This is a genomic window from Exiguobacterium sp. s191, from assembly GCF_018618955.1.
Lineage (GTDB): Bacteria > Bacillota > Bacilli > Exiguobacteriales > Exiguobacteriaceae > Exiguobacterium_A > Exiguobacterium_A abrahamii.
In genome coordinates this window covers 171,790-287,132 of the sequence record NZ_JACSNC010000002.1, presented here as the reverse complement: position 1 = coordinate 287,132, position 115,343 = coordinate 171,790, and the positions used below count along the sequence as shown (strand labels likewise).

The 115,343-nt window shown below is 48.3% G+C and carries 118 protein-coding genes and 1 riboswitch (2 of these 119 only partly in view); of the genes, 37 read left to right on the top strand and 81 right to left on the bottom strand.

Annotation, left to right across the window (positions count from 1 at the left end; genetic code table 11):
• Window positions 1–481: the 3' end of a C40 family peptidase gene (locus KNQ09_RS13090; RefSeq protein ID WP_251138200.1), read on the top strand. The gene continues 2,075 nt to the left of window position 1, outside the view; the window shows 481 of its 2,556 coding nt (coding positions 2,076–2,556); its start codon lies off the left edge, out of view; it ends in the stop codon at window positions 479–481.
• Between the two features lie 58 nt (window positions 482–539).
• Here the strand turns inward: KNQ09_RS13090 and KNQ09_RS13085 are convergent, their stop codons facing one another.
• The gene (locus tag KNQ09_RS13085) at window positions 540–833 is read right to left on the bottom strand and encodes a putative quinol monooxygenase (protein WP_029340705.1); all 294 of its coding nucleotides are present in this window, start codon (window positions 831–833) and stop codon (window positions 540–542) included.
• Window positions 834–910: 77 nt separating this feature from the next.
• On the opposite strand from KNQ09_RS13085, the gene KNQ09_RS13080 reads away from it, so the two are divergent.
• The 4 genes from KNQ09_RS13080 to KNQ09_RS13065 all read left to right on the top strand — a co-directional run bounded on the left by KNQ09_RS13080 (window position 911) and on the right by KNQ09_RS13065 (window position 4,945).
• Window positions 911–2,089, top strand: coding sequence for a M20 metallopeptidase family protein (locus tag KNQ09_RS13080; RefSeq protein ID WP_214858777.1), 1,179 nt, complete (start codon window positions 911–913; stop codon window positions 2,087–2,089).
• 62 nt (window positions 2,090–2,151) lie between these two features.
• Window positions 2,152–2,255, top strand: a riboswitch (SAM riboswitch).
• Window positions 2,256–2,349: 94 nt separating this feature from the next.
• Window positions 2,350–2,880 carry a peptide-methionine (S)-S-oxide reductase MsrA gene (msrA, locus tag KNQ09_RS13075; protein WP_023467010.1) on the top strand — a complete coding sequence of 177 codons (531 nt, stop codon included), beginning with the start codon at window positions 2,350–2,352 and terminating at the stop codon, window positions 2,878–2,880.
• A gap of 230 nt (window positions 2,881–3,110) precedes the next feature.
• Complete coding sequence (locus tag KNQ09_RS13070; RefSeq protein ID WP_214858776.1) at window positions 3,111–3,710, top strand: winged helix-turn-helix domain-containing protein; 600 nt, start codon at window positions 3,111–3,113, stop codon at window positions 3,708–3,710.
• Window positions 3,711–3,724: 14 nt separating this feature from the next.
• Window positions 3,725–4,945 carry an MFS transporter gene (locus KNQ09_RS13065; RefSeq protein WP_214858775.1) on the top strand — a complete coding sequence of 407 codons (1,221 nt, stop codon included), beginning with the start codon at window positions 3,725–3,727 and terminating at the stop codon, window positions 4,943–4,945.
• Window positions 4,946–5,205: 260 nt separating this feature from the next.
• On the opposite strand, the gene KNQ09_RS13060 is transcribed toward KNQ09_RS13065, so the two are convergent.
• The 4 genes from KNQ09_RS13060 to KNQ09_RS13045 form a co-directional block, all read right to left on the bottom strand.
• Complete coding sequence (locus tag KNQ09_RS13060) at window positions 5,206–5,688, bottom strand: DMT family transporter (RefSeq protein WP_214772181.1); 483 nt, start codon at window positions 5,686–5,688, stop codon at window positions 5,206–5,208.
• 12 nt (window positions 5,689–5,700) lie between these two features.
• Window positions 5,701–6,369: a Crp/Fnr family transcriptional regulator gene (locus tag KNQ09_RS13055; protein WP_023467006.1), complete on the bottom strand. Its 669-nt coding sequence runs from the start codon at window positions 6,367–6,369 to the stop codon at window positions 5,701–5,703.
• Window positions 6,370–6,384: 15 nt separating this feature from the next.
• A complete protein-coding gene (locus KNQ09_RS13050; RefSeq protein WP_214858774.1) occupies window positions 6,385–6,816 on the bottom strand; it encodes a DMT family transporter in 432 nt (143 codons plus the stop codon).
• 137 nt (window positions 6,817–6,953) lie between these two features.
• Window positions 6,954–7,892: an NAD(P)H-dependent flavin oxidoreductase gene (locus tag KNQ09_RS13045; RefSeq protein ID WP_214858773.1), complete on the bottom strand. Its 939-nt coding sequence runs from the start codon at window positions 7,890–7,892 to the stop codon at window positions 6,954–6,956.
• A 91-nt stretch (window positions 7,893–7,983) separates the two neighbouring features.
• Here KNQ09_RS13045 and KNQ09_RS13040 point away from each other — a divergent pair, with 91 nt between their 5' ends.
• Complete coding sequence (locus KNQ09_RS13040) at window positions 7,984–8,523, top strand: gamma carbonic anhydrase family protein (protein WP_035399020.1); 540 nt, start codon at window positions 7,984–7,986, stop codon at window positions 8,521–8,523.
• A 56-nt stretch (window positions 8,524–8,579) separates the two neighbouring features.
• On the opposite strand, the gene paaX is transcribed toward KNQ09_RS13040, so the two are convergent.
• The 12 genes from paaX to KNQ09_RS12980 form a co-directional block, all read right to left on the bottom strand.
• Complete coding sequence (paaX, locus tag KNQ09_RS13035) at window positions 8,580–9,464, bottom strand: phenylacetic acid degradation operon negative regulatory protein PaaX (RefSeq protein WP_050678965.1); 885 nt, start codon at window positions 9,462–9,464, stop codon at window positions 8,580–8,582.
• A 73-nt stretch (window positions 9,465–9,537) separates the two neighbouring features.
• Window positions 9,538–10,305, bottom strand: a complete 768-nt coding sequence (locus tag KNQ09_RS13030) for an enoyl-CoA hydratase-related protein (RefSeq protein ID WP_214858772.1) — start codon at window positions 10,303–10,305, stop codon at window positions 9,538–9,540.
• The gene (locus tag KNQ09_RS13025; protein WP_214858771.1) at window positions 10,302–11,510 is read right to left on the bottom strand and encodes an acetyl-CoA C-acyltransferase; all 1,209 of its coding nucleotides are present in this window, start codon (window positions 11,508–11,510) and stop codon (window positions 10,302–10,304) included. The genes KNQ09_RS13030 and KNQ09_RS13025 overlap by 4 nt, the downstream gene beginning before the upstream one ends.
• Window positions 11,507–12,373, bottom strand: coding sequence for a 3-hydroxyacyl-CoA dehydrogenase (locus KNQ09_RS13020; RefSeq protein ID WP_214858770.1), 867 nt, complete (start codon window positions 12,371–12,373; stop codon window positions 11,507–11,509). Before KNQ09_RS13020 ends, KNQ09_RS13025 begins: the two co-directional genes overlap by 4 nt.
• Window positions 12,374–12,447: 74 nt before the next feature.
• Window positions 12,448–13,956 (bottom strand): aldehyde dehydrogenase family protein, encoded by a 1,509-nt coding sequence (locus KNQ09_RS13015; protein WP_035399029.1) that lies wholly within the window; start codon window positions 13,954–13,956, stop codon window positions 12,448–12,450.
• A 5-nt stretch (window positions 13,957–13,961) separates the two neighbouring features.
• The gene (locus KNQ09_RS13010) at window positions 13,962–14,741 is read right to left on the bottom strand and encodes an enoyl-CoA hydratase/isomerase family protein (RefSeq protein WP_023466997.1); all 780 of its coding nucleotides are present in this window, start codon (window positions 14,739–14,741) and stop codon (window positions 13,962–13,964) included.
• A complete protein-coding gene (locus tag KNQ09_RS13005; RefSeq protein WP_023466996.1) occupies window positions 14,719–15,042 on the bottom strand; it encodes an EthD family reductase in 324 nt (107 codons plus the stop codon). Before KNQ09_RS13005 ends, KNQ09_RS13010 begins: the two co-directional genes overlap by 23 nt.
• A gap of 15 nt (window positions 15,043–15,057) precedes the next feature.
• Entirely contained in the window at window positions 15,058–15,552 is a 495-nt protein-coding gene (gene paaD, locus KNQ09_RS13000; protein WP_035399031.1) for a 1,2-phenylacetyl-CoA epoxidase subunit PaaD, read from the bottom strand.
• A gap of 14 nt (window positions 15,553–15,566) precedes the next feature.
• Entirely contained in the window at window positions 15,567–16,352 is a 786-nt protein-coding gene (gene paaC, locus KNQ09_RS12995) for a 1,2-phenylacetyl-CoA epoxidase subunit PaaC (RefSeq protein ID WP_023466993.1), read from the bottom strand.
• Window positions 16,349–16,693 carry a 1,2-phenylacetyl-CoA epoxidase subunit PaaB gene (paaB, locus tag KNQ09_RS12990; protein ID WP_023466991.1) on the bottom strand — a complete coding sequence of 115 codons (345 nt, stop codon included), beginning with the start codon at window positions 16,691–16,693 and terminating at the stop codon, window positions 16,349–16,351. The genes paaC and paaB overlap by 4 nt, the downstream gene beginning before the upstream one ends.
• Window positions 16,694–16,707: 14 nt before the next feature.
• The gene (paaA, locus tag KNQ09_RS12985) at window positions 16,708–17,679 is read right to left on the bottom strand and encodes a 1,2-phenylacetyl-CoA epoxidase subunit PaaA (protein WP_050678958.1); all 972 of its coding nucleotides are present in this window, start codon (window positions 17,677–17,679) and stop codon (window positions 16,708–16,710) included.
• A gap of 18 nt (window positions 17,680–17,697) precedes the next feature.
• A complete protein-coding gene (locus tag KNQ09_RS12980; RefSeq protein ID WP_214858769.1) occupies window positions 17,698–18,975 on the bottom strand; it encodes a phenylacetate--CoA ligase family protein in 1,278 nt (425 codons plus the stop codon).
• 331 nt (window positions 18,976–19,306) lie between these two features.
• On the opposite strand from KNQ09_RS12980, the gene KNQ09_RS12975 reads away from it, so the two are divergent.
• From KNQ09_RS12975 to KNQ09_RS12945, 7 genes are all read left to right on the top strand, one after another.
• Window positions 19,307–19,708, top strand: coding sequence for a thioesterase family protein (locus tag KNQ09_RS12975; RefSeq protein WP_075642678.1), 402 nt, complete (start codon window positions 19,307–19,309; stop codon window positions 19,706–19,708).
• Window positions 19,709–19,745: 37 nt separating this feature from the next.
• Window positions 19,746–20,888 carry a Glu/Leu/Phe/Val family dehydrogenase gene (locus tag KNQ09_RS12970; protein WP_214806065.1) on the top strand — a complete coding sequence of 381 codons (1,143 nt, stop codon included), beginning with the start codon at window positions 19,746–19,748 and terminating at the stop codon, window positions 20,886–20,888.
• 13 nt (window positions 20,889–20,901) lie between these two features.
• A complete protein-coding gene (gene pdhA / locus KNQ09_RS12965) occupies window positions 20,902–21,951 on the top strand; it encodes a pyruvate dehydrogenase (acetyl-transferring) E1 component subunit alpha (RefSeq protein ID WP_195865747.1) in 1,050 nt (349 codons plus the stop codon).
• Window position 21,952: 1 nt separating this feature from the next.
• Window positions 21,953–22,951: an alpha-ketoacid dehydrogenase subunit beta gene (locus tag KNQ09_RS12960; protein ID WP_214858768.1), complete on the top strand. Its 999-nt coding sequence runs from the start codon at window positions 21,953–21,955 to the stop codon at window positions 22,949–22,951.
• 13 nt (window positions 22,952–22,964) lie between these two features.
• Window positions 22,965–24,182, top strand: a complete 1,218-nt coding sequence (locus KNQ09_RS12955; RefSeq protein WP_214858767.1) for a dihydrolipoamide acetyltransferase family protein — start codon at window positions 22,965–22,967, stop codon at window positions 24,180–24,182.
• 1 nt (window position 24,183) lies between these two features.
• Window positions 24,184–25,581 (top strand): dihydrolipoyl dehydrogenase family protein, encoded by a 1,398-nt coding sequence (locus KNQ09_RS12950; RefSeq protein WP_214858766.1) that lies wholly within the window; start codon window positions 24,184–24,186, stop codon window positions 25,579–25,581.
• A gap of 78 nt (window positions 25,582–25,659) precedes the next feature.
• On the top strand, window positions 25,660–26,160 hold the full coding sequence (locus KNQ09_RS12945; protein WP_195865751.1) for a methylated-DNA--[protein]-cysteine S-methyltransferase: 501 nt from the start codon (window positions 25,660–25,662) through the stop codon (window positions 26,158–26,160).
• On the opposite strand, the gene KNQ09_RS12940 is transcribed toward KNQ09_RS12945, so the two are convergent.
• The 17 genes from KNQ09_RS12940 to KNQ09_RS12865 all read right to left on the bottom strand — a co-directional run bounded on the left by KNQ09_RS12940 (window position 26,134) and on the right by KNQ09_RS12865 (window position 45,758).
• Window positions 26,134–26,544 (bottom strand): VOC family protein, encoded by a 411-nt coding sequence (locus tag KNQ09_RS12940; protein ID WP_167507525.1) that lies wholly within the window; start codon window positions 26,542–26,544, stop codon window positions 26,134–26,136. The genes KNQ09_RS12945 and KNQ09_RS12940 overlap by 27 nt on opposite strands.
• A 119-nt stretch (window positions 26,545–26,663) precedes the next feature.
• Complete coding sequence (locus tag KNQ09_RS12935) at window positions 26,664–27,668, bottom strand: aldose epimerase family protein (protein WP_214858765.1); 1,005 nt, start codon at window positions 27,666–27,668, stop codon at window positions 26,664–26,666.
• Window positions 27,665–29,161, bottom strand: coding sequence for a UDP-glucose--hexose-1-phosphate uridylyltransferase (locus KNQ09_RS12930; protein ID WP_214858764.1), 1,497 nt, complete (start codon window positions 29,159–29,161; stop codon window positions 27,665–27,667). The genes KNQ09_RS12935 and KNQ09_RS12930 overlap by 4 nt, the downstream gene beginning before the upstream one ends.
• A gap of 29 nt (window positions 29,162–29,190) precedes the next feature.
• Complete coding sequence (galE, locus tag KNQ09_RS12925; protein WP_214858763.1) at window positions 29,191–30,189, bottom strand: UDP-glucose 4-epimerase GalE; 999 nt, start codon at window positions 30,187–30,189, stop codon at window positions 29,191–29,193.
• Complete coding sequence (locus tag KNQ09_RS12920; RefSeq protein ID WP_214858762.1) at window positions 30,190–31,362, bottom strand: galactokinase; 1,173 nt, start codon at window positions 31,360–31,362, stop codon at window positions 30,190–30,192. It lies immediately after the preceding gene.
• Entirely contained in the window at window positions 31,359–33,482 is a 2,124-nt protein-coding gene (locus tag KNQ09_RS12915) for an alpha-galactosidase (protein WP_214858761.1), read from the bottom strand. The genes KNQ09_RS12920 and KNQ09_RS12915 overlap by 4 nt, the downstream gene beginning before the upstream one ends.
• Before the next feature lie 14 nt (window positions 33,483–33,496).
• Window positions 33,497–35,491, bottom strand: a complete 1,995-nt coding sequence (locus tag KNQ09_RS12910; RefSeq protein WP_214858760.1) for a beta-galactosidase — start codon at window positions 35,489–35,491, stop codon at window positions 33,497–33,499.
• A gap of 25 nt (window positions 35,492–35,516) precedes the next feature.
• On the bottom strand, window positions 35,517–36,302 hold the full coding sequence (locus KNQ09_RS12905) for a carbohydrate ABC transporter permease (RefSeq protein WP_214858759.1): 786 nt from the start codon (window positions 36,300–36,302) through the stop codon (window positions 35,517–35,519).
• A gap of 13 nt (window positions 36,303–36,315) precedes the next feature.
• Window positions 36,316–37,278 carry a carbohydrate ABC transporter permease gene (locus KNQ09_RS12900; RefSeq protein ID WP_029343340.1) on the bottom strand — a complete coding sequence of 321 codons (963 nt, stop codon included), beginning with the start codon at window positions 37,276–37,278 and terminating at the stop codon, window positions 36,316–36,318.
• A 72-nt stretch (window positions 37,279–37,350) separates the two neighbouring features.
• Complete coding sequence (locus KNQ09_RS12895; RefSeq protein ID WP_050678942.1) at window positions 37,351–38,661, bottom strand: ABC transporter substrate-binding protein; 1,311 nt, start codon at window positions 38,659–38,661, stop codon at window positions 37,351–37,353.
• 29 nt (window positions 38,662–38,690) lie between these two features.
• Window positions 38,691–39,173, bottom strand: a complete 483-nt coding sequence (locus tag KNQ09_RS12890) for a hypothetical protein (protein WP_055970124.1) — start codon at window positions 39,171–39,173, stop codon at window positions 38,691–38,693.
• A 221-nt stretch (window positions 39,174–39,394) separates the two neighbouring features.
• Complete coding sequence (locus tag KNQ09_RS12885; protein WP_214858758.1) at window positions 39,395–40,555, bottom strand: ROK family transcriptional regulator; 1,161 nt, start codon at window positions 40,553–40,555, stop codon at window positions 39,395–39,397.
• A 110-nt stretch (window positions 40,556–40,665) separates the two neighbouring features.
• On the bottom strand, window positions 40,666–41,370 hold the full coding sequence (locus KNQ09_RS12880) for a hypothetical protein (protein ID WP_214748499.1): 705 nt from the start codon (window positions 41,368–41,370) through the stop codon (window positions 40,666–40,668).
• A 107-nt stretch (window positions 41,371–41,477) separates the two neighbouring features.
• Window positions 41,478–41,606, bottom strand: a complete 129-nt coding sequence (locus KNQ09_RS17555; protein WP_268026775.1) for a hypothetical protein — start codon at window positions 41,604–41,606, stop codon at window positions 41,478–41,480.
• 77 nt (window positions 41,607–41,683) lie between these two features.
• Window positions 41,684–42,532, bottom strand: coding sequence for an MBL fold metallo-hydrolase (locus KNQ09_RS12875; protein WP_214858757.1), 849 nt, complete (start codon window positions 42,530–42,532; stop codon window positions 41,684–41,686).
• Window positions 42,533–42,616: 84 nt separating this feature from the next.
• Window positions 42,617–45,283, bottom strand: coding sequence for an MMPL family transporter (locus KNQ09_RS12870; protein ID WP_214858756.1), 2,667 nt, complete (start codon window positions 45,281–45,283; stop codon window positions 42,617–42,619).
• A 31-nt stretch (window positions 45,284–45,314) separates the two neighbouring features.
• On the bottom strand, window positions 45,315–45,758 hold the full coding sequence (locus KNQ09_RS12865) for a MarR family transcriptional regulator (protein ID WP_029343331.1): 444 nt from the start codon (window positions 45,756–45,758) through the stop codon (window positions 45,315–45,317).
• A gap of 128 nt (window positions 45,759–45,886) precedes the next feature.
• Between KNQ09_RS12865 and KNQ09_RS12860 the strand changes: the two genes are divergently transcribed.
• Entirely contained in the window at window positions 45,887–46,084 is a 198-nt protein-coding gene (locus KNQ09_RS12860; protein ID WP_023466956.1) for a hypothetical protein, read from the top strand.
• Between the two features lie 40 nt (window positions 46,085–46,124).
• Here the strand turns inward: KNQ09_RS12860 and KNQ09_RS12855 are convergent, their stop codons facing one another.
• From KNQ09_RS12855 to KNQ09_RS12845, 3 genes are all read right to left on the bottom strand, one after another.
• Window positions 46,125–46,574, bottom strand: coding sequence for a universal stress protein (locus tag KNQ09_RS12855; protein ID WP_023466954.1), 450 nt, complete (start codon window positions 46,572–46,574; stop codon window positions 46,125–46,127).
• 28 nt (window positions 46,575–46,602) lie between these two features.
• On the bottom strand, window positions 46,603–47,052 hold the full coding sequence (locus tag KNQ09_RS12850; protein ID WP_050678937.1) for a general stress protein: 450 nt from the start codon (window positions 47,050–47,052) through the stop codon (window positions 46,603–46,605).
• 64 nt (window positions 47,053–47,116) lie between these two features.
• Window positions 47,117–47,851 (bottom strand): hypothetical protein, encoded by a 735-nt coding sequence (locus KNQ09_RS12845; protein WP_064300587.1) that lies wholly within the window; start codon window positions 47,849–47,851, stop codon window positions 47,117–47,119.
• Between the two features lie 123 nt (window positions 47,852–47,974).
• Here KNQ09_RS12845 and KNQ09_RS12840 point away from each other — a divergent pair, with 123 nt between their 5' ends.
• Window positions 47,975–48,613, top strand: a complete 639-nt coding sequence (locus KNQ09_RS12840; protein ID WP_064300586.1) for a FusB/FusC family EF-G-binding protein — start codon at window positions 47,975–47,977, stop codon at window positions 48,611–48,613.
• A 79-nt stretch (window positions 48,614–48,692) separates the two neighbouring features.
• On the opposite strand, the gene KNQ09_RS12835 is transcribed toward KNQ09_RS12840, so the two are convergent.
• From KNQ09_RS12835 to msrB, 4 genes are all read right to left on the bottom strand, one after another.
• The gene (locus tag KNQ09_RS12835; RefSeq protein ID WP_214858755.1) at window positions 48,693–50,231 is read right to left on the bottom strand and encodes a GGDEF domain-containing protein; all 1,539 of its coding nucleotides are present in this window, start codon (window positions 50,229–50,231) and stop codon (window positions 48,693–48,695) included.
• 199 nt (window positions 50,232–50,430) lie between these two features.
• Window positions 50,431–53,001 (bottom strand): HAMP domain-containing sensor histidine kinase, encoded by a 2,571-nt coding sequence (locus tag KNQ09_RS12830; protein WP_214858754.1) that lies wholly within the window; start codon window positions 52,999–53,001, stop codon window positions 50,431–50,433.
• A 145-nt stretch (window positions 53,002–53,146) separates the two neighbouring features.
• Window positions 53,147–56,044 carry a S8 family peptidase gene (locus KNQ09_RS12825; protein WP_214858753.1) on the bottom strand — a complete coding sequence of 966 codons (2,898 nt, stop codon included), beginning with the start codon at window positions 56,042–56,044 and terminating at the stop codon, window positions 53,147–53,149.
• Between the two features lie 144 nt (window positions 56,045–56,188).
• Window positions 56,189–57,289 (bottom strand): peptide-methionine (R)-S-oxide reductase MsrB, encoded by a 1,101-nt coding sequence (gene msrB / locus KNQ09_RS12820; RefSeq protein WP_214858752.1) that lies wholly within the window; start codon window positions 57,287–57,289, stop codon window positions 56,189–56,191.
• Between the two features lie 186 nt (window positions 57,290–57,475).
• Between msrB and KNQ09_RS12815 the strand changes: the two genes are divergently transcribed.
• Complete coding sequence (locus KNQ09_RS12815) at window positions 57,476–57,862, top strand: DUF302 domain-containing protein (RefSeq protein WP_064300582.1); 387 nt, start codon at window positions 57,476–57,478, stop codon at window positions 57,860–57,862.
• A gap of 64 nt (window positions 57,863–57,926) precedes the next feature.
• Here KNQ09_RS12815 and KNQ09_RS12810 read toward each other — a convergent pair whose 3' ends face one another.
• From KNQ09_RS12810 to KNQ09_RS12770, 9 genes are all read right to left on the bottom strand, one after another.
• The gene (locus KNQ09_RS12810; protein ID WP_214772119.1) at window positions 57,927–58,703 is read right to left on the bottom strand and encodes a sulfite exporter TauE/SafE family protein; all 777 of its coding nucleotides are present in this window, start codon (window positions 58,701–58,703) and stop codon (window positions 57,927–57,929) included.
• 51 nt (window positions 58,704–58,754) lie between these two features.
• Window positions 58,755–58,982 (bottom strand): sulfurtransferase TusA family protein, encoded by a 228-nt coding sequence (locus KNQ09_RS12805; protein WP_029343316.1) that lies wholly within the window; start codon window positions 58,980–58,982, stop codon window positions 58,755–58,757.
• A 43-nt stretch (window positions 58,983–59,025) separates the two neighbouring features.
• Window positions 59,026–60,162, bottom strand: a complete 1,137-nt coding sequence (locus KNQ09_RS12800; protein WP_064300580.1) for an MBL fold metallo-hydrolase — start codon at window positions 60,160–60,162, stop codon at window positions 59,026–59,028.
• Between the two features lie 35 nt (window positions 60,163–60,197).
• A complete protein-coding gene (locus KNQ09_RS12795; protein ID WP_214858751.1) occupies window positions 60,198–60,773 on the bottom strand; it encodes a sulfurtransferase TusA family protein in 576 nt (191 codons plus the stop codon).
• Window positions 60,774–60,801: 28 nt separating this feature from the next.
• Window positions 60,802–61,098: a rhodanese-like domain-containing protein gene (locus KNQ09_RS12790; RefSeq protein WP_023466941.1), complete on the bottom strand. Its 297-nt coding sequence runs from the start codon at window positions 61,096–61,098 to the stop codon at window positions 60,802–60,804.
• A gap of 25 nt (window positions 61,099–61,123) precedes the next feature.
• The gene (locus KNQ09_RS12785; protein WP_214858750.1) at window positions 61,124–61,483 is read right to left on the bottom strand and encodes a rhodanese-like domain-containing protein; all 360 of its coding nucleotides are present in this window, start codon (window positions 61,481–61,483) and stop codon (window positions 61,124–61,126) included.
• Window positions 61,484–61,505: 22 nt separating this feature from the next.
• Window positions 61,506–61,985 carry a DsrE/DsrF/DrsH-like family protein gene (locus tag KNQ09_RS12780; RefSeq protein WP_023466937.1) on the bottom strand — a complete coding sequence of 160 codons (480 nt, stop codon included), beginning with the start codon at window positions 61,983–61,985 and terminating at the stop codon, window positions 61,506–61,508.
• 55 nt (window positions 61,986–62,040) lie between these two features.
• A complete protein-coding gene (locus tag KNQ09_RS12775; RefSeq protein ID WP_023466936.1) occupies window positions 62,041–62,304 on the bottom strand; it encodes a metal-sensitive transcriptional regulator in 264 nt (87 codons plus the stop codon).
• A gap of 144 nt (window positions 62,305–62,448) precedes the next feature.
• Window positions 62,449–63,297 carry a LysR family transcriptional regulator gene (locus tag KNQ09_RS12770; RefSeq protein ID WP_214858749.1) on the bottom strand — a complete coding sequence of 283 codons (849 nt, stop codon included), beginning with the start codon at window positions 63,295–63,297 and terminating at the stop codon, window positions 62,449–62,451.
• Window positions 63,298–63,430: 133 nt separating this feature from the next.
• Here KNQ09_RS12770 and KNQ09_RS12765 point away from each other — a divergent pair, with 133 nt between their 5' ends.
• Window positions 63,431–64,261, top strand: a complete 831-nt coding sequence (locus KNQ09_RS12765; protein WP_251138199.1) for a sulfite exporter TauE/SafE family protein — start codon at window positions 63,431–63,433, stop codon at window positions 64,259–64,261.
• Window positions 64,262–64,311: 50 nt separating this feature from the next.
• On the opposite strand, the gene KNQ09_RS12760 is transcribed toward KNQ09_RS12765, so the two are convergent.
• Window positions 64,312–65,169 (bottom strand): YihY/virulence factor BrkB family protein, encoded by an 858-nt coding sequence (locus KNQ09_RS12760; RefSeq protein ID WP_023466934.1) that lies wholly within the window; start codon window positions 65,167–65,169, stop codon window positions 64,312–64,314.
• A gap of 187 nt (window positions 65,170–65,356) precedes the next feature.
• Here KNQ09_RS12760 and KNQ09_RS12755 point away from each other — a divergent pair, with 187 nt between their 5' ends.
• Together KNQ09_RS12755 and KNQ09_RS12750 are read left to right on the top strand one after the other, a co-directional pair.
• Window positions 65,357–66,451, top strand: a complete 1,095-nt coding sequence (locus KNQ09_RS12755; RefSeq protein ID WP_214858747.1) for a nitric oxide synthase oxygenase — start codon at window positions 65,357–65,359, stop codon at window positions 66,449–66,451.
• Window positions 66,448–66,894, top strand: coding sequence for an NUDIX hydrolase (locus KNQ09_RS12750; protein WP_214858746.1), 447 nt, complete (start codon window positions 66,448–66,450; stop codon window positions 66,892–66,894). Before KNQ09_RS12755 ends, KNQ09_RS12750 begins: the two co-directional genes overlap by 4 nt.
• A gap of 21 nt (window positions 66,895–66,915) precedes the next feature.
• Here KNQ09_RS12750 and KNQ09_RS12745 read toward each other — a convergent pair whose 3' ends face one another.
• The 6 genes from KNQ09_RS12745 to KNQ09_RS12720 all read right to left on the bottom strand — a co-directional run bounded on the left by KNQ09_RS12745 (window position 66,916) and on the right by KNQ09_RS12720 (window position 75,463).
• Window positions 66,916–67,695, bottom strand: a complete 780-nt coding sequence (locus KNQ09_RS12745; RefSeq protein ID WP_214858745.1) for a GNAT family N-acetyltransferase — start codon at window positions 67,693–67,695, stop codon at window positions 66,916–66,918.
• 94 nt (window positions 67,696–67,789) lie between these two features.
• Complete coding sequence (gene bcaP / locus KNQ09_RS12740; RefSeq protein ID WP_075642704.1) at window positions 67,790–69,178, bottom strand: branched-chain amino acid transporter BcaP; 1,389 nt, start codon at window positions 69,176–69,178, stop codon at window positions 67,790–67,792.
• Between the two features lie 217 nt (window positions 69,179–69,395).
• Window positions 69,396–71,192 (bottom strand): mechanosensitive ion channel, encoded by a 1,797-nt coding sequence (locus KNQ09_RS12735; protein WP_214858744.1) that lies wholly within the window; start codon window positions 71,190–71,192, stop codon window positions 69,396–69,398.
• 215 nt (window positions 71,193–71,407) lie between these two features.
• Window positions 71,408–73,264: an ABC transporter ATP-binding protein gene (locus KNQ09_RS12730; RefSeq protein WP_214858743.1), complete on the bottom strand. Its 1,857-nt coding sequence runs from the start codon at window positions 73,262–73,264 to the stop codon at window positions 71,408–71,410.
• Window positions 73,261–74,985, bottom strand: a complete 1,725-nt coding sequence (locus KNQ09_RS12725) for an ABC transporter ATP-binding protein (RefSeq protein ID WP_214858742.1) — start codon at window positions 74,983–74,985, stop codon at window positions 73,261–73,263. Before KNQ09_RS12725 ends, KNQ09_RS12730 begins: the two co-directional genes overlap by 4 nt.
• Complete coding sequence (locus KNQ09_RS12720) at window positions 74,978–75,463, bottom strand: MarR family winged helix-turn-helix transcriptional regulator (protein ID WP_029343299.1); 486 nt, start codon at window positions 75,461–75,463, stop codon at window positions 74,978–74,980. Before KNQ09_RS12720 ends, KNQ09_RS12725 begins: the two co-directional genes overlap by 8 nt.
• A 157-nt stretch (window positions 75,464–75,620) precedes the next feature.
• On the opposite strand from KNQ09_RS12720, the gene KNQ09_RS12715 reads away from it, so the two are divergent.
• Window positions 75,621–75,962 (top strand): ASCH domain-containing protein, encoded by a 342-nt coding sequence (locus KNQ09_RS12715; protein WP_064300572.1) that lies wholly within the window; start codon window positions 75,621–75,623, stop codon window positions 75,960–75,962.
• Between the two features lie 45 nt (window positions 75,963–76,007).
• On the opposite strand, the gene KNQ09_RS12710 is transcribed toward KNQ09_RS12715, so the two are convergent.
• Window positions 76,008–76,877 (bottom strand): cation diffusion facilitator family transporter, encoded by an 870-nt coding sequence (locus tag KNQ09_RS12710; protein WP_053452503.1) that lies wholly within the window; start codon window positions 76,875–76,877, stop codon window positions 76,008–76,010.
• A gap of 299 nt (window positions 76,878–77,176) precedes the next feature.
• Between KNQ09_RS12710 and KNQ09_RS12705 the strand changes: the two genes are divergently transcribed.
• Window positions 77,177–77,500 carry a thioredoxin family protein gene (locus KNQ09_RS12705; protein WP_023466923.1) on the top strand — a complete coding sequence of 108 codons (324 nt, stop codon included), beginning with the start codon at window positions 77,177–77,179 and terminating at the stop codon, window positions 77,498–77,500.
• A gap of 38 nt (window positions 77,501–77,538) precedes the next feature.
• On the opposite strand, the gene KNQ09_RS12700 is transcribed toward KNQ09_RS12705, so the two are convergent.
• The 11 genes from KNQ09_RS12700 to KNQ09_RS12650 all read right to left on the bottom strand — a co-directional run bounded on the left by KNQ09_RS12700 (window position 77,539) and on the right by KNQ09_RS12650 (window position 88,641).
• A complete protein-coding gene (locus KNQ09_RS12700; protein WP_029343294.1) occupies window positions 77,539–77,835 on the bottom strand; it encodes an excalibur calcium-binding domain-containing protein in 297 nt (98 codons plus the stop codon).
• 114 nt (window positions 77,836–77,949) lie between these two features.
• Window positions 77,950–78,804 carry an anti-sigma-V factor RsiV gene (gene rsiV / locus KNQ09_RS12695; protein ID WP_214806023.1) on the bottom strand — a complete coding sequence of 285 codons (855 nt, stop codon included), beginning with the start codon at window positions 78,802–78,804 and terminating at the stop codon, window positions 77,950–77,952.
• A complete protein-coding gene (locus tag KNQ09_RS12690; RefSeq protein ID WP_047392144.1) occupies window positions 78,788–79,291 on the bottom strand; it encodes an RNA polymerase sigma factor SigV in 504 nt (167 codons plus the stop codon). The genes rsiV and KNQ09_RS12690 overlap by 17 nt, the downstream gene beginning before the upstream one ends.
• 124 nt (window positions 79,292–79,415) lie before the next feature.
• Window positions 79,416–79,565: a hypothetical protein gene (locus tag KNQ09_RS12685; protein ID WP_214858741.1), complete on the bottom strand. Its 150-nt coding sequence runs from the start codon at window positions 79,563–79,565 to the stop codon at window positions 79,416–79,418.
• A 30-nt stretch (window positions 79,566–79,595) separates the two neighbouring features.
• Window positions 79,596–80,069, bottom strand: a complete 474-nt coding sequence (locus KNQ09_RS12680; RefSeq protein WP_064300568.1) for a hypothetical protein — start codon at window positions 80,067–80,069, stop codon at window positions 79,596–79,598.
• Window positions 80,070–80,442: 373 nt separating this feature from the next.
• Window positions 80,443–82,800 (bottom strand): carbohydrate binding domain-containing protein, encoded by a 2,358-nt coding sequence (locus KNQ09_RS12675; protein ID WP_214858740.1) that lies wholly within the window; start codon window positions 82,798–82,800, stop codon window positions 80,443–80,445.
• 61 nt (window positions 82,801–82,861) lie between these two features.
• Window positions 82,862–84,208 (bottom strand): GH1 family beta-glucosidase, encoded by a 1,347-nt coding sequence (locus KNQ09_RS12670; protein ID WP_214858739.1) that lies wholly within the window; start codon window positions 84,206–84,208, stop codon window positions 82,862–82,864.
• 23 nt (window positions 84,209–84,231) lie between these two features.
• Entirely contained in the window at window positions 84,232–85,155 is a 924-nt protein-coding gene (locus tag KNQ09_RS12665; protein ID WP_082627437.1) for a carbohydrate ABC transporter permease, read from the bottom strand.
• 3 nt (window positions 85,156–85,158) lie between these two features.
• Complete coding sequence (locus tag KNQ09_RS12660; RefSeq protein WP_023466912.1) at window positions 85,159–86,055, bottom strand: carbohydrate ABC transporter permease; 897 nt, start codon at window positions 86,053–86,055, stop codon at window positions 85,159–85,161.
• A gap of 60 nt (window positions 86,056–86,115) precedes the next feature.
• Complete coding sequence (locus KNQ09_RS12655) at window positions 86,116–87,423, bottom strand: ABC transporter substrate-binding protein (protein WP_023466910.1); 1,308 nt, start codon at window positions 87,421–87,423, stop codon at window positions 86,116–86,118.
• A gap of 204 nt (window positions 87,424–87,627) precedes the next feature.
• On the bottom strand, window positions 87,628–88,641 hold the full coding sequence (locus KNQ09_RS12650; RefSeq protein WP_214858738.1) for a LacI family DNA-binding transcriptional regulator: 1,014 nt from the start codon (window positions 88,639–88,641) through the stop codon (window positions 87,628–87,630).
• Between the two features lie 221 nt (window positions 88,642–88,862).
• Here KNQ09_RS12650 and KNQ09_RS12645 point away from each other — a divergent pair, with 221 nt between their 5' ends.
• Window positions 88,863–89,291 (top strand): VOC family protein, encoded by a 429-nt coding sequence (locus KNQ09_RS12645; RefSeq protein ID WP_214858737.1) that lies wholly within the window; start codon window positions 88,863–88,865, stop codon window positions 89,289–89,291.
• A 55-nt stretch (window positions 89,292–89,346) separates the two neighbouring features.
• Here the strand turns inward: KNQ09_RS12645 and KNQ09_RS12640 are convergent, their stop codons facing one another.
• Entirely contained in the window at window positions 89,347–90,201 is an 855-nt protein-coding gene (locus tag KNQ09_RS12640; RefSeq protein ID WP_214724957.1) for a P-loop NTPase family protein, read from the bottom strand.
• 132 nt (window positions 90,202–90,333) lie between these two features.
• On the opposite strand from KNQ09_RS12640, the gene KNQ09_RS12635 reads away from it, so the two are divergent.
• Together KNQ09_RS12635 and KNQ09_RS12630 are read left to right on the top strand one after the other, a co-directional pair.
• Window positions 90,334–91,644, top strand: coding sequence for a DUF262 domain-containing protein (locus tag KNQ09_RS12635; RefSeq protein WP_214858736.1), 1,311 nt, complete (start codon window positions 90,334–90,336; stop codon window positions 91,642–91,644).
• Entirely contained in the window at window positions 91,631–93,478 is a 1,848-nt protein-coding gene (locus tag KNQ09_RS12630; protein ID WP_251138198.1) for a DUF262 domain-containing protein, read from the top strand. The genes KNQ09_RS12635 and KNQ09_RS12630 overlap by 14 nt, the downstream gene beginning before the upstream one ends.
• A 201-nt stretch (window positions 93,479–93,679) precedes the next feature.
• Here the strand turns inward: KNQ09_RS12630 and KNQ09_RS12625 are convergent, their stop codons facing one another.
• From KNQ09_RS12625 to KNQ09_RS12615, 3 genes are read right to left on the bottom strand one after another with little or no spacing between them, the layout of a single operon-like run.
• Window positions 93,680–94,177, bottom strand: a complete 498-nt coding sequence (locus tag KNQ09_RS12625) for a type II toxin-antitoxin system HicB family antitoxin (protein ID WP_214858735.1) — start codon at window positions 94,175–94,177, stop codon at window positions 93,680–93,682.
• A 54-nt stretch (window positions 94,178–94,231) separates the two neighbouring features.
• On the bottom strand, window positions 94,232–96,544 hold the full coding sequence (locus KNQ09_RS12620; RefSeq protein WP_214858734.1) for a DEAD/DEAH box helicase family protein: 2,313 nt from the start codon (window positions 96,542–96,544) through the stop codon (window positions 94,232–94,234).
• Window positions 96,541–96,864, bottom strand: coding sequence for a nucleoside triphosphate pyrophosphohydrolase (locus KNQ09_RS12615; protein ID WP_214858733.1), 324 nt, complete (start codon window positions 96,862–96,864; stop codon window positions 96,541–96,543). The genes KNQ09_RS12620 and KNQ09_RS12615 overlap by 4 nt, the downstream gene beginning before the upstream one ends.
• Before the next feature lie 89 nt (window positions 96,865–96,953).
• Between KNQ09_RS12615 and KNQ09_RS12610 the strand changes: the two genes are divergently transcribed.
• The gene (locus tag KNQ09_RS12610; protein WP_047391772.1) at window positions 96,954–97,343 is read left to right on the top strand and encodes a RidA family protein; all 390 of its coding nucleotides are present in this window, start codon (window positions 96,954–96,956) and stop codon (window positions 97,341–97,343) included.
• Between the two features lie 56 nt (window positions 97,344–97,399).
• Here KNQ09_RS12610 and KNQ09_RS12605 read toward each other — a convergent pair whose 3' ends face one another.
• The gene (locus KNQ09_RS12605; protein ID WP_214858732.1) at window positions 97,400–97,762 is read right to left on the bottom strand and encodes a hypothetical protein; all 363 of its coding nucleotides are present in this window, start codon (window positions 97,760–97,762) and stop codon (window positions 97,400–97,402) included.
• Window positions 97,759–98,199, bottom strand: a complete 441-nt coding sequence (locus KNQ09_RS12600; RefSeq protein WP_214858731.1) for a hypothetical protein — start codon at window positions 98,197–98,199, stop codon at window positions 97,759–97,761. The genes KNQ09_RS12605 and KNQ09_RS12600 overlap by 4 nt, the downstream gene beginning before the upstream one ends.
• 146 nt (window positions 98,200–98,345) lie before the next feature.
• Here KNQ09_RS12600 and KNQ09_RS12595 point away from each other — a divergent pair, with 146 nt between their 5' ends.
• From KNQ09_RS12595 to KNQ09_RS12575, 5 genes are all read left to right on the top strand, one after another.
• Entirely contained in the window at window positions 98,346–99,026 is a 681-nt protein-coding gene (locus tag KNQ09_RS12595; protein ID WP_214858730.1) for an ABC transporter ATP-binding protein, read from the top strand.
• Window positions 99,019–100,050, top strand: coding sequence for an ABC transporter permease (locus KNQ09_RS12590; RefSeq protein ID WP_214858729.1), 1,032 nt, complete (start codon window positions 99,019–99,021; stop codon window positions 100,048–100,050). The genes KNQ09_RS12595 and KNQ09_RS12590 overlap by 8 nt, the downstream gene beginning before the upstream one ends.
• Window positions 100,051–100,129: 79 nt before the next feature.
• A complete protein-coding gene (locus tag KNQ09_RS12585; protein ID WP_214858728.1) occupies window positions 100,130–102,202 on the top strand; it encodes a methyl-accepting chemotaxis protein in 2,073 nt (690 codons plus the stop codon).
• Between the two features lie 21 nt (window positions 102,203–102,223).
• Window positions 102,224–102,874: a Type 1 glutamine amidotransferase-like domain-containing protein gene (locus tag KNQ09_RS12580; RefSeq protein ID WP_214858727.1), complete on the top strand. Its 651-nt coding sequence runs from the start codon at window positions 102,224–102,226 to the stop codon at window positions 102,872–102,874.
• Window positions 102,871–103,278 (top strand): NUDIX hydrolase, encoded by a 408-nt coding sequence (locus KNQ09_RS12575; RefSeq protein WP_214858726.1) that lies wholly within the window; start codon window positions 102,871–102,873, stop codon window positions 103,276–103,278. The genes KNQ09_RS12580 and KNQ09_RS12575 overlap by 4 nt, the downstream gene beginning before the upstream one ends.
• A gap of 47 nt (window positions 103,279–103,325) precedes the next feature.
• Here the strand turns inward: KNQ09_RS12575 and KNQ09_RS12570 are convergent, their stop codons facing one another.
• Complete coding sequence (locus tag KNQ09_RS12570; RefSeq protein WP_035399134.1) at window positions 103,326–104,417, bottom strand: GGDEF domain-containing protein; 1,092 nt, start codon at window positions 104,415–104,417, stop codon at window positions 103,326–103,328.
• A 145-nt stretch (window positions 104,418–104,562) separates the two neighbouring features.
• Between KNQ09_RS12570 and KNQ09_RS12565 the strand changes: the two genes are divergently transcribed.
• Window positions 104,563–104,739 carry a hypothetical protein gene (locus KNQ09_RS12565; RefSeq protein WP_023466867.1) on the top strand — a complete coding sequence of 59 codons (177 nt, stop codon included), beginning with the start codon at window positions 104,563–104,565 and terminating at the stop codon, window positions 104,737–104,739.
• 89 nt (window positions 104,740–104,828) lie between these two features.
• Window positions 104,829–106,478, top strand: a complete 1,650-nt coding sequence (locus KNQ09_RS12560; RefSeq protein ID WP_214858725.1) for a methyl-accepting chemotaxis protein — start codon at window positions 104,829–104,831, stop codon at window positions 106,476–106,478.
• Between the two features lie 48 nt (window positions 106,479–106,526).
• On the opposite strand, the gene KNQ09_RS12555 is transcribed toward KNQ09_RS12560, so the two are convergent.
• Window positions 106,527–107,054 (bottom strand): NUMOD4 domain-containing protein, encoded by a 528-nt coding sequence (locus KNQ09_RS12555; protein ID WP_214858724.1) that lies wholly within the window; start codon window positions 107,052–107,054, stop codon window positions 106,527–106,529.
• Between the two features lie 132 nt (window positions 107,055–107,186).
• Here KNQ09_RS12555 and KNQ09_RS12550 point away from each other — a divergent pair, with 132 nt between their 5' ends.
• A complete protein-coding gene (locus tag KNQ09_RS12550; protein WP_214858723.1) occupies window positions 107,187–107,765 on the top strand; it encodes an AAA family ATPase in 579 nt (192 codons plus the stop codon).
• A 36-nt stretch (window positions 107,766–107,801) separates the two neighbouring features.
• Here KNQ09_RS12550 and KNQ09_RS12545 read toward each other — a convergent pair whose 3' ends face one another.
• From KNQ09_RS12545 to KNQ09_RS12535, 3 genes are read right to left on the bottom strand one after another with little or no spacing between them, the layout of a single operon-like run.
• Complete coding sequence (locus tag KNQ09_RS12545; protein ID WP_214858722.1) at window positions 107,802–108,143, bottom strand: GNAT family N-acetyltransferase; 342 nt, start codon at window positions 108,141–108,143, stop codon at window positions 107,802–107,804.
• Window positions 108,144–109,190 (bottom strand): DNA alkylation repair protein, encoded by a 1,047-nt coding sequence (locus KNQ09_RS12540; RefSeq protein WP_214858721.1) that lies wholly within the window; start codon window positions 109,188–109,190, stop codon window positions 108,144–108,146. It lies immediately after the preceding gene.
• Window positions 109,187–110,230 (bottom strand): bifunctional transcriptional activator/DNA repair enzyme AdaA, encoded by a 1,044-nt coding sequence (locus KNQ09_RS12535; protein ID WP_214858720.1) that lies wholly within the window; start codon window positions 110,228–110,230, stop codon window positions 109,187–109,189. Before KNQ09_RS12535 ends, KNQ09_RS12540 begins: the two co-directional genes overlap by 4 nt.
• A gap of 162 nt (window positions 110,231–110,392) precedes the next feature.
• Between KNQ09_RS12535 and KNQ09_RS12530 the strand changes: the two genes are divergently transcribed.
• The 4 genes from KNQ09_RS12530 to KNQ09_RS12515 all read left to right on the top strand — a co-directional run bounded on the left by KNQ09_RS12530 (window position 110,393) and on the right by KNQ09_RS12515 (window position 114,910).
• Window positions 110,393–110,968 carry a class I SAM-dependent methyltransferase gene (locus KNQ09_RS12530; protein ID WP_214858719.1) on the top strand — a complete coding sequence of 192 codons (576 nt, stop codon included), beginning with the start codon at window positions 110,393–110,395 and terminating at the stop codon, window positions 110,966–110,968.
• Window positions 110,946–111,635: a response regulator transcription factor gene (locus KNQ09_RS12525; protein WP_214858718.1), complete on the top strand. Its 690-nt coding sequence runs from the start codon at window positions 110,946–110,948 to the stop codon at window positions 111,633–111,635. The genes KNQ09_RS12530 and KNQ09_RS12525 overlap by 23 nt, the downstream gene beginning before the upstream one ends.
• A complete protein-coding gene (locus KNQ09_RS12520) occupies window positions 111,632–112,981 on the top strand; it encodes a sensor histidine kinase (RefSeq protein WP_214858717.1) in 1,350 nt (449 codons plus the stop codon). Before KNQ09_RS12525 ends, KNQ09_RS12520 begins: the two co-directional genes overlap by 4 nt.
• A gap of 135 nt (window positions 112,982–113,116) precedes the next feature.
• On the top strand, window positions 113,117–114,910 hold the full coding sequence (locus KNQ09_RS12515; protein WP_214858716.1) for an acyltransferase family protein: 1,794 nt from the start codon (window positions 113,117–113,119) through the stop codon (window positions 114,908–114,910).
• A gap of 51 nt (window positions 114,911–114,961) precedes the next feature.
• On the opposite strand, the gene KNQ09_RS12510 is transcribed toward KNQ09_RS12515, so the two are convergent.
• A protein-coding gene (locus tag KNQ09_RS12510; protein ID WP_214858715.1) for a copper resistance D family protein crosses the window boundary here: on the bottom strand, window positions 114,962–115,343 show its 3' portion. 671 nt of this gene lie beyond the right edge of the window; only the last 382 of its 1,053 coding nucleotides appear in the window; its start codon lies beyond the right edge, outside the window — the gene reads right to left on this strand; the stop codon is at window positions 114,962–114,964.

The window sequence follows — 115,343 nt, the reverse complement described above, 5'->3', positions numbered from 1 at the left end:
AAACTTCTATGTCATCCAGTCAGGCTGGACACCTGTTTATCTTCCTGTATCCGCTGTGACGATCACGTCCGATAAACGGGTCGTTAAAAAGAATAATACGCGTGGTGAAAAGCTGATCCAAGCAGCAGTCCAACATATCGGCACACCATACACATGGGGTTCGCAAGATGCCGTGAACGGTGGTTTTGACTGTTCCGGTTTGATTCACTACGCGACGAACAAGGCTGGAAAATACGGTGGTCGGACGAATGTTCGTGGCTACTGGTACGGTGCTTTCTTTACGAATCGCCGGACGAGTATCTCGAGTGGTAAACGCTCGGATATCGTCTTCTTCCAGAACACCTACACGGATGGTCCATCGCATATCGGAATCATGCTCGATAGCGAACACTTCATCCATGCGGGCGGTTCACAGCTCCAAATCAATTCGATTTATGAACCGCGTTGGCAAGAGCATTTCCTCGGATTTAAATCGATGTAAGACAAAAAAAGACGAAGCCGTCGAATTCGACGGCTTCGTCTCTTCTTATCGCAACACGTCAGAATGTCATCTCGACGTATTTCGTTACTTGTCGATCCATCAAGTATAACTCGATCTGTTCACGGTATGCTTTATAATGATCGGATGCGATATGCGCTTCAAGCGCCTCTTCGTCCCGATACACTTCGTACAGCATGAATTGATGCTCATCCTCGATCGATTGGTGCAAGGAATAACGTAAGCATCCTTCTTCTTTTTGTGAGGCATGATAGACCGTTTGTAGAATCGGGAAAACTTGATCCGCTAGTCCTGCTTTGATTGTAAGTACAGCGTTGACGACGATTTCTCCCATGTTTCATTATCCCCTTTCGTGATTACCTGTATCTGTACCCATTTTCACGAAAAGACACACGTCAAAGGAGCTTGAAGATGCAAACTCAACTTTTTGAAGCACTTGAACAATTTGAACCCACGATGATCGCGTTACGTCGTGATTTCCACCGGCATCCGGAACTGTCCTTCCAAGAAGTCCGCACACCAGAACGGATTGCTGCCTTTTACACAGAACGAGGCATTCCTCATCAAACAGCCGTTGGAGGTCGTGGGGTCGTCGCGACGATCGAAGGTAAACAACCTGGTCCGACGATTGCTGTCCGCGCAGATTTTGACGCATTACCACTTCAGGAAGAGACAACGCTTGCTTTCCGGTCGATCCATCCTGGTATCATGCATGCTTGCGGGCATGATGGTCACACGGCAATGGTGATGGCCCTGGCTGCTACGCTCTATCCGTTACGTGATCAATTGCAAGGAACGATTCGAATCATCCATCAGCATGGAGAAGAGGTCTTTCCTGGCGGAGCTATCCAAATGATCGAAGCCGGCGTCCTCGAAGATGTCGATGCGATTTTTGCGACACATCTCGAAAATGATTTACCAGTTGGTACGATTGGGTTTCGGGAAGGACATACGTTATGTGCAATCGACGAATTCGAAATCATCGTTCATGGTCAAGGTGGACATGCGCAAGCACCTCACAAAACAAAAGATGCGCTCGTCGCTGGAGCGCAGCTCGTCTGCAACTTACAGCATCTCGTCAGTCGACGGGTCGATCCGTTCGAGCCTGCTGTTCTTGCAATTGGTTCTTTCCATGCGGGAACGGCTCCGAACATCGTCACGGGTGAAGCACGCATCGTCGGTGAAATTCGGACGTTTAATGAGACATTGCGGCATCAGCTCCGGCAAGAAGTCGATCTTGTCGCCAAAACGACATGTGCCGGCATCGGTGCCACCTATTCAATCGACTTCACGACTGGTTACCCGGCGCTATGGAATCATCCGGACGAGACAAAACTTGTTCAGGAAGCCGCTTCTTTCTTACCGGAAGCATCCGTCCGGGCACTCACACCAATGATGGCTGCGGATGACTTCGCGCATTATCTAACACATGTCCCGGGAAGTTATTTCTTCACTGGCTCCGGATATACGGACGGTCGCGTCAACTACCCACAGCATCATCCGCAGTACGAAATCAACGAACAGGCGTTGTTGATTGGTGCGAAGACACTCGGAGCGACGGTTTTACGTGCCTTGAAACCTAAGGATTGACTTTATTTCTGTGTGAATGGTATCATCACAACAATGATAACGAATGACATCAACTTCATATACCCTTATCAAGAGTGGACCGAGAGATCTGGATCGATGACGTCCCAGCAACCTGCGCATAGCAAGGTGCTACGACCAGCAAAGCGAAAGCTTTGGTTGATAAAAAGCGGCGACTCCTTTTGCAACCAAGCGAAGGAGTCGTTTTCGTTTTCTCGCTGTCAGACATACAATGGGGATTTCCCACGGAGAGGAAGAGACAGATGGAAAAAGCAACATTTGCAGGTGGATGTTTTTGGTGCATGGTGACACCGTTTGAAGAATTACCAGGAATCGAGGGAATCGTATCAGGTTACATGGGCGGTCACGTCGACAATCCGACATACGAGCAAGTCAAGACAGGAACGACGGGACATCTCGAAGTCGTCCAAATCACGTTTGATCCGAGCCTGTTCCCGTACGAGCGTCTGCTCGAACTCTACTGGCCACAAACGGATCCGACGGATGCAGAAGGTCAATTCCAAGATCGCGGCACGCAGTACGCACCAGCGATCTTCTATCATACGGATGCGCAGCATGAAGCAGCAATCGCTTCCCGTGACGCTCTTGCTGCAAGCAATCGTTTCAAACAACCGATCGTGACGCGGATCGATGCCGCTTCTGAATTTTATCCGGCGGAAGAGTACCATCAAGACTTCCATAAGAAAAATCCAGAACACTATAAAAAAGATCGTGCTGCTTCTGGTCGCGATGCTTTCATCGAGCAGGAATGGAAAGATACGACGACGGTCTAATCACTTCGAACCATATACAGTAGCTGAAACTGATTTCAAACATCTCGTTCTTACCCTACTTTCAGTAAAAAGTGGAGGATGACCGAGATGTCACTGGAGTCAGTCTTTTTGTATGTAAACAAATGATGTCTTCTTTACCAACACCCTCACACAAATTTGTAATCGTTTACAAATGAAGTCTTTTGTTTTACGGTTAATAAAAATTAACCGGTTAAAAAGGAGATGATTGTATGGAACAAAAAGCGATTCACATATTAGAGAGCTATGAACAGTTAAAAGTGATCAGTGATCCGTTACGAACAAAAATCCTCATGTTTCTCGTCGAAAAACCACATACGGTACATCAGTTAGCCCACTTGCTGACGTTATCCCGTGCAAAGATCCTCTATCACGTACGGGAACTTGAAAAGCATGACTTGATTCACCTCGTCCGGACGGAAGAACAGGGCGGCAATCTATTGAAATACTATCAAGCGATTGCTCGAGGATACATTCCTGCCGATCATCTACTGAAATTCGTCGAGACGAATGAAGCGACCCGGCAGTCGTATCTCGAAGTATTGGACCGGGCAAAGACACGCGTTCTTACGGCTCCGACAGCTACTTTTTCTCCTTCATCTTCGAACGTCGAGGACTGGATGAGCTTATCACTTCAAAAGGAACTGACGATGTCTGAAGCCGACTTTCAACGCTTTGCTACAAAATATCGTGCTCTATTGGACGAGTTCACACGGTCCTCTTCACTAGACGAAGAAGATAAAAAACACTTCTATATCATGACGACTGCCTTTGCAATTGATGAACCACTATTTGAGAATGACGACGTCTAAACCGGAGGTGCCACATGCTGCCTATTGAAATCGATACGCAACAATCGCTGTTTAAAAATCGATCTTTTTTATTTTTATGGGGGTCCGGTATGTGCTCTGCCCTCTCCCTATCAACCTATCTGTTTGTTGAACAATGGTATGTCATCCATACGCTAAACCAGGCATCATATCTTGGATTCGTCCTCATGGCCACCTTGTTACCCCGTATTTTTCTCATGTTATTCGGTGGCGTCTTATCCGATCGCTATAAACGTTCGACGATCATGCGCATCTCGAGCGCTTTACGAATCAGTTTCATTCTCTGTCTTCTCGCATTACTTCATACCGATCAGCTTACATTGCTGACGATTTTAGGATTCGCCTTTCTATTCGGTAGTGTGGATGCATTCTTTTCGCCGGCGAATGCTTCCTTACTTCCTACACTCGTTCCGAAAGAACAACTCACTAAAGCCAATTCACTGATTCAGACATCTAATCAAATCGCCCTCTTTTCAGGTCCGATTCTTGGTGGAGTCATTCTCAGCTATTCTTCTTACTCGCACGTCTTTCTCATGATTTTCGGGACACTCTGTCTGACGCTCCTTTTCACGTATGGTATTCGTGAATCTAAGATCAAGCGATCGCTTCAGCATTCAGCTCTCTTTGAACTAAAAGAAGGGCTACATTACGTCTTTAACCTTCAGCAACTCAAGCAGACACTTTTTCTTGTCATCTGTGTCAATTTCTTTTTCTTTGGACCACTCTTACTCGGAATCCCCTTACTCGTTCATGATGTGCTCCAAGGAGATGCGATGGATTTAAGTTATATGCAAGGGGCTTATCAAATGGGAATGCTCGGAGGGGCGCTCTGGAGTGGTTTTGCGCAGACGAAAGCAAATGGGCTTACCTCATCGGTCCGATTAATTGGCGCCTTAGGTTTGCTTTTCTTCCTGCTTAGTCAAGCGCAGCAGATCTTGTTGTACCTGATCATCCTGTTATCACTTGGTGTCCTTTCTTCGATCATCAATATTCGCTTCATTACGTTCATCCAGTCTCAGTGTGCGGAACAGACGATGGGACGTGTCATGAGTGTCGTGAATGCCGCGTCAAACGGTCTCATTCCATTATCTTACGCGCTCCTCTCGTTTCTACTGTCGTTTCACGTTTCGATCACGACAATCATGTTGTACTGCGGTCTTCTCATTATTGTTCTCTCGCTTTACTTCGGAAGACGAATGGTTCATCTATTCGATTGAGATCAAGTCACAACACATAAAAACATGCGAATCTCCCGATCGAATTAGCGGGAAACGCGCATGTTTTATTTAGTCAATCTAGAACGTGAGTGTTCATCCTCGACTCCTGCAGGGAAAGAAAGCGCGAGTCGCGCTTTCGTCAGGGTCAGGTAAGACCCGGCAAATCGCATAGAATGCGGGATGACGCGGCTTACCTCCCGCCTGTGGAAAGCGAGGATGACAGAAACGTTCGTCAGTCGATCGAACTAGTATCAGATTTTTTAAGAGACTTGCTTCGGTATATCCTTCGCCCTCTCTTCCGGCGCGACGACTTGATACCGTTTCAAAACGAAGATCCCACATACCATGACGGCGAGACCGACGAGCTGACCGAATGATAAATCAATTTGTGGTAAACCGAACCAGCCGAACGTATCGACAGCGAGAGCAAAGCTTAACTGCGAAATCAGAACGACAGAGATTGCGACGGACGGACCAAGTAACTGAATCCCACGCATGACACAAAAAACGACGCCGACACCGACAAGTCCACCAAACCAATAGAGTGGCGATACGTTTTGAATCTGTCCGATTGTTCCACCACGAAACAGAACATACGTGACACTTGCTCCGATGAAACCGACGAAGAAGACCAGCGTCGTCGTCGCCCAAGCGCCAAACGCGTCACTCATCCGAGCATTCAATACCGTCTGTAAACTGATTAACATCCCTGCCAACACGGCACACACGATGCCTATTATCATGTTCGTTCCTCCCTACTCATAGCTGTTGCCGTTCGCCTTCTCGCGAATCCGCTCCAGATCGACGATGATGATTTTCCCGCGTCGTCGAACGAGAATCTCTTCTTCACATAATTTCGTGATGATCCGATTGAGATGGCGATAACTCGTTCCAAGCCAGTCGGCGACGTCATGTAAGTTCGACGTCCGCATCTCCTGATAAAACAAACTGTCACTGGCTTCAGAAGCGATCGACAACAAATACCCTGCAAATCGCTCTTCAACTGTATACAACACATGGTGCGACGCTGATTTCGAGTCGGCATACCACTTCGCTGTGATCGTGCGTAATAAGAATTGCAGAAAGACGTTCGTTGTATTGTGCTCGCGTAAAATCGCATACGGTACGCTCAACACCTCGACATCGGTCACTGCTTCGACCGTATTCAGCACTTCCCGTTCATTGATGAACTCAGCGTCACCGATCACCGTCAGTGGTGTCTTGAATCGTAGAATCCGTTGTTTCCCTTCTGACGAGGCAGCAGATATCTTAACTTTGCCTGCGACGATGAAGTACATCCGGTCGATCGCTGCCCCTGTCGTACAGAGGAGTTCCCCTTTTTGGAAGGTTTCTTGACGCAACCAAGCGCGCGTCTCTTCCGTCAAAATCGTATCCAGTCCATACTGTTGAATGACGGTTTCCATGTTCATTTCCCCCCTTTAGGCAAGTGAGAAAATCGCAACTCCTGCAAGCATGAGACCCACACCAACCCACTGACCACGATTTCCTTGTTTTTTTAAGACACCGAACCATCCCTTTAAATCAATCACAAAAGCACATAAAATCTGTGCGACGAGTAATAAACACATTGCCCATGTCATCCCGAGCGTTTGGATTGCTGTCAGTTCCGTTACGACGACTAGCACGCCAATCAAACCGCCGCTCGCATAAATCCACGGTAACTGACGGAAGCCACCGATTTTCCGATCTCGTACGAAACTGTAAATGACTAAACAACCCATCAGACCAACAAAGTGGACGATCAATACGGACAACCACGGTCCGACGCCTGTCGTCGCAAGGCGCGCATTGAATATGCCTTGCAGGGCGATGAACAGACCGCTCATCAAAGCAAACACGACTCCTTGCACGTCATCTCCTCCTTTAATCTCTACACTAGAGTAGACCTTACTCGTGCCCTACTTGAAAAGGACAAATGTCCCATTTTCAAAAAAACATGAAAAAACCCGCTGTCCACAAGTGGCATCACGGGTCCCTCACTATATACTCATGTCATAAAACGAGTCGTCGTTTGTTTCAGCTGTTCCTCTGCTTCCGCCATCATGCGCGTAAACAACTCCGCAACAGTCGGCACATCATGAATCAATCCCGCAACCAGTCCAGCGTTGACATACCCTTTCTCCTCATCGCCCTCAAGAGCGCCCGTAATATGATACGACTCATTCGTCTGATCGAGAAAAGCAGCAGGTGTCTCTGCTGTGAGTCGTTCGACGTAAGGACCATCAAGGACACGTCGGACGAATCCGACGGAACGTCCGATGATGCGTGTATCGGTATCGGTCGCATTCATTAAGTGCGCCTTGTATGCCGAATGAACCTTCGCCTCTTCCGTCGCAATCAATCGTGTTCCGAGCTGGGCGCCAGCCGCACCAAGTAACAGAACAGCTGCCAGTCCACGCCCGTCACCAATCCCACCCGCTGCCAGGACCGGAATGTTGACTCGATCGACGAGTTGCGGAATCAAGGTCAGCGTCGTCAACTCGAGCGGTGAATTGATGCCTGCTGCTTCAACTCCCTCCGCTACGAGTACATCAGCGCCTGCCTGTTCTGCCTTTAACGCCTGTTTGACTGAAGCGACAACAGCAATCGTTTTGATACCGGCAGCTTGAAGTCGCTCTATGTACGGTGCTGGATTTCCTGCCGACAAGGAGACGACCGGAATCTTTTCTGCAATCGCGAGATCAATCAGTGCTTCCGTATAAGGAGACACCCGAATCGCGATGTTCAAGGCAAATGGTTGAGCCGTCAGCATTCGTGTCTCGTGAATCCGCGACGCCACTTCATCGACCGACAATGTCCCGCACCCGAGCGTTCCGAGTCCTCCGGCATTCGACACCGCTGCCGTCAGCGCCGCATGACTAATGTTACCCATTCCTCCTTGGATCAAAGGATATCGAATTTTAAAGAGCTCACAAATCGGAAACATGTCTTTCCTCCGTTCTCGACTTCACTCACATGCTATACTGACATGGAATGAATAGTAGTTCATATTATTATAGAAACGAGGTCATTCTGTTATGAAGATTCCGTATCAATCGATTCATCCGAACGTCGCCTCCGATGTATTCATCGCTCCTGGCGCTTATCTGATCGGAGACGTCACGATCGGTTCCGAGTCTACCGTCTGGTTCAACGCTGTCTTACGCGGTGACGAAGGACCGATTACGATTGGGAAACGATGCAGTATCCAGGACAACGCGACGATTCATTTGTATGAAGGGGCACCCGTCGTCATTGAAGATGAAGTAACGGTCGGACATAACGCAATTTTACACGGTTGCAAAATCGGACGTCGTTCGATCGTCGGAATGGGTGCGACCGTTCTTGATCACGCAGAGATCGGTGAAGAATGCATCATCGGGGCGAATACGCTAATTCCATCGGGAAAAGTTTTCCCACCCCGTTCGCTGATCATCGGCTCACCCGGTAAAGTCGTGCGTGAACTAACAGAAGCGGATCTTGCGATGATTCAGGAGTCGATTGATTCTTATGTCGATAAAGGATATGCCTTCCGAAACATTCTCGCAGAATCTGCTGAACAGAACACATCTGAATGACACGAATGCGGGGCGGATCAACTGATCCGTCCCGCTCTTTTCATTCGAATAAATGCTCACCGTTCCGCAAACAGCGGATGTTCCGCCGCGTCGTACGAGGCACTGCGTTGCGACACATCGTGCGTCTCTTCAAAGATTGATTCGAAGAACCGACTCGCTGGTTGTGCGAGCAATCGGTAATATTGTTCGAACAAGAGCGCCGCGTGATGTCCGCTCCAAGCATCTGGTAACAGTTCTTGCGGTAATCCGGGATCCGTGAACAGAAACTTCCGGTACTCATGTACGAGCATCGTCCGTTCGACGAAACACTGTTCATCCGTCATTTCTCCGAGTTGGAGCTGACTCTGATGGACGATGTATTGCCGGCTGTAATCCGTGATGAATGTCTCGTAACGCTCCTGCAATTCCTCCAGCGGAAACGCACGCTCGACAAGGGATTGATCCTGCTTCGGACCGTGGTATTCACCGACGAAGAAATCGACATACTCTTCGATCTCGTACGCTTCGATCAATCGTTCCGCCTCTTTTTCAAGTGGATTCGGTGAAATCCAAACCCCGTTCGATAAGTTGCCAAACCCACTCCACGTCAGTTCTTTGCGGAGCTCATCACGAATCTGGCGTTTATCCTCCGGAATCGTGTACATCAGCGTCCGCCACTTCCCGTCCCAGTCGTGCGGTGTTGATCTGTAGATCCGGCGTGCGGCCTCCTCCATCCGTTCCACCCCACGTGGTGTTAATGAATAGAAGCTTTTATTTCCTTGTTTCTCGGAGACGAGCCAGCCTTGTTTAACCATTCGGGACACAGCAACCCGAACGGCCTGCTCGTTATGTCCGAACTCTTTGACGAGTCGAATTAAACTCCCGACCCAGATTTGATTGCCGTAATGGCGGATATAATCGCCGTAAATCGTAAAGATCATCGATTGGGTGTTCGCACTCATGGTATTCACTCTCTCTTCAGTCGTTCATAGTGTGTATCGTTAGTATACGGGTTATTTCAAACGTCGACCATCCTCATCTTCCTTCAAAGCGCGGTGGTCGTTTTTCAGCGAAGGCTTGTAACGCTTCCTGACGATCAGCCGTCGGAATGACGACTTCATAGGCTTCCGTTTCGAGCTGTAGTCCTTCTTCGAGTGAGACATCCCGCCCTTGATCAATCGCTCGTTTCGCTTGGCGCAAGGCGATTGGTCCGTTCTGTAACATCTGATTAGCAAACTCAAAGCACGTCGTCATCAACGCTTCCCGGGCAACAACGGCTGTCGCGAGTCCGTACCGTTCTGCTGTCATCGCATCGATTTTTTTCGCTGTGAAGATCAATTCCTTTGCCCGCGTCTCCCCAATCAGTCGTGGCAAGCGCTGTGTTCCACCAGCTCCCGGAATGATTCCGAAGCTGGTCTCCGTCAAGCCGACGAGTGCATCCTCGACGAGAAAACGGAAATCACAGGCAAGGATCCACTCGAACCCACCGCCGAGCGCGTGACCGTTGACGGCTGCGATCGTTGGTTGCGGCAATTGTGCGATCGACGTGAAGACATTGCGGATCGCAAGGACATTGCGCCGAACTTCTTCTTCGTTTAAATGCACGCGTTCTTTTAAATCGGCACCGGCGCTAAATGCTTTCCCCGTTCCCGTAAACAGGACGACCCGCGCTTCCGGGTCGACCGATAACGCATCGACCTGTTCTTGCAAAGCGACAAGCGTCGGATAATCGAGACAGTTCAAACGTTCTGGACGATCAATCCGGACGATTGCGATATAGCCTTCTCGTTCTAAGTGAATCATACGAGTCCCTCCCGATCGACGACAAGTGCGATCCCTTGTCCGACTCCGACACACATCGTCGCGAGACCATACGTCCGGTTCGTCCGGCGCATCTCATGCAATAATGTCGTCAAAATCCGGGCCCCACTCGCACCGAGTGGATGACCGAAGGCGATCGCACCGCCGTTGACGTTGACTTTTTCGCTTGGTAAACCAAGTGCTTCGATACAGGCAAGACTTTGAGCCGCAAAAGCTTCGTTCAACTCAATCTGATCGAGCTGTTCGACCGTCAACCCTGCCCGTCGGAGGACTTTTTCCGTCGCGTCGATCGGTCCGATTCCCATAATGGCAGGTTCAACCCCAGCCGTCGCACTCGCCCGGTAATACCCGAGCGGCGTCAAACCGAGTTCGTTTGCTTTTTCTTCACTCATCAATAACAACGCCGACGCACCGTCGTTGACACCAGATGCATTCCCCGCCGTCACGGTACCACTTGGGAATAACGGACGAAGTGTCGCCAGTTTCTCACGTGTCGTCTCGGGACGAGGATGTTCATCGCGATCGAAGACGCTGACGTTGCCTTTCCGGTCCGTCTGCGTGACCGCAACCAGTTCGTCCGTGAAGCGCTCTGCCTCGATGGCTCGTTTCGCGCGTTGTTGGCTTTCGAACGCAAAGTCGTCCTGTGCTTCGCGCGAGATTCCGTACTGACGGGCGACGTTCTCGGCTGTCTCCGGCATCGAATCCGTTCCGTATTGATCTGCTAAACGATCATTGACGAAGCGCCAACCAATCGTCGTATCGTACATCGTCTGATTGCCACGTGGATTGGCTTGATCCGGCTTCGCGAGAACGAACGGTGCACGCGTCATGCTTTCCGTCCCACCAGCGATATAGATTTCGCCTTCACCTAAGGCAATTCCGCGCGCCGCCGCGATGACGGCGTCGAGTCCTGATCCACATAAACGATTGATCGTCGTACCGGCGACTTCGACCGGTAGACCAGCTAGTAATCCCGACATCCGCGCAACGTTGCGATTGTCTTCTCCCGCCTGATTCGCATTGCCAAAAATGACTTCCTCGATCGTCTTCGGATCGACTTGTGGATTACGCTCAAGCAACGCTTCGATGACGCGTGCTCCTAAGTCATCTGGACGAACCTGACGCAACGCGCCGTTATAGCGACCGATCGGTGTCCGAACGGCATCGATGATGGCGACCCGTTTCATGATGTCACCTCGCGATTCGTATAGTCATAGACACCACGACCGGTTTTACGACCGAGTCGTCCGGCTTTGACATACTGTTCGAGCAGTGGTGCCGGACGGTATTTTTCGCCGAGCTTCTCATGCAGATACTTTAAGTTGTGGAGCCGAGTATCAAGTCCGACCAAGTCCCCGAGTTCGAAGGGGCCCATCGGATAGTTTAAGCCAAGTTTGATCGCTTTATCGATCTCTTCTGGTGTCCCGAGTCCTTCTTGTAACATGTAGAACGCTTCGTTTCCGACGAGCGCACTGATCCGCGAAGTCACGAACCCAGGAAACTCACGGATGACGACCGTTTCCTTCTGCATCTGACGCGCTACCTGTTCAATAGCTGCAACCGTCTCATCCGATGTCTCAAGACCACGAACGAGCTCGATCAGTGGCATCAGATGGACCGGATTGAAGAAATGCATCGCCATGACCCGGTCCGCCCGGTTCGTAAAGGAGGCGATCTCCGTTGGACTCATCGTCGACGTGTTCGTCGCGAAATAACAGTCCGGACGTGCATTCGCTTCTAGCGTTTCAAAGACTTGCTGTTTGATGCTAAGTTGTTCCGGTACTGCTTCAATGACGAGATCCGCTTGTTGTGCCGCCTCAGCTAGGTCGGTCGACAGATGCAGTCGATCGAACAGTCCCTCGACCTCACTTGCGGACATCTTCCCTCGCGTGATTCCTTTCTCTGCGATGCGTTCGAGTTCTCGATAGGCACTTTCGACATATTCTTCTTTAATATCAACGAGTGTCACCTGAAATCCGCGGTGTGCGGCCACATAAGCGATACCACGTCCCATGACGCCGGATCCGACGACGACGATTTGTTCTACCATCTGAATTCCCCCTTATCCCCTGTGCTGTAAAAAAAGGCTGGACTTCCCGACGGAACTCCAGCCTTCCCTCTTGCTTATAGTCCGAACGGATTGAGTGGACGACTGCCGTAATACGACAAGATACTTTTTGTTTCCGTGTACAGATCAAGCGTCTCGATACAGAGTTCTCGACCGAAGCCCGATTGTTTATAGCCACCAAACGGTGTACCCGGGAAGGCAGAGAACGGGCAGTTGACCATGACGATGCCGGCTTTGATTTGATTGGCGACACGTGTCGCTTTCGCGCCATCTTTCGTCCAAACAGCTGAGCCGAGTCCAAACGATGTATCGTTTGCTAGACGAATCGCTTCTTTTTCATCTTTGAACGGCATGACGACGACGACCGGTCCGAAGATTTCTTCATTGACCGCTTTCATCTCGTGCGTGACGTCGGTAATGATCGTCGGTGCGTACCAGAATCCTTTTTCGTATCCTTCTGGTGCTGAAGCATGACCTCCTGTGACGATCGTTGCGCCGTCCGCTTTCGCCGACTGGACATATCCATCGATGACGTCGACCTGCTGTTGGTCGATGATCGCTCCAACGTGTGTCCCTTTATCGAATGGGTTACCGAGGACGAGTTGTTTTGTCTTCGCGACGAATTGTTCCATGAACGCTTCGTAGATCTCTTCGTGGACATACAGGCGCGAGCGCGCTTCACACGATTGACCACTGTTATAGAAGATTCCGAACAACGAACCATCAACGGCTGCTGTCACGTCCGCATCTTCAAAGACGATGTTCGGTGATTTCCCACCGAGTTCGAGCGTGACCCGTTTTAGCGTCTCGGACGCACGTCCCATGATGTCTTTACCGACTGGCGTCGAGCCCGTGAAGGCGACTTTATCGACGTGAGGATGCTCGACGAGATGGTTGCCGATCTCGCGTCCGGATCCCGGGATGACGTTGACGACACCTGCTGGTACACCAGCTTCTAGACAAATCTCACCGAGAATGATCGCTGTCAATGGTGTCAATGTCGCTGGTTTGACGACGACCGAGCAACCGACGGCGATTGCTGGTGCGACTTTCCAAGCTGCCATCATTAACGGATAGTTCCACGGAATGATTTGTGCACAGACACCGACCGCTTCTTTTTCCGTGTAGTTATGGAATTGTCCCGGTACGTTATTGACGACACCACGGTGACCGACGATCGCACCCGCATAGAACTCAAAGTCTTCAATCGCTTGCGTGACTTGTCCTTGCGCCGCTGCCAGTGATTTCCCTGTATCAAGAATCTCCAGTTCGACGATTTCGTTGAAGCGGGAACGCATGATGCTCGCAATCTTATTCAAGATTTGTGCCCGACGCCCGACCGGCCACATCTTCCACTTCCCGTGATCAAACGCATCGCGCGCGGCTTGAACGGCGCGATCGGCGTCTTCCTTCGATGCTTTTGCAACTTCCGCGATCACTTCGCCCGTTGCCGGATTGTATGTTTTGAACGTCTCGCCTGTTGCACCCTCGACTTGTTCGCCGTTGATGAGCAAATGATAGACGGACCGTTTCATTTCAAGTGTTTTTTCATGTACTGTCGACATTGTATTCACTCCTGTTCCTGTTGATTGAAAATCGGTGATCGTTTTTCGAGAAATGCTTGCATGCCTTCTGTTTGATCGGCTGTCGCGAACAAGAGATAGAAGTTACGGCGTTCGTGCTCCATCCCATCCTGTAACGATAAATCGACGGCTTTGTTTGCTGCGTCCTTGATCAGTCGCAACGCCATGCTCGGTTGATTCGATAACCGCTCTGCCATCGCCAGCACCGTCGCTTCGACATCAGCCGTCACCCGGTTGATGATACCGAGTCGTTCCGCTTCCTCTGCCTTCATCCGGTCTCCGGTGAAGAGCCACTCGAGCGCTCGCGTCCGACCGATGCATTTCGTCAAGCGCTGCGTCCCGCCTGCTCCTGGCATGACGCCGAGTCCGACTTCCGGGAATCCGAACTGTGTCTCGGGATCGGCGTAGATTAAATCACAAGCGAGTGCCAGTTCAAAGCCTCCGCCAAGGACGAAACCGTGGACACCCGCGATGATCGGCTTTTTGATTCGACTGATCCGGTCCCAGTCTGCGAACGGATCGAGGAGTTCCATCGAGATCGGTGTCGCCTCGAGCATCTCCTCGATATCGGCGCCCGCTGAGAACGATTTTCCGTTTCCGGTCAAGACGATGACCGTCACCCGTTCGTCTCGGTCGAATGTCTCCATCGCCTCGACGATTTCCCGGACCATCGTCCGGTTCAGCGCATTGTATCGTGCCGTTCGGTCGAGTCGAATCCGACCGATCCGATCAACCATTTCCGTCTTAACGTACTGTTGTGTCGGCATGGACATCTTCACCAATCATCAATGTGACGAGATCCCCCGCAAAGCTCATCAAGTCTTTCCCGGACGCTTTTCCTTCGAGCGAACGCATGCCTGCTTGCATCGCTTCCTGACTTTCATAGACCATCTCGCACATCAAGTAATATTTTCCGTCTCCGCCCATCGGTGACCCAACAATTTTCGTGACGTTCATTTCTTGCAGTCCTGGAATTTTTGCTGTCAATGGACCATGGACCTCAAAGTAATGCTGATCGAATGCTTCCTTGTTTTCCGGATGTTTGTACAGTGCGATTAATTTTGCCATATTGATTACCTTCCTTCACATGAGAGTAGAGACGGGTTTCATCGCCTCGAATGGATTTTTACACGATTTACAGTAGAGAATACTTCGACAAGCGGTCGGTCCGAATAAGTTTTCCATCGTCACGTACGTCGATCCACAGTACGGACAGTCAATCTCCCACTTCCCTTGCTCGAACCGAGGGGGAGCGATCCCGAATTCCTTCAATCCTTGCATGCCTTGTTCCGTGATCCGGTCCGATGTCCACGGTGGATCAAATCGGAACTGGACGTCGACCTGTTCGACGTTCGGAATCACCTGCAAGGCAGATTCGGTATTTTTTTTGATGATTTCAAGCGCCGGACAACCGAGGAACGTCGGGAGAAGCGTGACGCGCACCAGGTAACCATGCTCCGTCGCTTCCGCGTCCATCGTCTCGACCATGCCAAGATCTAAAATACTGACGCTATCAATTTCCGGATCCTTCACCCCATTCAGGGCTTCCCGGATTGCATCCTGGAGTGTCGTCGTCATGCTTCCCTCTCCTTTCACCACGTCGCCGTCTGATCGATCAAGTAGACTTCTCCGAGTGTCGCAAGCGCGTCGTTCAAATCTTCCGTGTGATCGCCGTCCCGCCCGTTACGCGTCATCTGCATTTCCGGAAGCGTCACGTTCAATTCGACGAGTAACGGTGTGATCGTCTGATACCAACGATCGAGTAAAATGCCTTGCCCTTCGATCAACCGCATCTCTTCGATCAATTGACCGTGTTCGCCATAATCGAACATGTCACCGAAGTCATAGAGGACTTTTTCTAGGGCTGCATCCATCTTCTGCCGCGCCGTCTCCGTCGATTGATAAAGCTGGGTAAACCACGTTTGCCAGTGCAGCAAATGATAGTACAACTCCATGTTGATCTTGACGGCAGCCGTAGCGAGTGGCTCGTAACTGCTCGACTTCAAAGCATCAATCCGGATCTTTTTCGCGACCGTGTAGCAATAGTTCCGTACGACGGCGAATGCCCAGTCATATTCAGGCTTCTCCATGTAGTAGCCAGGTCCGTTGACGCGTTCGACGAGGATCGAATTCTTCCGTTCATGCGCTAGTCGGACATGAGCTAATGCATCAGCATTTCCTTCGCCGAGTTCTTCGAGGAGTTGGTAATACATCGCCGCGTGTCCCATTGAATCTTGCGCAATCGAAGACGAAGCGACGTCCTCTTCGATATGCGGTGCGAGTCCGAGCCATTCCGAACCACGATACGCGTAAAGGAAATCATCATCCGCGAGTTGATAGAGTAAGGAGGCGAGTGCCGTCCGTTCTTGTTCCGTCATTTGGAATCGCCTCCTTGCCAAGACATGATCTCTTTTTCATCGAGCATCTGTTGCTCGTAATGACGCCATTTTTTCTTCAAGTAGCCGTACCCTTTCGTCGTCCGGTAGTCCTTATTATCAAGGCGTTGTAACATCTGCTTCTCATCGGGTGATAAACCACGGATATCTTCGCGTTTGACGACCCAGATGTCGACGACCGGTTCCCGGCGCATGAAGTTTTCTTGCGCCATCAACAGTGCCATCTCCTTGTTCGGAGCGAGCAAGCTGAATTGATGGGTAAACGCCGCGTTCGGCGTTCGTTTGCTAAAGACTTCGAATTCGTGATAAAACGTCTCGTTCATCGTGCTTTCCCCTCTCATGCCTTCGTTTCAGCGAGTGCATCCCGTACCCAGGCGTTATTTTCATAAGATGTCCGGCGCAAGTCCAGTCGCTCTTTCGAACGTGGTCCTCCCCCTTGGATGATCGTCTTGAATTTTGTCCAGTCTGGCTGTGCATATTCCCACTGCCCTGTCTCTTCATCAAAACGTAACGTCGGATCCGGAATGACGAGTCCGAGTGAACGAATCCGTGGTACGTACTTCGTAAAGAAGTTTTGCCGTAACTCTTCATTCGTTTTCGTCCGAATCTTATAGGCGATCGTCACGTCCTGTTTCGATGTCCCGGTCGTCTCTTTCGAGGCTGGTCCAAAGAACATCAACAAGGATTCCCACCACTCATCCAGTGATTCCTGAATCATCGCCCGCTGTTCCGGTGTTCCTTCCGCGAGTGCCATGATGATCGACTCTCCGTGTTGCGCATGGAAGACCTCTTCCGCACAGATCCGTTGTAAAGCCCGTGCGTAAGGTCCATATGAAGCACCGAGCATGTTCGTCTGCGTGATGATCGCCGCGCCATCGACGAGCCAACCGATCACCCCGGCATCGGCCCATGACCGCGTCGGCATGTGGAAGACGTTGTGGAACTTCAATCGTCCTGTGAACAAATCATCCATCAAATCCCCGCGTGTCTTGCCATACGGTTTCATCAAATCCTCGACGACACGAAGCAACAGTTGTCCATGCCCCATCTCATCCTGGACCTTCGCCATGATGCCGAGCTTCCGGCGAAGTGATGGTGCTTTTGGAACCCATTCTTTTTCCGGAAGTGCACCCATGATTTCACTGATACCGTGCATCGAAATCAATTTAATCAGCGTGTCCCGGTAAAAAGCAGGCATCCAGTCATCGGCTTCGATTTTTTCACCTTGCTCGATCCGCTCCTTAAAGCGAGCCAATTTTTCCTCTTCCGTCAGTTGGACGGGTTCGAACAGTTGTGTTGCATCATACATGCTAGTTCCTCCTTTGAATCAGACGAGTGATGTCGAGCGTCGATCAACGATTCGAACGGCTTTCCCTTCCGATCGTGGTAACCCTTGATGCGGGTGACAGACGAGATCAATAGAAATGAGACATTCCGACTTGATGGCGTCACATATCGAACGCATTTGTTGCTCCGAGATATTTTCGAATTCGATATGTAGCTCAACGGCATCGAGTCCCGCTTTACGCACGAGATGGATTTGATAATGTGGCGTCACGTCCGGTTGTTGGAGCAAGACTCGCTCGATTTCTGACGGAAAGACGTTGACCCCTCGGATGATCAGCATGTCGTCCGTTCGCCCTTTGACACGTGACATCCGTGTTGTCGTCCGACCACAAGCACACGCTTCGTGCGTGATCGATGCTAAGTCACCTGTCCGGTAACGAATGATTGGAAGCGCTTTCTTTTTTAAGCTTGTAAAAACGAGTTCCCCGACCATGCCATCTGGTACCGGTTCCCCCGTAACGGGATCGACGACTTCCGTAATGAATAAGTCATCCATGATATGCAGACCTGCCTGCTCTTGGCACTCCATCGCGACACCTGGTCCCATGATTTCACTGAGTCCATAAATATCAAATGCCTGTAGATCAAAGGTCTGTTCGAGTGTCTGCCGCATCTCTTCCGACCAGGGTTCAGCTCCGAAGATGCCATAACGCATGCTTGTCTTTCGTGGATCAATTCCCCGTTCGATCATGCGTTCTGCTAATCGCAAGATATAAGAAGGTGTCCCACAGATGCCATCCGGTCGGAAATCCTCGATTAACGTGATTTGGCGATCCGTGTTGCCGCCGGAAATCGGCAAGATCGTCATGCCTAGTTTTTCAGCACCTGCATGAAGACCGAGTCCACCTGTGAACAGTCCGTAGCCGTATGCATTGTGCAACAAGTCAGCTGGTGAACCACCAGCTAAGACTAAGCTCCGTGCTACGGCATCTGCCCAGTCGTCTAAATCTTCTTGCGTATACCCGACGACAGTCGGTTTACCACTCGTACCAGACGAGGCGTGAATTCGAGTGACCTGTTCTCGTTCGACGGCAAATAGCCCGAACGGATAATGATCGCGTAAATCTTGCTTGCGTGTGAAGGGAAATTTTCGTAGATCTTCGATCGTTTGAAAATCATGTGCCGTCATCTGCAATGTCTGCAGACGTTCTTGATAGAACGGGACGCGCGTGACATGTTCCATCGTTTGACGTAATTGCTCCATCTGTAGCTGCTCCCGCGTTTGCGCATTCATCGTTTCGTGATGTTGATCGTACATACCTGCACCTCCTCATCATGTATACAATAATTAAACGGTCGTTTATTTTTAGTTATATGTTTAACGTACGATACGTTCACAATGTTGTCAATCTTGTTTTGTTAAATGCTCCCAAACGATTCTCACTTTATCACTTCAACGCACTTTATCAGTAAATCAATTGGCTTATAAAGCTATTTTTCATGATCGAGAGTCTTTTTTTGGAAAATATTTCTGAAATGATTTGCTCATTTTGTAACGGGTTGATAAAATATCGTGTGACAAGTGTTATACTATTTTTGGTAAGACCACTTGATTGAATGAGGATTCGTTGTAGCGAAGGGGGATCACGATGAAACCAGGTTTAGCTGTCGGGGATACAGCAGAGATTCAAGCGGTCGTCTCGCAAGATATGTTTGCACGGTTCGAAGGTCAATTGGTTCATCCAGCATACTCCACCGTTTCGATGGTCTACCATATGGAATGGGCAGCACGTCAACTCATCCTGCCTTACCTAGAGGCAGGCGAAGAAGGTGTCGGGGGCGCGGTTTCGTTGAAGCATCTTGGCATGGCAGCAGAAGGCGCACGATTGATCGTGACCGCTACAGTAACACGCGTCACAGCACGTCGCGTTGACGCTGACATCGAAGTCCGAGATGGACAATCGATCATCGGTACAGGAGAAGTGACACAATTCATTTTAGAAAAAAGCCGGATTCAAGAAAAATTGCAAGTGAATGCTCCAACAAAATGAAAGCGCTTACTTATATTTGATAGAGGAGGACTCTACTATGAACATGTTAAACCCATCTACGAATCCAACGCTCTCGATCATGGAAAAAATCGCGGGTCACGAACAAGTCGTCTTTTGCAACGATCCTGTCTCAGGGTTACAAGCGATCATCGCCATCCACGATACGACGCTCGGCCCCGCTCTCGGTGGTTGCCGCATGGCGCCTTACGCTTCTGTCGATGAAGCACTTGACGATGTCCTCCGCCTGTCACGTGGCATGACGTATAAATGCGCTGCCGCTGATGTTGATTTTGGTGGCGGTAAAGCCGTCATCATCGGCAATCCGGCAACAGATAAATCACCAGAGCTTTTCCGTGCCTTCGGTCGCTTCGTCGATTCGCTCGGCGGACGTTTTTACACCGGAACCGACATGGGTACGACGATGGATGATTTCGTTCATGCTAGTCGGGAGACGTCACGCATCGTCGGCATTCCAGAAGCCTTTGGCGGAAGTGGCGATTCATCGATCCCGACGGCTGAAGGTGTCGTCTATGGACTTCGGGCGACGATCGAGACGTTATTCGGTTCGGACGACTTAAGTCGCGCGACTTATGCGATTCAAGGACTTGGAAAGGTCGGCTTCAAGGTCGCCGAACAACTGTTACTCGCCGGTGCGACGATTTATGTTTCAGACGTCAATGAAGCAGCGCTCGCAGCAATCGTGACCCAAGCCGAAATGGCACCTGGCACGGTTCGCGTCGTCTCACCTCACGAAATCCATCTAACAGACGCTGATATTTTCGTTCCATGTGCATATGGCGGTGTCATTCATACTCAAAATATCGCCCTCTTACCGTGCAAAGCCATATGCGGTTCGGCAAACAATCAGCTTGCAGATGAACAGCTCGCTCACGTCTTGATGGACCGCGGCATCTTATATGCACCAGACTATATCGTCAACGGTGGTGGATTGATCCAAGTCGCTGATGAACTGTACGGAGCAAATCACGAACGGGTTCTCCTGAAGACGCGTCACATTTATGACGCCGTGCTCGAAGTCTTCAAGGAGTCGCAAGCAGAGAACATCACGACGGTCGAAGCCGCGAACCGGATGTGTGAAAAACGGATGCAGATCCGGGCAAAACACAACAACATCTTCACGAATACGACAAAACCAAAATGGGATATCCGTAACCACTGAAGGAGGGACTGACATGGAGCAACATTTTCCGATTCAACGCATCATCGATGAAGAAGGTCGTATCATCGACGCCTCAAAAGAACACGATCTGACGAAAGAGCTCGCCCTCACCCTATATGAACAGATGCATCGGATCCGGACGTTCGACCGGAAGGCGATCAACTTACAACGCCAAGGGCGCCTCGGCACTTATGCACCGTTCGAAGGACAAGAGGCGGCGCAAGTCGGTAGTGCACTGGCGTTGTCAGAGCAGGACTGGTTATTCCCGACCTACCGAGATCACGGTGCGACGTTGACGTTCGGTGCTGACATGGTGCGGACGCTTCTCTACTGGAACGGTCGTGTCGAAGGTTGCGTGCCATCTGAGAAACACATCTTCCCTCCTGCCGTACCGATTGCGACGCAAATTCCGCATGCCGTCGGTGCCGCGTGGGCGGAAAAACGAAAAGGTACGACGAACGTCGCGGTCGCCTACTTTGGTGACGGGGCGACGTCTGAAGGCGACTTCCACGAAGGGATGAACTTCGCGAGTGTCTTCCAAGCACCAGTCATTCTGTTCAACCAAAACAATCAATTCGCGATTTCTGTTCCGATCGAAAAACAGATGCATTCCGAAACGATCGCACAAAAAGCGATCGCCTACGGGATGCCAAGCGTCCGAATCGATGGGAACGATGCATTTGCCGTCTATTTCACGATGCAAGCAGCCGTTGCGCGTGCCCGTTCTGGCGGTGGACCAACATTGATTGAAGCCGTCACATGGCGATTTGGTGCGCATACGACAGCAGATGATCCAACGAAATACCGTGATCAAGCCCGCTCGCGTGACCGGGTCGATCCGCTCGATCGACTTGAACAGTTCTTAAAACATCAAGGCTACTTTGACGAAACCTGGATGCAACAGCTGCAGGAACGGCACCAGGCAGAAGTCGAGGCGGCAGTAACTGCGATGGAGCAATTCAAGGCACCAGACGTCAATGATCTGTTCGACCATACGTACGCGACCTTACCGGTTGATGTCCAGCAACAAAAAGAAGCGTATCTGCTAGCAAGGGGGAAATGAGATGGCAACACCAATCAATCGTCAAACAGAGATGACACTCGTTCAAGCTGTCACGGATGCCCTGCGGACAAAATTGTCGGAGGATGAGACAACCCTCGTCCTTGGAGAAGACGTCGGAAAAAACGGTGGTGTCTTCCGAGCGACGGACGGCTTACAGGAAGAGTTCGGGGAAGACCGGATCGTCGATACACCGCTCAGTGAAGCCGGCATCGTCGGTACGTCGATCGGTCTTGCCATCAATGGCTTTAAACCGATCGTCGAGATTCAATTTCTCGGCTTCATCTACCCTGCCTATGAACAAATCATGACGCACGTCTCCCGGATCCGGATGCGAACGAAGGGACGGTACAGTGTGCCGATGGTCATTCGTGCGCCTTATGGTGCCGGCATCCGGGCACCGGAAATCCATTCCGACAGCACAGAAGCACTCTTTACATCGATGCCTGGTCTCAAGGTCGTCTGCCCGGCGACGCCATACGATGCAAAAGGATTATTGATTGCTGCGATTGAAGATCCAGATCCCGTGTTGTTCCTTGAGTCGATGCGCAGTTACCGCTCATTCAAAGAAGTCGTACCGAGCGAATCGTATACCGTTGAAATCGGAAAAGCGCGCTGCGTCAGCGAAGGGACGGACGTGACGTTGATCGCCTGGGGAGCAATGGTTCAAGTAGCCCAAAAGGCAGCAACGGCTGCTCAGGAACGCGGGATTTCTTGCGAAGTCCTCGACTTACGAACGCTTTATCCGCTCGACCGGGAAACGATCGCTGCTTCCGTTCAAAAGACGGGTCGTGCCGTCATCGTTCATGAAGCCGCAGCAATGGGTGGTCTCGGTAATGATCTCGTGACGTTGATTAATGATACGGCGTTTCTTTATTTACGGGCACCGATTGCCCGCGTGACCGGTTTTGATGTTCCGGTTCCACTGTTCGCCCTCGAAGACCATTACATTCCGACGCCAGAACGTGTCCTTGCGACGATTCAGCGTACGGTCGAGTTTTAAGGAGCTGAATGCCATGATCGAAGTTAAATTGCATGATGTCGGTGAAGGAATGACAGAAGGTGAAATCGCCCATTATCTCGTTCAAGTCGGAGACCATGTCACGACGGATCAACCGGTCGTCGAGGTCGCGACCGATAAGATGGTCGCCGAACTACCGGCTCCCGTCTCCGGAATCGTCAAGGAAATCATCATCCCGGTCGGTCAGACGGTGCAAGTCGGTACGACGTTATTGCACATCGAAGCAAGTAACGCTTCCGACATGCCAGTCGCGGTAACACCTGAAGCGTCGCCCGCTCCTGAACCAGCATCGGTTGCTGTCACCGCCCCACCTGTTCAAGTTTCTCCAGCAAAACGGGTCCTTGCGACACCATATACACGAAAAATCGCTCGTGATCACGGGATTGATATCGAAACTGTCACGGCTTCCGATCCATCAGGTCGCGTCTCGGAGGACGATGTGCTTCGCTTCGTCCAGACTGCTACTGCTCCACAAGAATCAGTTGCGCCGATCATTGAAGAGGTCACGTACCAAGAGACCTCACCGGAAACGATTCCGTTCCGCGGCATTCGCAAGCAAATCGCGAAAAAAATGACCCAGTCGCTGTACACGATTCCCCATGTCACTCACTTCGAGGAAGTCGATATGACGCGTTTGCTTGCACTACGTGCCGAATGGAAAACAGCTGGACGAAACATCAACGTTAACGCCTTCTTCATTAAAGCCTTGATTGTTGCCTTAAAAGAGTATCCTGTCTTTCATGCCAAACTCGATGAAGCAAATGCATGTATTCGATTAGAGCAGGATTTCCACTTTGGCATGGCAACCGAAACACCGGACGGGTTGATGGTTCCGGTCATCCGTCATGCCGATCAGCTCTCACTGACGGAACTGCATGAACAATTGGTCGCGTTGCAACAACGTGCTCAAAACGGTGCCTTGCGCGCAGCGGACTTAAAACCAAGCACTTTTACGATGAGTAATGTGGGTCCGCTCGGCAGTACGGGAGCAACACCGATCATCAACTATCCGGAGACAGCACTGATTGCCTTCCATAAGACGAAAAAACGAGCCTGTGTCGATGAGAATGATCAAATCGTCGTTCGCTCAATGATGAATTTGTCGATGTCGTTCGATCATCGTGTCGCAGACGGGGCAACGGCTGTTGCCTTTACGAACCGATTCGTGTCACTGATTGAACATCCGACTACCCTACTTCTGGAGTTGATCTAACATGGTTGTTGGCGAACTTACACAAGAACGGGATCTTCTGATCATCGGTGGAGGTCCCGCAGGTTATACGGCAGCGATCCGTGCTGCACAAGGCGGTCGAAACGTTACATTGATTGAACAAGCTGAACTCGGTGGACTTTGTCTGAACCGAGGCTGTATTCCGTCCAAGGTCTATGCGCATGCGGCAGAAGAGATGTTACGCTTGCCGCATCTTGAAGACCTTGGATTCACCGCCCCTGCTGTCCATGATTTCAGTAAACTGAATGCTTACCGGAATCGTGTCGTGCAACAATTACGTCAAGGAGTGGTCGCCCTCTGTCAGGCGAACCAGATTGAGCATATCTCTGGTGCAGCCTCCTTCCTGTCAGAGGACCGGATCGGCGTCGAGTCGGGACATCAGTTCGATACGTACCGGTTCCAGGACGTCATCATTGCGACCGGCAGTCACAGCATCCAGCACGAGGAATCGTGCCGCTTGAATGCCGAACAGCTTTATCAACTCGAGCAACTACCAGAGAGCTTATTGATCATTGGATCTGACACGCTAGCACTCGAAGCGGCCGCCTGTTTCCATGCACTTGGGACAGAGGTGACGTTGTTCGCGGATCAATTGTCACTCGAACCAAGCCTTGAAAAGGAACTGAAGCGGACATTCAAAAAACAAAAAATCCGTCTCGTGTCGGATGTCGTGACACGTATCGAGGCTTCATCGGACGCGACCGTCACCGTCATGAAAAACGGAGAAGAAGTCGCCTATCAGGGTGCCTATCTGTTCCAGTCCCTTTCCCGGATCCCGAACAGTTTGACACTCGGTCTCGAACGGATTGGTGTGACGCTTGCAGAAGACGGAACGATTTCAGTTGACGCAACTGGACGAACGAATCAACCCCACATTTACGCAATCGGTGATGTCACACCGGGTCCACAGCTCGCCATCCGTGCGATTCATGAAGCGAAGCGGACGGCAGCGCATCTGTCCGGTCAAGACGTCGATTCAACGACACCGTATTATCCGACAGTTCTACGGACCTTCCCACCGATCGCTTCGGTCGGGATGACAGAACAAGAAGCGGTCGAAGCCGGACATGCTGTTCAGAGCGGACAGTTCCCGCTGAATGCAAACGGAGCGACGACGATCGAGGGTGGCAGTGGATTCGTCAAGGTCATCGCTGACGAGCAAACATCACTGATCCTTGGTATTCATATGATCGGGGACGATGCCCATCGTCTCGTCGGACAATTCACCCAAGCGCTGGAACTGGCAGCAAAACGGGAGGATCTTCTCTTCCCTGTCATGGCCCATCCGAGTCGAAGCGAAGCCTTGACGGAATCGATGGAAGCCTTATTTGGTCAATCGATCCATCTTCCACCGCGGCAACAAGTCGGTTCGCGCGCGTAATCCAAAAGAGGTGCCTCTGCGTCAGAAGCACCTCTTTTGGATTCATCACTTCATTTCGTGTAGAAAGGAAAACATGTCATGGAACTGTACTTCACTCGTTTGCACTGGAATACGCATACGTTTCCGGTCGCTGCTACAGCAGATGGTCTCTGTTATGTCGGCGCTTGGGATGAACCGGAGGAGTTATTCGACGACTGGTCGCGGAAACACTTCCCCCGAGCCGATCGGATTGCTTCTGATACCGCGCTTGCTCCGTATACGGAGCAGCTACTAGCTTATCTAAATCAGCAGTCGACGACACTGTCCTTTCCAATCGCACCAGTCGGTACCCCGTTTCAACTTGAAGTCTGGAATGCTTTACGCGCGGTACCGTACGGTCAAACCGCCACCTACTCCGATATCGCGGAACGTCTCTTCCGGCCGAACGCGACTCGCGCGATTGGCACGGCAATTGGGAAAAATCGATTACTGCTTGCGATTCCGTGTCACCGGATCATTGGCAAAAAAGGCGATCTGCTCGGCTATCATGGCGGTCTGAATATGAAGCGGACACTACTCGCGCTCGAGCAACGCCTCTGATTCTCGTCCCTCTTCGCTGAACGATAGAGCGAACAGAATCCCGAACGGGTCGCGGACTTGCGCATACCAACCTCCAAAGTCTGCTACCGCAAGGGGTGTGACGATTTGACCGTCTGTCGTTAATCGCAGATACACTTGCTCGAGCTCTTCAAGCGACGTAAAAGTCAACAACAGATGGAGCGAAGAAGAGGTATTCGGTGCGGCACTCTCATCCCAGAGCATCAATTCAAACGCGCCATTGGATAAATGCGCGTGGTAGACGGTATCTCCTGCTTCATCCATTATGATACGCCGACGTGTCATCGCAAATACGTTTTCGTAGTACACGATCGCCTGCTTGGCTTGTCCCGAAAAAACGAGACAAGGAGTAGCGGCATACTGCATGAAAAGCCCTCCTTTCATTATGCTTTAGTATCATCTTTCGCACTTTTCTTCCCGATTTCCTTCTATACACAAAAAGCCCCACTTTCCTGTCCAACCGGACATGGAAAGTGGGGCTTTTTTCAAGAAACTACACCAAAGCGATAAGTTGTTTTCCAGTGATAGGTTTCACCGGGTGACAACAAGATTGATGGAAAATCAGATTCATGGACTGCATTCGGATGGACTTGTGCTTCAAGGCATAAACCAAGTGATGGTCGAGCCGGAACACCATGAATCGTATAATCTGTCAGCAGTTGCGTTCCCGTATAGAGCACGACCGCCGGCTGATTCGTTGTCACGTCGACGAAACGACCGGACACCGGATCTTCAAGTCGAAGTGTGTCATCCCGCAACACGAAGGGATGATCATAGCCGTTTCCAACAGCAATCGTCTCGGGATGCTCCAGCGTAATCCCGTCACGAATCGACTGACCGTTCCGGAAATCGAACGGGGTTCCGGAGACATCCCGTTGTTCCCCTGTCGGTAAGCCGTCTGGCTGGACCGGTAAGTAGCAGTCGCTTGGTAACGTCAAGACATGATCTAACACATCCCGCTTCGCATTCCCCGATAAGTTGAAGTACGTATGATTCGTCAGATTGAGTGGTGTCGTCTGATCCGTCACGGCCGTCATCTCAAGCGTCAGTGTCGTTCCCTCTAATCGATAATACACGTCGAGTGTGACCGTTCCCGGATAACCTTCTTCTCCATCCGGACTGTTCAAGCGCAAATGGAACAATGTATCCGTCGCTTCAATGACATCGAACCATGCTTGATCGAATCCGTGAATCCCACCATGCAGATGATTCGCACCGTCGTTTGCGACAAGCGGATAGACCTGTCCCGCTACTTCGAAGCGCGCCTGTCCGATTCGACCAGCGACGCGTCCGACGATTGCCCCGAAGTAAGGCGAGTGCTGTTGATAATCTTTCACTGTCTCGAGACCGAGGACGACACTTTCCAAATGACCATCCCGATCGGTCGTCCGGATATCTTGGATGATGCCGCCGTAGTTCCAAAGTGTCACTTCGATGCCTTCCTGACGTAACGTATGTCGGATCAACTCTTTCTCAAGTAGTTGCGTCATCGTTGTTCCTCCACCGGTTGGCGCGTCACGAGTTGAACGAATCGCCCAAACGCCGCCTGACCTTCTTCCGTCTGTTTAAAGACGCCACAGTCCTCGAGACCACGTACGAATTTCGCAGCGACCGCTTGCTCGACGTACATCGTGACATCTTGTCCGACGTACGCTTGTTTTAGTTCCTGCGCCCAGTCAGCATGCGCGACAGCCACTTCGTCGACTTCACCTGTGACGAACTGTTCGACCTGTTGCAACTCTTGGAGCAGGCGTGCCGGTAAGACCGCCAGTCCCATCACTTCGATTAAACCGATATTTTCCCGCTTGATGTGGTGAATATCGGCATGCGTATGGAAAATACCGTCCGGATGTTCTGCTGACGTCCGGTTGTTCCGTAAGACGAGATCGAGCTCGAATTGTCCATCACGTTGACGGGCGATCGGCGTCACCGTATTGTGTCGCGTCTCACCGGTATGTGAACGGATCTCTTGGCTCTCATCCGTATACGTCAACCACGTCTCATAGACGGTCGTCGCAGCATCGAGTAGTGCCGACGCATCTTCACTCTTCAGACGCAACACACTCAGTGGCCAGTGTAAGGTTTCGCCAGTGACTGTCGGCTGATCTGGGAACGTAAAGGAAGTTAAAGCGTTTGCCCGGTCCATCGCAAACGTATAGCGACCGCCCTGATAATGATCATGCGTCAGGATCGATCCGCCGACGATCGGCAGGTCCGCATTCGAACCAGCAAAGTAATGCGGGAACTGCTCGACGAAGGCGAGCAGACGTGCAAACGCATCCCGATTGATGACCATGTCACGATGTTCCTGTGACAAGATGATGCTATGTTCGTTGTAATAGACGTACGGTGAGTATTGTAATGCCCACGGTTCTTCCAGCAGTGTCAGTGGAACGATTCGGTGATTTGCTCGGGCTGGATGATTCGCACGGCCCGCGTAACCGACGTTTTCGACGCACAACAGACAGGTTGGATAGTTCGATGTCGTCGGTGCCTCCGTCCGAGCTGCTGCGATTTCACGTGGATCTTTTTCCGGCTTCGATAAGTTGATCGTGACATCGATCGTCCCGTAAGCCGTATCCGCTTGATAACGTTTATTCTTAGCGATCCGTTTCGTTTGGATGTAATTGCTCGCTTGGCTGAGCTGATAAAAGTAATCCGTCGCCGCTACCGGTGATTCAGCGTACAGACGACGGAACGTCGCTGTCACGTCAGACGGACGGGCGACGAAGATATCCATCACATCTGCTGCGAACTGCTCTTTGTCTTCAAGACGCGCCGGTAACTGTCCACTTACGATCAACACTTCAATCATGTCATCCAAAATATCGGGAATCGGGCGAGATGGTACGTCTGCCTGTTCTTCAAAATCGGCTTGACCGATTCGCGCTAGAATCCGGTTCCGGGCGTAGATCGCATCTTCCGATTCAATCAAGCGTTCCTGGATTGCTTGCGCTACTAACTGTTGGATGAGTTCATTCATCGCCGTCACTCTCCTCATTCTGTCTCTCTTTAACGAACGCTCGTCCGGTACCCTTCTGGATTGTGCGCATGCCAATTCCAAGCATCACGGATGATCGTTTCGATGTCGGTGCGTTGTGGTGTCCAGCCGAGAACTTCCTTTGCTTTGGCGGATCCGGCGATCAAGATACTCGGATCCCCTGCACGACGTTCAATGATGCGTTCTGGAATCGGATGTCCCGTTACGCGGCGGGCTGCTTCGATGATTTCTCGCACGGAAAACCCTTGGCTTGAACCGAGGTTAATGACTGCGCTGTCGTTGCCGTCCGCTAAATAATCGAGTGCGCGTACATGGGCATCGATCAAGTCTTCAACATGGATGTAATCACGAATGCACGTGCCATCCGGCGTTGGATAATCATCGCCATAGATCGAAATTTCTGCCCGTTGTCGGTTGGCGACTTCAAGGACGAGCGGAATCAAATGTGTTTCCGGTGTATGATCTTCTCCGATCTCACCTGTTGCTCGTGCACCGGCGACATTGAAGTAACGTAACGCGACGTAACGTAAACCATACGCTTGTTCAGACCATCGCATCATCTTCTCCATCATCAACTTCGTCTCGCCATATGCATTCGTCGGACGCGTTTCCGCTGTCTCGAGAATCGGCATCTGTTCCTGTTCACCGTATGTCGCTGCCGTCGAAGAGAAGACGATCTGTTTGATGTCGTGCGCGATCATCGCTTCAAGCAACACTTGTGTCCCGTAAACGTTGTTATCAAAGTAGCGTAATGGTTCCGTCATCGACTCGCCGACGAGTGAAAAAGCAGCGAAATGAACGACTTGTTCAATCGTCTCTTCCGTAAAGACGCGATCGAGAAAAGCACGATCGCGAATATCTCCTTCATATAAACGTGCTTGCGGGTGAACCGCTTCACGATGTCCGGATTGCAGATGGTCGATGACGACGACATCCTTTCCGGCATCAATCAATTGATAGACGGCATGGGAGCCGATATAACCAGCTCCGCCTACGACTAACGTTGCCATTTAGATGACCTCCCGTTCGATTTCACGTGCTCCGTCACCGACCGTCGCCGTATAGAACGTCGCCGGGTATCCGATCCGTGCTTCATAATGTTCGCCGACAGCTTGTTTGAACGCGTCGACTGCCTCGTCTTCAACGATTGCAATCGCACAGCCACCAAAACCAGCACCTGTCATCCGTGCGCCGAGCACGCCCGGTTGTTCCCAAGCCGCTTCGACGAGTGTATCGAGTTCAATCCCTGTCACTTCATAATCTTCCCGTAACGAGACGTGTGACGCGTTCATCAACTGACCGAACGTCGTCAGTTCTCCCGCTTCAAGTGCTGCTAGTGCCTGAAGCGTTCGTTCATTCTCTGAAATCGCATGGCGTGCGCGACGCATCAAACGTTCGTCTTCCCATGCGACTTTTGCAAATTCTGAAGTCGTCCATTGTCCGAGTGCTTCCCGTGGCGTGAATTGATTGAGATAAGCGAGTGCTGCCTCACATTCCGCCCGGCGTTCATTGTATTTCGAATCCGCCAGTTCACGGCGTTTGTTCGTATTCATGATGATGATCGTATACCCTGTCAAATCGAGTGGAGCATACGTATAATCGAGCGTCTCACAATCGAGCAACAATCCCGCTCCCGCTTTTCCCATGCCGATCGCAAACTGATCCATGATACCACTGTTGACGCCAATATAACGGTTTTCGACTTGTTGACCGAACCGGACGAGATCAAGACGTGGAATCTCTAATCCGTATAATCGATCGAGCAAGACACCGATGACGAGTTCAAGCGAAGCCGATGATGAAAGACCAGCTCCATTCGGAATGTCACCTTGAATCAGGATGTCACATCCTGAATCGATTCGGTACCCTGCTTCCTGTAAGACCGTGATCATACCCTTCGCATAGTTCGCCCAACCGTGCGTCGCGTCATACGCGAGTTCATCGAGCGTGACTTCGATGATGCCGTCCTGCTCGAAATTCAACGAGTAGAAGCGGAAATGTTGATCGTTTCGTTTTCGTGCGATCGCATGTGTACCGAACGTCAACGCACATGGAAAGACGTGACCGCCATTGTAATCCGTATGTTCGCCGATTAAATTGATCCGTCCTGGTGCAAAGAAGCGATGCGTCGACGGTGAGCCAAACCGCTGTTCAAATTGTGCTTCTAACGTCTGGTCTGTCATACGATCGTCTCCTTTGATTTGAGTAATGAGAGCGCACGGTGGACTGGCTGAATCCGCAAGCAGCGGGCTTCATAGTCCGTCGTGTATGAGAACGTCAAGCCTTGTTGCATCAAGTAAGCGCCGCTTAACGTCCGGTCCTCGACTTGATAACGCATTGCTGGGTCGAGTCCTTTTAGTTTGAAGTGATACTGATGTGTTCCGTACTGTCGAAGTGGCGCGATCGCAAGTAGGACCGTTTCTTCTTCTGATGTATACTGCATGACGCTTGGCGTCTGTTGTGTAAATGCAGATAAGCGATACTGGATACCGCGTTGAATCGTCGGACGAATCGCTTGATATGTCTCAATCCAACCTTTTGCTTCCGCAAGTTCATCCGTTGACCATTCGCTCAAGTTACCACCGATACCGAGTGTGCCTTGCATCGAGGAGACAAAGCGTGTCGCAAGCGGTACGTTGCGTCCATTTAACCAGTTCGGTCCGTCCGTCACCCAGCAACTCATCATTTTCGCATTGTAGGCATACGAGAAGTCGTGCTGAATTTGTAAGCGATCGAGTGGATCGGTGTTATCACTCGTCCAGACTTGTTCTGTCCGTGAGAGGATTCCAAGGTCGATCCGTCCGCCACCACCGGCACAGGCTTCGAAGTCGACCGTCGGATGCAAGCGACGTAATTCGTCAAAGATCCGGTACAATGCATCGACGTGACGTTTCCACAGTTCTTGCTGTCGATCCGTCTGGTCTTTTGGAACGCCTGGTTCTGAGAAGGCACGGTTCATATCCCATTTGATGTAGTCGATCGCGTGACGCGTCAGCAACTCATCCATCATCTCGAGAATGAACTGCTCGACTTCTGGTAATCCAAGATTCAAGACGTATTGATTCCGTGACGTCGTCCGGACTGCATCGCGCGCATGGTAAATCCAGTCTGGATGCGCCCGGTATAGATCAGAATCCGGATTGACCATCTCCGGTTCGACCCAAAGACCGAATTGTAACCCTTGCTGTTTCACATACGAGATCAAAGGCTCTAGACCGTTCGGGAATTTTTTCCGATTAACGTGCCAGTCCCCGAGTCCCGCTTGATCGGAATGGCGTTCACCGAACCAACCGTCATCGACGACGAACAGCTCACAACCGATTCCTGCTGCCAGATCAACGAGTTCACGTTGACCAGATTCCGTGACATCGAAATATGTCGCTTCCCATGAGTTATAAAGAACAGGACGATCGGTCGCACGTGGCATGATGACGTCACGCTGGAACGCATGCGCATGAGCGCTCATATCCGCGAAACCGTCCGCATAGCCGATGTAGAACGTTGGTGTCGTCAACTGTTGTTGATGTGATAGTTTCCAACTGAAGTCAAACGGATTCATGCCACCTGATAGTTGGACAAAACCGAACGCATCTTGTTCGACGTGAATCGCCCAGTTGCCGGAATAGGCAAAATGTCCGTAGACGACTTCACCGCTGTCTTCTGTCGCGTCCTGCTCGAGCGCGAACCAGGGATTCGCTTGGTGACTTGTCACTCCACGCCGGCTTTCAATTGTCTGACGCCCTGGTGTCACCGGTGTGATCTGTTTCTTGAACTCACCTGTCCACATCCCAGCGAAGTGATGCAGTTTTAAATGCGGTTGATGCCAGCGGCCCATCGCGAAGGACTGGGCTGCTGTCAAACGAACAGGTAATCGTCCCGTGTTTTCGACGACGATCGAACGACCGATGATGTCATAATCAGCGAACACTTCGTACTGCACTCCGACACGCATTTCCTGCAAGGGATCAAACAGCCAGAGCGTCAATTTCGTTTCTGTCTGCTCGGAGCGTTCAAATTGGAACTGGTGAATCCGTTGTCCATCTTCTCGTTCCGATTTCAAAGTTGGCTCCGTGTACAACATCTCGCCGAATGGTACGAAATCGTACGTCGCGACGCCATCTGGTGATTCAAATGAACTGTGTGCGACGATCGGACTCGGTAATGCTTCATAATCATCTCGATATGGTAACTTGGCACCGAAATACGTGTGAATCAGCTTACCGTTCGCACCAATCGTGACGACGTGAGCGACCCGTTTCCCTTCGATGACGAAACGACGTCCTGCTACTTCAAAGATTGCCATGGTTCTCTTCCTCCTTACGTCGTCAGAATCAGTGTCTCAAGTGGTGCGAGCTGGACCGTTCCACGATATGTCTCATCTTTTGTCAATGCTTTGTATGTTCCGTCTAACGTGACGTCCCGCGTTTCTTTCGTGTCATGATTCATCAAGAAGAGGAAATCACGTTTTTCGCCGTGACGACGCACGATTTCGACTTGATCCGGCGCCTCGATCATCTCGATGTCGGCCTCAGTGAACGCTTGACGGTAAATCGTATCAATCATCGCGTCATCAATCGATGAGCCGATGTAGGTAATCATTCCTTTATAGGCATTGCGCGTCACAGCCGCTACACCCTCGTAGAACGTATCTTTATAGACAGCGAGCGTCTCTGCTGTCGTTGGTGTGATGAGATCACACCAGAGGCGGGCTGTTGAGGATTGTCCTGCCATCTCGCCGATGCCTGTCACCTGATGTTGCTGAACGGATTGGAGTGACTCGTATTCGTCGATCTCGATGCCCGCATACGGCGCGAACTTACCTGGTAACGTCGTCGGCACGACATGGTTCCGTGCATCCTTGACGCCTGTCCGGTACGTGAAGATGACGTGACCGCCTTGTTCCATGTACGCAATCAAGGCGTCATCGAACGTTGGATTCGTCAAGAAATAGAGTGGAACGATGATCAGTTTATAATGCGACAAGTCGTCATCTGGGAAGACGATGTCGGTTGCGACTTGTTGACGAACCGCTCCACCATAGAAGCGGACGAACTCCGTCCGGAAATCAAACGCATCACTGTGTGGCTGGTGTGTCCACGCCCAGACGTTTTCTTGATCGAAATAGACACCGACTTTCGCGTCATAACGGCTCGCGTTGATCTCATCGCCATACGTATTCAGTTCCGTCATGATTTGTTTGACCTCTTCGAATTTCCGCTTCGGTTTGCCGTCATGATCGATGATGCCGTGACAGAACTCCTCTGTTCCGAAATGAGCAGCCCGGAAGCGGAAGTAGACGATCGCTTCTGCTCCCCGCGCGACCGCTTGGTACGTCCAGAGGCGAATATGTCCTGGTCGTGGCAAGTAACCGATTTTACTCCAGCCTTGCGCGCCACTCAACTGTTCCATGACCCAGAACCCTTTTCCTTGCTTCGAAGAGCGGCAAAGATCGTGATCACTTGCCATCTTCTCGAACCGGTTCGGCTCCGGTAGTCCACCCCAGACCGGGTAGTTATCGAACGCCACGTAATCGAGGTCTTGCGCCATTTGTTGCTGATTGACCGCCATGTCACTGTAGACCAGATTGTGCGTGATGAAGACGTCCTCTGGAATGTAGCGACGTAAGACATCAACTTGTAATTTGTTGTAGTACGTATAGCCGTCGGCACAGAAGCGATCGAAGTCGACGAGCAAGGATGGGTTGTGTTCCTGATAGACTTTACGCGGTACCGGGATTTGCTCCCACGCCGTGTACGTCTGACTCCAGAAGACGGTTCCCCATGCTTCGTTCAAGGCATCGAGCGTTCCGTAATGGTTCGCTAGCCAACGCTGAAAAGCAGCGCGGTCGATATCACCGTAAGAACGATCCGATTTCTCATGCCCGTATTCATTATCCGTTTGCCACCCGATTACCCGAGGATGTTGACCGTATCGTTTCGCCATCTCTTCCGTGATCTTGACGGATAGACGCTGGTACGTTTCGCTGTGGACCGTATAATGGCGACGAGCACCAAAGCTGATCGTCACACCGTTCTCATCGACCGGTAAGATTTCTCGATACTTCGTACATAACCAAGCCGGTGGTGTCGCAGTTGGTGTCCCGAGTACGATATCGAATCCTTCCGCACTCAAGCGTTCGATGACGTCATCCCAAAAGCTGAAGTCATAGACGCCTTCTTCCGGCTCCATCATCGACCAAGCGAATTCCGCGAGACGAACGACGTTGACGCCAAGTTCCTTCATCAGTCGGAAGTCTTCCTCCCATAGTGCTCGTGGTGTTTGTTCTGGATAATAATCGACTCCTAAATACATTGTGCTCCCCCTTACGCAAAAACAATTATTTTACTGCACCCGCCGTCATTCCTTTTTGGAAGAAACGTTGGAAGAAGATATAGAAGATCATCGTTGGTAAACTGATCAAAACAAGTGACGCGTAGATTTTTCCTGGGTCACCACCGAGCGCATCCTTGAAGAAACTTGGTGCCATCGTCACTGTCTGATAGGCAGGATCCGTCATGAACGTAAGAACCATCAAGTATTCGTTCCATGAGTTAAGGAACGCATAGATTAAAGCTGTTGCGAGCGCTGGTTTTGCGAGTGGTAGCATGACTTTGAAGAAGACTTCAAGAATCGTCGCCCCATCGATATACGCCGCTTCCATCAGTTCGTTTGGTAGTTCATCAAAGTACCCTTTGATGAGCATCAGACCGAATGGTAAGAAGAATGCGACTTCCGCTCCGATCAGTCCCCAGTGGTTGTTCAATCCGTCAAACGAACGGAGCGTGAAGAACAATGGAACGATCATCGAAGCGACGGGTAACATCAGACCCGCTAAGACCATGTTGAACAACAGGCGTTTTCCAGCAAACTCAAGTTTCGAGAAGGCAAACGCCGCGAATGCCAGAATCGTGATCGAGATGATGATCATGAAGAAGGCAACGAAGAAACTGTTGAAGACGAACGTTGGGAAGTTCGGGTTTTGCAGTGTCGCGATATAGTTGTCGAATCCATTGATTCGGAGACTCTCTTTGAACATGACGAAAATCGGGAATAACCAGACGATTGATGCCAGCAACAATACAAGGTTGATCATCCAGCGGCTTTTTTTAGATTCTACATCCATGGGTCGTTCCTCCTTAGTTATCCATTTTCTTTTGTACGCGCAATTGGAAGTACGTGATGAGTAAGGCAATCGTCAACAGGATGATGGCAACAGCACTTGAGTAACCGACTTCCTGTTGCAACATCGATTTCCGGAATAGATAAGTCGAAATGAACTCCGTCGACGATCCCGGTCCGCCGGCTGTCGTGATCCAGACTAAGTCAAACGTCTTCAGACCACCGATGACACCGAGGATCGAAAGTGTGAACGTCGTTCCTTTCAAGTTCGGGAAGACGATGCTCCACAGTGTCCGGAAGAATCCAGCTCCATCGATTTTTGCCGCTTCGAAGATTTCCTTCTCAATCGTCAACATCGCCATGTAGTACATGACCATTGAAGAACCCGTCCACTGGAAGATGTTGATTGCAATGACGGAATAAAGCGCGATATCCGGGTCACCGAGCCAGTTCTGTTCGAGGCTACCGAGACCAATTGCACGGAGGAACTCATTGATGTAACCAAACTGGAAATCATAGATTTGTGAGAATGCCGCACCGAGTACGACAGGGCTCAAGACGACCGGGAAGAAGAAGACCGACTTCATCGCCGTCCGCATTGGTCCCGGTGTATGCAGGAAGTACGCCAAGACAAGACCGATACCGGCTTGGATCGTGACTGTTAAAATCGTGAAGATGAACGTATTCTTCAGCGAGAGATAGAAGTCTGGATCTTGGAACATCTCAGCATAGTTGTCGAGTCCGACGAACGCTTTGTCAAACGAGATTCCGTCCCACGAGAAGAACGAGTTATAGGCGTTATAGAAGATCCCATAATAGATGAAGCTGACGACGAACAAGACGATCGGGGCAACGAAAGCCCATCCGACCATGTTCCGCTTCATGTTCTTTTTCTTCCTTGGCGCAGGCGTACGTGTCGCTACCGGCTGGAGCGGTTCTGCTTTTGGTTTAATCGGCAATTCCTGTCGCTCTGTCTGCATATGGATTCCCCACTTTCCTCAAGTCCAAAAATCAGGAAGTGGCACGCAGGCGTACCACTTCACTGTCGAGTCTTATTTCGCTGATTGATCCGCTGCGTCTTGAACGCGTTGTAATGCTTCTTTCGGATCTTGTCCTGTCGCGATGTTTTGAAGTTCCTTACCGAGGATATCGTTTAATTTTGTATCCCGGATACCACGGCTAGCAACCGCTTTTGCTAATGTGTCGTTCAACATCTTGTACGACTCTTTTTCACCTTCCGATGTGAAGGCAGCATCTGAATCGACTTTGACGTCCTTGATTCCAGGTGCCATCTCGAACTCACCCATGTAGACTTCTTGTCCTTTTCCTTGGCTCATGAAGGCGATGAACTCCGCTGCACCTTCTTGTTGTTTTGACTCTTTGTTGACACCAAGTGCCATGTCGATCGATGCGATGACGGGTTGCTCTGTTCCGCCTGCTAAGTTCGGGAGTGGAACGAATCCGAGCTCATCATCGATTTTCCATTTTTCTTTTTTCTCTTTCGTCGTCATCGAGTGCGCTTCCCATGAACCGATGACCCACATCGCTGCTTTTTTATCGAAGAACTGGTTCATCCCGTCATTGTACGTCGCTAGACCAAGTGCACCTTCTTGGAAGACTTTATCCTTAAAGAGGTCTTGCCAGATTTGTGCTGTTTTGACCATCTCGTCGTCTGTCCACTTCGCTTCACCCGAAAGAACTTTTTGGATGTAACCTGGCGCCACTTGGTGACTGAGGACGTTGTAGACGTCGATATCGATCCACGCATCTTTTGCTCCGAGCATGAGTGGGATGACTTTATCGCCTGAGTCTTTGATCTTCTTGACTGCGCTGACTGTTTCTTTGTAGTTCTTCGGTGGTGTCACGCCATATTTGTCGAGCATCGTCTTGTTGTACATCAAGTACGCTTGACCTGTGAAACCGATTGGGACCGCGTATTGTTTACCGTCGAGTGTCGTCTGTTCAATTCCAAGCTCGACGAACTTATCTTTCCAGCCTTTGCCGGCTGCTTTATCCATGTACGAATCAACCGGTACGACACGATCCTTGTACTGTTGGATCATCGGTTCTTTTAGACCGATGATGTCTGGACCCTTACCTGACAACATCGCGACTTGTAATTGTTTTTCATAGTCTTCACTGTAGCGTTTGAATTGAACGACGTATTTGTCTTGCGATTCGTTGAACGCATCAACGACTGCTTTCCCCGCTTCAGGTTGTGGCGCCCAGCCCCACCATGTGACGATCGTCTTACCGTCTTTCGTTTTCGTTTGTTGCTCATCTTCTCCACCACAAGCAGCAAGGAATGCGGATAATGTCAGGACAGATGCTGCAGCAACGAGTTTCGTTTTTTTGAATTTCATGTAAGAGCTCCCCTTTTATGTGTAAGTAGTCAAGCGTATCGTCTAGCGTGTTCCCCTTCAATTTGTGCTTGTTTGCACCATTCTTCGATCACTTTCGTCTGAATCGGCATTCCCTGTAGCTGAATCAATACGCGGGCAATCAATCGAAGACGGTAAGCCAGCGTATCGACGTCCGGTCGGACGAAGAGATATAACTCCCCACCGAGCGTCAAACAACCGGCAGAGCGCATGTGTTGCATGAGTGCGCGTAATTCAATGTATCCGCTCTCATTTTTTCGAATGTGTAGCTCGGATGAACGGATCGTCAGGACCCCTTGTACCGATGACATCCGGAATTGAAACACACCGTCACGTCGTGGTCGGACGAGCACGATATCCTGCTCGTCTGTCGGGACATCGCCTGGACCCTGTTCTGTCATCTGTTGCGTCGACCGATGAAAATAAAAACCGCGGATTGCTCCGTAACGCCCGAAAGCTTCACGGTACGAAACCCATGGATCGTGTGGTTCCATTGCGCGATGCCTCCCTTTCCTGCTTCAGCTTGATTAGCCCCTGCTAACCTGCATCCACCTCCACTTAGTTGACCATGAACTTAGTAAATTAAATTTATTATCTAACTTTACATCGACTATAGCACATCACTTTTTAGATTGTAAACGGTTTCATTAAATTATTTTTGAATAACAAAGCCGATCCCATCTCCTGCTGGTTCGCAAGACATGGAATCGGCTTATTAAATCGTTTGAAATAAACTGTTTGTTGCAAGGGCCGCAGCACTGAGCGCTCCCTGTTTTTCACCCCACGGGACCATCTTGACATCGGTTTCACGTGAAGCAGCGGTCAACGCCGTGTGCTCGACCCGTTCCTTGATTTGATCAACGATCGTAGGTGCGAGCTCGAACATCGGTCCCCCAAGTAAGATCCGGCGTGGATTCAAAAGATGAATCGTATTCAAGACCCCGATTCCGATATATTCCCCCGCCCGTTCATACGCACGAACCGCCTGCTCGTCTCCCTCGTTCAATCGCTTGCGCAAATCAGCAAGCGTCGAGACTTGTGGATCAACGACAGCATAATCCCGTAACAATGCTTTTTCGCCTGCCAACGCTTCAAGACATCCTCGGTTCCCACACGAGCAAATCGGACCATCGAGATCAAGGCGCATATGTCCGACCTCTCCCGTAATATGATGTTGTCCGTCGACAAGCTGTCCGTCGAGCACATAAGCACCCCCGATCCCTTCCCCAGCATAGAGATAGAAGAATTGTTCGACCCCGACGCCTTCACCGAACAATAACTCAAACGAAGCGAGTGCCCGGACATCATTTTCGATGAAGACAGGATAGTCAAAACGTGCTTCGAGTTGTACCTTCAACTCAACATCATGCAGATGGAATCGTGGAGCAAAAAGAATGACACCTGTCTCCGGATTGACCATCCCGTGGACGGAGATCCCGATTCCGTGAATCGTTCCTCGTCCTTGTGTCTGTGCAATCAAGTTCTCGCATAAGCGACCGATTGCTTCAATCAGTTCTTCATTCGTCTCAAAGCGTCCCACGGCTTCGGACTCATGAATCGTGTTCCCACTTAAATCCGCAACGACACCGATGAATTGGTGACTTGTTGCATCGATACCAATGACATACTGTTCTGTTGCGACGAGTTCGAGCATGATTGGTTTTCGTCCCCCATTTGATACCCCAAGCTCTCGCTCCGTCACGAGTTGTTCTGCAATCAATTCACTGACGATGTTCGATACCGTCGGCTTCGTCAAGTTCGTCCGTTGTGCTAACTCGACCCGCGAAATCGGTTGATGCATCCGGATCAGCCGCAAGACGAGTGCTCGATTATAAGAACGCATCCATTTAGAATTACGCGGTGTTTCTTTCGCCATGTCCCCCTCAACCCCTTTGGTCTGTCTCTTTACTATCTTCGCATATTTTGTAAGGGATTTCACGGTCTCACACAAAAACCGTTCATCTGCTGAACGGTTTTTGTGCACTTTCATGCTTCGTCATATGGTTGTTCCAAGATCAAGACACGTGAACCGTCCGGATTTTCGGTCAGTTCAATTTCGACGATGGCTTGACCGACCAGCAAAACGATTGGTAGAGAAGGATCATTCTCGCGAAAGAAACCGATTTTCCCGTGGTGTGCGTCCATATAGTCTGCATATAAAAATGTGCCGTTGACGTGTAACTCATCCTTCATGCGATTAAACGTCAGACGTGGCACACCGTACCAGGCTTCCCCATTCAAATAAAGCAATGGACGCTCGCCGACCGATTCATTCATCGCCCGTCGGACCTCGATCGCCCCCGTCGTATCGTAATACAATCGATCCTGACCACGTGTCGCGATGACGATCGGATGTTTTTGATACAAGACGACTTCTAAAATTTCATCCGCTTGTTCGACGAAATAACCAGTCTGATCCGACTGGGCAAAACTAATCGTATATAGCTGCATCCAGGAAACAATATCCGTCACTTGAACCGGTTTATGAAAAAGCGCAGAAACAAGCAGTGTTTCTTGCGGAGTCACAATCAGATTGACGGAGATATCCGCTAAGCGGATCGTCCGGATTTGTGTCGAAGGATACGTATGGTCATAACTCGGAACAAGCATCGCTTCATAGTGATCATCCTTTTCGACCAGTTCAATCGATGGCATGCGTCGATCAAAATCCGCAATTTGAATTCGTTTCATCCGACATCTCCTCTCATCTTCTCGAACAGCCTCATGCATGTTATTACCCAATATCTGGTTTTCGTGCACTCCCCTCAATTCAAAAAACCGGAACGCATGCGTCCCGGTCATTGTAGATACAGATCATATAGTAGATATAGAATGCCTCCGACGATGATTAAAAATGAGAAGATGCCCGCTTTCCCAAAAAAGACGCGATCGACGGTCTCATCTCGTTCGAATCTTTGCTTCGTCATGTAGTACCGCTCCCTTTAACAAGCTCGTAGTACTTCTCTTTTTCGACGTCTCGTATCCAATCCCTTGTTATGACCTGTCATTTCATTCCATTTGCAAAATAAATCAATGTTTCGGTCTCATCTTCTGTCAACGGTCGTCCGGTCTCTTCGGCATACAAAGTCCGCATATCCTTCAGTCGTCCTCCGGTCGCTTCCGTTACGCGAATGGCTCGACGCAATACCTGAACCTCTTTTTCAAATTCCGACTTTGGCATCGCTTCTCCATGCGACCAGATATAATAGTCGGCATCTAAACGATCGAGCGCTGCTAATAAACGCGTCGTCCGCTCGACCGTATAATTCCACTTCGGCGAAAAAATATCGGCATACATCGCGTCGCCTAAGAACACGACACGTTCTTCCGGAATGTAGACGAGTAGACTTCCCGGGGAATGATCGTTTTCGACTTCAATCAACTGACAGTGTACCCCGCCCAAATCAAGATCCAGTTGTCCTTCAAAGCCGATCGTCGGTAAAACGACTTCGATATCACGTGTCGAACCGAACTCGAGCTTGATCGCGTCCGCACAAAACGGAATCTCGATGCCTTGATCCATTCGTTCTTGTAACGCTCCATCCGTCCAAGCGTATGGTTGCATCTCCTTCATTCGTTCGATCGTTTGCTTAGTCGCGATTGACGGCAGACCGAGATGTTTCATGCCAAAAATATGATCCCAATGCCAGTGGGTCAATGCCAATAAGTCAGGTGATCCAAGATTGTGTGTCTTCATTTCTTCTAAGAATAGTGCTGCATGAGCTGACGAGTTTCCCGCATCGATCATCAATTGATGATTTTCCCCACGTACGACGGCGAGAATCGGGCGGTCCGTCTCGCTGACCGGTGTCTGATACCAAATCCGTGAAGTCAGTTGTTTGAAGTGTTGCATGCTCTACCTCCTTATCATCTGCTCTTAGTATACGTCATGACAAAACCGGGTTCATCTAGAAGACGAACCCGGTTTGGTTAGTTCTTATTTTTTAGCGTTTGGTCGAAACGGCCACCAGACCCCTTTACCAAACGATACTGTGATCGCTGGAATCAAGAGCGGTAAGACGATCAAACCATACAAGAGTAGACCTGTGATGACGATCGTCGCGATTTGAACGAGACTCAAGACACCAGACGGCATCATCGCTCCGAAGGTTCCTGCGAGGATGATCGCTGCCGTGATGATGACAGATCCCATCTTTTTCATCGACAGGAACATCGCTTCCTTCGTATCGAGTCCCTTGATCGTCTCTTCCCGGAAACGGTCGAGGAGGAAAATCGAGTAGTCGATACCTAGGGCAATCAACATGACGAATCCGAAGAACGGAACGGCCCAACTGATACCGTCATATCCAAGTCCATTGACGAAGATAAGCTCTGCGATCGACATCGACGTATAATACGTCAGCAATAACGAACCAATCATGAACAACGGCATGATCAACGAACGGAACATGATTGCTAGAATCACGAAGAGACTGATCAGCATGACCGTCACTGTTCGTTTGAAATCGGCTTTCGACGTATCGTTTAAATCACTGTTGACGCTTGAGATACCACCGTATGCAACACTGCTGTCTTCAAACGGTGTCCCTTTGATTGTCTTCGCTGTCGTCTCTTTGATGGCAGCGACGGTTTGAATCGCTTCCGGCGAATACGGATCATCTTCGAGAATGACTTCGAACTTCAATCCCGTCTGTTGATCGATGGCGTAACGATCAATCGCTGGTTTAAAGGCTTTATCCGACAGCGTATCTTTTGGAACGAACACACCTGTCCCCCGAATCGATGTCGCTTGTCCCATCTCGGTCAGAAGGTCGGAAATGTCTTCAAGACCACTTTCGATTTTCGTTAATCCTGCGTTTGCCTGACCGACACCATCCGCGAGTTGCGTCAACCCACTTCCAAGTTGACCCGCTTGCGCACCTTGAGACGCGATACCACTTGCGGCTTGACTGATGCCAACTTGAACTTGGCTCAATTGACCAGACAAAGCATTCAACGTTCCGACGGTTTGCGGGATGTTTTGGGTCGATTGTAGACCTTGACCGACGAGCGTCAACTGTTGGTTAATTTGCCCAAGTCCGTCTGCTGCTTGTTGCAACTGACTCGCACCTGCTGAAGCCGCATCTCCTGCCGGTAGCTGTCCTGTGATACCGTTGAGATTATCTTCAACGGTCGTCAGACCAGACTGAACGTCCCCAAGACCTGCTGTTGCTTCTTTCATGCCATCAGCAACTTGTTTTAATTGACGATCTACGTAGAAATCATTGATGACTTCGCCTGTCGGACGAGAAATCGAACGAACCGATTTGACTCCGTCAATCTTCACCAGTTCACGACTGAGTTGTTCTGCATAAGGAACTGTTTTTTCAGTAATCAAATCATCGTCACTCTTGAGGATAACGTTGACCGGGAGTGACTCACCTGCCCCAAATCCATCCGAGATCGCATTGAGTCCTTTGACTGTCTCATACTTCGCACCAATCTCGTCGACGGTATTAAACGAGAGGTCATCATCATACGTAAAGAGTGTCGGGACCGTGATGATCGCAACGATGATCATCGCAAGCAACGGACGACGAATCGATAATCCACCATAATGTGACCACAGTTTACTATCTTGGTGACTCGCTGCCTTCTTCGATGGCCAGAATAGCTTTTCTTTTAGTGTTGCCATGAAGAATGGGACGAGTGTGAACAAGACAAGCAAGAGCACAGCAATCCCGACTGCAACGGCGACCGACGATTTAAAGATCGGGAAGTCCGCAAAACCAATCGCTGAGAAGCCGACGAGAACAGCGAGACCACTGATGAGTAACGTACGCCCTGCTGTCTTATACGTGTTGACAATCGCTGTCTCAACGTCGTGTCCTGCCGTCAACTCTTCCTTGTACCGGCTCAGGAGCAAAATACAATAGTCTGTTCCAATCCCGAACAGGATGGCAACAAGGAAGATTTGCGTATAGTTCGATACCGGGAAGCCGAACCAGTCGACAAAAAAGGCGACAAGTGATTGGCTAATCAGGTACGTAAACCCAACCGCAACGAGTGGGACGAACGGTGTGACGACTGAACGGAAGACGAGCAGAAGCAGTCCGAAAATCAATCCGACGGTAATCAGTTCCGTCCGCTTCAGTCCCTCTTGCGAGCTCGTATTAACGTCATCGTTGATTAACGCTTCACCCGTTAGATAAATCGTTTGATCCTTTGGTAAAAGATCCGTCCGGATTTGTTTTGCCAGTTTGACGATCTCTTCTTGCGAACCGTCGACTGTGATTGGTACGAGGACCGTCTTTTTGTCTTTTGAGACGAGCTGTCCTTCCGTCTCTTTGTTTTCAAACGGATCGAGCACATCCGTGACCGGACGATCGAGTGCTTCTAAATCCTGAACGATTTGCCCGATTGATGTTCGATCGGCATCGCTGACTTTGTCTTTGAGCGGAATGACGAGAGAAATCGTTTCTTCACTTGCCCCCGCTTTTTCTAAAATATCAGCTGCTCGCTGTGAATCGGCATCATTTGCGAGCTGAATCGCACCTGCTTCTTCTGCTTGTTTAGCCAAGTTTGGTGCCGTAAATAGTAACCCTACTGTGACGATGAGCAATAACGCAAGAATTGCCCAACGCCATTTGACGATTTGTCGCATATCCGATTCTCCTCTTCCTTTAATTCTGTCTTTAGTCGTTTAACTGCAAAATCTCTTTGATTTTCTTAAAGGTTTCGATGAACTGGATGATTTCTTCTTCCTCGACCTTTCCTTCAATCAAATTCTCCAGATACGTATAGATTTCTTGCTCCGCTTCAGTTGCCACTAACCGACCTGATTCCGTCAGTGAGATATACTTCGTCCGGTGGTCGTCTTCTCGTCGTTCGACGATGACGAGACCTTTTTCCGTCAACTTTTTCAGCCGGTTGGAGATGGCACTTTTGTGAACACCCTGCACTGCCGCGAGACGCCCAGACGAAATCGGTCCATATTTTCCGACGAGCTTCAACACATGAAGTTGTTCCGGTGAATACATTTGCCAAACGGGTGCTTCGACCGACTTCAACACGCGTTCTGTTCCGTGGATCATGACTTCTTCAAACAGGAGGACTGCTTCACGTAAATTGTCTTTCATTTTTAGTTTACCCCCTAAACTTATGAAGTTAGTTTAGCCCCTCAACTAGAAGCCTGTCAACTCTAAACTGTCACAACTTACCGATGCAGAACATGACCAATTTCTGTATGATAAAGGGAGAGAGGAGCATGCTTATGTTGACTTTGTTTTGGATTGCGTTAGTCATCTGTCTCGTAGGTCTTGTCTTTACGTTACGGATTGCCAAGCAACCAGCAGAAGAAAAGTATGACCACAAAACTTCGGCCAAAAACATGTCTTGGATGTATTTCATTTTTCTTCCGATTATTTTGATTTTATTAGGCATCTTCTATTATTTTTTAACATGACGTAAAACAGCACACATCAACCGATGTGTGCTGTTTTATATCACTTCAAGGTTTTCGGACGGACGATATAGATATCGCATTTTGCATAACGGGAGATGTTTTCAGAGACACTCCCGATCATGATGCGTTCCATCGCATTCATCCCGACCGCCCCGCAGACGATCAACCCAGCACCGACACGTGGTGCGATGACCTTCGGAATCAATGTTTTTGGAGAGCCATTTTCGATGACCAGTTCAACTGTCTCGACGCCTGCTTCTCGTGCCCGCTTCTCGTAACGATCGAGCAGTCCTTGTGCATATTCCGTGACGTTTTGATCAATGAAACGCTTATTGGCACGTACATTAGCAAATGTCTGAATATCGATGACGTGGGCGATGACGAGTTTGGCATGATCGAGTTTGGCGAATTTCACTGCTTTTTCAAAGGCAAGATCTGCCGTCTTTGATCCATCGACTGCCACTAAAATCGTATGATACTGGCTCTCCATCAAGAATCATCCTTTCTGCACGACTCTCTTACAGCATCCGGTCATTTTCATTTTCGAGGGCGCGGTTTTCGTGATCGAGTTTTCGTTCTGCCTCGATCCCTTCTGGTTCTGTCTCCAAAATACTTTTTGGTTCCGGTGCAGGACGTGCTGCACCTGCTTCGTCTGCTAACAGGACATACTCACCTTGCTGGACACGTAAGACATGTTGACGAATATCCGACTCTGGTAATCCGAGTTCCGTGAAGGCGGTTTGAATTTCCTCAGCCGAAGCCGGTTTGCCTGTAAATCGCTCAAATAGTGTCCGTTTACCAGAGACGAGTTGCGCTGCTGATTGCCCGCGTAACATCGCCATATCGGTTTTGTCTTGCAACACGACATACAAATCTTCTTCTAGATAACCAGCAAAATGTAGATCCTCAATTTTTCGAATCAAATCCGTCTCATTTTGATAGACACCAATCCATTGTTTTTTTCCCATGACACACGTCTCCCCCTTTTATAGCAACTATATGAGATATACCCCAAATTCATCTAAAACATGACTAGGATGAAGAAGACTTCGGCGATTGCTGTCGAAAAAGACGTTGCCGTTTATAGAAGACGTAATAGCACAAGAGTAAAACACATACGATTCCGACCCCTGTTACGATTTGTTGCAGAAGAAAGAGGCGATCGTTAAAGTACAATCCAATCAAATACCAGACGAGCGCGAGACCGAATACCCAATCGGAATGAATGACGACAAACAATAGTCCTCCGATAATCGCTACGATGAGTGCAATCGTACTCCATTGCTGTTCGGAAAGACCAAATAGCGAAGTGAACTGAAAATCCGATAAGATCCGAAATGGTAAAATTAACAGCATCGTGCTCATCCAGGCAAGTAATACTGAAAATGGGGAGCGCATCCAAGGCGAGCGCCGAGGATGATACTGAATTTTCATATAGACTAAACAAAGACTGATGAATGAAATCGTAGTCCAGACGAGTTCCCAAGGTGGTCCGGTCATACTACTGACGCCAAGTGTCAGGAGCGATAACGCGAGCCATCCCCCGATGTCTTCAATCAGTTCTCGATCCGCTGGAAAAGCTCGGACCGGTCGAATACACCAAATTAACAACGTCGTGAACACGACACCTGTAATCGCATCAAAAAAAGGTGCTGGAACAAGAGGCAACGCAGGAAGGGTGACCGGATTTGACCAAACGACGCGCGCTAGCAATGCAAAGAGGAATGCTCCTATATTCATGAGGCGTAAAAATGTTAAATACTGCACGTCCCTCTTCACCTCCTCGTTCATTCTGTTATTCAATTCCCCTTGCAAGAGGCAGAAAAACAAAAATGTCGCTTTGTTCTGTTGCCAAATTCCGGTACGATGAAAAGAAAAGGAGGAACGCGAATGGACGCATTTTTATTGCCCTATCAATACAACTTCATTCGGAATCAAGTCGACCTGTTACAACATCAATTCGCTGCCGTTCATGATCCCGATGTTCGTGATGCTGTCCGGTATAGTGCTGCTGAAAAAATATTCGATCTATTGCCCGTACTTACACCAGAACAGGAAGCGCTGTTGACGAACATTCGTGACGCTGAATCCGAACAAGATCTCCTCGCGTATTTAGCACACGTCGAACCATTCGTCCAACCGTTTCCGAGCATTTCTGAATCACGCATCCGTCAGCTCTTCAAAAAAACGAAAAAGTTACATGTTCCGCCACTTCACTCCTTTGAATGGGTTCACACGACGTTTTTAAGCTGGAACGATACCGGAAATCGAAAAAAATACTTCGTCTATCCTTTGGACGGTCAATGGATCGGCGTCGAGGGAACCTATCTGCCATCGATCCAAAAAGGGATCTGTGCGATTTGCCATACGTATAGTGACATCACGCTCGTAACCGCAACGACACGTCGTTCAGCTGAACAGCATCAGACGATTGGTCATCATATGTGTATCGACAGCGATGCATGTAATCAAGCTGTGACGAATCCAGAAGTCATTGAAACGTTCTTAGCACGCACGCAAAAGAAATGATAGGCATCAAAAAAACACGTTCGTATGACTGATCCACTTGGATCAGTCATACGAACGTGTTTTAATGACATGACTTCATTTATATCTTTGTTACCGTCGAATCATGCATACAAAATTGATTCTTCCCGCGACGTTTTGCCTCATACATCGCTAGGTCTGCTTGCTCGATCAAGTCTGATCGAGAGGCTGCATGCGCAGGATAGATCGCTCCACCAATGCTTGCCGTTACGGGAAGTGGAATGATGCCATGGTGAAACGGCTGTTGGAACAAGGAAACGAGATGTTCTCCACACTGCACCACTTCTGCTTCTTGTTCAACGTCAAACAATAAGACGACGAACTCATCTCCGCCTTGTCTTGAAATGACTGTATTGGGCGGCAGTTTCTTTTGTAAGCGTGTCGTGACATCGACGATGAGTTGATCTCCGACGCGATGACCGTACGTATCGTTAATCTCTTTGAAGTGATCGATATCGATAAAGAATAATCCGACTTGTCCTTCACTCGCTTCCGCCCGGTACAAGGCATCTTGGAACAGTCGCGCAAACAGATACCGATTCGGTAACCCTGTTAAGGCATCGTGGTATGCCATGTGCCGCATCTCCTCCATGGCAGATGCCAATGCTTCCGTTCGCTCTTCCACCTTCGCCTCAAGATTTTCGCGCAACCGTTGATTGTCAACAACGATCCGAATTTGACGGGAAATCAACAACGGTATCGCAATCATCAACCCAATCGTCAAACCATTCCAACTGATTGTTTGCCGTGCCATTGTCACGAATAGAATCAACAAGAATAAGTAAGGTGTGATCAAACGCAAGACATCGATCCATCTCCGCGCGATATCAAAGCTGACGAATGATTCCTCAGCATCAAAACGATAAGCTGCTAATCCGACGATCATGACAGTTGCTAACCATAACGGATCGAGCCAACTCGAAGGAATCGGATAATCAAATCGTTCTAGCACGACGTATAGGAGGTCGGCAAGTAACTGAAAATGAAAAGCGAGTAAAATTAATAACAACGATCCGCCATTGCCACGCTTCATCAAACCAAAGAATAAGACAATCATCCCACCGAGTAATAATAAATCGCCAATCGGATAACGGAGCCATAAAATTGTTTCGATCGTCAGCAAGGCATTTGCTTCTAAATAAGGCGTTACTAAGTAGTGCCACGAAAGAGATCCAGCAACGACTAAGATGATGAACTCATCGAATAAAAAAACACGCAAGTTGACCTCGCGTCGTCGATTGCGAAGAAAATAGCCAAAAGCGATTAGATAAATCAAGATTTGAAGACTGAAGATTAAGTCGATCCAGTCAAACAGTTCCGTTCGCGTTCGTCCTTGTAGAAAATATAGAAGCTGTCCACATTCGCCTAATCCAAGCATGGCGTTAGCGAACAATAAAAGAAGAAATAAACGATAGGTAAAAGGGCGTCTTGTCTGACGTCGTTGTGCCTGCCAAATCAAATAGAGGGAGATCATCACACCACCGATCGTGAACAGACTGTTGACGACTTGTCCGATAAATGTATCCGTTCCAACGAGCGTCACCCAACCAATATGAAACAACAACCAACCGATGACGACTCCCAACCATTTCTGATACATAACGAATCCCCCCCTTTCCTTTTTTAACCATAGTTCGTTTGTCCTATAAGTATATCGGTTCACGATTGCTGTTTATTCACTCTTTTTTTATTTTATTAAAAATATTTTTGACAAGATTACTCATTTTTAACACAGGCAAAAACCGTGTCCACACCTAAACGGTCTGAACACGGTTTAACCGTAACGTATCATATTGTCTTTAACTAGAACGTCGATTCTTTTCTGTCGACTCAATGGATTCACTTAGACTGAGCGGTAACACGATGATGAATCGACTACCTTTGCCGACTTCAGATTCGACATGGATGATGCCTTCGTGTTCTTTGACGATTTCCTTACAAATCGATAAACCGAGTCCCGTTCCACCGATTCGACGTGTATCCGAGTTATCGACACGATAGAATTTATCAAACAAGTGAGCAAAGGCATGATGCGGAATCCCAATTCCTTCATCCTTCACTTCAATGATGGCTTGATCGTCTTTCGTATCAATCCAGACATCTATGCGCCCACCATCTGGAGAATACTTGATCGCATTGTTGATCAAGTTACTCATTAATTGTTTAATCCGGTCTTCATCTCCTAAAATGAATGGACGATCCGGGCTGAGCAACTGCAAATGGAGATCGTGCTGTTCACTTGAAGCGTCATACAAGGACATCACTTGTTCAGTTAGGGTAAACAAATCGAGATGTGCCATTTGGTACAACTGTCCACCTGACTGCATTCGCTGAACGTCTAAGAAGTCCGTGACGAGGTTCGATAACCGTTCCGTCTCGTTATGGATCGTCGCTAGATATTTCTGCTGTTTTGAGTCATCGATCTTTCGATTCAGCATCAACTCTGTAAAACCATAAATAGATGAGAGTGGTGTTCGTAACTCATGCGATACGGTCGAGACGAGTTCTGTTTTGAGACGATCGGCTTCTGTTTCCCGGGTAATATCCCGTAAGACGAGGATGATTCCCTTCCATCCTCCGACAACATCAATACGTTCCGCGTAGACTTCGAGATGAGCGGTGTTGTTTCGAATATCAAATCGGACCTTGTCCGGTGAAATCTCACCGGAACGAATCAAATCTAGATACGTATTAAAGGCTTCGACGTCATCCACCAATTGACGCATTACATTGATGACGTACTCACTCGACGGTAACGTTCGATCTACCGTAAATTCCGATTGTAGTTCTGGAATCAACTCAAACAACGGACGGTTGACGTATAATTCTCCATTTCCATCCTCAAGATAAATGATTGCTTCTCGGATCGAGTCCAACACTTGCTCGGTCTTTTCTTTTTCTTGACGCATCCCTTCGTAAGAACGCGTTCGTAGGAGCGATAACGTCATCTGTTGCGCGAACTCGCGAATATCCGTTAACTGCTGTCCTTTATAGGCAGATTTATAACGAACCAGATAGATGGCTGCAATCAATTCATGCGTTTCTGGATCTTCGATAGGAATCGTCACTTCATACGTGCTAAATGAATATGGATGGTCTTTTTGACGCGTCACCCGTTTTTCCGATTGGACGAATTCCATCTCCCGAACCGATCGATTGATGACGGACATCTCATCTTTCAAAAGAACTTTTAAATAATCCATCGTCATCCCATTCGTCGTCGCACCCATGAACTGTCCTTCTTCATAGAGCAATAGGGCACCGTACTCCGAAGAGGTGATATCGATCATCTTTTGAACGATTGCCGGGTACGATTCGACGGTTTCACGAACAGCAAGCGCCTCGGTCAATTCGCTACGCAATCGGAGCTTTTCCTCATTCTTTTTCGTTGTTTGATACGCTTCTTCGAGTTCTTCTTGTTGCGCTTGCAGTTCTTCTTGTTGCGCGAGCAACTCTTCACTTTGCGCCTGCAACTCTTCGTTTTTGCCTTGCATCGCATCCGTATGGGCATTTGTCGTGACGACCATCCGATTAAAGGCTGCGCGCAACAATCCGATTTCGTCTGGTCGCTGTTCGGCAGCTTTATCAATCTCAATCGGTTCTTTCCGAGCGAGCTTCTGATTATCATCGATTAAGCGTAGTAATTGTCGTGTCATCCGGCGAAGGAACGGGTGCACGAATAAGAGGATGAAGGCGATGAGCACAACAATACTGGAGATCCAAATCCATTGTGATTTTGCGACCTCACTCCGAAGTTCACCGACAGCCGTTTCTTGTTGTTGGCTGAGATTCGTCCGGTATTCCTCAAGTGCTGCAGATGCTTTTTCAATATCTGGCGTAATATCAATCGAACCATCGGCAGTTGGCTTTAATCGCCCTTGATCAACAAGACGCTCGGCAATCGGCAAAGAAAACAGACTATCCCCCTGTAAGAAGTCCTCATTGATCCGATTCGCCTTTTTTTCATTGACGTAAGACTGGGTCAACGGGAACAAGGCATCATAGTATAACTCATATAAATTCGTCATTTGCGCTGCGAATTCTTCTTCTTCATCTGTTTTTGCGTTTCGCATGAACCAATCCGTCTCACTTTTGATATCTGTTCGGAGCGCCTGAATCTCATCAAACCGTTCTTGGTTACCAAAAATGACGAATCCTCGCAATCCAAACTGGACGGTTTGCCAATTGTCCCACAAATCATTGGCCCGGCGATTTTGTTCACTGATCGTCTCGAGATTCTGTTTTGATGTTTCGATTCGTCCTTCCATGTAGTCATAGACAAAGAACGAAGTAATCGATACTACGATCAGTACCGCATAAAAAACAGTCAGCAACTGCCGACCGATTCGTCGCCGAATCCAATTCACCATGAATGTATCCTCCTCATCATTCATCGAATGATGCTTTTTCATTTGTTTCTTTAAATATAATAGAAACGCTTTCGAAGCAACAGCTAGGATATACAAAAAAAGACCTTTTCTCGGAATGTACCCGAAAAAAGGTCTTTTTATCCGCTTATTTTTTTGCTTTCTTCACGGTCACAGAAGTCACAGGGCTCACTTGACCACGTGTATTCTTAACGTAGACGGAAAGCTTCGCTTTTGCTTTTTGCTTCGGAATTTTGACAGAATAGTTGCCTTTTGCAGAAACTGTTCCTTTTCCGATGACTTTTTTCTTCGCATCTTTTACATAAACACTCAATTTCTTTTCAGCTGTCCCGGTTACTTTCGTTTGTCCGGCATAGACTGATTTCACTTTGGGTGCTGTTGGTGCTGGTAGGACTTTTACGATCGTCGGTTTACTTGTGCGTTTGGCAATATCCGTCACTGTGACGATCAAGCTTGAACCACCGACTTGTTTTGGTAATTTCGCACTGAAATGACCTTTTGCATCAACTTTTGCTGTGGCGACTTTCTTTTGTTTCGCATCTTTGACAGTAATCGTACCGCCAGCGAGAGCTGTACCTGTCATTTTTGTCGCACCAGCAAGAACCGGTTTGACCTTCGGTGCTTTTGGTGCTTTTCCAGGAAGGACTTCTGTCCGTTCCGACGTGACGTCTAGTCCATTCGCATAGCGAACCGTCAAGACCGTCTTTTGGTTTTGCCGCGGAATCTTGACGCTGTATTTTCCTGCTTGAGCCGTTGTCGTAGCTAGCTTTTTATTCGTCGTCGTTTCTTTACCATTCTTATCTTTCGTTACGAGTGCTGCCCACACTTCAACTTTCGTTCCTGTCTTGACTGTTCCAGAGACAAACAATTGGTTATCGTAGACGTCATTGACATTCCCGCTCAAGTTCAACTGAGAAATCGCGCGTGGAATACTGACTTTTCCGTATCCAGAGACTGGGCTGACGTAAGCTGGGAATTCAGGTTCCATCTTTTCCCCGTCTTCATCTTCTTCAAAGTCGAACCAGTCGTTTGGATTTTCAAACGCAAGCGGCTCTGCACTCTTACGCAAGATCTGTTCGATTTGTGTTGGTGTCAGTTTCGGGTTCAGTGACTTCAAGATTCCCGCTACTGCTGCAACGTGTGGTGAAGCCATACTTGTTCCATCCATGTATACCGTGTTACCGTCTGGAATCAAACTAGCGACTTTCGATCCTGGTGCTACGACATCAAGTCCAACACCATAGTTCGAATAATCAGCGACCATTCCGAGTGGGTTCGTCGCTCCAACAGAAATCGCATATTCCGAGTTCGCTGGGTAACCGACCATCATGTCATAGTCGTTTCCTGAAGCCGCAACGACCGTAACACCATGATCTGCTGCATATTTCATCATATAAGCCATCGTCCGGCTCTCACCGCCACCAAGACTCATGTTGATGACTTTGGCGCCATGATCGACTGCATATTTAATCCCGAGTGCGATCGCGTCTGTTTCTCCTTCGCCGTTTGCATTCAAGACTTTAACCGGTAGGATTTGTGCTGATTGATGAATCCCTTGGATCCCGTAATCGTTGTTCATCGTTGCTGCGATGACGCCTGCCACGTGTGTTCCGTGACCGTTGTCATCAAGCGCATCTCCGTCACCGTTGACGGAAACATAGTTCTTTTCATTTGCGATATCAACTTTTCCTTGTAAGTCCTTCAAACGATAATCAACACCTGTATCGATGACTGCAATCTTCACAGGCGCTAACTTCTTCGAACCGAAACGTTGTTGGAACGCTTCAAAACCGATTCCAACGTTATCGAATTGTTCAAAAACGGTCTTTTTATTTACGGCCCATTGATAATCGAAGTTGATATCATTCGTCGCCCGGTACGTCTGAACTTTTTCAACGTACTCGACCGCTGAAGAACGGTTGAGTGATTGTTTTAATGCTGCCGCTGATTGTCCTTTGACCGTTGGATCTTCCGTTACGATGACGAAGTCTCCCGCATTACCAAGGGATAAACGTTCCACACCATTTGCTTGAACACCTGCAATCTTCATCGAACGGTTCATCTTACCTGGTTTTAATTTAACGATGTAACGTGTCGCTTCTTTTGATTGAATGTTCATACCCATTGACTTGAATGTCTCGCTTAACGAACTACCACTTAATGTAGAGACATCCATTTTGTTGGCGTATCCATCAATCTCTTCCGCAATCACAGCAGGAGATGCGTCACGTGATAATTTGTAGAGACGATCGACAGCTTGTTGATCGGCTTTCGTAAGCGTGTACGATGTTCCACGTACGAGTGCCTCCATTGCCGGCTTCAATGTTTTTAAATCTTCATATGCTTGTTGACGCTTTTCTTTATTGAATAAAAGCGTTTTGACGACGTAAGGAGACGCTTTGTAGTAAAGCGATGTCAAAGCACGTCCTGCATCCGATTGGCTCAACACTTGCTTTTGGATCGAGTGCATGAGTGCAAGCATCGGTTTTTCTTCTTTTGTTTGCTTGAGTGCTTCTTCTGCCATACAGCTGATGTCATTGATCGGCTCATACTCGACAGGTAGTTTGACATTGTTATACGTCAATTTGACATGAGCGGCTTTTGTCGTCTTACCTTCTTCGATGTTCGGGTAATATTCGACTTTGACATAATACGGTCCATCCCATGCATATGGAACAGCTAATTTCGTCAGATTTTTTTCATCTGGCTCCGCTTCTGTCCGGTAACGATCAAACGTATCGTCTTCCGCAGCCATCGCTTCACTCGGATACGCTGTTACTTGAACAGGTTGATCCGTATCGATCGATAGTTCGAAGTGAGACGCGTTCTTCTCTACACCCGCTTCATGGTTGACGCGGTACCAATATGTATTTTTTTCTTCCGTTCCTGTTTCAAGCGTCGTTTCTTGTCCTACTTTCAAGAGCGTTGCTTTAGCAAGGGCTGTTTCCGCCTTTGCTGTCGTAGGTCCTACTCCAAGCGTCAAAATCAGACAGCTCAGCATGACCCAAATCATCAGTTTCTTCACACATGTTCCTCCTTCAAGATGGATGTACTTTATCTTGATTATAAACAGGATATGGATAAAATGGATATTTATTTTATGGATGTATCTTACAATTTTGAAAGGAAAGGCATCCTATGCATATGAGCATCGGATGCCTTTTAATGATTATTTAAAATCTGCTACATATTCACCGTATCCTTCTTGTTTCAAGTCCTCTTTCGGAATAAAACGTAAAGCGGCTGAGTTCATACAATACCGAAGCCCCGTTGGCTCTGGACCATCCGAGAAGACATGTCCAAGATGGGCATTTCCATGTCGACTCCGGACTTCCATCCGTTTCATGCCGATTGAAAAATCACTTTTCTCAATGATATTACCCGGCTCAAGTGGTTTCGTGAAACTCGGCCATCCTGTCTTCGAATCATATTTATCGTTTGATGAAAACAATGGTTCGCCAGAAATCAGATCGACATAGATACCGTCTGCTTTCAAATCGTGATACGGATTATCAAACGCCGGCTCCGTCCCATCTTCTTGTGTCACCTTGTACTGGATGTCGGTTAATTTCTTTTTGATTTCTGCGTCTGATAATTTTGGATAGGTTGGAAGATCAAGCTTTGGTTGATCGTTCCAGTAACGGTTGATGAAGTCGTCGCGTCCAGAAGCTGCTCGGTAAAATTTATATTTCTTCTCACTCTTCAAATAGTAGTCTTGATGATACGCTTCCGCTTCATAAAAAGGACCTGCCGCAATCAACGGTGTGACGATGTTATCATCGAAGACTTGTTGTTTCTCTAAATCTTGTTTCGATTGCGCTGCGATTTCTTTTTGTTTCTCATTCGTATAGAAAATCGCCGTCGTATAAGACTCACCACGGTCGACGAATTGACCATCTGCATCCGTCGGATCAATCTGGCGCCAGTAGACATCCAACAATTGCTTGTACGAGATGACGTTCGGATCAAATGTGATCAATACAGCTTCCCGATGACCTGTCGTCTCCGCTGACACTTGATTATACGTCGGATTTTCAACATCGCCGCCCGTATAACCAGAAATGACGGATTTGACGCCTTTTAACCTTTCGAACGGTGGCTCCATACACCAGAAGCATCCGCCAGCTAAAATCGCCGTTTCTTCCGGTTGATAGCTCAATTCCTTACTTCCACTTGATTTTGCCTGCTGTTGCTGGAACACGAAGTATCCCCCGACCATGATGACGATGAGACCGATGACTGATACAATCGTCCACATTCGTTTCTTCATCTCCCTTCGCCTCCTTTATTTAGCTTACGTCGCATGACGTCTATTGGATGTTCTTTTATTTAACTGTACCGCGCTCATGCCGTCTTGTCGTAGCATGTGCTCAAACAGAGCACATTGGACCTTCCGGATTAAAGAAGTTCAATCAGGGAATAGACTATATATCAAAAAACACCAGGAGGGGTATTTATGTTTGATTACACTGTAACGTCACATCACGATTTGGATCACGTCATGTCTCAACTGAAGCAAGCTCTCTCAGAGGCATCGTTCGGTGTCTTATGGGAGTTTGATTTAGCAAACAAATTCGAAGAAAAAGAGCTCTCTTTTAATGAAAGTTATCATATTTTAGAGGTATGCCAACCCAAAGAGGCGCACCGCGTCGTTTCTCATGACTTACGGGCCGGTTACTTTCTTCCATGTAAAATCGTCGTCTATACCGAAAAAGGACAAACGAAAGTCGGAATGCCAAAACCAACTGCCTTGATGGACTTAGCAGACGAGGCAGCACTTCAAACTGTCGCCAAAGAAGTCGAACATACGTTACGACACGTAATCGATCAAGCTACACAATAACAAAACGCTCTACCTGTACATTGTTTCGTAAAGGAAACATCATACAAGTAGAGCGTTCTTTCGTTCACAGGATGTCGATCCAAATCTTCACGGCTGTCGCTAAAATCAGGACAGCAAGAATGACTTGGAGAATCTTCGTGTTCATCTTCTTCCCGGCGATTGCGCCAAGTGGTGCTGCAATTAAACTAGCAACGACCATGATTGCCGCAGGACCCCAGTCGACTTGTCCGGTCGTGATTTTACCAACCGTTGCGCCGATCGACGAAATGAACGTGATCGCTAATGACGAAGCAATCGTCATCCGTGTCGGGATTTTCAAGAGGACGAGCATAATCGGGACGAGTAAAAAGGCACCTGCCGCACCGACGATTCCGGCTCCGACACCTACGATGAATGCCGATACCGCCGCAATAGTTTTGTTGAACTGGACCTGATCAAGTGGAATGTCGTCGATTCCCTTTTTCGGAACGAACATCATGATCGCTGCCGTTAACGCAAGAACACCATAGACGATGTTGATTGTGTCTTCAGCCAGGATATTTGAACCATACGCACCGATGAAGCTACCGATTAAAATCGATCCCCCCATGTAGACGATCAATGATTTATTCAAATAACCGCCTTTTCGGTAAGCCCAGACGCCACCAATCGTCGCAAAAAAGACTTGAATCGCACTGATTCCAGCAACCTCATGGGCAGAAAATGCTGCAAAGCCGAGTAGCGGCGGGATATACAATAACATCGGATATTTAATGATTGAACCGCCAATTCCTAACATTCCTGAAATGTAGGATCCGACAAATCCGATTAAGAAAATCGTCACGATAAAACCGAATTCCATCGTTTATCACTCCTTAAAAAAGAGAGCCGTAAATCAGCTCTCTTTTCGAAATTAACCTTTTTGAATCCAGAATTTGAGGACGCTTGCTTCTTCTTCATGTTTGACGAGTTCATGACCACCTGATGTCGCCCACGCCTGAAGATCGTTTTTTGCCCCTTTATCCGTTGCATGGACTTCAAGGATTTGACCTGATTCGAGTCCAGCGATGGCTTTTTTTGTTTTTACGATTGGCATCGGACAAGCAAGTCCTTTTGCGTCGAGTACGAGTTCTGATTTCATGTTGTATTCCTCCTGAATGATTTGATGTTCGTTATGCATCGGCTTAGCGTACCGCACAGCGGTTCGGTCCGACTTCCATTTCCCGTTGTGTTTCAAGATCGGGTGTCTGTTTTCCCATGTTTGTTTCACGGATATCTTGATACGCGTTCGGTTGTGGCGGCAGGTTCTCTGTGACCATTTTCCGGAATGTTGCTTCATCGTCGATGTTGAGACCATGATTGTTCGCAAGCAAGATGCTTAATTTTTCCGCTACACTACCATCCGTGTTCAATTCTTCAATGATCATGAAATGTGCCGGTAAGACGATGAGTTCTGGTGAAAGATCACGATACGTGTTGTAGAGCGAATCGCGTAAGTCACCAACCCAGTCTTCCGCGAGACCGGCTAAATCCGGACGACCAATCGAGTCGATGAACAAGATATCACCCGTCAATAAATAACGCTGATCGACGATGAATGAAGTCGATCCAATCGTATGTCCTGGGGAATAAAGAGCGCGTACTTCAATCGCTGTATCCCCTACTTGAACCGTACTACCGTCTTCAAGTGGTGCATAATCGAATGTGACATCCGTCGCATCTTTTGGCGGCAACCAGTATGTCGCGCCTGTTTTTTCGGCGATGTCGCGTCCTCCAGAAATATGATCCGCATGAAGATGTGTATCAAACACATGCTTAATCGTGACGTTGCGTGATGCGGCATAATCCAAATACACATCTGTCATTCGTGTCGCGTCGATGAGTACGGCCTCTCCTTCTGAGATGACCATATACGAGAGACAACCTTTACCGATTCGAACGAACTGAACGACTTCGCCTTGATCAGTTCCTGTTTCGTTCAGCGTTCCGAGTGAAATCGGTTCTAGATGTTCACTCCATGCTTTCATACCGCCTGACAGATACGATACGTCTCGTCCTGCTTCTTCTAGCATATCGGCGACGAAAATCGATGAACCTTCTTTTGCGCAAACGACGAGAACATCCTGATCCGTCGGAAGCTGATCGAGAATCTCCTCGACACCATCCAACAATTCAAAATACGGAATGTTGAGGTACTTGAAGTTCTCTCCTTCGATTTTCCAATCTTGAAACGCATCCTCATTCCGGACATCTAAGATGAACAGAGACTCACGTCCAATGATTTTTTTTGTAACTTGTGCGGCTGTCATTGCTTGTGCCATATCTACTCGTTCCTCCTCTACTTTACGCTGTTGTATTATTTCGCTGAAACGAGTGTCGTCGTTTCAGACGCCCATTCCTGCATACCCGGTACGACATTGTGGACCGTATACCCCTTGTCACTGAGCTGTCGGCATGCCATGTCACTTCGGCTACCTGTCCGGCAGATGACATAAATCGTCTGATTTGAATCCAGTTCTGCATGGCGTGTCTCCAGTTCGCCTAACGGAATATTGATGGCTCCCGGTACATGGGCGAAGGCATATTCTGCTTGTTCACGAACATCAAGCACCGTGATCGAGTCGTCTTGGCGTGCTGCTTCGACTGTTGCGTTGTCGACGGTTTGAGCGAATGCTGCTGGTTCCGTGACATCACCTGTTGATTTCCGAACGTAATGACGGAGCACTTCGCCTTCTTCAATCGTGCCTAAATAATGATTGCCGGTGCTGTTTGCCCAGGCACGGAGATCTGCAGTTGATCCTTTATCCGTCGCCTGGACTTCGATGACTTGTCCTGGTTCTAACGTCTTGATCGTTTTTTTCGTCCGAACGATCGGCATCGGACAAGCGAGACCTTTGGCGTCCAATACGATATCTGATTTAATCATAGTCATACAATTCGCTCCTTTACGGTGTGGGGTATTATTTCGTTTCGCCTTCGTACGACATCATGCCGCCATCCATGTTCGTCACGTCATATCCTTGTCCTTCGAGATATGTCGTTGCGCGACCACTGCGCGCACCAGAACGGCATACCATGACATACTCTTTTTTCTTGTCGAGTTCGTTCATCTTGAATTCAATCAATCCGAGTGGAATATGGATCGCTCCCGGAATCATTCCTTCTTTGACTTCATCGACTTCCCGGACATCAATGACGTTCAGTTGTTCACCACGTTCGATTTTTTCCTGTACTTCTGTTGCTGTCATGCGTTTCATGTTCAATTCCTCCTCTTGATTCGATTTAGCGCCAGGCATTCATTCCGCCACGGACTTCCGTGACATTCGTATAACCGGCTCTTTTTAGTACTTTGACGGCTTGTTTGCTTCGCATCCCGCTTTGACAGATGACGAGCACTTCTTTGTCTTTCGGGATTTGATTCAGTTGACTGTTTAGCGTTTGTAACGGAATGTTCTTAAATCCTTTGATGTGATTGCCTTTGAATTCTGCCGGTGTCCGAACATCGAGATAAAATCGTTTGCGGTCGTTTAATAACGGCTTCAGTTCCGTGGTCGACACTTGCTTGACGCCTTTTGTTGGGGCGAACATCTTATAAGCGAGATAGCCGACGACGAGCAACAAGATAATCGATAGTACATCCATGCGTCATTCCTCCTTCAGATCATTAGATGAATAGATTGACGTTTCCGTTCTCCGCATCGGCGAGGTAGGCGGCAACACCTGCATACTCAATCCCGTCGTGTAATTCTTCCTGTTTCAAACCGAGTAAATCCATCGTCATCGTACAGGCGACGAGTTTGACGTCCTGTTCTTTCGCTAATTCGATTAAGTCTGGAAGTGGCATCGCATTGTGCTTCTTCATGACATTTTTAATCATTTTTTGACCTGCACCACCGAAGTTCATTTTCGAGAGTGGCATCTTATCAGCACCGCGTGGCATGAACTTACCGAACATCTTCTCAAGGAATGTTTTATCCGGCTGGATCGGTTCATCCTTACGCATCGCATTCAAACCCCAGAAGGTATGAAAAATCGTGACTTCGTGATCGTATGCGGCTGCACCGTTAGCAATGATATAAGCTGCCATGACTTTGTCGTACTCTCCACTAAATAAAACGATGGTTGTTTTTTTCGTATCTGACATGAACGTAATTCCTCCAAGTTTTTACCCTAAGGGGTATATTAATTCGTAAAAAATTTTATCTGCTTTTCATTAAGAGTTGAACAGCCTCTGCAACGGCTTGTTCATGATTTTCCGTCGCATCATCCTGACGAACACAGTCGATCAAGTTCTCACTGACGACGAGACCGATGACGCGATCGATTGCACTACGTGTCGCACTCAGTTGTGTGACGACATCCTTACAAGACGCCTCTTCTTTCATCATTCGAACGATTCCGTGGATTTGTCCTTCAATCCGATTCATCCGATGAATGATGCGATCTTCATAACCGTTTTCCATATGAAGTCCATCTCCTTTTTTAAATGTGACATGCGTCATACCTCGTTGGTACATTTCATACAATAATACCTAGAGGGGTATAAGTCAACGAAAAAGATTTCCGATTTTATCGCCATTGTAGAACGTCCGGAAATCTTTTTACATTTAACCTTTCCAATTCGCCTGTAAAAAAGTGATCCAATGTTCTGCAAGGCGAGTCGGTATCTTCTCTGGTAACAGGTAGCGAAACGTTCGTTTAGAAATCCCTTTCGCATGAAGCGTAAAGGACTCGGACGGGAAAGACGTGACGAGTCGTTCCGACAAGGCTGCAATGCCACTCCCATTAAAAACAAGTTGACGCACTAAATAGTTGGCATCGACTGTAATCGTTCGTGCGGGAACGATCGACGAAGCATCTAGCCAACGATCGAGCGCATAGCGGGATGCAGATCCTTCTTCACGAACGATCCACGTTGCATCTTTTAACGAAAGGTGGGACGCACCAATGATATACAGTTGATCTTTCGCAAAGACGATTTGTTTGATTCCATCAAGTGTCAGTTCTCCTTCGATCATCCCGAGATCAATCTCACGATGCCGTAAAGCTGCTGCCACTTGATCATGGTTCATTAACTGGATATCTAGTGATACCTTAGGATGAACGCTTGAAAACAGATGAATCATATTATCGAGCAACATTTCGTGAATCGTATGCGTTGCTCCGATCCGTAAGGTTCCGCGGAAGACACCTTCCGATTCATCCAGCTGGGACTGCATCTGTTCGAGCTGGAAAAGAATTTCTTTTGCGTGGCGATAGACAATCCAGCCCATTTCCGATACCTCGACCCCTATTGCGAATGAATCACGTATTAACAATGAATGTCCGATCTCTTCTTCTAGTCGTTTGACGTGAACACTGACCGTCGGTTGCGATAGAAATAACTGTTCCGCTGTTTTCGTAAAATGACGTGTTTCAACGAGTGTGACGAACGTTCTCAGTTCAGTTAATTTCAACAATACCCCTCCTCATTACATTTCATAATCATTTATATACAATTAATTCATTTTTATAATCTTGTATTCCTCTTTCATACTCAAGGTATCACGTATTAGAAAGAAGGACTGTTTCATGATGTATATCTCATTTATGTTATTAGGAGCAATCATCGGCATACTCTCCGGCTTTTTCGGAATCGGTGGCGGCATCATCCTGACCCCACTTTTATTGATTCTCGGCTATGAAGCCAGCACCGCGATTGTCCTCAGTCTGTTGCTGACACTCGGATCGACTGTGACCGGCACGCTCTCGCATCTTCGATTAAAAACATTCCGTTTTCGTGATGCCGGGATCATTGGTCTGTCTGGCATCATCGGTTCTGCGTTGATCACACCAGTCGTCTTTTGGCTCGAGCGTCATGCTGGTGCTGATGTCGTCTTATCAAGTCTCTACATTGTCTTACTGATTGGTTTTTCGATTCAATTCCTTCGTCCCCGTTCAAAGGAACGTCCGTCTTTTCCGGTCCATCATGCTTCCGTCGTGAAGCTCGCTGTCATCGGACTTGCTGCCGGAATTCTCTCTTCATTGATGGGTGTCAGCGGTGGATTCTTGTTGACGCCGCTCTTGCTCGCCTGGGTTCGCTTTCCGCTCAAACAAGCAATCGGAACGAGCATCGCCTCTGCGACATTGATTGTTCTTGGAGGCGTGACGAGTTATGTTGCTTCCGGAACCAGTGCTCCGTTATCACTCGGGATTGCTTTAATCGTCGGTGCGTTCATCGGCTCACCACTCGGTGCTTCACTCTTGCATCGCTTCAATGAACCGTTCGTTCAAAAGACGTTAGGAATCTTTTATGGTGTCGTCGCCTTAAGCGTCATCGTCAAAGTATTCGGTCTTCCTTATCTGTCACTCGTCTTACTCGCTTTATTCACACTCAGCCTGTTGAGCGTCTTCGGTTACCGGATTCTTAAAACGGCCTAAATGAAAAAGCAGCTGACACATCGTCAGCTGCTTTTGTGCGTGCTCAATGATTAACGCACGCTTTCTTCTTTGATTTTTTGTGGTTTCATGATTTTTGCCTCTTTTTTCTGACGCATGCGTTCCGCATTCATCAATCCCCCTAACATCAGGACGACAGCGGACAAATAGAACCACGTCATCAAGACGATGATTCCGGCAAGCTGACCGTAAAGACGATCGTAACTCCCGAACTCAGCATAGTAAGAGAAGAATTCCGAAACGACTTGCCAAGCGATCGTCGCAAAAATGGCTCCAGGGAGTACTTGACGAACCGTTAGTCGGACACTCGGTAAAATCCGATACAATAAGATGAAAAAGACAAGTAAGAACAACGTCCCGAGTCCCCAGCGGAATAAGAACCAGATCCACGAATAGTTCGTCACGAAATCAGCGACGATTGCAAAGTGGTTGATGAAACGCCGTGTTAACTTTTCTGAAATCGGAACAATCAATGAAATCGGTAAGATGATCATCATCCCGATCGTAAAAGCGAAGTCTTGCAACAGTCCGCGCCAGAATGGCGCTTTTCGTGTCACTTCGAGCGCATCGTTTAGCGAACGGACAAGTGACTGGACCGACATCGAAGCAAGCCAAAAGGCGGCGAGAAAACTGATCGAGGCAAGTTTGAATCCTCCTTGATCAAAGATTCCAACGACGTTCCGCTGAATCAAATCGTACGTTTCTGCCGGAGCAAACGGTCGAATTAAATCCAGCACGTTATCGGACGTAAACGGTAAGAACGAGACGATCCCAACTACGAATAATAAGAACGGGAATAAGGACAACATCAGATAATAGGCGAGCTGAGCCGATTTATCAAAAAAGGCTTCACCAAAAAAACGGGCAAATACAGGTTTGATTAAAGACATACAAATTTCCTCACTTTCAACTAATTCTCTACACTATCCCCCATTTCATACCTCCTTTAAACTTTTGGAAGTCTTTTGAACTTATAACAACCTTATACATCATTCAAGTTTGGCGCTTCGGTTCTGCGCGGGGTACACTAGGAACAGAGATTGTATCGTGCTTGTTTTTTAGAAAGGATTTCGATTCGTGTACTCACTCATTCAAACCGAAGCAGAACGCTTCTTTACTTCTTATATAGAGCAATACCCCGAAATGGCCGGACGTCAGCAAGAAGTCATCCGTTCGATTGAAACAACAGGAACGTACGAACAGACGGCTTCCGAGCTAGCGTTCGGTGCCAAGCTCGCTTGGCGGAACAGTAACCGATGTGTCGGACGTCTCTTTTGGGAACAACTCCATGTCTTTGACGCGCGGGATGCGTTGACCGTTGAAGCGGTCCGCGACGCGTTATTTGAGCATATCCGGTTCGCGACGAACGAGGGACGAATTCGCTCAACGATCACGATTTTCCATCCGACACGTGTCCGGCTGCATAATCACCAACTGATCCGCTACGCTGGTTATGAGACCGCAACAGGAATCATCGGTGATCCGGCTTCGATCCAACTGACGCGACAATGTGAAGCACTTGGTTGGACCGGAGCGCGTACACCCTTTGATATCCTGCCCCTCTTGATTGAACTCGATGGACAAGTCAGCCTGCATCCGATTCCAGATGAGCTCGTGCTCGAAGTCAGCATCACACATCCTGACTATGATCTGTTCGGTGGTCGCGAAGTCCGCTGGTATGCCGTGCCGATGATTGCCGACATGCAGCTTGAGATCGGTGGCATCGTCTATCCGTGTGCTCCGTTCAACGGATGGTACATGGGAACAGAAATCGGTGCCCGTAACCTCGCTGATACGGATCGTTACGATCTGTTACCGCTCGTCGCGACACAACTCGGTCTGAATACCTCGCGTGAACGTTCGCTTTGGAAAGACCGAGCGCTCGTCGAACTGAACGTTGCCGTACTCGAATCGTTCGAACGTGCCGGTGTTACGATCGTCGATCACCATACGGCTGCCAAACAGTTCGCTCGTTTTGAAAAAAATGAAGCCGCGTGTGGTCGTGATGTCACCGGGGAATGGTCCTGGCTCGTGCCACCGATGAGTGGGGCAACGACGCATATGTTCCATAAGGATTACGACCCGGAAATCAAACGACCGAACTTCTTTCCAAAATCAACACAGACGGCACCTGTGACCGGCTGTCCGTTTCACCAAGGAGCATTGAAATGAATTATGTCGAACAGTTACGTCAAAAAATCGGTCATGACCCAGTCATTCTCGTCGGTTCTGTCGTCCTCGTCGTACAAAATGAACACATTTTGCTCGAACAACGGAACGAAGCACAAGCCCGCTTTGGTTTACCAGGAGGATTGATGGAATGGGCGGAATCACCGGAAGAGACCGCGCGTCGAGAGCTTAAAGAAGAGACTGGCTTAGAGGTAAAACGATTAACGTTACTCGATGTCTACTCCGGTTCGCAATACGTGACGACGTTAGCGAACGGAGACGTCTTTCAAAGCGTCACCCTCGCCTATATCGGTGAACATCCGATTGGAATGTTAAAACAAAGTGATGAGAGTATCAAGCTCCAGTTCGTACCGCTTGATGACTTACCTGATCACTTAGTCGGTTCTCACGCTCGAATGATTGAAGACTACAAAAACCGCCGCTAAATGAATAGCAGCGGTTTTTGTTTATAGCGACTGACGCATGATGTATTGTTTCAAATCCCGCTGAGTCCACCCTTCAGAACGTAACGCCTCCCAAACCTGCACATCTGTTGATTGATAATGGTAGGTCGTTCCCGGTAAACGACGGACGACTTCTGTCGCATGTCGTGCTTTTTGTTCTGCTGGACCGACGACTGACAAGAGAGATGATCCGGCTACTGCCACTACACTTGCTTCTAATTGGTAATAATCCGTTTGTAATTGCTGCATGACATGAGGATCTTGCTGCCAGATGTATTCTCCTTGTCCATGGTATTGTTTTAAAAACTCCACTTCTTCGATCGTCGGCAGAGCGACCTCTTGACGTTCATCTGTTAAATGAAAATAACCGATTTCTCCAACAATCGTGTAGTGAAGCGATTCATACAAGCGAATCGCTGGGTCGTTCCCTTGAATGACTTCAAGCATCAGACCATCCATTCCGATTTCTTTAGCATGGCTCAGTTGTGCTTGATACAAGGCTTTTGCGATCCCAAGACGACGATACTGTGGTGAAATCCCCAGTCCTCCACACCGCATGATGCGTTGACCCTCAATCTCCTTCCAACCGTTCAGCCAGAGACCGACTGGTATTTCTCCATGATAGGCAACGAATGAATGCTCCAATTGGTTCCCGTCTCGTTCGATGATGCGCTCTTGGAATTCTGCTTCCGATAAGTGCAGTGGAATCAAATAATCTTGGAATCCATCCTGCATCGCTTTGTATGCTGTTTTTACGTCAGGTGAACGTTGAATGTGAATCATCGAAAAACCTCCTTTTCCACTGAGCTGTTTCGCTTTCGTTCGCCTCATTTCCTGCATACAAAAACACCCTTGTCACCAAGGGTGTTTAGTCGATTCATTGATGGAGTTTCGAACGCTTGCGTCCATATCCGAAGTACAACAGTAATCCAATGGCTGTCCAGATAAAGAAGGCAATCCACGTGAATGGTTGTAAGTTGAACATAAGCATGATACAAGCAAGGACCGACAAGATCGGTAAGACTGGGACGAACGGAACCTTGAAAGCACGCTTCAAATCAGGACGCGTCCGGCGTAGGACGATGACTGCGATCGAGATGAGTGAGAAGGCTGCCAGTGTTCCGATGTTGATCAATTCAGCAAGTGTACCAAGCGGCACGAATCCAGCGATTAAACCAGCAATCGTTCCGAGAATCCAAGTTGCTTTAACTGGTGTGTGCGACTTTTCGTTGACGTCTGAGAAGACTTTCGGTAATAATCCGTCACGGCTCATCGCGAACAAGAGACGGACAAGACCAAATGTCATGACGAGGATGACCGTCGTCATACCAACGATGGCTCCTAAATCGACGAATCCAGCGACCCAGTCTTGGCCTGCCACTTTTAAGGCAAGGGATACTGGGCTATCAACACCTTCAAACTGTTTGAATGGAACGATTCCGACCATGATGGCAGAGACGACGACGTACAAAACGGTAACGATCGCAAGCGATCCTAGAATCCCAACCGGTAAGTTACGTCCCGGGTTTTTGACTTCTTCTGCTGCCGATGTGACGGCATCAAATCCAAGATAAGCGAAGAAGGCAATCGCTGATGCTTGCAGGACACCGCTCATACCGAACGGCGCAAACGGTTTGTAGTTGCCTGGTTCGATATACCAGATCCCGACGACGATAAACAAGACGACGACGGCAACTTTGACGAGTACCATGATGTTGTTGACGCGTTTTGTCTCTTTAATCCCAAGCGAAAGCAAGAGCGTAATGACCATCAGAATCAAGAACGCCGGTAAGTTAAAGAACGTCTCGCTTCCTGGTACAGCACCTGGAGCAGCTGTTAAAGCTGTTGGTAAATGGAGACCAAAACCTGCTAACAGTGACTGGAAGTACCCTGACCAGCCGGTTGCAACGGCACTTGAAGCAAGTCCGTATTCTAAAATGAGACACCAGCCGATGATCCAAGCTACGACTTCCCCGATCGTTGCGTATGTATACGTATATACACTACCTGAGACGGGAATCATCGACGAAAATTCAGCATAACAAAGGGCTGCGAGCGCACAGACGATAGCGGAAATAATGAATGAGATCGGTAAAGCAGGTCCTGCGTAAAGAGCGCCCGTTCCTGTCAGAACGAAAATTCCGGTCCCGATGATGGCACCGATTCCGAGTAAAATAAGGTCAAACCCTGATAAATGACGTGCCAGTTTGGAATGTTGTTTCATGTCCATCATTACACTGACATCTTTCTTGCGAAGCAAACTCATGTTTCATCCTCCGAACTTTTCTCTTTTTTCTGAATATTCAAATCATTGAGGTAATTGACTTTCTAATCATAACAAACGATGTCAGGTTCGATAAGTCTTTTTTTCTGTATTTTTTCACAAAGTGGTCAAACCACTTTTGTGAAAAGACGACAACGCTTTGATGCGTCAACGCAAAAACACCCTTTCCTCCAAAATGAGAGGAAAGGGTGTGATCGTATTACGGGCGATCGTTTGGATGATCGAGGTTAGGACCTTTATGATCATCTGGATCGATCGAGTAATCATCTTGTTGTGCTAAATCGTTTTCTGGCAATGCACCTTTTGGTGTACCATGTGTCGTCTCATCCGTTGAAGATGAACGCGCTGAACGTGGTGCACGATCTGGTGTGACATCATCAGCTGCTTGTGAAGCTGCACCTTTTGCTGCATCTTTTAAGCTCGGTGATGATGAAGTCGATGCTGACTTACTTGGAAGGTTCGATGTGTCGACTTCCGTGTTCTCTGCTTTCTTTTGCAAACGATCGAGATAACGCGACGCATTATCACGTCCACCAAGACCAAAGGCAAGACCGAATGCAAGTGCAAGTGCCCCAAGGATCAAGATGAAGGCTGAGTTGACGATCGTATCAGCAACACCTAGTTGATCAAGTGCCATGAAGACAGCAAGTGCAAGAATCGCATACTTCGCAACGCTTGAGAGGACTTTTAGTTCAGAGTTGCCGAACAAGCTGTCCATCGTACGTTTGACGAGGTTGCTGACGATGATCCCGATTGCGAGAATGATGATCGCTGTCAAGACGCTCGGTAAGAACGCAAGGACGGCACGACCGAGGTCGACCATGAAGTCAAGACCAATCAAGTTGAAAGCTTCGACGACGAAGAGAACGACGATGACGATCTCAACGAGTGCACCAACGATTGAAGCTGGAGATGTAGAAGCTTGGTTTGCATCCCACGTACCGATTTTTAAGTGACGTGTCAGGTTGTTGAAACCAAGACGTGATAAGAGATCCGTAACGAATTTCTTGATGAAACGTCCGACGTAAAGACCGACAAGAATCAGAACGACACCTACGATGATGTTTGGAATCATACCGAGGACATCGTTCAACATGTTGATCGCTGGTCCTGTGATTCCTTTAATGTTCAATTGATCAAGTGCTGAAATCGTGATTGGAATCAGAATCAAGATGAAGACGACTGTTCCGAGAATCGACGAAAGTGATTTCGCATCTTTTTGATCCGTTGATCCAAGGTTGAAGCGAGCTGCAAATTTATCCGTTCCAACAGCATGAAGGAAATTCGTCACGATATCGCGGACGATTTTCGCTACGAGGAAACCAACGAAGAAGATGGCTGCCGCAGCAATCAAGCGTGGAATGAATCCAAGGAATGACGATAACAATTGGCTGAACGGTTGTGAGACACTCTCAATGTTCAAGGCACCGAGTACACCCGGTAGGAACAGAAGTAAGACGAGGTAGAAGACGATCTCCCCTGCTACTTTTGGATAAGCTGAAAGATCCGTCTGACCTTGAAGCATCTTGTTCGAACGTACTTTGTCGTTCGCCATCAGCTTCGTTCCTGCTTTGACGATGATCATGCGAAGAACGACCGCGATGACGTATGCCAAGAGAAGGATGAGAGCTGCTTTCAAGATGTTCGGGATTGCCGCGAGTAATGTACTCATCGTATCCGCAAGTGGTCCAGCAATGATGTTCAGATCAAGGATGTTGAAGACCAAGATAAGAACGAAGACCATGAGAACCCAGAAGACGACGGTCCCGATGATTTTTTCAGGTGTCCACTTTTTCTTCTTTGGTGGCGTACCCTCTTTTTGAGGTGACAACTTGTTGACGACCCCAGACTTCTCTAACGCTTTTTGAACTCCGTTCGCGATCAGCTTGGCAATGAGCCATCCAATCAAGAAAATGATGATCGCTCCAAGCAAGTTGCCGAGTGATCCGAGAATGCCGTTCAAGTTCAACGACGTTCCGTTCCAAATGTTATTCATCCTGCCACACTCCTTCACCTAAATAAAATTATATATTTCTGACACTTCTTTAATTTCCCCAGCTAAAGGATTTATTAAACCCTTGTCCGTACCAGAATGTGGCGTTTCTTGTTTCTCCTACAAAAAACTGGATGTTTACTATATGTGAGGATACACTGCTACAACAATCATTTCGTAAAAAAGCAGTATCGTCTAAATGACGACACTGCCTTATATCAAACGACTTCTTTTTCAGAGAATTGACTGTTGTACAGATCCGCATAAAAACCATCTGCCTCGAGCAATTCTTCGTGTGTTCCCTGTTCGATGACACTTCCTTGATTCATGACAAGAATCAAATCGGCATCCTTGATCGTTGAGAGACGATGGGCAATGACAAAGCTCGTCCGCCCTTCCATCAAGCGACGCATCGCTTGCTGGATGAAGACTTCCGTCCGTGTATCCACACTAGAGGTCGCTTCATCGAGAATCATGATCGGAGGATCGGCAAGAACGGCCCGAGCGATCGTCAACAACTGTTTCTGACCTTGCGAGATGTTCGAGGCTTCCTCATTCAAGACCGTATCGTACCCGTCCGGCAACGTCCGGATGAAGTGATCAGCGTGCGCCGTTTTGGCTGCGGCGATGATTTCCTCCTCGGTCGCTCCACTCTTACCGTAAGCAAGATTATCCCGGATCGTACCGTTGAAGAGCCACGTATCTTGTAAGACCATCCCGAACGTCGTCCGTAAGTCTTCGCGTGACATCTCGCGGGTATCGATGCCGTCAATCCGAATCGTCCCCCCGTTCAACTCATAAAAGCGCATCAATAGATTGATCATTGTCGTCTTACCGGCACCCGTCGGTCCAACGATTGCGACGGTTTGTCCCGGTGAGACATCGATGTTCATGTCCTCGATCAAGAGATCGGTTCCGTAACCAAAATCAACGTGTTCAAACGCGACCGTCCCTTCAGCCTGCGTAAGACGGTGTGTCGTCACTTCCTTGATTTCTTCTTCTTCGTCCAGTAATTCGAAGACACGTTCCGCTGCTGCGACCGTCGATTGGACAATGTTCGCGATGTTCGCCGTCTGTGTGATCGGTTGCGTGAACTGGCGTGTATAGGTGATAAACGCTTGAATATCCCCGATCGAGATCGCCCGTTGCGTGACGAGAATCCCGCCGACGATACTGATCAAGACGTAACTGATATTCCCGATGAACATCATCATTGGCATGATGATCCCGGAGATGAACTGTGCTTTACGTCCTGCTTCATACAACTCTTCGTTGACGGCATCAAACTGCTCGACCGCTTTGCGTTCATGTCCGAACGCCTTGACGACCGAGTGTCCGGTATACATCTCTTCGACGTGTCCGTTCAATTGTCCAAGCGTCCGTTGTTGATCGGCAAAGTATTTTTGGGACCGTTTCAAAATCGGACGGATCGCAAAAATCGAGACCGGTAATGAGACAAGTGAAATCAATGTCAGAATCGGACTAATCGTCAACATCATGATCAGAATTCCGACGATTGTCACAATTGAGGTAATGAACGATGTCACACTTTGTTGTAATGTACTGCCGATCGTATCGATATCGTTCGTCACGCGGCTGAGTGTCTCCCCGTTCGGACGACCATCGTAGTATTTCAACGGCAGGCGTTCGAGTTTATGATTGACGTCTTCGCGTAAATCGTAGACTGTTTTTTGAGCGATACCTGACATCAAATACTGTTGCAAGTAATTAAACAGACTACTGATGATATACAGTCCAGCGAGCCAGAGCAGGATCTGTCCGATTTTCGTGAAATCGATTGCCGCTCCCGGTACACCTTGGAACTTCGCATATGCCCCTTCAAACAATTCCGTGATTGCCGTCCCCATGATTTTCGGACCGGCAATCATGAAGACCGTACTGAGGATGGCTGCGAGGAAAACACCAACGAGCGCCGTTCGACGCGGACGCAGATACCGAAGCAGACGACGGAACGTTGCTTTGAAATCCTTTGGTTTTTCTCCGAGCATCATCATATTTCCGCCACCGGGACCACCAGGCGGAGGACCGCCGGCAGGTCGTTTTTTCTCACTCATGCGATTTCCTCCTCTGATAGTTGTGACTTAACGATTTCCTGATAGACGGCATTGTCAGCAAACAATTCATCATGCGTTCCGATTCCAGCGACTTTCCCTTCATCCAGGACGATGATTTGATCGGCATCGATGACGGTGCTGACACGCTGAGCGACGATCAAGACGGTTGCCTCGCGTGTTTCTTCCCGTAAGGCTTTCCGAAGTGCCGCATCAGTTTTAAAGTCGAGCGCTGAAAAACTGTCATCAAAGACATATAAATCTGGTCGACGAACGAGTGCTCGCGCAATCGACAACCGTTGTTTTTGCCCACCGGAGACGTTCGATCCACCTTGTTCGATCCGTGCTTCGTAACCGTCCGGCATCCGTTCGATGAAATCGGTCGCTTGTGCGATTTGCGCCGCATGCGCGACTTCTTCGTCTGTCGCGTCCTCTTTCCCGAAACGAATGTTTTCAGCGATCGTACCCGTGAACAGTAGCGCCTTTTGAGGAACGAAGCCGATTTTCGACCGCAGTTCCTCTTGCCGTACATCCTGGCTATCGACACCGTTGACCCGGATGCTCCCTTCCGTCACGTCATAAAAACGAGGAATCAAATTGACGAGAGTTGATTTACCGGAACCGGTTCCGCCGATCACAGCCGTCACTTCACCTGGTCGTGCCGCAAAGCTGATGTCGGATAAGACAGGTGTCTCAGCACCTGGGTAACGGAACGTGACACGATCAAAGACGAGCGTTCCTTTTTCACGGTCAGCGGTTTGTGTCCCCTCATCTGTCATCGTTGGTGTCATCTCGAGAACTTCATTGATCCGTTTCGCCGAGACAGCTGCTCGCGGAATCATGACGAACATGACCGACGCCATGACGAGCGCGAACATGATTTGCATGACGTACTGGATGAATGCCATCAAATCCCCGATTTGCATGCCACCATTATCGATCCGGATGCCCCCGAACCAAATGACACCGACGACCGTCAAGTTCATGACGAGCATCATGACAGGCATTAAGAACGCCATGATCTTATTGACCTTGATCGAGACTTCTGTCAAATCCGCGTTCGCTTTCGTCAATCGTACTTGTTCATCGCGTTCTCGGTTAAAGGCACGGATGACACGAATCCCGGTCAAGTTCTCCCGCAAGACGAGGTTCAGACGGTCGAGTCGTTTTTGAACCTTCCCAAACAACGGAACGCCTTTCCACAGAATCAACAGGATCGAAATAACAAGGACCGGCATCGCCGCGACGATGACGAGCGATAGTTTGGCATCTTTTGAGACGGCCATGATCAATCCACCGATGAACATGATCGGTGCACTGACGACCATCCGCAACATCATGATGACGACTTGTTGGACTTGTGTGATGTCGTTCGTCGTCCGCGTAATCAGTGACGCCGTTCCGACCTGGTCGAACTCTTGCAGGGAGAACCGTTCGACATGGTTAAAGACTTGGCGACGGATATCCCGTCCGAGCCCCATCGACGCCTTCGATGAATAATAACTGGCGGCAACTGCAGCTAACGCTCCGATACCGGTAATCCCCAGCATGACGGCACCAATTTTCCAGATATACGCGGTATCGCCGGTAACGACGCCTTTATCGATGATATCCGCCATCAGTGTCGGTAAATACAAATCGGACATCGATTGTGCAAAAACCAAGACGAGCACAGCAAAGACCGCCCATTTATAGACCGTCAACCGTTTGAGTAACTTAATCATCCGAACATCCTCCTTTCAGATCTGGACGTAAAATCTGACCGATTCCCTCAGCAATCACTGCGTGTGTTTCAAGCATCTGTTCGAATACGTCCGGGTCAATCGTCGCAAGCACTTGCTCCAGTTGACGTTGCATCCCCTTCTCTTGTTCCTTGATGTCAGTGACGAATTGCTGACCTTGATCACTAAGCTTTAAGACGACTTCCCGTCGATTGTCGGGATTCGTCTCCCGAATGACCCAGCCCGATTGGACGAGACCTTCAATCGACTGACTGAGCGTACTTTTCGGTAAGTGCGTATGTGCGGCGAGCTCTTTTTGTGAGATCGGTCCACGCGGTGCAATCGTCATCAAGCTATGAAATTGCGGTAAACTGAGTCCGTTTTCCTGTGCCGTCTGGTGTGCTGCCCGGACGAGGTGCCGTTGCACGTTCCAAAACGACTGCATCATCGCAGTCGAACGGGTCGTTTCCGTTTGATCCATCTTGTTTCGCCTCCTTGTTCCATTTCAAATCGTTCCAAAAGGAACAATTACTTATATGAATTAAATTACGCCGATTATTTTTATTTGTCAACGAAAAGGCAATGTGAAAAATCACATAGTTTTTGCTATGCTCAAGGAACACAAGGAGTGAGCATAGATGAGACATGAAATGGGCTTATTTGAAGAACCGTTTCGTTCGATTGAACAAGGACGAAAGACCGTCGAGATTCGATTGAATGATTCAAAACGACAACAGGTACAAGTCGGTGATCAGATTCAGTTCACCCATACGGAAACAAGTGAGACGCTACTTGTCCGCGTGACAAAACGACAAGTCTTTCCTGATTTCCGAGCGCTTTATGAACACATCCCAAATGAAGCTATCGACTGTGTTGGTTGGTCGCTCGACGAACTCGTGACGTCAACCTATGCAATCTATTCACCGGAAGCCGAGCAACAGTACGGGGCACTGGCTCTGACGATCGCATTAGAACCATAAAAAAACGTCTTTTCTACAGTCAACGTAGAAAAGACGTTTTTGAATTCATTCGGGTTCGACGTGTACATGGATATCATAGACACCGTATTCTTCCGTCAGTGTATCTTCAACACGTGTCGCAATATCGTGTGCTTGGTGGATGTTCAAAGTTGAGTTGACGAGGATGACGACATCGACGACTTCATTGTTTCCATAGTTGCGTCCTTTAATTGACTTGATCCCTTTGACACCTTCGAGATCGAAAATGACATCTTCGTACATCTTCAGCTTCTTCTCATCGAAGCCATCCGTCAGTTCGTGTGAGGCTTCCGTAAAGATGTCCCATGCCGTCTTACAGATCAAGAAGCCGACGATGATCGCGGTCACGACATCGAGCCATGGCATGCCGAACTGTGATCCGACGATTCCGATCGTCGTCCCGACACTGACCCACGCATCGGATAGATTATCTTTCGCTGCTGCCATGACGGCTTTGCTTTCAATCTCCTCGGATAACTTCTTATTGTAGCGGTAGACGAAGTACATCACGAGAGCTGAACCGATTCCGACGTATGCTGCAAGAACATCAGGTGATTCCTGCTTGCCTTCGAACAACGTCGAGATTGTATCGATCAAGACTTGAAGACCGACTGCCATCATGATGAAGGAAGCTACGAGCGAGGCAATCGTCTCACTTTTCCAGTGTCCGTACTTGTGATCGTCATCTGCCGGACGTTGTGAAATCCGTAAGCCGATCAAGACAGCGATCGACGCGATGATGTCAGTCGCGTTGTTCAAACCGTCCGCCCGGAGTGCGGCAGAATCTGCTGTATACCCAATGATTAATTTTAAAGATGATAACAAGATATAGGCTGCGATACTAATCATCGCACCACGTTCGCCACGTTTTAGATTATCGTATTTTTGTTGTTCCATTCTCGTCGCCCCCACTTTCTCTGCGATTAGCAAACCTCATCGTACCAGTCGGAAATCGAGTGGGTCTAGAGAAATCATTTTGTTTCAAACTAGGTAATTAACAAATACGCAATAATGTTTCCCTATACCAAACCAAATTTGATTGGTTCATGTGGCTCTTTTAAAGAAAATCGGTAGCATTATCTTAAAGAGCAACCAACTTTTTTGACTTGTCAGACTCTTCGACGAACATAATTCGTGCAAGTTCTGAAGGGAATCGGTAGACTAAAGGTACAACACCAAGAGGAGGAGTTCTCACAATGGCAGAATTCATTAAGAGTGAAGAAACATTCAAGGAATTGATTTCAAGTGATGCACCGGTCATCATCAAGTTCGAAGCAGACTGGTGCCCCGACTGCAAACGGATGGATTACTTCATGCCGGACGTCGAGTCACAATTCGACCACTTACCAATCCACACGATCGACAAGGATGAGTTCCCTGAAATCGCATCGAACCATGATGTTATGGGAATCCCAAGCTTGCTCGTCTTCAAAAACAATGAAAAACTGGCGCACTTGCACAGTGCAAATGCTAAAACACCAGAAGAAGTTACAGCCTTCTTAAAGCAAAACTTCAACTAAGCAAAAATAACCTGACGCCGCAGCGTCAGGTTATTTTTTTAACGTTCACACGCGATACCGTCTTTATCCCGGTCGCTCTTCGTGTTTAAGTTATACGTCGCAAGGCTCACGTATGCTTTGTACTTTGTTGCTTTGTAGATCGGTTTTCCGTTCTTGTCATACCCTGTCCGATTTTTTAGACCCGCTTTTTTCGCGACGCCGCCTTTGTACGTCTTCTGCATTTCCGTACAGTTCTTAAAGGCTTTTGCTTTCGTCGCCGCTTCACTAGCTGCTGGAACATGGATCAAGGCGAGACTGACGACACCCGCTAGTACGAGCCGACTCCATTTTTTCATAGGGACTCCTCCTTTTTTCAAAAAACAACGATTCGTCTTTTGATTATAAGAGGTCATTTTTAGAAATTGTTTCCTTTTTTCATTTTTACGTCAATGTTTTTTAAAATCTGACAATCAACGAATATAGGTCGAACTGACGAGGTCATCTTTTAAGATCGACGTCGGGATCTTAAACTCAACGATGCCCATATATCCTGGAGCGATGCTGTACTCATCAAACGACAAAACTAATTTGTGATCTGCCGTAATATAGAAGTTTTGCTTCGCTGAAATGTGCTTGAACTGTTCGTCCTCTGGTACATCCGGTGTTCCTTCGACGAAGTAGACCTTCCCTTCATCGGCTTTCATTTGGCGACGCATCTCTTCTTTTAGATACTCACTGATCGTCGTGATATATCCGTCATCCTTGAACAAGGATGGTAACGTCAGGACCAGCTGTTGTTTTTTGTCGATTGTATCGTACTGGGCGCTTTCCGATGCACTTGCCCGTGTTTCGGTGACGGTTCGCCCAATCGACAACAAGTCGTCCGTATCCGTCTTAACGTCATAGCGGCTATCGACGGCAAATACCCCTTCCTGTCCGTTCGTCTCCTGTTTGAACTTTTCGTAGAGTGCTTGTCCTTCCGCAATATACTTTTCGTTTAGTTGTTGCTCGAGTGCTTTGTCCGGTAACGTCACTTGAGGGGCTTTGATATCAGCCGACTGTTGTGTCTTCGTCTCTTTCCAGTCGATCGTCACGATCTCAGTCAGTTGACCAAAGACCGGCACCTTCGCCATCGCGTCCGCAAATGATGTACTGCTATTTAATCCGCCGACAAATAACGTGATGGCGGCAGCTGTAATCAACACGGATCGCTTCGTCCGCGAAGGACGCGTCCGGTGCTCGACTCGGGCAATCATTTCATCGAGTTCTTTTGGAACCGGTGGTTGTTGGTATGCCTGTTTCAGATCATCAAGTTTGTTCGACATCTAAATCATCTCCATTCAATTTCATTTTCAGTAAGGTCAACCCTTTATACAGCCGGGACTTGGTCGTACTTAAATTCAGCTCTAAAATCGTCGCGACGTCTTTTAAGATCAAGTCCTCGAAATAGTGTAAGATGACGACTTCCCGGTACATGACCGGTAGCTCCTCGAGCGCTTGTCGTAAATCGGAATCCGGGTATGTATCTTCTTTTGTCGCGACAAGTTCGATCAGTCGATCCGTGTCGTAACTGATACTATGCTGACGCTTCCGGATCGCATCAATCGCTGTTCGTGTCAAAATCTGATAGAACCAGGCTTTCATCCGTTCCTCATCCTCGAGTCGATCGAGCGACTGTAACGCTTTTTGGATGCTGTCCTGAATGACATCCAGGCTATCCTGTTCATTTTTCATATAACTGTAGGCTAACCAGTAGAGATTCGGTTTGTATTGCTTTAAAAAACGGACGAATGCTTTTTCCCGTTTTCTCATTTGACGAGAGGTCATAGGCCGCGGCTCCTTTTTTCGATATCGTTCTGTGTATACATCATTAAGACGGGCGAGTCGAGAAAAAAGTTGACGACACAACAAAAAAAGGTGACACCAGGTCACCTTTTCATGGAGCAGACTTCATTAAGATAAGGATGCTCAACAGAAACGAAACGATGAAAAGTAATGGAATGCCGACAATCGTGACGCATCCCACATCGATTTTCCGTTGTTTTCGGCGTTCGCGTTTCCCCGTCCGTTCTTCGCGCTCATTCACGGGACTCAACATACCATTCACCTTTTCTACTTAATAATGCAAATGCCGCGATGTATCATTCCAGACCTTTACGTAGAGCGTAATCAAGGCGATACCGTACAGGACACTCATGTATAACGAAAACTCACCAAACAATACATCCGTCCAGGCATTTAATCCAAACAATGGGACAACGAAGAGAAAATAGAACACGAACTGAACACTCGCCAATGCATCAAACCAAATCGTTTCAGAAAATGCGCCTTCGAGTAACGAAACACCATAAATGAATAACGCCGCAACGAGACCAATCCGGATATACCAGACCACGAGGCGAAGCGCCTTGTCATCCTTCATATAGAATAGCGACCCGACTAGACTAACGAGCCAGACGACGGAGGCGATGCTTTGCCAGCCGTTAATCGTGCCGTCCGGATGGAGCATGGCGGACCATCCATTGATGCCGATCATGCCAAGTAAACCTACGATGAAGATGAGCCGATACGGTATGTACCTTTGACGCATGACGTTTCCTCCTCTGAAAACGAATAGATGTCACTTCTACGTTGTATATTCCATATGATGGGTTTTATTCCTTTTTCATCACGAAAAATAGTTCGGCTTTTTTGTTTAAGCTGATGACACTACAACAAGGGCTAACTCATCAGTCAGTCTATACAAAAGATAAGGGTGACAGAATGATGATCTGCCACCCTTATCTCGTAAAAAAATGACACGTTACACGCCACTCCTACAGGAAAAAGCGCATTATGCGCTGTCAGAGACAAACAAGACCCGCTTTCCTGCTTGGATGAAGCAGGAAAACGGGCTTGTGCCTCGCCTGAGGAAAGGGCGTGCACGATGAGTCATTCTTTTTTGACTCAAACCCTTGTCTCGGTCATTCCTTCACTTTAAGATTCACATCATCAATCGTCACGTCATGGGCGGCGAACGGCGAACCTTCCGCGCGTCCCATCAAGAACTTCAACGCACCTGTATCGGCTTGTCCCATTGTAAAGGTATAGCTATACGTTTTCGGTGTTGTCGTGATTGGTTCGACTTGGCTGAAGTAACGCGTATACGAAGCATTTTCGATCGTCACTTCGATCGGACGCGGTACGGTCGACGATGCCGTGAAGCTCAACTCATATGTTTTGCCTTTCGCGAGCGACAAGTTTCCTTGCTCAAGCAAAACACTCCATGGTTCTTGTCCTTCTGCCGTGACTTGGACTTTTGCTGCTTCATTGACCGCTGCGATAACAGCTTGTGCATCATAGTGGACGTACGACGACCACGATGTTAATCCGTTCGCAAACGATCCATTTTTAAGTGGTGACGGATCAACTGGCACCGGTGTGACATCAATCAACTCCACATCATCGAGCGAGATTTTCCCGGCTTGTCCACTGAAGTCAAACACAAGCTGATTGTCGTCTGCCGTTTGTGTAGCTGTGAACGGAATGTCGACAGTCGTTGCTTGTTTCGTCAACGGTACAGTCGTCTGTTTCAATTGCTCTTGTGCCCCAGTGATCTTGACCTGAAGTGACTTCGCTTTTTTCGCACCTGCCGTGAATCGAAGCTGATACGCATGCCCAGCTTCCAGTTGAAGTTCCTTTTGTGTTAAGCGCGCCGTCGTTTTTTGACCATGCCCTTCATAACGGAAATCACGTGACTCGGGATCAACAGATCCTGTCGTCCGCTTGCTACCGTCAAAGTGCCAATACGTCAACCGATCCATCGCCCCTTGATCGAACGTCCCGTTATAGACGAGGTTCCCGTCCGGTAGTGCCGGTTTCGTTGCATCTTCATCGATGACGCCGCGTGGAATCTGCTCGACACGAACGTTCCCGATCTGAATATTGGCTTTTTCAAGTCCGAGGTTGAACTCAAGACGCGCTGCGAGATCCGTCTCTGCCGCCATATCGAATGTGAACGTATGTCGTTTGACGCTCGGTGTCAGAGCAATCGACTGTTCATTCGAATATTTCGTGTAGCCACGCTCTGCTCCACCGCCGACTTTGACCATCATCTTCCGGTCTGCTGTGCTGCTCGCGTCAAAGCTAACTTGGTAACGTCCACCTTGCGCAAGGGATACGTTTTGAATCAACTGGTGGGAATACGTTTGTGACCCCGGCTGATCAATCGTGACGTCTGCCATCCGTTGCCCCTCTTTTTCGATGATCGCAAGGCTTCCTTTGCCACCGAAGTCTGGGAGCGTGACGTAGTTCCAGTACAGTGGATCAAACGACTGATTTCCGGTGATCATCGTGACCGGTTTTTCAAAGGCTGCATCATAGACGAGGTTGCCCTCGATTGGTTGCTTGGCTCCGTCTGGTAACGTCACGTTTTCGTAGGTCGGTTCGACCGGTTCGCGATACGCTCGGTTTTTTAAATCATAGACCCGGACGTAGTCGACTTCCATCTCGGCTGGGAACTTCGTCGTTGCATCGACTTCTCCATCGAACCAACCGCCGACCGCGAGGTTCATGACGAGATAGAAGTTTTGGTCGAACGGTGCCGGATAACTATAGTTCGTTGCTGCGTTCAAGCCTTTGCTATACCAATCGTTTTGTGTTTGATAGAGGTTGCCGTCGACATACCAACGGAGTTCGCCTGGCTCCCACTCGACCGCGTACGTATGCCATTGATCGATCCGTTGTCCGTCTGGGAAGTGATAGTCTTTCCCTGTATATTTATTGTTCGGCCAGTTTTCCCCGTAGTGAATCGTTCCGGCAACTTTGTCCGGTTGACTGCCCCAAGCTTCCATGACGTCAATCTCACCAGACGCTGCCCAGGCACCGTACTTGTCTTGCTCCGGTAACATCCAGAACGCAGGCCAAAGCCCTTTTCCGGTCGGTAGCTTCGCTTTGATTTCATAACGACCGTACGTCTTACTGAACAAACCTTTCGTCTTCAGCTTCGCTGACGTGTAATCGTATGTACCGAGATCATCCGCCGTCTTTTCCTGCTTCGCCTTGATGACGAGTTTCCCGTTGCGAATAAACGAGTTGTCCTGCTTCGTCGTATAGTATTGTTTTTCGTTGTTCCCCCAGCCCGGTGAGACCGGTTGTCCGTTCGCATCCTTGATCCAGTTCCCCGTATCATACGTCCATTTCGTTCGGTCGAGTTGTTTTGCCTGAAACTCATCTGACCAGACGAGCTTCCACTTCGTCTCTTTTTTGTCTGCCTTCGCGTCGACCGCTTGACCGCTCAGCAATAAACCGGTCCCGACTGCTAGTGCTACCCATGTCTTCATGTCTGTTTCCTCCTTTTAGTCAAAAAGAGGCAAGGACGAATGCTCGACCTTGCCTCCTTTGTCACGCTTCTTGCGGAATCGTTGCCTTATGTTGCTCGATGACACCCGCATACCAGTGGGCGCTGTCTTTCCAAATCCGTTCCTGCGTCTCGAAATCGACGTAGAGAATCCCGAAGCGCTTATCGTAACCGAAGCTCCACTCGAAGTTATCGAGCAGTGACCAGAGATAGTAGCCTTGGATGTTCATGCCTTCTTCGTTTAAGTCAGATACTGCTTGGAGATGTTGTTCGACGTAATCGATCCGGTTCTGGTCGGCGACGCGACCATCGACCAATTCATCGTCGAAGGCAGCACCGTTTTCTGTGATGTAAATTGGTAAATCCGTATACTCGGCGCGCAAGCGACGAATCAAGTCCTTGAATTCGCTTGGGGCGATGTCCCAGCCCATGCCTGTCTTGTCGTAATCCGAGTACGCATCCTTCTGCAGGAAGTCGTTCGCAGCACTGAACTCGACGAGGTTACGGCTGTAGAAGTTAATCCCGAAGAAATCACACGGGACAGAGATCGTCTCCATGTCACCTTCCTCGATGAATGCGTAAGAGTGAACGTATTTCGAGAACAGGTTCATCATGTCGACCGGATACTGACCTTTGAAGACTGGGTCGAGGAACCAACGATTCGCGTATCCATCTGCGTTGTTCATCGCCAGCTGGTCGTTGACGGAATCCGTCTTCGCATATTTCGGCGCTAAGTTCAACGTGATGCCAATCGGTGTGATTGATTTGAACTCACCCTTCAACAATTCAACTGCTTTTCCGTGTGATAACAACAAGTGGTGCACGGCACGAACGGCTTCGTTCATATCCGTATGACCCGGTGCATGTTGCCCGAGATGGTAGCTGAGAAACCCAGCACACCACGGTTCATTGTGTGTGATCCACGAATCGACGATCCCATCGAGTTCCGCAAAACACGCGCGGGCGAAGTCGAGGAACCAGTCGACCGATGCACGGTTAACCCAGCCGCCTTCTTCATGTGCCCAGAGTGGTAAGTCCCAGTGGTACAACGTTACGGCTGGCTTGATGCCTTCTGCCCGTAGACGTGTCGCGAGCTTCTTATAGAACGCCATGCCTTCCGGATTGTAGACCCCTTTTTGCGGGAAGATCCGTGGCCAGGCAATCGAGAAACGGTACGTGTCGACGCCAAGACGTTTGATGTGCTGAATGTCCTCTTCATAACGATGGTAATGGTCACAAGCGACATCCCCATTATGTTTTTCGAAGACTTTTCCGTCCTCATCACAGAAGGCATCCCAGATCGAAGGTGTACGTCCGCCTTCGTCGTGGGCGCCTTCGATCTGATACGACGACGTCGCCGTTCCGAATACGAAGTTCGGTGCAAATTTCATATGTGTAATCTCCTTTAAGCTACTTATTCTTTAACGGCACCTGCCGAGATACTGCTGACGATATATTTCGAGAGGAACAAGAAGGCGATCATGATCGGCACGACGGAAATCGCGATCCCGAGATAGAGCGAGCCTAAGTTCTCTGCGACTTGTGACCCTTTCAAGAAGCCCATCAAGACCGGGAGCGTATACTTCTCTGGAGAGAAGAGTAAGACGAGCGGCATGATGTAGTTGTTCCATGAACCGATGAACGTAAAGATCGACATCGTTGCGATCGCCGGCATCATCATCGGTAAAGCGATCGTATGGAAGATTCGGAACTCACTCGCTCCGTCCATCCGTGCTGCTTCGATCAAACTCGGGTGCAAGACGGTCTGGACATATTGTCGGACGAAGAAGACCGTGAACGGACTCGCGATCGCCGGAACGATCAATGGGATATAGCTATCAAGCAACCCGAGATTTTTACTTAATTCATAGAACCCGATCAAACCGAGTTGACCCGGAACCATCATCATGACGAGCATGAAGACGAACATCGCGTTCTTCCCTTTAAACTGATAGAAGGCGAATCCGAATGCTGTCAACGCCGAGAAATACCCTGATAAGACGGTGACGAGGACAGCGATGATCAAACTGTTCTTGAAACCGGACCAGATGTTGACGTAAGAACTGAGTGCGGCGTAGTTCTCAGCGAGCGAGTTCCCCGGAATCAACGAGAATCCGGACAAGACTTCTTCGTTCGAGCGCGTCGCGTTGATGATCATCATCAAAAACGGGATGATACAGGCGATCGTTAAGACGACGAGACCAATATAGATGACACTTTTACCGAACCAGGCTTTCTTTTGTTTCGGTGGTGGCGTCAACTTGAGCGGGCGTTCGACACGCTCCGGTTGTTCCTCCGTTTGTGGCACGATCCGACGTGCTTCTGCATTTCGTTCCATCGGTCAGGCTCCTTTCGGTGAACGTTCTTTTCGGAACATCCCTTTGAAGACGATGATTGAAAAGACGAGCGTGATGGCAAACAGTCCGTATGCGACAGCAGCGGCGTAGCCATAGTTGTTGTATTTGAAAGCTTGGTTATAGAGATAGAGCACCATCGTGTTCAAGGCACCATCTGGCGCACCGACACCATCCGTGATCAACATCGGCAGGTCGAACAATTGCAGACCACCAATCAACGACGTGATCATGATGTAGAGCAAAATCGGTTTTAAGAGTGGCAATGTAATGCGTGAGAAGATTTGCCAACGTGTCGCTCCGTCAATCAAGGCTGCTTCGAAGTAATCCTTCGAGATCCCGGATACGCCTGCCATGACGACGATGAACGAGTGCCCGAGCCACATCCATGTCAGGATGAGCGAGACGGAAATTTGTGCCGTCACCGGTTGCGTTAACCAGTTGATTGGCTCCGAGATGATTCCGATTTTCATCAACATCATGTTCAGTGAACCATGCTGCCAGTCGAGCAAGATACCGAACAATAAGGCGACCGAGCTGATCGTGATCAAGTTCGGTAAGTAGAACGTCGCCCGGAAGAAGGCAAGCCCTTTTAATTTCAATTGGAGATCCGAGAACAATAAGGCGAGTAATAACGCGCCGCCAATCTGAAGGATGAAGTTAAGACCCCAAATCTTCAGAGTGTTAAAGAACGCTTCGATGAAGTACGTATCCCCGAGTAACCGCGTATAGTTCGCGAGTCCGACGAGTTGTTCGCCTTCAGCGCCCGTGTAGTTCGTGAAGCTGTAATAGAAAGTCAAGGCAACCGGATAGATGCTGAAGATCAAGAAGACGATCCAAAACGGTGCGATGAACAGATACCCATGGCGATCGAGTTTTTTCACAGGTCAAACCCCTTTCTTAAACAAGAAGAGGTGAGGCGAGGATCGCCCCACCTACTCTCCTTATTCCGGTACTTTTACGTCCGGATACGCGTTTTTGACTTTTTTGTAGAATTCAGCAAGTGCTTCGTCTTTTGATTTTTTACCTTGGACGTATTCCATGACCGATGCACCGTACAATGTATCGAGCTGCTGGTCATACTTCGTGACGATTCCTGGTGTGATCTTGTCTGCTTGATCAAGGAAGAACTCATAGTTGTTCTGTCCGCCGAGGAACTCATCTTTGAAGTCGGTCTTGATTTTTTCAGTAACTGGTTTGTACGCTAACACGTCACCTGTTTCTTTTGCCCAATCTGTTAGGAACGCTTCGTCTTGTGTCATCATCTTGACGAAATCATACGCAAGCTTTTGTTTCTTCGAATCTTTGTAGACACCTAACCACGTACCGCCCCAGAAGTATGGGCTCGGTCCGCTTGTGACAGCCCAGTCACCCGCTGATTTTTTCGCGTTTTCTTTGAGAACACTGTGAAGACCCCACGTCGGGAGGACGTAAGAGAAGACTTCTGTTTCAGTCTCCTTACCGTTTTCTTTGACTTTGACTGGTTTATCCATCCCTGCGAACCATGATGGTGACCATTCTGGTGCAAGTGCTGTATATTGTTTCGTCCGAAGTTCTTTCGCGTAATCCATGTAATCCTTCTTGTCTTGCGTCAAGACGAGCTCTTGCTTATCGTTGACCCAAGGTTGTGGATCATTCCCTTGTGCGAACCAACGGATCGATCCTTCATCCGGGAACATCTTGTAGCCTTTACTCTTCATTTTTTCAGCGACTTCGAAGACGCCGTCCATCGAGTCCATCATGCCGCCGATTTCTTTTGGATCGTCTGTACCGAGAACTTTTTTCGCGATGCTTCGTTTGTAGTAGACGCCACCTGGTGTCGTTTGCCATGACAGCGCACGCACGTTACCGTCCTTATCTTTCCCCATGTCATAGACGTACGGGATGTAGTCATCTTTGACTTCGCCTGCGTTGAATGGTTTTTCAGAGAGGTTCGCCCAGTACCCAGCATCGACCCACTGCTTGAGGAACGCAATCTCACCTGTGAAGATATCCGGTGCTCCGACACCACTCTCAAGTGCTGGTTTCAATTTCGTCGGGTAATCGGCGATCGGCACGATCGTCAATTCGACTTTGACTCCGTTTTTCTCTTCGAACTTTTTGATAGGTTCTTTTAACTCATCCGTGAACGACCAGATTTTCAAGACTTCTTTCCCGCCGCTCGTTTTTTCTTCGCTGCTACCTGAACATCCAGCAAGGACACTTGCTGTTAACGCACCGACTGTTAACACGCTAACTAACTGTTTCTTCATCTCATCTCATCCTTTTGTTAAGTATTCCGCTCATAGGTAAGCGGTTTCAATTTGTTATTCAAAAATATCGAAAGCGCTTTCGAAAAGGCTTTAAAGAAAATTCCCGAAAGCCCTTTCGGAAAAAGTGATAAAAAATGATTTCGAAATCGCTCTCGCTTTTCCTCACTGACAACGAGCGAGAGCGATTCCGAAACAACCATTGTGTTATTCAGGTACTGGACCTGTCGATTGACGAACCATCAAGTTAACCGGAATGACATCACGTGTCGTAACCCGTTTTTTGTTGACGATCTGTTCAATCAAGACGGATGCTGCGTGCTGACCGATCGTTTCCGTATCTTGTCGGACCGTCGTCAACTTCGGTGTGATGTACTGCGCCATGTAAATATCATCGTACCCAACGACTGAGATGTCTTCTGGAATCCGTAACCCGGCTTCATGAATCGCTTCAATCGCACCGATTGCCATTTCATCCCCGGCAACGAAGACCGCTGTCGGTCGTTCAGGTAGTGCTAGCAACTCGTTCATTGCCCGCTTGCCTTCTTCTCCGGAAAAGAATCCGCCATTGACGAGATAGCCGTCTGGAATCGGCAAATCAAGTTGTTCCATTGCTTGCTGATAGCCTTCAATCCGCGCTCTTCCGGCATCTGTCGTTGTATCCCCTGCAATGTGGGCGATCAGACGATGACCGAGTTCGTGCAAATGATTGATGGCAAGTGTGCCCCCGGTAATGTTATCCGAGTAGACGACACTACAATCGGCACTATCCATGTCGACGACGACGATTGGAATCGTACTTTGAATCAACTCCTGGACGTGCTGGTCCATCTGATCGGAGCAGATGACGACGATGCCGTCGACTGCCCGGTGTCGGAAATGCTCGAGGTAACTCATATCGCGATTGCGTAAGTTCCGCGATGCGAAGATGAGGTCATACCCTTGTTGTTCTGTTGCTTTTCGGAAACTCTCAATGATCGCGTTGAAGAACGGATGCATCATTCCGACGCCATGTGCTTCCGAGAACATGACACCGATCGTCCACGAACGTTTCGTCGAGAGCGACTGGGCGTGCGCGTTCGGTAAGTATCCCATCTCGGCTGCTGCTTGGACGATTTTTGCTTTCGTCTTTTCGCTGACATCCGAATAATTATTTAAGGCTTTTGAGACCGTTGTAATCGAAAAACCGGTCATCTTCGCTAAATCATAAATTGTTCCCATGCTACTCACTCCATTTCACCGAAAGCGCTTTCGATAAATTTAGTATACGAAGTCTCTCTGGAAGTTGCAACCTATTTTTTAATGAAAAATCAGATAAATTGAAAACGTTATCATTTATACTGGATTCAATGCAAAAAGCGTTCGATCTCCCTTTTAATACGAACAAATGTTTGGTATACTTAAAGAAACTTACTTCGCCTTTTAAAGAGAGGAGCTTTCCCATGCCAATCAATCCGTATCTTGTCTTCAACGGCAACACGCGCGAGGCACTGACGTTCTATGCACAGGTCTTTGGCCAAGAACTACCTGACATCATGGAGTTCGGGCCAGGTCCCGGTCCTGATGGTCAGCCCTACCCTGAAGAGATGCAGTCACTGGTTCTACATGCTGAACTGATCGTTCATGGTACCCGCTTAATGTTCTCAGACGCAATGCCACATGATCCGGTCACGATCGGTCAGAACGTTACCTTGGCGCTCCACTTATCTGACGTCGATCTGTTACAGAAGACATTCGATCAACTCGCAAAAGACGGTAACGTCATCATGCCGATTCAAAAGACATTCTGGAGTGAAGCATACGGAATCGTCGAAGATACGTTTGGTGTGCAGTGGCAAGTCAATCATGTAGTGAGTGAAGTGTCGGTGTAATATCACATTTTATATTTACTAAAAGGCGATTCCGTGACTTGGAATCGCCTTTTAGTTAGCTCTCGCTTAAAGAAGTTGAACGCACAGTTGACTGAATCAACTGCTTTAACCAGACTTGTCTTGTCTCTACTGAAAAATCTTCATTTCCGAATACCTCTACTCTGAACGGAAGTATTTCTAACAACTGATGCTCTAATGCTTTCCGCGCCTGTAAAATCGCAATCGCCCCATCTACTCCTGATAAAGAGCGATCTACACCATATGCTTGCTCGGTGTAATAAGCTACGAATCCATCCGCCCATTCTGTCGGACGATCGTTTAGTGCTTTAAGAAAGCTTCGTTCTACATTCGGTTGATCAACATAAACGAGAACTGGTTGTAGCGGCGTAATGATCGTTGCTATGCGTTCAATATACGCTCGCAACGTCGCTTCCGGTAGATCGTATTTGATGAGCCCCATCGTCAACGGATTTTGCAAGAAACAGCACTCAAAAACATATGTTGTATCCGTCGTTAACGCTTGAGCGACGAACGCTTCCCACTTTTTAAAGATCATTGACTGATATAACTCAAATGGTAGTTCATAGATATCTCTTGCTTGCAGAAACGCAAGTACTGCTTCAGGAACATCCTGTTTTGACTGCCACTGACGATACGATATTAGCACGTAGTCATTGAACACCTCAGCAAATCGTAAGACATCGAGTGAAGCATACTTGCTTTGAAAATCCGTCCATTCATCCATCTTTAAGTAAGCGACACTCTCATAATCCGCTGGATGGTTGAGATCACCTTCGATATGAAGGCGTGTATTGATTTGTTCCTTTTGCAATAGACGAGTTAATGCTTCAGCTGTTGTTGTTTTACCTGAGCCCGGGAGCCCTTCCATTAGATAAAGTTTGGCTTTCATACTGTACACTCCTCAAATCATTTTCGCTTCACTTTTTGATACTTCATCTTTATAGTACATAAAATAATAAAAAAGAGGTATATATGTAAAAAATAGGTATAATTAAAAAGAAAAAAATAAAGGAGATTCTTAATGGCCTTACTAACAAACGAGCTAGAAATACTTCCATTACGTGATTTGTTCAATATTCCTCTCCGTATTCCTTCGTATCAACGACCTTATAAATGGAGTGCACGCTCAACGAATCTTTTGTTCATCGATACTTATGAAGCATTTCAAAATGATTTAGATGAATATCGTCTGGGATCTGTCATTCTTCAAAAAGATCAAAGCAATACATACAATATCGTTGACGGTCAACAACGACTCACTACACTTTCGATATTACTTTATTGTCTAGGTGATACAGATCAATCATTATTGCAAGAAGAATATTCCGAACTATCTACAAATGCAATAATGACGAATCACAGCATTCTCTCTAGAAAAACGAATGAGTTGAACCCTGATGAACAAACTCGCTTTAAAAATTATCTTTTAGAAAAATGCACAACCGTTCAAATCGTCACAGATAAGGAACAAGAAGGTTTTCAATTTTTTGATTCTCAAAATTCACGAGGAAAATCATTAGCCCCTCATGATCTCCTCAAATCTTATCATCTCCGTGAAATGACAGCCGAAGATGAGTCACAAAAGGTGAATGTCATTAGTCGTTGGGAAGCTTTCAATCAAGAGGATTTAAGTAACCTATTTAAAAACTACTTATATCCGTTAACTCAATGGTATAAAGGAAAACATGGTCTTGGTTATTCCACGAGTAAAATTGATGCTTTCAAGGGAATCGACGCCACGCACGTCTACAATTATGCGTTATACCATAAAGCTAGTAATTTATTCATAGAACAATTTAATAAAAATGGTCATCATGAACTGCTCGCTTCGAATTCTTTGAATCAGTTCCAACTGACACAACCTTTAGTTGCCGGAAAGCGTTTTTTTGACTACATCCTTCATTATGGACAGCTACTAGAACAAATTCAGAAACTCATTAAACAGTCCTATGCAGAAGACGAAAATCAAATACCACGTAAGGGAACTGGTGATACTTACATCATGCAATTGTTTGAATGCTCCTTGCTATTTTTTGCTGATCGTTTTGGGATTGAAAGCTTGAATAAATCGGTACTCGATTACTTTTATACTTGGAGTTACTCTCTCCGATTAGTCATGAATGCTGTCTATCAGGAAACGACTAACAAGTACGCAATAGGTAAGCATGAACGTCTCAACGAGGGACTCGATATTTTCACGATCATCAGTGAAATGAATACACCGACAGAATTAGATTTATATGTACTAGAGCAACCAGCCGTTGATTTAAACAACAAAAAGAAATACCAAGCAGTGTATAACAAACTTTCTTCCTTGAATGGATGGTGCTAATATGAGCGATAATCTGAAAGTCATACCAGTAGCAAATGTATTTGCAAATACTAATTATTCAGTTCCGATTTATCAGCGGAATTATGCTTGGAACGAACTGCAAATCCTCCAGTTGATCGAGGATATTGATAGTGCCATTCTTGATAATGAAGACCAGACATATTTCCTCGGAAACCTAATCGTCAATCAGACCGACAACAACGTCTACGAAGTTATTGACGGTCAACAACGTTTAACGACATTATATTTACTTGAGCGCTATCTAAAGTTCTCTTTTTCAAGAGATTCCCTCCGCTTCGAAGCGCGTGATACATCAAATCGTACACTTGCTAATCTTAGTGATGATAAAGCTTACACATTACCAGAAGAACTAGCTTCCGCTGAAATTTTAAATGGGTATCATATCATTCAAAATTACTTCGAAACGAATCCAATCAAAAAAGAAAAATTTGCTAAAAAACTAGAATCCGTCTTTTTGATTCGAGTCCAAGTTCCAAAAAATATTGATTTAAATCATTACTTCGAGATTATGAATACGCGTGGTGAGCAATTAGAACTTCACGAAATCGCAAAAGCAAAATTACTCGAAGTGCTTAAAACCGATCAAGATAAACACGTTGGGGCAATGATTTGGGACAAGTGTTCAAATATGAATTCTTACGTACAAATGAATTTTGATACAAATCACAGAAACCTTCTCTTCACTAATAATTGGAGTAGTCTTCAATCTAAAATTGAGAGTTTTGATACGATCGTTTATCAGATCGATAATCAAAAGAGTACCTCACAATCTAAAAAGTCGTTACTCAATATCCTAACTAGCAGTAAAACACCGGACACGAAGAGCAAAGAACTTGAAGACGAAAATGAGCGGTTCGAATCAACGATCTCTTTCCCTAATTTCTTACTACAAGTGAATGCCGTCTTAAAGAATCCTAACTCAAACTCTAGTCTAGACGACAAACACTTTCTCCAAACTTTAGAATGGTCTTGGACAAGTACTGACAACGCCAAGCACTTTTTATTCACTTTGTTGAAATGTCGTGTTTTGTATGACAAATACATTGTAAAACGTGAATTTGCCAAAGATTATAAAGAAACAGGTAAGTGGTCTTTGCAACGGTTAGAAAAGTACCGGGATACAAAAAGAAAAAGTGATAAACCAGCGTATGTCGGAACACTGAAACGTGAAAAGCAGAATCAAAAATTAAGAACGCTTCAATCGTGTTTGCGTATCACTTACACTTCCCCAAAAACCATGCACTGGATATCACTAGTCCTTTCTGAATTACTAGGTGATGAATCAACGAATCTCATTAAACTACTCGAGCAGTACTGCTGTGAGAAAGTCAGCGAATCTAATTATGAAACGAAATCAGGGTTTGAAATAGAACGAATCGTTTTTTCTTATCTAGATTATTTAATCTTCCGTGATGGCTACTCATATAAGAACAAACAACTCGTATCTCCATTAAATGATGACTGGCAGTTCCAGTTCAGAAATTCTATCGAGCACTTCTATCCACAACATCCAATTGACGGAATGAAATGGGATAACCGTGATTTGCATAGCTTAGGTAACCTAGCGTTAATAACGATTTCCGGAAACTCGAAATTCTCGAATTTATCTCCGCTCAGTAAAATCGACTCTTATCCAAATCTAATCAAACAGAGTCTAAAGTTAACGATCATGCAAGCCATGACGATATCTAGTGAAGAAAAGTGGACGACAGAAAAAGCAAATGAGCATCAAATGGAGATGACGACTATTTTGAATAAAGATTTAGCGAAATATGCTAGTGTATCATCTTCAATATTGCAGGTAACACCTTGAACCTTAAAAGGAATTAAAAAACTTTCCGGTAAAAAATACGGAAAGTCTTTTTTATATTCCCTTACACAATAATTGCATTTCCGTTAAAAATAGCGTCCTTCTAACTTTATTACAGATTATTAATTCACTATTTTTCTTAGATGAATTTTTTATTTGATTTATGAAGCAATTAGTCATATCTTTATTCATCTTATATTATTGTCATTTTACGACCCGCCCTGTATAAAACACCTCATCTTCATCCATATCATAATCACCTAGAGAAATGATTGTTCCTCCTACATCCAGTACGCGAGTAATAGACTCCATCAAAAATTTACTATCTACGCCAATCTCAACGTCTTTATTTCTCGCATCCACATACTTCAATAAATAAGAGTCTGGTGTCGCTAATTTTGAATCGGGTCGCGGTTCTACATCCACTTCAATCAATTCGACATGAACTTCTTTCGAATTCTTAAGATTTAACTGCTGTAATGTAGATGGCTTATTAAACGATTCCCCATGCGTCAACATACTTTCTAACATTAATTCTAAAGCATCTTTCGCCATGAACAGTGCATGTTCATACGTCTCTCCATCCGTGAATACATTATCTAAATCTGGAAAAGAAACATAGTATCCATCATTACCTTCATCACCAAATCCCTCACCTTCTTCTATTTTTGTCAGTACTGCATAATACTTATATATCGCCATCCACGTTCTCTCCCTTGCTTCTTGTTATATTCAGCTCATAGCGTGTCTAGTCCATTAATTCGAAAAATACATATGCAGTCGGAAATGAATTATGTCATATATGACGTTAAATTGCTCCCGCCCTGATGTCTGCTGTTCGATTGATAACACGTCACCATCAAATGCAAATGGCTTCCCCATCTTCGGAAACGGCATCTTCTTCAATAACCGTTCTACTTTTACAGGATCAAACGGACCTTTCAACTCCGCTGTTTGCGCATCCTTCAACTCTCGATACTTTTCTGCATGCAAATACTCATAAAAGAATGGCGCTACTTCTTCGGTCGTAATCGGCTCCATCCAACGCTCTTCTCCCCGCTCAAGCATTGCTAGCAAGACGACCATCTTATAACTGCGATTCATGATCGTCTTTTCGACCTGTTCGATCAATTCACGATTTTCGTCGTACGCTTCGACCTCTTCGTCTGATAACTCCTGATGCTCCTTCAAGAACCCAACGTAAGAGCCCCACTCTTGTTTATAACCTTGTGGAACTGCTGCATATTCTCCAATCTCAACATAGGATGGTCGACGACCGAGTTCGTATTTGATTTGCTCGTATTGCTCGATTAATCGTAACTTTCGCTGACTTGGTTGCCGGAGTCGATGAATCAATTCCAGTGCCCGCGTGTCAAACTCAATCACACAGCCGGGCGGTGGCGCAATCGGTTCTATTTCTCCTCGCTTGAACGACTCTTTCATCGTTCCGAGTAGTTTCAGCTTCGTCTCAACGTTACGATAGTTCCCGATTAAATCAATGATGACGCAGTGCGATTTGTCTTGCGCTAAACGTAAGCCGCGTCCGATTTGCTGTGTATAAATGGCGACGGATTCAGTCGGTCGACAGAACAGCAGTGTATCGACTTTTGGAATATCGACACCTTCATTAAATAAATCGACTGTAAAAAGAACTTCAATCTCGCCTTGTTCGAATGCTTGCATATACTTTGCACGATTCGTCGTCTGCCCGGTTAGTGCAAATGCCGTTATTCCTTTATCCTGGAATACGCGCGCCAGATATTCCGCCTGTTTGATCGACGAACAAAAGCCAATCGTCTTCGTTTGACGATGTTTCTCCCACGAATGATAGATATTTTCTGCGACTTCACGATCAAGTTGTCGATGCTCGAGCTGCGACGCATCATACGTCCGACCGATTCGTCGAATCTGAGAATAGTCGATCGTGTCATGAATACCGTAATAATGAAACGGCGTCAAAAAGCCTTCAGCAATCGCTGCTGTGAAGTGCATCTGGTAGGCAACATTGTGATGACAGATCGCGTAGACATCCGCACCGTCCATCCGGTCTGGTGTCGCCGTCAGACCAAGCAAAAAGCGGGGCGTGAAATGATCAATGATTTTCCGGTAACTCGTCGCTGCCGCGTGATGGAACTCGTCAACAATGATGAGATCAAACTGATCCGTTGCAAAACGGTCCAAGTGACGCTTTTGCGCCAACGTCTGGACGGAAGCGAAGACAATCTCCGTCGTCTCCGTGACAGTCCGGTCACTGCCGATATAAAAGCCGCTCTGCCACGCCGGATTGACTTTTTGAAACGAACGCTCTGCTTGCACTAATAGTTCTTTTTGATGTGCCAGGAATAGGACTCGTGTAAAGTCTCCCGCAAAGAACGCACTCAGATAGGTCTTCCCTAATCCAGTCGCAAGCACTGCCAACGCCCGTGTCCGTCCTTCTTCCATCGTTTCCCGTAACGCGTGCAGCGCTTCTTCCTGCACTCGGTGTGGCAGAATTTCTGTTGCAACAACAACGGTTCCTTCGTCGTACTCGACTTCTGGTTCCGCCACATATTGACGTGCTGCGTACTCTTGACGGTAGGCCTCTAAAACAACTGGGTTCAGTTCTTCTGCCGATTCACTGAGATAAAGATCCATGAAGGCATCAATCGCGTCATCAAGGATTTTTGGTGCGACAGCTTGCGGTAGATGAACGTTCCATTCGATACCGGACCGAAGCGCACTGTTCGAGATGTTTGACGACCCGACGATTGATAAGCCAGTCTCTGCGTTTCGAAACAGATATGCTTTCGGATGAAACGAGCGTCCGCCTGACCGATAAAAGCGAACTGACAACCCATCCAGCGCAAGCAACTGCGCCAATGCTTCTGGATCGGTGATATATAGATAATCGCCAATCAACAGCCGAATCTCGGCTCCTCGTTGCAAGGCACGACGAAACGCTGGGACGAGTAAGGCGACGCCTGACTTCTGGGCAAACGCTGCGACGATATAGACTTCCTCCGCCAAATCAATGGCTTCGACGAGTGAGTCATATAAGTGATGCGTCGTCAGCTTCGCTTCCGGGATCAATCTTCGACCTCGATCAAGTAAAGACGTTCTTCGAATCCGCCGCGTTGTTGCTGTTTCTTCGCCCGGACAGCTTCCAGTTCCTTGACTGTCACGCCATGTGTCCTCGCTAACGCTTGAATCAGCTCCAGTAAATCAGCTAATTCCTCGACAGCATCTATGTCTGTCGTCGCTTCCTCGTATTCAGCGAGTTCTTCATGTAATTTCTTTTTCGCTTCCACTAGGAATTCATTTTCGTCCAGCGTTCGGAATGTCGCTTTTTTCCCGGTTTGGTCGATGATGTTTGGAATCGCGTCCCGAACTAATTTATGATAAAGTGGCATATCAATTCACTCCTTTGAAGGGTTGAGGGATATCCGAGTCGAATCACTCGGTGTCGTACATATGTATTTTACAAGAGGAGGTTCTTTTCATGTCTACATTCAAACAAATCGACACAACGAACGCCCCTGCTGCAATCGGTCCTTACTCACAAGGCTTTATCGCGAACGGTACACTCTATGCTTCCGGTCAAATTCCGATTGATCCGGCAACGGGTGAACTCGTACCAGGCGGAATCACGGAGCAGACGGAACAAGTCATGCGAAACGTCGATGCCATCCTGAAAGAGGCAGGACTGACACCTGATCGCGTCGTCAAGACGACATGCTACTTAACGAGCATGGAACACTTTGCTTCTTTTAATACGATCTATTCCGATTACTTCGCACCGCACAATCACTTCCCGGCTCGGTCTTGTATCGCGGTTAAGGAACTACCAAAAGGTGCATTAGTTGAAGTCGAGATCTTAGGACTCGTGTGATCTGATCGCTACGCACTCCCCGCGTAGCGTTTTTTTCTATTTAGAGTGACTACATACTATCTGCCTTCTTCACCTAACTCCTTTTTCATCGCTTTGTTTTGAATCGCATTCATCACAATTGGTATTTGTACGACCAGATTCAAGACGCTGACTCCAAGAACCAGTTGACTAGCTGTCAATGGCTTGAAGTATCCTTCGCCGTATCCTTCTCCTACACTGAGTGCGATCCCGTACGAAATCGCAAACGAAACCATGTTGCCGATGACGATGTATTTCGGTTTTCCGCTCCGTGCAAGTGAATACGACAGAACACCAAGTCCAAATAAAAATAAAGCATATCCTAGTATCGAACCCTCTTTCCAATCGAGATAAGGTCCTAGCCACGCAAACGGAATCAGATACAATAGTGCTCGTTTCATTGTTCACCCTCCCCTTCTTCATCTTCTCGGTTACTCCCGGCATCGTAGTAACCGTATAAGAGTTCCCGAATCATCCACCATCCAGGTGGATAGATATTTGATCCTGAAAGTTTCTCTGTACCATTTTCTGTCATCACATGAATTTCCCAATCCGTGCCGTCACAAATCATAACGCCTTCAGGATACGGATAGTTTCGCCAAACTTCTGCATCGAACCGATCCGACCACATGTCGATTAAGTAGATGTCCTCTTCTGTCAGTTCTATCAGTAACGGATTCAATTCCTCTGGTAAATTTAGTTCTTGAAACCACCATCCGGATAATCGTCTTTCCTCATCTTCCGCACGAACCGTCCGACTTGCACGGTCCCACCAAAACGTCTGTCCTCTTCCCATACCGGACTCCCGAAAATAAATGTGTTCAACTGTTTGCATCATGATCATCCTCTAAAATTGATATTTCCATTATAGCCCATTTGTTATTTTTAACCTGTTACATTTTTTACTATGGTTCTGCTGATTTCTGTTGCTGTGAAACATTTTTCTTCTTCTATCAGTAAATGGAGTGAAAGGAGATGTTTACTATGCATGTATCCATTCAGCAAGCCGGTTATGACGTCGGTCAACCTGTCCTACAAGAGATTGCGTTTACCTTACACCCTGGATCCATCACCGGTTTGATCGGTACAAACGGTGCAGGAAAAAGTACGACGATTCAAGCGATGTTCGGTACGCTACCGTGGGTCGAAGGAGAGATCGATTTACCGGTCTCACTCGCCTATATTCCGGAACAGCCGACCTATTACGAATATTTGACGCTCGCCGAGCACCTTGAGCTGGTCGTCTCACTCCACGAGACGGATCATGCCTATACGGAACGACTCTTAAAGACGTTTGAACTGCATGCCGTCACAGGTGACTATGTCTCTTCTTTCTCTAAAGGAATGAAACAGAAGGTGATGCTCGTCTGTGCCTTGATGCAACGCGCAGACTGCCTGATCATCGATGAACCGTTCGTTGGTCTCGACGCGGTCGCGACGATTCGGTTGTTACATTTACTCGAAGCAGAACGAACGCGTGGCGTGGCGATTCTGCTCGTCACTCATGTCCTTGATTCCGCGGAACGTCTGTGTGACGACTTCGTCTGGATTGATCAGGGGCGCATCAAACATCAAGGAACACTCGCTCAAATCGGTGAAGCCTCTGGTCAGCCAGGCGCCCGCTTATTCGACATCATGGAAGCGATGGTACTCGAGCATGATTGAAACCTTTTTGAAGCAACGGATCCGTCGACGGCATGCGGAACAGCGTCGCTTCTTTCGAGAAATTTTCGATTGGACGATTTTGCTGTATCTCGTCATTCCAGTCGGTCTGTTCATCATCTATGAGACGGTTCAGATCTTAAACGGTCAAGCGGACTGGGTTCAAACGGTTCCGGTCGCTTGGATTTTACTCGGATGGATCTTGTATGGATTCTTGCCCGCTTTTTACGCTTGGTTCGAACCAGCAGATCGCCTCTTCTTCAAACCGGTTCCTGGAGCGATCGTTCGAATGAAGTGGTATTCCGTTCGGTATCATTTCGCGCGGATTTTCTTATTAACGGCCGGCTTACATTTACTCTGTTTTCCATTACATCGCATCCGGTTTGACCAATCTAGTATCACAGTACTGCTGATTAGTCTCGTGCTCTCTTTGCTCCAGCCGTTCTTTAGCTTTTGGACATACCGGTTATCTGGGCAACGGTTCTTGCGGAAATGGAGCGGTCATCTCGCCCTGGCAACCGGACGCATCACTCTGTTGCTCCTGCTTTGGCTTCAACCACACCCTGTCCTCTTCGTCGTCGCACTGTGTGTGTTGCTGTTCGGATCCCTTCATGTCCGGCACTGGTCACAGCGTGAGGACGGATTAACGGAGGATATCCTGTTGTCAACGAAACGACAGTCGAGTTTATCGGCGACCGTCCTTGAATTGAATGGTGCCTTACCGAAGCCGTCTCACCGAAAGCGTCCGTTCCTTCATCTGCGATTATTCAAGCAGACGCACCAGCAACTCCCGCTGATCACGTATCTGCGGGATCCGAGTAAACGTCGTTTCTTACTCCAGCTGTTTGCTGCGATGAACTACGGTCTTCTCGTCTTACCATGGATTGGACGCGGTCTCGTTTTCGCCTTCGTCCTGTTCGTTCTTTATCAGGAAGTAAAACAACATACCCAGTGGTTCAGACAGCAACGTTTCTATCGGCTCATTGACTCGAGTTCTAAAGCGCCTAAGGAAAATAAAGTCATTTAAAATATATGGTAATGTAGTACTTTCCCCTTGTTTCCTTTCGTACACTAAAAGAAATCCAATAAGAACGGAGTGTATGCGGATGAAGTGGGGTCTGTATCCGAAAATGTTACTCGCTTTTCTCGGTCTTGCAATTGTACCGATCGTCTTGATCGGCTCGTTCTTGTATGTCGAAACAAAAGGTGCCTTAACGGACGAAGCCTATTCAAAGCTTGAGGCGATTCGTGATGCTAAAAAAGCAACGGTCACGCAACATATCGATGAGAAGTTCTTGAATCTCGAAGCGTTAGCTGAGAACGAACAAGTTCAGCAAGCATTCGCCCCCTTGACGAAACAGTTTGCAGACGGTGGACTTGCGAACGACGCCTACCAACAAGAAGCGAAGAAATTCGATACGTATTTCAATCAGTACATCGAACAGTTCGGCTTCTATGACGTTTTCTTCATTGATCCAGACGGAAATGTCGTCTACACCGCATTCAAGGAACCGGACCTCGGTCAGAATGTCGTCACGGGTGATCTCAAATCGTCCGGGCTCGGAAAAGCCTTTCAAAACGCCTTAACACAACAAAAAGGCGTCATCGCCGATTATGCGTATTACGAACCATCACAAGCTCCCGCTGCCTTCTTTGCGATCCCCTATGTTGATCCAAAGACGAAGCAACCACGTGGAGTGCTTGCGCTTCAACTCGCTGGAGACCGAATCAATCAAATCATGAAATCAACAGCAGGACTCGGTAAAACTGGTGAATCCTATCTCGTTGGTGCCGATCAACGCTTACGCTCTGATTTCCGAGCGACAAAACAGACCGAAGTCGGCGAAAAACGTATCCAATCGACGCCGGTCAAACAAGTCATTGCCGGTCAGACGAAAACGACAGAAACAACGGACACAGATGGTCATGAAGTCGTGACGTCATTCACACCCCTAAAAATCGCTGGTCTTAACTGGGGACTGATCACAGAAGTCCATACGGAAGAAGTCTTTGCTTCCTTGTCTGATTTCGTCCAAAAGCTATTGATTGCGTTAGTGGCGTTAATTGCTCTCGTTGCACTTGCTGCCATCCTCTTTACACGCACGCTCGTCCGACCAATCCGCGCGTTACTGCACAGTGCGGGTGCGATTGCCGAACACGATTTATCACAGCCCGTCGTTGCGACGTCACGTGATGAGATTGGACAGCTCTCCCGTTTATTCGAGACGATGCGCCTATCTTTGATTGATCTCGTGAAACGAGTCGATACGATGTCACGGACGATTGATGACTCTCTCGTAGAACTCGTCGTTGAAGCCGAAGAAACAGGACACGGAACGAAAGAGATGGCACATGCGATGACCGGCATCGCCGCGACCGCTCAGCAACAGTCCGGCGCGTTCGATGGACATACAGCGTCCTTACAATCCTTGACGGCAACAATCGAGCAGACCGCGCAGACATCGGCTCTCGTCGTCGATAGCGCCAGCCGTTCGGAAAGTCTTGCGACGACTGGACGTTCGGATTTACATGCGGTCACAGAACAGATGCAATCGATTCAAAACGCGATTGACGAAGCAGCCGATAAATCACGCCGCGTTCAAACCGCTTCTCAAAATATCTTAGAAATCATCAGCATCATCGAATCGATCGCTAACGAAACGAACCTCCTCTCGTTGAATGCTTCGATCGAAGCGGCACGTGCCGGGGAACAAGGCAAAGGATTCGTCGTCGTCGCGCGTGAGATTCAGAACCTTGCCAATCAGTCAAAACAATCGATGGGACGTGTCCAAGAGACGATCGATTCGATCCAACGCGAGACAAAACAACTCGAAGACGCGATGGCACGCGGAACCGTCGCTGTTCAGGACGGTGTCGTTCGTGTCACGGAAGCAACGCAATCGTTTGATTCAATCGTCACCCAGTCCAAAGGTGTCACCGTTGATATGTCGGCCCTTTCGGAAACGAACCGAGGCGTCTTATCGACCGCTTCGCAACTCGTCGCGCAAGCCGAACAATTACGTGCTGGGATCGTTGCCAGCGCGCAAGACAACCAACAGGCATCCGACCAATCGCTTACCTTCAGTGAACGAATGGATGTCGTGCATACGCTAACGGAAGAGATTTATACGCTCTCACGTGAGTTGCACGAGACAATCAACCGCTATACACTGGATTAAACTTGAAAGGAGACATGCCTCATGCCGACTCACTTATTCCTCTTTGGAGGCGGTCCTCCTTTTACACCGCACTTACGAACACGATTCGCCGCATTAACGAATGGTGGACCGGTTGCGATTCTATACGTTCCGCGGACCGGTAAGGATTGGACGAGTTACGCCTCGATTTATACGAAGCCGTTACAGGAAGATGGCATCTCGTCGTTCGTCCATCTGCCACTGTCTGACGCACCAACGGACGAACAACTTGCGCAACTGAAGCAGTGTCAGGGCATCATCATCTCCGGTGGCGAGACCGAATTGTATCAGCAATACTTGGTCGCTACACCGATTGGTGACATCATTCAGTCGCGTTTCGCAGATGGTGTTCCGGTCGCCGGCTTTTCAGCCGGTGCCCTCGTTTCGCCTGAAAGGTGTGTGATTCCAGAGATCGACCAACGCGACAATCAACGTCTTCGCTTGCCTGGTCTTGCCTTACTGAAAGACGCAGTCATTTGTGTCCATTACGAGACGTGGGGCGAAGCTGCTCATCTCACACAATCCTTTATGGAAGAAAGCACAGACCGTGCCTTCGGACTCGCTGACGAGAGTGGGATCTATCTACGCGATCAGTACCTCGTCGAAACAGAAGGAATCGATCCCGTCATATTGTCGCGGAGTTACGTCAAATGACAGCAATCGTTCCTGCCGTCAAAGGCATCATCATTCACGAGCAACGTCTCCTGATCGTCCGCCGGGCTGCTGCTGACTTCGGTGGCGGCACGTGGGAATGTCCGGGTGGCAAGATTGACTTCGGTGAATTGCCAGTCGACAGTCTTGTTCGCGAGATTGAAGAAGAGACACAATTGACAGTGATGCCAGAGCATCTACTCTATGCCTCGAGCTTCCTGACGCATCCCGATCGGCAAATCGTTCTCTTGATGTACGTCTGTTCGACGCATCAAACGGACGTTCAGTTATCAGAAGAACACGACTCCTATCTCTGGGCGGACGAAGAAACGATCCGTCAGTTGATTGCACCGAATATTCTCGCTGATTTTGAACGCCATGATGTATTTTCGTTACTGCATCGCTAAACACAACTGCCCCGCCTGACCATTTGGTCGAACGGGGCAGTTTTTATTTACAGTAAGGGATCTCGGTAACAGACGACGCGATTTCGTCCGGTTTGTTTGGCTTCATACAATGCTAAGTCCGCTTTCTGGACGGTCTCAAATACGGTTGATGCCTGATCAGATGAAGCAGCACCTAGCGATAACGTGACATGAAAGACGGGATGCTCCTTATAAACGAAGTGTTGATCGGCGCAGGCAGAACGAATCCGCTCCCCCAGTCGTTCCGCTTGTCGGAGTGGTACGTCCGGCAACAGTAAGACAAACTCCTCACCACCGTACCGACCGACGACTCCTTGTTCCGGACAATACGATTGCAAGAGATGACTGAGTTGCCGTAAGACGACGTCGCCCCCTTCATGACCGTATGTATCGTTGATCGATTTAAAATGATCGAGATCAAGAATGAGGACGGAAAAGACCGTTCCGTTCTGAGCGTACTCGGCTAACGTCTCATCTAGCTTCCGGCGGTTTCCCAGTTGCGTCAGCCCATCGGTTAAAGCCAGTTCCTGTTGCGTATGCACGAATAAAAAGTGCTTCCTTAGTTCTTGTAAGAAACGATAGGTGACGTAACCACCAATCATGATGACGATGATGTAGACGAGCGCAATCTCTAAAAACCGCTCGAACGTGTTCGTCAATAAATAGAGCGCCGGTAAGCTGTATGCGATACCTGTTCCAAGCAACACGAGATAATCCTTCATTCGCTGAGCAGCAAACCGACGATAAATCGTCGCTGTCACGAGTAACGCGACACAGATCAAGGTCGTCAGAATCAGTCCTTGGTATTCGCCAGCTGGTGTCACCGCAAATCGGGCCCCGATGATGAACAGCATCGTGATGCTACCGCTGACTAACCCGCCGTAAAAGTACGCTGTAACGAGCGCAACGAGACGCAAATCAATCTTTGCAACGTCATAGGAGATACTGTTGAAAATCAACAGGGCGCCAATCACACCGGCGATACAACCAATCGCCAGTCGGACTTGTAAGGAGGAGTTGGGTGAGATTCTCTCAATCCGTCGTAGTGGTAAAAACGCAAACAGCAATGTCGCAATCAACAGTGAGAAGTTCAACAATAATGAATTGAGCAACGTAAGCACGACGACATCCTCCTCATTCCATTTCAGATAGTTACTCTATTCCCTCCACATTACACATTCCCCTCTTTTTCCAAGGTTTTCAAACAAGAGGAGAGGGAATCAAACAAATATGTCTATCGTCTACATCATTAAGGGGGAATCTTTCATGGATCGTCAGGCTGAAAAACGAAAAAGTAAGATGCCGTTCTTCATCATTCTTGTCATCGCCATCTTCGTCATCGTTGCTGCTGCGTTGATCATTTACGTCACATCTGAACCAAAAGAAGAGACACAAGCACTTATGACACATCTTGCGACTGTCCTACCAATTTACGTGAATTAGATTCACAAGACCTTTACACAAGCCGTACAACACCTTCATACATGTTGCTTCATCTCCTTCCGATAGGTACACGGGAGGAGATGTTTTTTATGCTTATGAAAAAACGATTACTGGCACAACAATTAAATGGATGGTTGATTCCGATCGTCGCCATCGGACTGATCGTGATCAGCGGTCTAAGCGTCTACGCTTCCTATCAACAATCCGTCGCAGCAACCGAGGAACGGCTGATGCGTGAATTAACGATGTTCGACGCGAATGTCCGGGCAACGTTTCTGGCGTACCCGGATGACGCAGCAGACCGCTCGCGTGCCATTAAACGATTGCAACAGCAACAGCGAACCGACTTATCACGTGACGACTACACGGTTCGCTTCCAAAGCCTGAACACGAGTGAGGCGTTCCGACCGCTGACACTCGAACCAACCAAACGAAAACAATTACTACAGCACTTAAAAAATGCGCGTACATATGCCTTTTCGAATCAAGACCAGTTTCTAGTCGCAATGACGATTCCAGAACTCGATGACGTCATCTTACTGACGACCGACCGTGATAAATTAATCGCTCCTGCTCGAGATTTAGCTTGGACACTCGTCTGGGTGAGCGTAGTCACACTTGTCAGCATCAGCCTCTTGATCCGCTGGCGGATTCAACGCCAACTGGCACCGTTATCGAAACTCGCCTTACAGATTGAAGAAGCGCATGCGAAGCGATCGTATCGTCCATTAACGCTCAAGACGACGACCTTTGAGTTACAACAGCTGACGTTTCAATACAATCAGTTGATGCAACAAATTAATGACTTAACGACGGAGATGCAACAAGCCAGTCAGGAACTTGAATCCGTCCAGCCTCACTTTTCTTCGCGCTTATCCGCGATGGATCAATCGGTCCAAGCCGTCGATGAAGTCGCCGGTTCTTTACTTGCGCAATCGACGCAGATGGATCAGACGATCGTCGCTTCAACACGTTTGACTGCCCAAGGACACGATGCGTTAAGCGAGATGCAAACGACACTTCTGAACAGTCAACATGCCGTAACCCGTTTTCAACAGACCGTCCAGACGAATCATGCGACCCTCGAAACCTTACAAGAGGAAAGCCACTTACTGAAGGAACAATCCGCGACGACAGAGCAGATTTTGCAACAGACCTCACATCTACAGCAGCAGATGGATACCTCGATTTCGCACATCCAGCGCGTTGCTGAAGAGACACGCCGTTTGTCGCTGAACGCGCTGATTGAGGCAACCCGTGCCGGAGAAGCTGGTCGCGGCTTCACGGTCGTCGCTAAGGAGGTCGAAAAACTAGCGATCGATATTAGGACGAGTACGGACCATATTCGGCAGGTCAATCAGATGTGGACGGCGGGGCTCGATCAAGTCGAACAAGCACTCTCGCAAATGACGGAACGTTTTCTTTCGACGTCGCAACAGCTCGAGACGGCAACGGAGCATTTAAAACAGATGCTGACCGAAGCGACGACGATCGAGACGACACTGGGTACCGTGGAACACCAACGCCAGATCGTCGCAGATGTTCAGTCGAACATGCAGGAACATCTACAGTCTGTTCAACAGTTGATGTCGGAGCTCTCGTCCTACAGCCAGGTGCTTGGAGAACAGATGCAACACCACGTCACCCAGCAGACGGAACTGAAGACACATAGTGCGGTACTCGAGTCGCGCATCAGTTCGTTGCAACAGACCGTTCGTGCCGGCGAACAATCGTCTTAAATCAAAGGAGCGCCTACCATCTCTGGTAAACGCTCCTTTATTCTGGGCTCAGCCGATATAACGTGCTTCCTTCTTATCGATGATGTTGCGAATCCGGTTCTCCGTCACCTGATACTGCTCTGCCAATTGACGAATTGTTTTCCCTTTTTCGTACTGCACGCGAATCGTTCGAATCTGAAACGGTGATAGCGTCACATGTTGATTTAACAAGAGATCAAACTCACCAAGTAGTTCGTTATACTGCTGATCGATTGAAGGCAGAATTTCTAAGTTCGACAACTGATCGTCAGCCCGTTTACCATTGCGCCGGACGAGTTGCGCTTCCGTGACGTCTGTCGTCAGAAAGGCTTGTGCGACAAGCAATCCGACCTGCATCCGCTCTCCTCGACCACTTTGATAGAGCGTGACTTTGCGGTATCCTTCCCGATTGAGCCGTGGACGGAGCAAGACACCTTTTCGGCGTTGCTGGACACCGCGACACGTCACGATCGTCCGGTCAAGCGACCTTACGCGACCAAGTGATGAGACTTCATATATACCTACATAGCCGATGACGGCTTTCCATTGTTCTTGCATGATTGTCCTCCTTCAGACAAGGACACGACGGGACTTCATACCTGAATTATATCAAATTACGAACAAACGTTCTAGTGATGTCACTCGTCGGAATGTGCTATTATTAGCAGAAAAAGGAAATGAGGTTCGTCCATGAAATTTGTCTTGTTACTTGGTCCGCAAGCGGTCGGAAAGATGACGATCGGTCAGGAAATCGAACGGTTGACGAAGATGAAAGTCTTCCATAACCACCAGACGATCGACCTGTTATTGCCTTATTTTGATTTCTCAGAACCCGCACACCATCGTCTAAAGGATACGATCCGCCGCGAAATGTTCAAGGAAATGGCGAACAGTTCGCTTGAAGGTGTCCTGTTTACATTTCTCTGTCTATTCGGCGTCGAAGGCGGTGGTCTCGAGTTCATCGAAGAGACGGTCGAATTATTCGAACAAGCAGGTGCTGACGTCTATATCGTGGAACTGGATGCGCCGGTCGCAACACGCCTGCATCGGAACACAACGGAAAACCGATTGACGCATAAAGTAACGAAGCGCGATCTCGCTGCTTCTGAACAGGACTTACGTGAGACGGCAGACGGATATCGGACACGTTCGCTGCCAGGCGAATTGCCGGACGTCAACTATCTCTTCCTCGATACGGAACAGTTAAGTGCACGTGAAAGTGCTGAAACGATTTGCGATCATTTCAACTGGTCCAAAACAACGGTCTAATCACTAAAGCCCCGTCCTGCTCAAGCAGGCGGGGCTTTAGTGATGGAGTTCGCGTGCATATCGATTCGCTTGCAACTGAAATCCGTTCCGACGCCAGACCGCCGCACTGCCCGCTTCGCCGTAAATACGCGTCAGTAATAACGTCCGTGCGAGATAAGACAAAATCGACGTCAACGCTTCTGTGATATATCCTTGCTGATCACCCTCATCAGTCATCGTGTAACGTAAGTTTCCGATCGATCCATTCCATGTGAAGGTAATCGTCCCGACGATCGTTTTCTCACGTAACGCATGTAGCGTCCACTTACAACCCGATTCTTCATCCGTTGCTTCGACAAACAGGCGTGACGTCGTAAAATCCGGATGTCGTCCTTTCATTCAGCTCTCCTCCTCGACCTCGAACGTTGCTGTCACGTAAGCCTCTCCGTTGATCAAAATCGTCAATGTATGTGTCCCGGGATAATGGACACGCGTCGTCATGTTCCGAAACGATTGGCGTCGTTCGACTTGTAAGACACCTTTGACTTCCCGCTCCCGCAGTTGAAACACCTTCCGACTCGTTCCACGTTGTTTGACGTAATCGATCGCATATTCAAGACGTAGACGTTGCTCAACGGAACTGTGCACTTGAAACGAAAATTGTAACTCCTGACCAATCGTCACCGGTGAGACGACCAAGTCCGTCACCGCGACCTCACCTTGCGTAACGTGTCCGAACAACTGCAACACGTCAGGGTTTCCGCGCTTCAGTAACGTCCGCGAAGCATGGCGTAAAATCCAGTCCGTGTTCGGATCTGTTCCTAAGTGACGTTCGATTCGCTCGATCAAGTATTCCGGATGTGTCTTTGAAATATCATTCAAATGATTGGCGACGCTTTTTCGGACGTAGAGGGACGGATCTTGTAGTAAGGCGTCAAGAATCGGTAATGCTGGACGCGGGTCAGCAATCAGACGTGGAATCGCTTGTCCCCACGGTAGACGTGGTCGTGTCCCTTCGGACGCTAAGCGCCGGACGTGTTCATCGTCTGATGTTGTCCATTTGAGTGCCTGCTTAAGATAACGTTCCTGATCAACAAGTAAAAAGCGACGAACGGCGAACTCCGACGTCGAATGCGGCGTCAACTTGGCAAGTGTCGCTAACGCAAGCGACCAATCAGAAAGGTCTGCCGTTCGTTCGACATACTCTGGAAAAACAATTCCCGGTAGCCCGGTAAACTGCGGTGCGAGTCGCTCTAGCTCCCCCGCTGCATCCGGAAACGGTGGCAAGATCGTCTCTAGCGTCTCCGCCACACGACGGACGCGTTGTTTAAACGCGAGTTCTTCCCAGTCTCCCTGCTCGACTTGTCTTCGAAAATCCGGTACGTTGACCGCTGCTCCTAAGCGGTCGAGCCAACTCGGTGAAAATACATCTTTAATCAAACTCATCCTTCATCCAGTCCTCTCTGTGTGCGCTCCAGTTTGAGCAATGTTTCCTTGCGTGCGAGTCCACCCGCGTATCCACCTAAATCTCCATTCGTCCGAATGACCCGATGGCACGGAATGACGATTGCCAGTTGGTTTGCTCCATTCGCTCGTGCGACGGCACGAACAGCAGTCGGTTGACCGATCCGGATCGCCAGCTCTTGGTACGAAATCGTCTCCCCACTCGGAATCCGCTCGAGTTCTTCCCAGACGCGGCGTTGAAATGGTGTTCCGTACCGCATCAGTGGCGTCTGAAACGATACCGGCTCTCCTTTGAAGTAACGACGGAGCTCCGCTTCGATCTGTCCAAAGACCGGTGATTCCCCGGGAACGATGACAGCGCGCGCTTTTAAACGCAATTGTTCGATTTCCCGCTCCAGTCCACGTCGGTCGACGAACTCGAGCAGATGTAAGAGTTGATCGTCGGCAATCGCCAGCATCGAACCGAGTGGTGTATCAAGCCATTTCGCGCGTAAGACCTGCCCGTCAAAGCGCGATGGTGCCTGCCCGAGAATCCGTGCTGACGCCTCACGAAAACCACTACTCGATTCATAACCTCCAGCTAACTGTCCTTCGATGATCGGCTTACCGGTCCGGATCTCCTTCATCGCAAGCCCCATCCGTCGTGCCCGGGCATACGCGACGAACGTCATTCCGAAGCGTTTCTTGAACTGGCGGCGTGCCGTTGATTCATCGAGACCAAGTGCTCGAAAATCGGCTTCCTTGAATCGTTTGTCTGGTTCTGCCTCGACCGCTTCGATCAAGCGTTGAATCGTACCATGATCTCCGGGATAAGCAAGCGGATGACAACGACGGCACGGTCGATAAGAGGCAAGTAATGCCTCTTGCGCCGTCTCAAAAAACTCACAGTTCTCTGCTTTCGGTTTTCGTGCCGGACACGTCGGACGGCAAAAGATGCCGGTCGTCTTGACACCAACAAAAAACGTTCCTTCGTACGTCGCGTCCCGGCGAACGAGCGCTTCATAATACGTGTGATGTTCCATCGCCTTCCCCTCCTTTGTCCTTAGTATACCGACTTGTCCGGTCATCATGTCGCCGAAAATCAGGCATTGATATGTTTAAGATTCACTTAAGAAACATCGTCCTGTTTTCGAAAGGGACGATGTGCATACTACATGATATACTCAACGGAAAGTAGGGTTTTCATGTTTGATTTCTTAAAAGAAGCACTTCACGCACCACTCCGTGTCGGAGCCGTCGCACCGAGCAGTCCACGTCTGGCTGAGATGATGGCACGACGCGCCGTCGCCGATCGTCCGCGTCAGATTCTTGAAGTCGGAGCGGGTGACGGAGCGATCACCAAAGCTTTACTGGCCGCTCGTTCACCGGAAACACATCTCTTGATTTGTGAACGGAGCGAAACGTTCCGCCCGGCACTCGAACAATTACTGGCTCAGGAAACGAATGTCACTCTCTTGATTGGTGACGTTCAAGGATTATCCGATTCATGGAGCGGACAGATCGACGTCATCGTCAGTGGTCTCCCGTTCGCGTCGTTCCCGGCAGCGTTACGGCATAATTTATTGGCACAATTTCAAACGTTACTACGATCAGGCGGTCACTTCATCGCCTTTCAATACACCCGGTTTCAGTTCAAGATGTTCCGGGACTATTTCCAAGAACACAGTTATTCGCACACGCTCTACAATCTGCCCCCCGCTTATGTTTTCGAGGGGGTGCAACAGGAGGAATCTACACATGCCCACGCTCTTGATCGTTGATGATGAAGCAGACATCCGTCAATTGCTTCGACTCTATTTAACCAATGAAGGGTACGAGATCATCGAAGCCGAAAATGGTGAGGAAGCGTTAGCGACTCTTGCAACGCGTCCAGTTGATGCGATGTTACTCGACGTGATGATGCCCGTTCGCGATGGCTTTTCGACCGTTCAGGCGGCGCGCGCTGCCGGTCACACGTTGCCGGTCTTGATGCTAACAGCGAAACGCGAAGACATGGATAAAATTCAAGGGCTGACTTTCGGAGCGGACGATTATATCGGCAAACCGTTTAATCCGCTTGAAGTCGTCGCGCGCGTCAAGGCGTTACTCCGCCGCGTCAGTCAATATCACGTCCCAATTACAGCTTCAGCCGTTCAGGTCGGTCCGTTCACACTCAAAGAAGACGAACGCGTCATCTTTAAATACGATGTGCCGCTCGCCCTGACCCGCCGTGAATTTGATTGCCTCGCACTCTTCTTAAACCACCCGCGTCGTGTCTTTTCAGCTGACGATCTATATGAACGGGTCTGGCAGGAAGAAGCACTCGGTTCCGCGTCGAACGCTGTCATGGTCCTGATCCATAAGCTCCGCGACAAGATTGAGGACGTTCCGAAAGAACCACGCTACCTCCAGACGGTCTGGGGCGTCGGTTATAAGGTCGAACCATGAGACGGATCAAATTGACGGTCTGGATGCTTGTTTTGCTACTGCTCGCTGCATTTTTGAGTACGGCACTTGCCTGGTTACTGGCGAGTCAATTGCCGCTTGGTGGAAAAACGGTTCCCCGTTACTACTACACGACGGAAGAAGACACTGTGATCGCTGTTAAAGAGGACATTACACGTTATCAAAATGGACAAATACCGACCGGTCCTTATGAGTGGGCAGTATACGATGCGAATGGTCGTCGAATCAACGCTTCCGACAAGTATCCGGAAAACTTAACACCGAGTCGACTGCTTGCTGAGCAAACACCAACGGAGCGGGAGCCATCAGACACAGGAAAGGTTAGGACATTGCACCATATCGAAGCAATCAATCTTGGAACTAGTGAGCCTGGCTATTTTTTAACTGTTCAGTCCGATAAACCAACACTCAATGAATATCAAGTCGGGAATTCGAACGCCTTCTTCATCTTACAAGTCGTCTTGTTCATCGTCTTTCTACTGCTTTTAACACGTTGGATTGCTGGTTTGTTCCGCCAACTCGAACGACGGCTTGAACGATTGACGGTCGAACCAGCGCCAACGGAACCGTTACCTCCCGTCAAAGGACCGAAGGAATTTAAACTGTTCGCCCAATCGATCGAACGAATCGAACAGGAACTCCGCACCTTACGCGTACGCGACCAGGAGCGGTTCGTCGAGCAGTTGCGCTTGATCACCAGTCTATCGCATGACTTACGGACACCCTTGACCTCAATCCAAGGTTTCATCCAGTGGCTGACGGAAAAACATGAGACGTTATCCGCGACAGAACGCGCGGAACTTCTAGCGATCGTCACCCGCCAGTCGGAAACGCTCGCTGCCAGGATCGATGAACTGTTCACGCTCGCTAAATTATCGAACACCGATTATCCAGTCGAACGGATCTCACTCGATCTCGTGACCTTAACGGAACAAGTCCTGGAACTGTTTCCTGGCACTTCTTCTACTGTCAATGGTCCTGCACACGCGACTCTCTTCGCCGATCCGATGCTCTTACGGCGCTTGCTTGAGAATTTGATTCGCAATGCAACACTTCACGGGACGGGAGATCTTCAAATTACAATCAAAGAAGAAACAGAAGGCGTCCAGCTGATCTGCTCGAATGCGATTGAATCGACTTATACGCTAGAGGAACTAAACGAATGGCTGACGCCGTTCGGGACGTCCGATGCTTCCCGCTCGTCTGGTGGCTCTGGCATCGGTCTGTCAATCGTTCAGCAAATCATGGCACGTCATGCGGGTAGTGTAGCATTGACTTCACAAGACAACCGCTTCATCGTGACCTGTCGTTTTCCACATGTTTCATAAGCCTGCATCCGATGTGCGCATCGGGTGCTTTTTTGGTCAGGTTGTTACTTCTTAGACACTTCTTTGAAAATGGAATTCGATACACTAAAGACTGTTAGAAATTAGTTGTCGTTTTAAAGGAGTTGTTCGTGTCTTATGAAATCCTCGTCTCGTTCGATTACATATATGCCAGGGCTTGATGGCTTACGTGCCTTCGCCGTCCTATCTGTCATTCTCTACCATCTGTCTATTTCATTCTTCTCCGGTGGTTTCCTCGGTGTTGATCTCTTTTTCGTCCTATCCGGTTATCTGATTACCGGTCTCTTGTTACGCGAGTGGCAGACGACCGGACGCCTCGATTTGAAACGGTTTTGGATTCATCGCTTCCGTCGCCTGTTCCCAGCCCTATTCGTCATGCTGTTACTCGTTCTCGGGTACGTGACCATCTTTGAACGCGAACTGTTGCATACGGTTCGCCAAGATAGTGCCTTTGCGCTCATTTACGGGACGAACTGGTGGTATATCTTCCATGACGTCTCGTATTTCGAGTCGTTCGGTAAACCGTCACCGATCCAAAACCTTTGGTCGCTCGCAATCGAGGAGCAGTTCTACCTGCTATTCCCGATCTTACTTTGGTTCGGAATGAAAAATCGCCGACTGTTCCTGCAATTGATGGGCGTTGCGATCGGTGCATCCGTGCTTGCGATGGCGATTCAGTTCACACCTGGTGAAGATCCAAGTCGTGTCTACTATGGCACGGATACTCGGTTATTCGCCCTATTGATTGGGAGTCTACTCGCTTTCGCGTGGCAACCGACCCGCTTTAAGCTCGATATCCCAAAACGTGGTGTCCGGTTACTGAATCAAACAGGTGCCGTTACTTTGCCACTCTTGCTTATATTGATGATCGTCACAAGTGAGTTCGGCAGTTTCTTATACCGAGGTGGCTTTTTCCTTGTCGCCGTCCTTGCTGCACTATTGATTGCTACAATTGCTCACCCGGCGTCAATCTGGAGTCGCTGGTTTGCGCATCCAGCACTTGTTGCGATCGGTAAACGATCGTACGGTCTGTATCTGTGGCATTTTCCCGTCATCACGCTGATGACACCAGTCGAGCAGATCGGAACGTTCTCGCTGCTCCGGACCGTCTTGATCGTCGTCGTGCTTGTCGCCTTGACTGAAGCATCATATCGCTTCATCGAACGTCCGATTCGTCAGCATGGACTGTCCGGTTACCTAAAACGTCTATCTTTACATCCGCGACAGTTACGTCAGTTTTCAACGGTGCAATGGACGAGTGTTGCCGTGTTGACGATTCTCATCGTCAGCTTCATCGGTAACTTATCGATTCTTGCTGTCTCCGATACGCCGAAGCCAGAACCTGCTTTCGAGAAGATAGCGGCACCGAAAGAAAAACCGAAGCCGGTCCTCAAACCGACGACACCGAAAGCAGCACCCGATCAGCGAAAAATCTGTCGACCGACGCTTGCGATCGGAGACTCGGTGTTACTCGGTGTTGAAGACTATCTCGGCAGTACACTCAAGCAACTGACAATTGATGCAAAACTCGGTCGTCAGCTGCGAGAAGCGATTCCGCTGAGTGAGCAGTATGCGGCGTACAATCAGCACGGACGCCAAGTCATTCTCCACCTCGGAACGAACGGTAGCTTCCGTAAGGATCAATTGAATAGTTTGCTCGATCAATTCGCAAATGCCGATCACGTCTATCTGGTCACTGCACGCGTCCCGCGTCCGTGGGAAACAGAAGTCAATCAGATGTTACGGGAGGCATCGAAGCGGAAGCGTGTCGAACTGATCGACTGGCATGCCGTTGCCATCAAACATCCATCTTACTTCGAAGCAGATGGTGTCCATTTGAATATCAAGGGAGCACGTGCCTATTCGAAGATTCTTGCGAAAGCGACGAATTGTGCTGTTTCAACGAAATAAGACTACGTCAAACAAGGTAGCGGAACGATCCGCTACCTTGTTTTTTTGTACTCACCCTGTCGCTAGCAGCCCAAGATAGATCAAACTGACGCTGAATAAACTCAGCAAGACACCCACTGCATGCCGACGATATCCGAGTAAAAGCAATGGTAGCGTGGCGATGCCAATCATCAAGACCCACCCGTCCCCTGATGGACCACTGACCGGTAGTTGCCCTAGCGTCGGTTGTTCTAGACGACTGAGTGAAGCGCTCGCCATGAACAGCAATACTAAAATGATACTCTCCATCCGGAGTAGTGGACGCGGATCGTACGTTGAGTCAAAACGCAACCGACGCCTTACGAGCGTTCCATTACAGAATGCGTAGAACAAAAGTGGTAGCAGCAGGAGGTGCTTCAGCAACAACGCTTGACCGTATGGCACACCCCAGAGA

Coding starts and splice junctions, on each gene's coding strand:
- KNQ09_RS13085 (WP_029340705.1), bottom strand. CDS start 833: ATGGGAGAAATCGTCGTCAACGCTGTACTTACAATCAAAGCAGGACTA.
- KNQ09_RS13080 (WP_214858777.1), top strand. CDS start 911: ATGCAAACTCAACTTTTTGAAGCACTTGAACAATTTGAACCCACGATG.
- msrA (WP_023467010.1), top strand. CDS start 2,350: ATGGAAAAAGCAACATTTGCAGGTGGATGTTTTTGGTGCATGGTGACA.
- KNQ09_RS13070 (WP_214858776.1), top strand. CDS start 3,111: ATGGAACAAAAAGCGATTCACATATTAGAGAGCTATGAACAGTTAAAA.
- KNQ09_RS13065 (WP_214858775.1), top strand. CDS start 3,725: ATGCTGCCTATTGAAATCGATACGCAACAATCGCTGTTTAAAAATCGA.
- KNQ09_RS13060 (WP_214772181.1), bottom strand. CDS start 5,688: ATGATAATAGGCATCGTGTGTGCCGTGTTGGCAGGGATGTTAATCAGT.
- KNQ09_RS13055 (WP_023467006.1), bottom strand. CDS start 6,369: ATGGAAACCGTCATTCAACAGTATGGACTGGATACGATTTTGACGGAA.
- KNQ09_RS13045 (WP_214858773.1), bottom strand. CDS start 7,892: ATGTTTCCGATTTGTGAGCTCTTTAAAATTCGATATCCTTTGATCCAA.
- KNQ09_RS13040 (WP_035399020.1), top strand. CDS start 7,984: ATGAAGATTCCGTATCAATCGATTCATCCGAACGTCGCCTCCGATGTA.
- paaX (WP_050678965.1), bottom strand. CDS start 9,464: ATGAGTGCGAACACCCAATCGATGATCTTTACGATTTACGGCGATTAT.
- KNQ09_RS13030 (WP_214858772.1), bottom strand. CDS start 10,305: ATGATTCACTTAGAACGAGAAGGCTATATCGCAATCGTCCGGATTGAT.
- KNQ09_RS13025 (WP_214858771.1), bottom strand. CDS start 11,510: ATGAAACGGGTCGCCATCATCGATGCCGTTCGGACACCGATCGGTCGC.
- KNQ09_RS13020 (WP_214858770.1), bottom strand. CDS start 12,373: ATGGTAGAACAAATCGTCGTCGTCGGATCCGGCGTCATGGGACGTGGT.
- KNQ09_RS13015 (WP_035399029.1), bottom strand. CDS start 13,956: ATGTCGACAGTACATGAAAAAACACTTGAAATGAAACGGTCCGTCTAT.
- KNQ09_RS13010 (WP_023466997.1), bottom strand. CDS start 14,741: ATGCCGACACAACAGTACGTTAAGACGGAAATGGTTGATCGGATCGGT.
- KNQ09_RS13005 (WP_023466996.1), bottom strand. CDS start 15,042: ATGGCAAAATTAATCGCACTGTACAAACATCCGGAAAACAAGGAAGCA.
- paaD (WP_035399031.1), bottom strand. CDS start 15,552: ATGACGACGACACTCCAGGATGCAATCCGGGAAGCCCTGAATGGGGTG.
- paaC (WP_023466993.1), bottom strand. CDS start 16,352: ATGACGGAACAAGAACGGACGGCACTCGCCTCCTTACTCTATCAACTC.
- paaB (WP_023466991.1), bottom strand. CDS start 16,693: ATGAACGAGACGTTTTATCACGAATTCGAAGTCTTTAGCAAACGAACG.
- paaA (WP_050678958.1), bottom strand. CDS start 17,679: ATGTATGATGCAACACAACTGTTCGAACCCGTCCAACTGACGGAAGAG.
- KNQ09_RS12980 (WP_214858769.1), bottom strand. CDS start 18,975: ATGTACGATCAACATCACGAAACGATGAATGCGCAAACGCGGGAGCAG.
- KNQ09_RS12975 (WP_075642678.1), top strand. CDS start 19,307: ATGAAACCAGGTTTAGCTGTCGGGGATACAGCAGAGATTCAAGCGGTC.
- KNQ09_RS12970 (WP_214806065.1), top strand. CDS start 19,746: ATGAACATGTTAAACCCATCTACGAATCCAACGCTCTCGATCATGGAA.
- pdhA (WP_195865747.1), top strand. CDS start 20,902: ATGGAGCAACATTTTCCGATTCAACGCATCATCGATGAAGAAGGTCGT.
- KNQ09_RS12960 (WP_214858768.1), top strand. CDS start 21,953: ATGGCAACACCAATCAATCGTCAAACAGAGATGACACTCGTTCAAGCT.
- KNQ09_RS12955 (WP_214858767.1), top strand. CDS start 22,965: ATGATCGAAGTTAAATTGCATGATGTCGGTGAAGGAATGACAGAAGGT.
- KNQ09_RS12950 (WP_214858766.1), top strand. CDS start 24,184: ATGGTTGTTGGCGAACTTACACAAGAACGGGATCTTCTGATCATCGGT.
- KNQ09_RS12945 (WP_195865751.1), top strand. CDS start 25,660: ATGGAACTGTACTTCACTCGTTTGCACTGGAATACGCATACGTTTCCG.
- KNQ09_RS12940 (WP_167507525.1), bottom strand. CDS start 26,544: ATGCAGTATGCCGCTACTCCTTGTCTCGTTTTTTCGGGACAAGCCAAG.
- KNQ09_RS12935 (WP_214858765.1), bottom strand. CDS start 27,668: ATGACGCAACTACTTGAGAAAGAGTTGATCCGACATACGTTACGTCAG.
- KNQ09_RS12930 (WP_214858764.1), bottom strand. CDS start 29,161: ATGAATGAACTCATCCAACAGTTAGTAGCGCAAGCAATCCAGGAACGC.
- galE (WP_214858763.1), bottom strand. CDS start 30,189: ATGGCAACGTTAGTCGTAGGCGGAGCTGGTTATATCGGCTCCCATGCC.
- KNQ09_RS12920 (WP_214858762.1), bottom strand. CDS start 31,362: ATGACAGACCAGACGTTAGAAGCACAATTTGAACAGCGGTTTGGCTCA.
- KNQ09_RS12915 (WP_214858761.1), bottom strand. CDS start 33,482: ATGGCAATCTTTGAAGTAGCAGGACGTCGTTTCGTCATCGAAGGGAAA.
- KNQ09_RS12910 (WP_214858760.1), bottom strand. CDS start 35,491: ATGTATTTAGGAGTCGATTATTATCCAGAACAAACACCACGAGCACTA.
- KNQ09_RS12905 (WP_214858759.1), bottom strand. CDS start 36,302: ATGGATGTAGAATCTAAAAAAAGCCGCTGGATGATCAACCTTGTATTG.
- KNQ09_RS12900 (WP_029343340.1), bottom strand. CDS start 37,278: ATGCAGACAGAGCGACAGGAATTGCCGATTAAACCAAAAGCAGAACCG.
- KNQ09_RS12895 (WP_050678942.1), bottom strand. CDS start 38,661: ATGAAATTCAAAAAAACGAAACTCGTTGCTGCAGCATCTGTCCTGACA.
- KNQ09_RS12890 (WP_055970124.1), bottom strand. CDS start 39,173: ATGGAACCACACGATCCATGGGTTTCGTACCGTGAAGCTTTCGGGCGT.
- KNQ09_RS12885 (WP_214858758.1), bottom strand. CDS start 40,555: ATGGCGAAAGAAACACCGCGTAATTCTAAATGGATGCGTTCTTATAAT.
- KNQ09_RS12880 (WP_214748499.1), bottom strand. CDS start 41,370: ATGAAACGAATTCAAATTGCGGATTTTGATCGACGCATGCCATCGATT.
- KNQ09_RS17555 (WP_268026775.1), bottom strand. CDS start 41,606: ATGACGAAGCAAAGATTCGAACGAGATGAGACCGTCGATCGCGTCTTT.
- KNQ09_RS12875 (WP_214858757.1), bottom strand. CDS start 42,532: ATGCAACACTTCAAACAACTGACTTCACGGATTTGGTATCAGACACCG.
- KNQ09_RS12870 (WP_214858756.1), bottom strand. CDS start 45,283: ATGCGACAAATCGTCAAATGGCGTTGGGCAATTCTTGCGTTATTGCTC.
- KNQ09_RS12865 (WP_029343331.1), bottom strand. CDS start 45,758: ATGAAAGACAATTTACGTGAAGCAGTCCTCCTGTTTGAAGAAGTCATG.
- KNQ09_RS12860 (WP_023466956.1), top strand. CDS start 45,887: ATGCTTATGTTGACTTTGTTTTGGATTGCGTTAGTCATCTGTCTCGTA.
- KNQ09_RS12855 (WP_023466954.1), bottom strand. CDS start 46,574: ATGGAGAGCCAGTATCATACGATTTTAGTGGCAGTCGATGGATCAAAG.
- KNQ09_RS12850 (WP_050678937.1), bottom strand. CDS start 47,052: ATGGGAAAAAAACAATGGATTGGTGTCTATCAAAATGAGACGGATTTG.
- KNQ09_RS12840 (WP_064300586.1), top strand. CDS start 47,975: ATGGACGCATTTTTATTGCCCTATCAATACAACTTCATTCGGAATCAA.
- KNQ09_RS12835 (WP_214858755.1), bottom strand. CDS start 50,231: ATGTATCAGAAATGGTTGGGAGTCGTCATCGGTTGGTTGTTGTTTCAT.
- KNQ09_RS12830 (WP_214858754.1), bottom strand. CDS start 53,001: ATGGTGAATTGGATTCGGCGACGAATCGGTCGGCAGTTGCTGACTGTT.
- msrB (WP_214858752.1), bottom strand. CDS start 57,289: ATGAAGAAACGAATGTGGACGATTGTATCAGTCATCGGTCTCATCGTC.
- KNQ09_RS12815 (WP_064300582.1), top strand. CDS start 57,476: ATGTTTGATTACACTGTAACGTCACATCACGATTTGGATCACGTCATG.
- KNQ09_RS12810 (WP_214772119.1), bottom strand. CDS start 58,703: ATGGAATTCGGTTTTATCGTGACGATTTTCTTAATCGGATTTGTCGGA.
- KNQ09_RS12805 (WP_029343316.1), bottom strand. CDS start 58,982: ATGAAATCAGAACTCGTACTCGACGCAAAAGGACTTGCTTGTCCGATG.
- KNQ09_RS12800 (WP_064300580.1), bottom strand. CDS start 60,162: ATGGCACAAGCAATGACAGCCGCACAAGTTACAAAAAAAATCATTGGA.
- KNQ09_RS12795 (WP_214858751.1), bottom strand. CDS start 60,773: ATGACTATGATTAAATCAGATATCGTATTGGACGCCAAAGGTCTCGCT.
- KNQ09_RS12790 (WP_023466941.1), bottom strand. CDS start 61,098: ATGAAACGCATGACAGCAACAGAAGTACAGGAAAAAATCGAACGTGGT.
- KNQ09_RS12785 (WP_214858750.1), bottom strand. CDS start 61,483: ATGGATGTACTATCGATTATCTTGTTGCTCGTCGTCGGCTATCTCGCT.
- KNQ09_RS12780 (WP_023466937.1), bottom strand. CDS start 61,985: ATGTCAGATACGAAAAAAACAACCATCGTTTTATTTAGTGGAGAGTAC.
- KNQ09_RS12775 (WP_023466936.1), bottom strand. CDS start 62,304: ATGGAAAACGGTTATGAAGATCGCATCATTCATCGGATGAATCGGATT.
- KNQ09_RS12765 (WP_251138199.1), top strand. CDS start 63,431: ATGTTATTAGGAGCAATCATCGGCATACTCTCCGGCTTTTTCGGAATC.
- KNQ09_RS12760 (WP_023466934.1), bottom strand. CDS start 65,169: ATGTCTTTAATCAAACCTGTATTTGCCCGTTTTTTTGGTGAAGCCTTT.
- KNQ09_RS12750 (WP_214858746.1), top strand. CDS start 66,448: ATGAATTATGTCGAACAGTTACGTCAAAAAATCGGTCATGACCCAGTC.
- KNQ09_RS12745 (WP_214858745.1), bottom strand. CDS start 67,695: ATGATTCACATTCAACGTTCACCTGACGTAAAAACAGCATACAAAGCG.
- bcaP (WP_075642704.1), bottom strand. CDS start 69,178: ATGAGTTTGCTTCGCAAGAAAGATGTCAGTGTAATGATGGACATGAAA.
- KNQ09_RS12735 (WP_214858744.1), bottom strand. CDS start 71,192: ATGAATAACATTTGGAACGGAACGTCGTTGAACTTGAACGGCATTCTC.
- KNQ09_RS12730 (WP_214858743.1), bottom strand. CDS start 73,264: ATGAGTGAGAAAAAACGACCTGCCGGCGGTCCTCCGCCTGGTGGTCCC.
- KNQ09_RS12725 (WP_214858742.1), bottom strand. CDS start 74,985: ATGATTAAGTTACTCAAACGGTTGACGGTCTATAAATGGGCGGTCTTT.
- KNQ09_RS12720 (WP_029343299.1), bottom strand. CDS start 75,463: ATGGATCAAACGGAAACGACCCGTTCGACTGCGATGATGCAGTCGTTT.
- KNQ09_RS12715 (WP_064300572.1), top strand. CDS start 75,621: ATGAGACATGAAATGGGCTTATTTGAAGAACCGTTTCGTTCGATTGAA.
- KNQ09_RS12710 (WP_053452503.1), bottom strand. CDS start 76,877: ATGGAACAACAAAAATACGATAATCTAAAACGTGGCGAACGTGGTGCG.
- KNQ09_RS12705 (WP_023466923.1), top strand. CDS start 77,177: ATGGCAGAATTCATTAAGAGTGAAGAAACATTCAAGGAATTGATTTCA.
- KNQ09_RS12700 (WP_029343294.1), bottom strand. CDS start 77,835: ATGAAAAAATGGAGTCGGCTCGTACTAGCGGGTGTCGTCAGTCTCGCC.
- rsiV (WP_214806023.1), bottom strand. CDS start 78,804: ATGTCGAACAAACTTGATGATCTGAAACAGGCATACCAACAACCACCG.
- KNQ09_RS12690 (WP_047392144.1), bottom strand. CDS start 79,291: ATGAGAAAACGGGAAAAAGCATTCGTCCGTTTTTTAAAGCAATACAAA.
- KNQ09_RS12680 (WP_064300568.1), bottom strand. CDS start 80,069: ATGCGTCAAAGGTACATACCGTATCGGCTCATCTTCATCGTAGGTTTA.
- KNQ09_RS12675 (WP_214858740.1), bottom strand. CDS start 82,800: ATGAAGACATGGGTAGCACTAGCAGTCGGGACCGGTTTATTGCTGAGC.
- KNQ09_RS12670 (WP_214858739.1), bottom strand. CDS start 84,208: ATGAAATTTGCACCGAACTTCGTATTCGGAACGGCGACGTCGTCGTAT.
- KNQ09_RS12665 (WP_082627437.1), bottom strand. CDS start 85,155: ATGGAACGAAATGCAGAAGCACGTCGGATCGTGCCACAAACGGAGGAA.
- KNQ09_RS12655 (WP_023466910.1), bottom strand. CDS start 87,423: ATGAAGAAACAGTTAGTTAGCGTGTTAACAGTCGGTGCGTTAACAGCA.
- KNQ09_RS12650 (WP_214858738.1), bottom strand. CDS start 88,641: ATGGGAACAATTTATGATTTAGCGAAGATGACCGGTTTTTCGATTACA.
- KNQ09_RS12645 (WP_214858737.1), top strand. CDS start 88,863: ATGCCAATCAATCCGTATCTTGTCTTCAACGGCAACACGCGCGAGGCA.
- KNQ09_RS12640 (WP_214724957.1), bottom strand. CDS start 90,201: ATGAAAGCCAAACTTTATCTAATGGAAGGGCTCCCGGGCTCAGGTAAA.
- KNQ09_RS12635 (WP_214858736.1), top strand. CDS start 90,334: ATGGCCTTACTAACAAACGAGCTAGAAATACTTCCATTACGTGATTTG.
- KNQ09_RS12630 (WP_251138198.1), top strand. CDS start 91,631: ATGGATGGTGCTAATATGAGCGATAATCTGAAAGTCATACCAGTAGCA.
- KNQ09_RS12625 (WP_214858735.1), bottom strand. CDS start 94,177: ATGGCGATATATAAGTATTATGCAGTACTGACAAAAATAGAAGAAGGT.
- KNQ09_RS12615 (WP_214858733.1), bottom strand. CDS start 96,864: ATGCCACTTTATCATAAATTAGTTCGGGACGCGATTCCAAACATCATC.
- KNQ09_RS12610 (WP_047391772.1), top strand. CDS start 96,954: ATGTCTACATTCAAACAAATCGACACAACGAACGCCCCTGCTGCAATC.
- KNQ09_RS12605 (WP_214858732.1), bottom strand. CDS start 97,762: ATGAAACGAGCACTATTGTATCTGATTCCGTTTGCGTGGCTAGGACCT.
- KNQ09_RS12600 (WP_214858731.1), bottom strand. CDS start 98,199: ATGATGCAAACAGTTGAACACATTTATTTTCGGGAGTCCGGTATGGGA.
- KNQ09_RS12595 (WP_214858730.1), top strand. CDS start 98,346: ATGCATGTATCCATTCAGCAAGCCGGTTATGACGTCGGTCAACCTGTC.
- KNQ09_RS12590 (WP_214858729.1), top strand. CDS start 99,019: ATGATTGAAACCTTTTTGAAGCAACGGATCCGTCGACGGCATGCGGAA.
- KNQ09_RS12585 (WP_214858728.1), top strand. CDS start 100,130: ATGAAGTGGGGTCTGTATCCGAAAATGTTACTCGCTTTTCTCGGTCTT.
- KNQ09_RS12580 (WP_214858727.1), top strand. CDS start 102,224: ATGCCGACTCACTTATTCCTCTTTGGAGGCGGTCCTCCTTTTACACCG.
- KNQ09_RS12575 (WP_214858726.1), top strand. CDS start 102,871: ATGACAGCAATCGTTCCTGCCGTCAAAGGCATCATCATTCACGAGCAA.
- KNQ09_RS12565 (WP_023466867.1), top strand. CDS start 104,563: ATGGATCGTCAGGCTGAAAAACGAAAAAGTAAGATGCCGTTCTTCATC.
- KNQ09_RS12560 (WP_214858725.1), top strand. CDS start 104,829: ATGCTTATGAAAAAACGATTACTGGCACAACAATTAAATGGATGGTTG.
- KNQ09_RS12555 (WP_214858724.1), bottom strand. CDS start 107,054: ATGCAAGAACAATGGAAAGCCGTCATCGGCTATGTAGGTATATATGAA.
- KNQ09_RS12550 (WP_214858723.1), top strand. CDS start 107,187: ATGAAATTTGTCTTGTTACTTGGTCCGCAAGCGGTCGGAAAGATGACG.
- KNQ09_RS12545 (WP_214858722.1), bottom strand. CDS start 108,143: ATGAAAGGACGACATCCGGATTTTACGACGTCACGCCTGTTTGTCGAA.
- KNQ09_RS12540 (WP_214858721.1), bottom strand. CDS start 109,190: ATGAGTTTGATTAAAGATGTATTTTCACCGAGTTGGCTCGACCGCTTA.
- KNQ09_RS12535 (WP_214858720.1), bottom strand. CDS start 110,230: ATGGAACATCACACGTATTATGAAGCGCTCGTTCGCCGGGACGCGACG.
- KNQ09_RS12530 (WP_214858719.1), top strand. CDS start 110,393: ATGTTTGATTTCTTAAAAGAAGCACTTCACGCACCACTCCGTGTCGGA.
- KNQ09_RS12525 (WP_214858718.1), top strand. CDS start 110,946: ATGCCCACGCTCTTGATCGTTGATGATGAAGCAGACATCCGTCAATTG.
- KNQ09_RS12520 (WP_214858717.1), top strand. CDS start 111,632: ATGAGACGGATCAAATTGACGGTCTGGATGCTTGTTTTGCTACTGCTC.
- KNQ09_RS12515 (WP_214858716.1), top strand. CDS start 113,117: ATGAAATCCTCGTCTCGTTCGATTACATATATGCCAGGGCTTGATGGC.